This window comes from Aureimonas endophytica (genome assembly GCF_014642635.1).
Lineage (GTDB): Bacteria > Pseudomonadota > Alphaproteobacteria > Rhizobiales > Rhizobiaceae > Plantimonas > Plantimonas endophytica.
In genome coordinates this window covers 56,068-166,388 of sequence record NZ_BMIQ01000004.1, presented here as the reverse complement: position 1 = coordinate 166,388, position 110,321 = coordinate 56,068, and the positions used below count along the sequence as shown (strand labels likewise).

The window sequence follows — 110,321 nt, the reverse complement described above, 5'->3', positions numbered from 1 at the left end:
TGGCCTCGCCCCGCACCGTGCGGCGGGCGCGAAAGCCCTTGGCGTTGCGGATCTGGCCCGGCCCCGGCCCGAGCGGATCGGCGCCGAGACAGAGGATCGTCGCGGCGCGATCGAGATGCGGCAGGGTGTCCAGCACCCGGCCGAAGGCGAAGCGCGCGCCGGCCCGCGCCGCGTCGTCGCCGACCGGCTCGTGGCGATAATGGCGCAGCTTCGGATAGGGGCCGGCCCGCAGCGCCGCGATCTGGCGCAGGAGCGTCGGCGAGGTGACGCGGCCGGTGAGCAGCGCCAAGCCCTCGCCGCCGCGCTCGGCCAGCCGCGCCCGGCGCGGGCGCAGCTCGCCGACCAGCGCTTCCCAATCGCGGATCGCCCCGTCCTTCAGCAAGGTCTGCGAGCGGTCGGGATCGTAGAGGCCGAGAATATCGGCTTCGGCGAAGACATCCGTGCCGCCGAGGCTGGCGGGATGCGCGCCATTGCCGGCGATCTTGATCGGCCGGCCGTCGAGCGAGGTGGCGAGAACGCCCCGCCCGTAGCCGGCGAGCGGCAGCGAGGTCGCGAAGAACAGCGGGCTGCCGGCGGCCCGGCCGGCGGGATTGGCGACGAGCGGCACGATGTCCTCGGCCGGCTTGCAGCCGGCAACGCCCGCCGTCAGCCCGAGCGCCAGCAGCCGCAGGGCGTCGCGTCGGCGCAGCGGCGCCCCGGCGAGACCGGCGAGCGCGGCGGCGAGCGGGTCGGACGGCGCGCTCATCGGTGGCAGACCGTGCAGTCGAGGAGATGCGCCTTATCGATGCCATGGGCGGCGACGAGCGCCGCGCCGCGCGCCGCCTGGTCCGGCGGCGGCTGCCATTTGAAATCGTAGATCGCCGCCTGCGGCCGGAGCTGCCGTTCCGGCGCCTTATGGCAGTCGAGGCACCAGCCCATGGTCAGCGGCGCCGCCTGGCGGATCAGCGGCATCGCGGTGACGTCGCCATGGCAGGAGGAGCAGCCGACGCCGTTCTGCACATGGACCGCGTGATTGAAATAGACATAGTCCGGCAGGTTGTTGACGCGGTGCCATTGCAGCGGCCGGTTCTCGGCGAGGCTTTCGCGCACCGGGGCGAGCATCGCCGCATTGGTCCAGATCTGCGAATGGCAGCTCATGCAGACATTCGTCGTCGGCATGCCGGCGAAGGCCGTTTCCTCCACCTGGGAATGGCACATGGCGCAGCCGATGCCGAGCTGGCGCACGTGATGGGCGTGGCTGAAGGGCGGCAGCTGGTCGAGCGTCACATCCTGGCCGGTCACGTAGGGCGATCCCATGAGGAGATAGGCGAGAAGGACGAGCGCGAGGGGGCCGAGCGCCAAAGCGGCAAGCAGCATTCGCGCATAGGTCGTCGCTCCCGGCTGGAAGATCTGCGGCACGGGAAGACGATCAGCGGCCGGGCGCGGCCCGCCGCGACAGGATATTCAAGCTGCGACGAAGGACGCCCATCCCCGCTCCCGACGGCTTCACGAGTTCGTGCGGTTAGAACTGGTCCAGACAAGGCCGGGCGCAAGCCATGCCGGCGGCTTTGCCGCGCAAGAGCGTCGGAAAGATCGTTTAGCCGCGCGTTGCCATGGGCGGACTGCCGCCACGGCAGGGCGGAGGATTCCGGCGCCGTCGCGCGGGCGAAAAGCGGCGGGATTGACGCGAATTTCGCACGCCTCCCGGCCAATATCCGCTAAGCCATTGGTCTTGTTTGTCATTTTTCCTTCGTGGAAATGTCGTGCGCCTGAAATCCGCACGCCATCGTCCACGCTCTAAGAAAGGCGCGTCGGACCTTCGCCAGATGCCACGCGGCCTCGAGGTCCAAACCCTTTGAAAGGTCAGATGATGAACAGCCTCCTTTCCGGCGCCCGGCCGCGTTCGCGCGGGCGTGCGGCTCTCGGCGCTATTCTCGCCGCCACCGTCGCCACAGCCGCCCTCGGCGCGACGCCCGCCTTCGCCGAGAAGGTGAAGTTCGAGTTCTGGAACGGCAATTCCGGCGACATCGCCGAGCGCATCCAGGATGCCTGCAAGAAGTTCAACGAGTCGCAGAAGGATTACGAGGTCGTCTGCACCAGCCAGGGCGGCTACGACACCAACCTTCAGAACACGATCGCGGCCTATCGCGCCAAGAAGCACCCGGTCATCACCCAGATCTACGATGCCGGCACGCTCGACCTGATGCTGTCGAACGCCTTCGTTCCCGCCAAGAAGCTGATGGCCGAGAACGGCTACAAGATCGACTGGGACAATTATTTCGGCGGCATCGCCAATTACTACGCGACGGCGAAGGGCGAGCTGCAGTCCTTCCCCTTCAACTCCTCCACCGCCGTCTTCTATTATAACGGCGCGGCCTTCAAGAAGGCCGGCATCGTGGAAGGCCCGAAGACCTGGGACGATGTCGCGGCGGATGCGAAGAAGCTGAAGGAGGCCGGCTTCGACTGCCCGCTGGCCTTCAACTTCGATCCTTGGGCGCTGATGGAGCAGTTCTCCGCCATTCACAACCAGCCGCTCGCCACCAAGGCCAACGGCTATCAGGGCCTCGACGCCGAAGTCCTGTTCAACAAGACGAAATTCGTCGACGAGGTGAAGTTCTTCAAGAAGATGACGGACGACAAGCTCTTCGTCGTCAAGACCAAGCAGCTCGGCATGGACATCGTGCCCGCCTTCACCTCGCAGACCTGCCAGATGATGATGTCCTCGGTCGCCGACCACGCGACCGTCGGCAAGACCCTGCCGGCCGATGTCGAATGGCACGTCACGCTCCTGCCGGTCATGGCCGGCACCGAGCGCCGCAACTCGCTCGTCGGCGGCGCCTCGCTCTGGGTCATGAAGGATCGGCCGGAAGCCGAATACAAGGGCGCGGCCGCCTTCCTGAACTTCATCGCCCAGCCCGACATGGTCGAATGGTGGTCGACGGTCACCGGCTATATCCCGGTGACGAAGACCGGCTTCGAGGCGATGAAGGCCAACGGCTTCTACGACAAGCCGCAGTTCAAGGGCCGCGAGCTCGCCATCCAGAGCCTGACCTACACGCCGACCTCCGAGAACACGCGCGGCATCCGCCTCGGCAACTACACGCAGATCCGCAAGGAGGTCTCGACCGCGCTGGAGGCGATCTTCATGCAGAATGCCGACGTGCAGAAGAGCCTCGACGAGGCCGCCGACCGCTCGAACGCGCTGCTGCGCCGCTTCGAGAAGACCTATGCCGGCCAGAAGCTCGACTGAGCCCCGCTGACGTGACCCGCGCCGCCGGATCCTCGCCACGAGGTCCGGCGGCGCTTTTCCTTCAGGATCCTCCGCCATGAAGCGCGTCGTCTTCAAGAGCCGCTGGGTGCCTCTTCTGGCCGCCCTGCCGCAGCTCCTCCTGATCTTCCTGTTCTTCTACTGGCCCGCCGTCTCGGTGATGAACTGGGCCTTCACGCTGGAGCCCGCCTTCGGCGGCGCCGGCGAGCGCCTCTTCGTCGGCTGGGAGAACTTCACCTCCGTCTTCGCCGACGACCAGTACTGGAACTCCGTTCGCGTCAGCCTGACCTTCGCCTTTTCCGCCAGCTTCCTCACGCTCGGCATCGCCCTCGTCCTGGCGCTCGCGGTCGACCGGCAGCTCAAGGGCTCGAAGCTCTTCCGCTTCTTCTACATCTGGCCCTATGCCCTGGCGGGACCGGCCGTCGGCACGGCCTTTCTCTTCATCCTCTCGCCGGAGCGCGGGCTGATGGCGGTCGTCAACGCCGCCCATCCCGATTTCTGGAACCCGGCGAAATATGGCGGCCACGCGATGATCCTGATCGTCGCCTGCTTCGTCTGGAAATGGGTCGGCTACTGCTTCATCTTCATGCTGGCCGGCCTGCAGTCGATCCCGCGCTCGCTGACGGAAGCCGCCGCGATGGACGGCTCCGGCCCGCTGCGCCGGGCGATCGACATCCAGATCCCGCTGCTCTCGCCGACGCTGTTCCTGCTCCTCGTCCTCATCATGACGGAAAGCTTCGTCGGCAAGGACACCTACGGCATCGTCGACCGCACCACCGAGGGGGGCCCGAACAACGCCACCAATGTGATGGTGTTCAACATCGTCTCCAAGGCCTTCTACGGGCTCGACTATTCCGGCGCCGCCGCCCAGAGCCTCATCGTCATCGGCCTCATCATGATCTTCACCTTCGTCCAGTTCCGCTTCGTCGAGCGGCGCGTGCACTATCGCTGAGGGCCCGGCCATGATCGAGAAAACGCCGCTGGCCAATATCGTCACCTACGGCATCCTCCTCGCCGCGCTCGCGACGGTGCTGCTGCCCTTCTGGATCGTCTTCTGCGCCGCGACGCAGTCGGTGCAGCAGGTGAACGCCGTGCCCTTCAGCTTCCTGCCGGGCGGCGACATGCTGCAGAACTTCGCCGCCGCCTGGCAGCGCGCCGGGCTCGGCACGGCGCTCCTCAACAGCTTCGCGATGGCGGGGCTCGTGACGGGCGGCAAGATCGCCGTCTCGGCGCTCAGCGCCTTCGCCATCGTCTATTTCCGCTCGCGCTGGGGCCTCGTCTTCTTCTGGCTGGTCTTCCTGACGCTGATGCTGCCGCTCGAAGTGCGCGTCGTGCCGACCTACAACATCGCCGCCGACGCCTTCCAGCCCTTCCGCCTCCTGATCCAGTTCCTGACCGGCATCGAGATCAGCTTCGACTGGAACCTCCTCAACACCTATTCCGGCCTGACGCTGCCGCTCGTCGCCACCGCCACCGGCACCTTCCTGTTCCGCCAGTTCTTCATGACCGTGCCGGACGAGCTGGCGGAGGCGGCCCGCATGGACGGCTCCGGCCCCTGGCGCTTCTTCGTCGACATCCTCCTGCCGCTGTCGCGCACCAACATGCTGGCGCTCGCCACCATCCTCTTCGCCGATACCTGGAACCAGTATCTCTGGCCGCGCCTGATGGTGACGGACCCCGCCTATATGACGGCGATGACGGCGCTGCGCATCCTGCGCCCGTCCGAGAACGGCCTGCCGGACTGGAACGTCACCAATGCCGGCGCCCTGATCATCGTCCTGCCCCCACTCATCGTCGTCGCCGTGCTGCAACGCTGGTTCGTGCGCGGCCTCATCGCAACCGAGAAATAAGGAGGATTGTGATGGCGCGCATCGACATCCGAAACCTTCAGAAATCCTATGGCGCCGCCACGCGGACGCTGCACGGCATCGACCTCGCCTTCGAATCCGGCGAGTTCGTCGTCATCCTCGGCCCGTCGGGCTGCGGCAAGTCCACGCTCCTGCGCATGATCGCGGGGCTGGAAGACATTACCGGCGGCGAGATCGCCATCGACGGACAGGTGGTGAACCGGCTGGAGCCGCGCGAGCGCGGCTGCGCCATGGTGTTCCAGAACTACGCGCTCTATCCGCATATGACGGTGGCGGCGAATATCGGCTACGCGCTGAAGGTGGCGGGCGTGCCGAAGGCGGAGCGCGAGCGGCGGGTGCGCGAGACGGCGGCGATCGTCGGCCTCGCCGACTTCCTCGACCGCAAGCCGGCGGCGCTCTCCGGCGGCCAGCGCCAGCGCGTCGCCATGGGCCGCGCCATCGTGCGCGAGCCGCGCGTCTTCCTGTTCGACGAGCCGCTCTCCAATCTCGACGCCAAGCTGCGCGTGTCGATGCGCGCCGAGATCCGCAAGCTGCACAAGCGCCTGTCGGCGACCTCGATCTTCGTCACCCACGACCAGGTGGAGGCGATGACCCTCGCCGACCGGCTGGTGGTGATGAACAGGGGCCATGTCGAGCAGGTCGGCCGGCCGCTCGACATCTATCACCGCCCGCGCACCACCTTCGTCGCCGGCTTCATCGGCGCGCCGGCGATGAATCTCGTCACGGCGACGGTACAGCTCGGCGGCGCCGAGCTGATGCTCGGCCGCATCGCCCTGCAGCTCGCCGCGCCTCTGACGGCGATCCGCGCCGGGACGGGCGTGACGCTCGGCATCCGGCCGGAAAATGTCGAGATCGTGCCGCCCGGCACGCCGGGCGCTCTGCCGGTGACCGTCGATTTCGTCGAGGAGCTCGGCGCCTCGCGCGCGATCCACACCCAGGGCGACGGCTTCCAGCTCGCCGTCACGACGAGCGGCCTGGAGGAGCCGGCGAGCGGCGACCGCCTGCATCTGCGCCTGCCGGCGAAGGACCTGCATCTCTTCTCGCCCGACACCGGCATCCGCCTGGACGAGGCGGCACCGGCGGCGACGGAAACGCAGCGCGAAAGCGTGCCCGCCTGAACGGCGAAGCTTCGCCTTCTCCCGAGCCGGGAGAAGGTCCCGGCAGGGGGATGAGGGAAGCGTAGGGCGCTTCGCGATCCGTATTTCAGTTGTGGAGGAGCACCGCTGCCGGGTGCCCTACGGCTCCCTCACCCGCCTGCCGGCACCCTCTCCCGACTCGGGAGAGGGACGCGGTTTCGTCGTCCGCGCTTCATGGAGGCACATGCCTTCCAGGTGAAGGCCCTCTTCCTCAACCTCCCCAAGCCCCGCCGGACCGGGCGCCCTTTCCTCTCCCCTGCGGGGAGAGGGTGGCCGCGAAGCGGCCGGGTGAGGGGCACGCGGCGGTGGAGACTGGCGGACCACCGCTCGGCTGCGTCGCCCCCTCATCGCCTGCCGGCACTTCTCCCCGCAGGGGAGAAGAAATCCTTCCGGCCCTCGTCGCGGCCCCTATCCGAGTTCCGCCTCGAACGCGAAGGCCCTCCCCGCCAGCGGGAAGGGCCCTCAAGATCCAAGGATCGGTCGGGATCAGGCCAGCGTCAGGCCGACATTCACATTGCCGCGCGTGGCGTTGGAATAGGGGCAGACCTCGTGGGCGGCGGCGATCAGCTTCTCGCCTTCCGCCCGGTCGACGCCCGGCAGGTCGATCGTCAGATCGGCCGTGATGCCGTAGCCGCCTTCCGAGCGTGGGCCGAAGCCGATCTCGGCCGTCACCGTGGCCTCGGCCGGCACCTTCACGCCGACTTTGGAAGAGACGGCGCGCATCGCGCCGAGGAAGCAGGCCGAATAGCCGGCGGCGAAGAGCTTCTCGGGATTGGCGCCGGGGCCGCCCGGGCCGCCCATCTCCTTCGGCACGACCAGCTTGACGTCGACCGAACCGTCGTCGGACCGGGCGGCGCCGTCGCGCCCGCCGCCATTGGCGGTGGCCTTGGTCTTGTAGATGACGTCGACGGGCATGGGACTTCTCCTTGAAGAACGGGACTGGGAGGGGATGGCGCCGCCGCGAGGGCGGCGCAAGGGGTGTTACCGCGCGGCCTTCGCCGCGTCCTCGATCACCTTGGCGACGGCGGCACCGGACGCGGAGAAAAGGGCAGCGAGGCCGCGAAGCGAATGGCGGATCATCGTCACGGCCGGGTTTCCTATATCGCCATCACTGTTATCGCGATAACTGTTTTCTAGGCCGATTCGTTTCCCTTGTCCAGCGCATATTTATCGCGATATGAATTTGCGACACCGGATATCCGACGAGCCGCCCGCATGAGTGCCCGCCCCGCCCTGCTTCCTCTCGACGAGCATCTCTGCTTCTCGCTCTATGGCGCGTCCATGGCGGTCGGGCGCATCTACAAGCCGCTGCTCGACACGCTCGGCCTTACCTATCCGCAATATCTGGTTCTGACGGCGCTCCGGGAGGGCGGCGCGATGAGCGTCGGGGCGGTGGCGGAGCGGCTGCTGCTCGAATCGAGCACCGTGACGCCGCTTCTGAAGCGGCTTCAGGCGGCGGGCCTTGTCGAGCGCGAGCGCAATCCCGAGAACGAGCGGCAGGTGATCGTGCGGCTGACGCCGGCCGGCGGAGCGCTGCGCGAGCGCTGCGCCTGTCTCGGCGAACGGCTCGTCGCCGCCTCCGGCATGACGATCGCCGAGCTCGGCCGCTTGAACGGCGAGGCGCGGCGGTTGAGGGACAATCTGGCGAAGGCGCAGGACGAGGACAGGACATGACGGACCAGCCGGCCGATGCGGCAATGGCGGAATTTGCCGGGCGCCTGTTCCAGGCGGCGCGGGACGGCGACGCGGCTTGGCTCGGCGCCTGTCTCGACAACGGCCTGCCGCCCGATCTCGCCAACGAGAAGGGCGACAGCCTCCTGATGCTGGCGGCCTATCACGGCCGGACGGAAGCCGTGGCGCTGCTGCTGCGGCATGGCGCCGATCCCGACCGGCCGAACGATCGCGGTCAGACACCGCTCGCCGGCGCCGCCTTCAAGGGCGAACACGGCGTCGCCGAGGCGCTGCTGCGCGGCGGCGAGGCGGTCGATCACGCGGGGCCGGACGGGCGCACCGCCCTGATGGTCGCCGCGATGTTCGACCGGGTCGAGCTGATCGACCTCCTCATCGCCCATGGCGCCGATGCAGAGCGCCGGACGCCGGACGGCGTGACGGCCCTCGGTGCCGCGAAGGCGATGGGCGCGGCCCGAGCGGCCAGGCGGCTGGAGGAAGGGGCGGGCGAGGCGAGAGCCGAGACCATGGACCGCGGCTGAAACTCTCGTTCGGGCTTCCTCTCCGAGCCCGGCCAGTGCCCTTCCCCGAGACCGTCCGTCACGGTTTCGGAAGCGATGCTCTTTCCAATCGCCCGACGGCCTTGGGGTCGGAAGCCTGTTCGTGCAGCGCGTCCCAATCATCGGGCGGGTGGCCGTCGTCGAGCATTCCCTTGAAGACCCTATAGGCGTCCGTCCTGGCGCCATAGGTGCGCAACGTGTTCTCGTCGTTCACCCAGGCGAAGATGATGACTTTGCTGGCGCTGCTGTACCGGAAGAAAAGCCGGAAACGGCCATTGCCGAACTTGGCGCGAAACCAGTGCTTGCGATCTTCGCCAAGGGTCGAACCCTGGCGATAGAGGGCCGCCGTCGGGTCCGATGGGATCGTGACGGCGACGAGCTGGACCAGGGCCGCGAGCAGCTTGGCATCGGCGGATTTCCGATAGTCCTCCGGGTTCTTCACCTGCAGCGCATCGACACTCTCGATCAGCCTTTCCCACTGATCGAGAAAGAGAGGATGGGCAAGGACGGCCCAGCCATTGATCGTCAGCATGTCAGATCGATACGTCCCCCTCGATCTCGGCGTCGAGATCGACCGCCATCCCCGCCGTCAGGGCAACAGCGCGGTCGAGCAGGGACTGCGGGAAGGGAACGATGGACGTCTCGGGATGCTGGGTCATGTCCCGTGCAAGGAATTCGAGAAAGCGGTCGATCACGGGATCGGCGGCCTCCTCGGCCTCGGCCTTCTGGAGATAGACGCGACGTTGCTCGTCGACGAAGAAGGCGATGCGCCCGCCATAGTCGACCCCCAGCGCCTGTCGAACGGACTTTGGCACGGTGGTCTGCCCCTTGGCGGTGATGGTGCTCTCTTCCTTCAGCATGGCTGCCATGAAGGACCTCCTGGATCGCTCCGACGAAATGTAAGGAATATTCCTTACATGATCAAGAATGGTCCTCTGGCTTTGGTGCGCTGAGTCGTCGGCTGGCATTCACGAAAAAGGGCGGCGGATCGCTCCGCCGCCCCTGTCATCCCGCGAGGGAATATTTCAGCGCACGATGGACAGCGCCGGCTTGGCGCTGACATGGCTCGGCATCTCGATATCGACCTCGAGCGTCGAGACGACGTCGCCGCGATCCATCTTGACGCGCACCTTGTCGCGCTCGATCGAGACATGCTTGGCGATCACCGCGATGATCTCCTCGCGCAGCACGCCGACGAGATCGGCCTGGCCGATCTCGGCCCGCTCGTGCTGGAGCAGGATCTGCAGACGCTCGCGCGCGGCGGGCGCGGTGGAGTGCTGCCGCTTCTGGAACAGTCCGAACAGGCTCATGCGGCCCTCCGGCTGAAGATCCGGCCGAACAGGCTGCGGCGGTCGCCCGGCACGGTCATCGCCACCTGCTCGCCGAGAAGGCGCCGCGCGGCGTCGCGATAGGCGCGGGCCGGCGCGCTCGTATTGTCGGCCATGGTGACGGGCGTGCCGAGATTGGAGGCGCGCAGCACGTCCATGCTTTCCGGCACGATGCCGAGCAGCGGGATCGACAGGATCTCCAGGACGTCGTCCACCTTCAGCATGTCGCCGCGCTCGGCCCGCACCGCGTCGTAGCGGGTAAGGAGGAGGTGCTTCTCGATCCGCTCGCCCCGCTCGGCCCGCGCCGTCTTAGCGTCGAGAAGGCCGATGATGCGGTCGGAATCGCGCACCGAGGAGACTTCCGGATTGGTGACGACCACCGCGATATCGGCATGGCGCATGGCGAGCGTCGCGCCGCGCTCGATGCCGGCGGGCGAGTCGCAGACCACCCAGTCGAAGCGCTCGTGCAGCTCGTCCATCAGGCGGCCGACGCCTTCCTGCGTCAGGTTGTCCTTGTCGCGGGTCTGCGAGGCCGGCAGGAGATGCAGCGTCTCGACGCGCTTGTCGCGGATCAGCGCCTGGGCGAGCTTGGCGTCGCCCTGGACGACGTTGATCAGATCGTAGACGACGCGACGTTCGGCGCCCATCACCAGATCGAGATTGCGCAGGCCGACGTCGAAGTCGACGACGCAGACATTCTGTCCCATTTCGGCGATCGCGGCGCCGAGGGCCGCCGTCGTCGTCGTCTTGCCGACGCCTCCCTTGCCGGAGGTCACCACCACCACTTTCGCCATTATCGTCGCTTCCTTCTTTTCGCTTCTTGTCGCCGTTCTGGAAAGGGATCGCGGCCTAGACGAGGGCCACGGTCTTCAGCATCTCGCCGTCGAGCCAGGCCTGCATCGGCCGCCCGCGCAGGGCCGGCTCGATGTCCTCGGCGGTCTTGTAGAGGCCGTCGATGGCGATCAGCTCGGCCTCGAGTTTCTGGCAGAAGATCCGCGCCTTCGGATCGCCCGCGGCGCCCGCCAGCGCCCGGCCGCGAAGCGCGCCGTAGATATGGACCGAGCCGCCGGCGATGACCTCGGCGCCGGAGGAGACCGAGCCGAGCACGGTCACGTCGCCCTCGGTGAAGACGATCTGCTGGCCGGAGCGCACCGTCGTCTCGATGATCAGCGAGGACGGGGCGGGCGGCATGGCATAGGTGATGGCCGGGGCGGCGGGCGCGGGTTCGGCCGGCTCGGCGGCGGGCGTCGCCGCCGCCTCGGCTTCCGCCGCGACCGGCGCCGGCTCGGATTTCGGCGCGTCGGGCGCCGGCTGCGGGAAATCCTCCACCGACCGGCCGCCCTGCATCAGGGGCGGCATGCCCGGGCCGACCTGGCTCGGCAGCACGCCTTCGAGGCCCATGATGCGCACGTTGCGCTCCGACAGCGCGGCGATCAGGCCCGCCACGTCCTCGCGCGTTACGGTGACGGCCGAGAGGTCGAGCACGATCGGCCGGCCGAGAAAGAAGCCGGTCGAGCGCTTGGCGAGATCGTCGAGGCTGGCGAGCCAGTCGACGAAGGGCAGTTCCGGCGACAGGACCAGCGCCAGGAAGGAACGGCCACGAAGGCGGACGGGCTTGGGCGCTGAGGGTTGGTCGGTCATCATCGGCATCCGGGCCGGCGGGGTTCGCGCCGGTTAACGAAGCCTTAAGCTAGACGGCGGAACTGACTGGAGCCTTGCGTCTTCAACGAAAGCTTAACGATTGGAAAGCCTCGCCTCGCTCCCCATCTGAGGCGCTTTCCCATCCGAACCGGAGCCTTTCGATGCTGAGATCATCCCTCGCCGCCCTTTGCCTCCTGTCGCTCGGCGCCGGCAGCGCGCTGGCGGAGGAACCCATTCTCGGCCAATGGCGCTCGCCCGGCGGCCGGATCGTCGAGGTCAAGGATTGCGGCGGGCAATTCTGCGCGACGGTGCTGACCGGCCAGCACAAGGGCAAGAGCGTCGGCACGCTGAGCGGCAAGGGCGGCGAATATCGCGGCACCGTCACCGATCCGCGCGACGACCGCGACTATGCCGGCACCGCCAAAGTGGAAGGCTCGCGCCTCGTGCTCGAAGGCTGCGCCCTGAAGGTGTTCTGCCGGAAGCAGAGCTGGACGCGCGCCTGAGGGCGCGCGCTTCCCGCCCAAGGGCTGCGCCCGTCAGGCCGGCAGGCGCGCCCCGACGAAGCGCCAGTTGACCAGCCGGTCCAGCACCGCCTTCACATGCTCGGCCTTGCGGTTCTCGTAGTCGAGATAATAGGCGTGTTCCCAGACGTCGATGCCGCAGAGCGGCGTCAGCCCCTCCGTCAGGGGATTGCCGGCATCCTGCATGGAGAGGACGCGCAGGGCCCGCCCGTCGCTCGCCAGCCAGACCCAGCCGGTGCCGAAGACCTTGTCGGCGCTCTCGGTCATGGCCTGTTTCAGCCCGTCCACGCCGCCGAAGGTGCTTTGCGCCAGATCGAGGAACCGGCCTTCCGGCGCCGCCGGCCCGCCCTCGAACTGGTTCCAGTAGAGGACATGGTTCCAGGCCTGCCCGGCCTGGTTGAAGATCGCCTGATCGCCCGCCGCGTGGGAGCGGGTGACGACCTCTTCCAGGGGCAGGCCCGCATAGGGCGTCTCGGCGGCGAGCTGGTTCAGCTTGTCGAAATAGGCCTTGTGATGCTTGCCGTAATGCAGCGCCACGGTGCGCGGCGAGATGACCGGGGCGAGCGCGTCCTCGGCATAGGGCAGCTTCGGCTGCGCGAAGGGCGTCGGCGCCGCCCGGCCGGTGCCGGGGGCGAGAAGGCCCGCCGCCGCGCCGCCGGCGGCGGCCAGAAGGGTTCTGCGATTCATCGGCATCGGCCTTTCTCCCTTGCGTCGCGAGGACAGTTAGGCAGCCGGCCGCCGGAAACAGGCGCGCGCCGCCTCGCGCCCGCCTGAATTCCTCGTGAGGATCAGGCGCGCAGGACCTTCAGCGCCTCGGCCCATTTCTTCAATTCGTTCAGCATCTGCGTCGCGGAGGAGCGATGCGGCTCCTTCGCCTCGAAGCCGCTCGGGCCGAGATGCTCGAAGAAGGCCGGCACCGCCACCTGTTCCGGGATGGGCATCGCCTTCACGGTGGTCAGGATCGGCTTGGCCGCCTGCACGGCGCGCGTGCCGCCCGAAAGGCCGGCATAGGAGACGAAGCCGACCGGCTTGTAGCCCCATTCGCGATGCAGGTAGTTCACCGCGTTGAAGAAGCTCGGCGGCGGCATGTAGTTGTATTCCGGCATGACGAAGACGATGGCGTCGGCGGGCGCGATGGCGGCGCTCCAGCGCTTGGTGTGCTCGTGTTGATAGAGCCCCTTCATCGGATGTTCCGGCTCGTCGAAGATTGGCAGGGCGATCTCGGCGAGATCGATCTCCTTCACCTCGAAGGCGCCATGGTCGCGCGCATGCGCCGCGAACCAGGCGGCGAAAAGCGGCCCCTTGCGGCCGGGGCGCGTCGAGACGGTGACGACGGCGAGAGTGAGGCTCATGAGCGGGGCATCCTTGGCATGGAGATCCTCCGACCGATCTAGCGACGGCGCCGCGCCGCGTCAGCGCCATTCGCGGTGACGAAGCGTTCACCGAAACGGGGCGACGGCGCAGAAGGCCCGCTTTCGAGGCAATCCGTGGAATGCGCGAAAAGCGTGCATATTTAGCTGGACAACGAAGAGATCGCATGGTCAGGCATGTCCCAGCCTGCACATCCACCGATTGTCCCGGCTTCGGAAGGATCGATCATGTCCCACGCCCTCTCTCAGCGCGGCGCGGCCCTCGCCGCTCTGCTTCTCGCCTCCACCGCCCTCGCTTCGGCCGAGACCGTGCTCCATCGCGGCAATGCCGGCGAACCGCAGACCCTCGATCAGGCCCATGTCTCGATCGACATCGAAGGCTATGTGATCTCCGATCTCTACGAGGGACTGGTCGTCTACGGACCGGACGGCAAGGTAATCCCAGGCGCCGCCGAAAGCTGGACGATCTCCGACGATAAGACGACCTACCGGTTCAAGCTGCGCGACAATGCCAAATGGTCGGACGGCTCGCCGGTGACGGCGGAGGACTTCGTCTTCTCCTATCGCCGCTTCGAGGACCCGAAGGAGGCGGCGGGTTACGCCAATCTCTTCTACCCGGTCAAGAATGCCGAGGCGATCAACACCGGCGCCATGGCCGTCGACCAGCTCGGCGTGAAGGCGGTGGACGCCAAGACGCTGGAAATCACGCTGGAGCGGCCGACGCCCTATCTCCTCGAACTCCTCGCGCACTATGCCGTCGCGCCGGTCAACAAGGCGAGCGTCGAGAAGAACGGCAAGGATTTCGTGAAACCGGGTCTGATGGTCTCGAACGGCGCCTTCATGCTGACGGAGAACATCGCCAACGACCACATCACGGTGGTGAAGAACCCGAACTACTGGGACGCCGCCAACGTCAAGCTCGATAAGGTGATTTTCTATCCGACCGAGGATCAGGCGGCCGCCGCGCGGCGCTTCGAGGCAGGCGAGCTCGACGTGAATTACGGCTTTCCGAGCGAGCAGACGGACTACCTGAAGCAGAAGCTCGGCGCCGACCAGATCCGCATCGCGCCGCAATTGTCGACCTATTACTACGCCTTCGACACGCGCCACGAGCCGTTCAATGACGTGCGCGTCCGCAAGGCATTGGCCATGGCGATCGATCGCGAGTTCCTGGCACGGGAGATCTACAAGGGCGCCCAGATCCCCTTCTACGGCACCGTGCCGCCCGGCATCCCGAACTATGGCGAGCCGGAAAAGTCGGACTACGCGGATCTCGACCAGCTCGACCGCGAGGACAAGGCGAAGGAGCTCTTGAAGGAAGCCGGCTATGGCGAGGGCGGCAAGCCGCTGAAGATCGACATCCGCTACAACACCAATTCCAATCACGAGAAGGTCGCGACGGCCATGGCCGGCAACTGGAAGGCGCTCGGCGCCGCCGTGACGCTGACCAATCTCGATGTGAAGTCGCATTACGCCTATCTGAACGACGGCGGCAGCTTCGACGTGGCGCGCGCGAGCTGGGGCGCGGACTATGCCGATGCGGAGAACTTCCTGGCGCTCGACATCTCGACCAACAAGACCTTCAACTACGGTCACTGGAAGAACGAGAAATACGATGCGCTGATGGCCCAATCCTATACGGAAATGGACCCGGCCAAGCGCTCCGCCCTCCTGCACGAGGCGGAAAGGATTGTTCTGTCCGAGGAGCCGATCACGACGCTAATGGTGTCGGCATCCTCCTGGCTCGTTTCCAACAAGGTCAAGGGCTGGCAGGAGAACGGCGTCAACAAGCACCTGTCGAAATTTCTGAGCAAGGAATAGGGTCGGAACCCGCCGGCCCGCGCCCTGCCCCACGGCCGGGCGCCCGGCCGCCGAAGGCTCTCGGCGCGGCGTGAGCCTTCGGGCTTCCCGATCGGATCGGAGATCCGCGCCCCGCGATCCCCATCGCTCAAGCGGTTCGGATTTCTATTTCGCTGGACAAGGGCGCCTCGGCATGATGAGGCGACCCGATACGAAGACATCCCCCGATTGTCCCAGTCTCGGAAGGATCGACCATGAATCGTCTTTCGCTCGCCCGCGGCACCACGCTCGCCGCCCTGCTTCTCGCCTCCACCGCTCTCGCTTCGGCCGAGACCGTGCTCCATCGCGGCAATGGCGGCGAACCGCAGACCCTCGACCAGGCCCATACCTCGATCGATGTCGAGGGGAACGTCATCTCCGATCTCTACGAGGGGTTGGTCGTCTATGGCCCGGACGGTAAGCCCGTCCCCGGCGCCGCCGAAAGCTGGACGATCTCCGACGATAAGATGGTCTATACGTTCAAGCTGCGCGACAATGCGAAGTGGTCGGACGGCTCGCCGGTGACGGCGGAGGACTTCGTCTTCTCCTATCGCCGCTTCGAGGACCCAAAGGAGGCGGCGGGCTATGCCAATCTCCTCTACCCCATCAAGAATGCCGAGGCGATCAGCACCAAGGGCATGGCTGTCGACCAGCTCGGCGTGAAGGCGGTGGACGCCAAGACGCTGGAGATCACGCTGGAACGGCCGACGCCCTATCTCCTCGAACTCCTCGCGCATTACGCCGTCGCGCCGGTCAACAAGGCGAGCGTCGAGAAGAACGGCAAGGATTTCGTGAAACCGGGTCTGATGGTCTCGAACGGCGCCTTCATGCTGTCCGAGAACGTCGCCAACGACCATATCACGGTGGTGAAGAACCCGAACTACTGGGACGCCGCGAACGTCAAGCTCGACAAGGTGATCTTCTATCCGCTGGAAGATCAGCCGGCGGCGGTCCGCCGCTTCCAGGCCGGCGAGCTGGACGTCAACTATTATTTCCCGACCGATCAGACCGACTATCTGCGCAAGCAGCTCGGTGCCGATCAGGTTCACATGTCGGCATCTCTCGCGAGCTACTATTACGCTTTCGACACGCGCCACGAGCCGTTCAATGACGTGCGCGTTCGCAAGGCTCTCGCCATGGCGATCGATCGCGAATTCCTGTCGCACGAGATTTTCCAGGACGGCCAGCAGCCGCTCTACAGCGCCGTGCCGCCCGGCATTGCGACTTATGGCGAGCCCGAAAAAGTCGACTATGCCGGCCTGGATCAGCTCGACCGCGAGGACAAGGCGAAGGAGCTCTTGAAGGAAGCCGGCTATGGCGAGGGCGGCAAGCCGCTGAAGATCGACATCCGCTACAACACCAACGCCAATCACGAGAAGGTGGCGACCGCCGTCGCCGACAACTGGAAGGCGCTGGGCGCCACCGTGACGCTGACCAATCTCGATGTGAAATCGCATTACGCTTATCTGCAGGAAGGCGGCGCCTTCGATGTGGCGCGTGCCGGCTGGACGGCCGACTATGCCGATGCCGAGAGTTTCCTGGCGCTCAACATCTCGACCAACAAGACCTTCAACTACGGCCATTGGTCGAATCCGAAGTATGATGCGGCGATGGCGGCATCCTACAAGGAGACCGATCCGGCCAAGCGCGCTGCGTTCCTACACGAGGCGGAAAAGATCCTTTTGGCCGAGGAGCCGGTGACGACACTCATGGTCTTCGGCTCGCCCTGGCTGGTCTCCAACAAGATCAAAGGCTGGCAGGACAATCCGGTGAACTATCACCTCTCGAAATTCCTGAGCAAGGACTAAGGGCGGGACTTTCGCAACGTGCTCCGCTTCATCCTGCGTCGGCTGGCGAGCGCCCTGCCGACGCTCTTCATCGTCGTCACCCTGTCCTTCTTCCTGATCCGCTTCGCGCCGGGCGGGCCGTTCAATCTCGAACGGCCGCTGCCGCCGCAGATCATGGAGAACATGATCCGCGCCTACGGGCTCGACCTGCCGCTCTGGCGGCAATATCTCGACTATCTCGGCAATGTCGTCCAAGGCGATTTCGGGCCGAGCTATGTCTATCGCGACTTCTCGGTCGGCCAGCTCATCCTGCAGAGCCTGCCCTTCTCGATGCAGCTCGGCGCCTATGCGCTGGTCCTCGCCCTTGTCGGCGGCGTCGCGGCCGGCGTCTTCGCCGCGCTCCGGCGCAACGGGCTCGTCGACTATCTGATCATGTCGGTGGCGACGATCGGCGTCACCGTGCCGAACTTCGTCGTCGCGCCCGTCCTGTCGCTGGTCTTCGCCGTCCTGCTCGGCCTTCTGCCGGCCGGCGGCTGGGGCGACGGCTCGGCGCGCTTCCTGTTCCTGCCGACCCTCGCGCTCGCCCTGCCGCAGGTCGCCGTCTTCGCCCGGCTGACGCGCGGCGCGATGATCGAGGCTCTGGCCGCCGACCATATCCGCACCGCCCGCGCCTATGGTCTCCCGGCCCGGGCCGTGGTGGTGACCCATGCGATGCGCGGCGCCATGCTGCCCGTCGTCTCCTATCTCGCCCCCGCCGCCACCGCCCTTCTCACCGGCTCCGTGGTGATCGAGCAGGTCTTCGGCATTCCGGGCGTCGGGCGCTATTTCGTGCTCGGCGCGCTCAATCGCGACTACACGCTGGTGATGGGCACGGTGGTGCTCGTCGCCGTCTTCATCACCGTCCTCAATCTCCTGGTCGACATCCTCTACGCGCTGCTCGACCCGCGGATCCGCCATGACTGACTTCACCACTCTCGCGCCGGCGCCCGATCCGGGCCCGAGGCCGGGCGCGCCGGAGGCTCCCGCCGCCGGCGAGGCGCGCGGCCGCAGCCTGTCGCAGCTGGCGCTGCGCCGCCTCCTGCGCAACCGCCCCGCCATCGCCGGTCTCGTCGTCCTCGTCCTGGTGACGCTCTTCTCCTTCGTCGGCCCGCTCTTCGTCGCGCATGGCTACGACCAGATCTTCACCTCCTATGTCGCGGTGCCGCCGAGCCTGACGCCGCGCCCGACCGAGGCGCGCCTCGCCGAGGCGATGACGGATGCCGCCCGGCGCGCGCGGGCCGGCGTCGAGGGCTTCGCCGTCGCGGGCCATCGCTTCACCGCCACGCTGACGAGCGACCGCCCGCTCGACCCGCGCGTCACGCGCTATGTCGACCGCGCCGAGGAATTCGACGACACCGAAGTGACCGGCACGGCGGAGGACGGCAGGCGCCTCGCCATCGCCGGCACGGTGCAGCGCGAGCGCTTCGTCTTCGGCACCGATGCCTCGGGCCGCGATCTCCTGCCGCGCGTCATGGTGGGCGGGCGCATCTCGCTCACCGTCGGCCTCCTCGCCAGCCTCGTCAGCCTCGTCATCGGCGTCGCCTACGGGGCGATCGCCGGCTATGCGGGCGGGCGGGTCGACAATGTGATGATGCGCTTCATCGAGATCCTCTATTCGCTGCCCTTCGTCTTCATGGTGATCATGCTGGTCGTGTTCTTCGGCCGGTCCTTCATCCTGATCTTCCTGGTGATCGGCCTCACCGAATGGCTCGACATGGCGCGCATCGTGCGCGGCCAGACGCTGTCGCTGAAGCGGCGGGAATTCGTCGCGGCGGCCGGCGCCATGGGCCTCACCGACTGGCAGATCATCCGCCGCCACGTCATCCCCAACACGATCGGCCCGGTGATCGTCTTCATCACCGTCGTCGTGCCGAAGGTGATCCTTCTCGAAAGCTTCCTGTCCTTTCTCGGCCTCGGCGTCCAGGCGCCGCTGACGAGCTGGGGGGCGCTCATCGCCGACGGCACCAGCACCATGCAGGCGGCGCCCTGGATGCTGATCATTCCCGCCGTCTTCTTCGTCGCGACGCTGTTCTCCCTGAACTTCCTCGGCGACGGGTTGCGCGACGCGCTCGATCCGAAGGTGCGCTGAGATGGACAGGCAGACGAACGAGACGGGCGCCGCCGCCCCGGTCCTGGCGCTGCGCGGCCTGAAGGTGAGCTTCGCCACGGAGGACGGCACGCTCGAGGCGGTGAAGGGGCTCGATCTCGACATCGCGCGCGGCGAGACCTTCGCCGTCGTCGGCGAGTCCGGCTCCGGCAAGAGCCAGACCATGATGGCGGTGATGGGCCTTCTCGCCGGCAACGGAAGGGCGAGCGGTTCGGCCGCCTATCGCGGCGCCGAGCTGATCGGCCTGTCCCCCGCCGCGCTCAACCGCTTCCGGGGCGCGAAGATCGCGATGATCTTCCAGGAGCCGATGACCTCGCTCGACCCGCTCTACACAATCGGCCGGCAGATCGACGAGGTGATCGCCGCCCATCGCCGGCTCGGCCGCAAGGCGCGGCGGGCGCGCATCCTCGAACTCCTGACCCTTGTCGGCATTCCCGATCCCGCCCGCCGCATCGACGCCTATCCGCACGAATTGTCGGGCGGCCAGCGCCAGCGGGCGATGATCGCGATGGCGCTCGCCAACGAGCCGGACCTCCTCATCGCCGACGAGCCGACGACGGCGCTCGACGTCACCGTCCAGGCGCAGATCCTCGCCCTCATCGCGGATCTGCGGCAAAGGCTCGGCATGGCGGTGATCCTCATCACCCACGACCTGTCGCTGGTCAGCCGCTATGCGGACCGCGTCGCCGTGATGCGGCGCGGCGAGGTGGTGGAGACGGGCGAAGCGGCGCGGGTCTTCGCGGCGCCCCGGCACGACTATACGAGAATGCTCCTCGCCGCCGAGCCGAAGGGCGAGAAGGCCCCGCCCCCGCCGGACGCGCCGATGGTGCTGGAGGCGGAGGGCATCACCGTCGACTACCCGCTGCGCAAGGGCTTTCTCGGCCGGGGCGGCGGCACGTTCCGCGCCGTCGACGGCGTGTCGCTGCGGCTGCGGCGTGGCCAGACGATCGGCATCGTCGGCGAATCCGGCTCCGGCAAGTCGACGCTCGGCCGCGCCATCCTGAAGCTGCAGCCGGCGGCGGGGGCGATCCGCTTCGAGGGCCAGGAGATTTCCGGTCTCGACAGGGCGGCGCTCCGCCCGCTGCGGCGGGAAATGCAGCTCGTCTTCCAGGACCCCTACGGCTCGCTCTCGCCGCGCCTGACGGTGGCCGAGATCGTCACGGAAGGGCTGCGCATCCACGCGCCCGAACTTTCCGCCGCCGAGCGCTTCCGCCGCGCCGGCGAGGCGCTCGCCGAGGTCGGGCTCGACCCGTCGACCCGCAATCGCTATCCGCACGAATTCTCCGGCGGCCAGCGCCAGCGCATCGCCATCGCCCGGGCGATGATCCTGAAGCCGAAGCTCGTGGTGCTCGACGAACCGACCTCGGCGCTCGACCGCTCGGTCCAGGCGCAGATCGTCGAGCTCTTGCGCCGGCTCCAGCGCGAGCACGATCTCGCCTATGTCTTCATCAGCCACGATCTCGGCGTGGTGCGCGCCCTCTCCGACCACATCATGGTGATGAAGGACGGCAAGCTGGTCGAGGAAGGCGCGACGCCGCAGATCTTCGGCGACGCGCGCGCCGACTACACCCGCAACCTCGTCGCCGCCGCCCTCGGCGAGGCGCCGAAGGACTGAGCGCGTCCTGGCGCGGACGGCTCCACCGCGTCCCCTCTCCCGAGTCGGGAGAGGGTGCCGGCAGGCGGGTGAGGGAGCCGTGGGGCACGGACGCCAGCACCCGCCACTCCCTCATCCCCCTGCCGGGACCTTCTCCCGACTCGGGAGAAGGCGGCGGCTCAGAGGGCAGCGCCTTCGCCATGCGGGCGCAGGAGGTTGGCCGCCCAGTCCGGCGCGATATGCGGCAGGTCGAGCGCTGCCTCGCGATCGAGGAGGAGGGCGAGGACGCGCGGCGGCGTCAGGGGCAGTTCCTGGACGCGCTTGCCCGTCGCCGCCGCCACGGCGCAGGCGATCGTCGCGCCGACATTGAGGATCGGCACCTCGCCCGCGCCCTTGATGCCGAGCGGCCCGCAGGAGGGCGCGCCCTCGTGGAGCTCGATCGCCACCGGCACGACGTCGCCGGCGAGCGGCAGGCGATAGGTCTCGAAGCCCGCCTGCCGGATGCGCCCGTCCGGGCCGACATCCGCCTCCTCGTGCAGCGCATAGCCGAGGCCCTGGACGACGCCGCCCTGGATCTGGCCGAAGATGGCGCGCTCGTTCAGCGCCCGGCCGACATCCTGCACGACCCGGTAGCTCAGCACCTCGACATGGCCCGTCTCGGGATCGACGGCGAGCTCGCAGTCGTGGACGGCGAAGACCGGGATGTCGAGCGCGTCGATGAAATGCCCGGCCGCGCAGCCGGGCATGGCGGGCGTGCCGAGCCGGGCGAAGGCGCCGGTGCCGCTGACCGGGCCGAGCAGGGCCTGCGCATGCGCCGCGACCTCCGCCACGGTTCGGCCCGACCCGCGGGCGCCGGCGATGTCGATCCGCCCCTCGGCCATTTCGAGATCCTCCGGCGCGACTTCCAGCATGTCGCCCGCGACCTTCAGAAGCTTGACGCGCACCTCGCGCGCGGCGGCAAGGCTCGCCGCGCCGAGCGACACCGTGGTCCGGCCGCCGCCGACGCCGACATCGTAGCCGGCGGCATCGGTATCGGCGGCGCGCACCACGACGTCCTGAGGTTTCAGGCCGAGCGTCGCGGCGACGATCTGCGGCAGGCCCTGCATCATCGAGCCGGAGCCGATCTCGACGCCGGAGGTGACGAGCGTCGCGCTGCCGTCGGCATTCATGTTGACGGTGGCGGCCGATGGACCGGTGAAGACGAACCAAGTGCCGACCGTTGTCGCGCGCCCGTAGAGCCGGCCGTCGCCGGGATCGCCCTTCGCCGTCGCGCTCGCGAGCCTCTCCATCGTCTCCAGCATCGGGCGCAGCACCTCGCCCTCGAAGCGCTGGCCGGTCGCGCCGAGATCGCCGTCGCCGAGCACGTTGCGGCGGCGGAATTCCAACGGGTCCATGCCGAGGGCGGCGGCGATCTCGTCGGTATGCCGTTCGAGGGCGAAGGTGTTGTAGACGCCGTTGCAGGCGCGGAAGGCGCCGTTCGGCGCGGTATGGGTATAGACGGCGCGCGAGACGAGCCGCGTCGCGCCCAGCCGGTAATTGCCGCCCAGCGTATGGGCGGTCATGGTGGTGAGGAAGATCTGCTCGCCGCCATAGGCGCCGCAATCCATCAGCACCACGGCCTCGCGCCCGGCGATCGAGCCCTCGCGCGTCACCGCCGAGCGGATGCGGATCTCGGCATTCTCGCGGAAGAGGCAGGTCAGCATCTCCTCCTCGCGCGTGTTGACGAGGCGCACCGGCCGGCCGCTCTTGCGGGCGAGAAGCGCGGCGAAGGGCTCGATGGCGCAGTCGAACTTCAGGCCGAAGGCGCCGCCGACCGGCGGCACGGTGACGCGCACGGCCGAGGACGGCACGCCGATCAGCCGCGCCACCGTGTTGCGCACCGTCCAGGGCACCTGGGTCGAGGTCTCGATATGGAAGCGGCCGTCCTCGAAGGTCGCGAGCGCGGCGCGCGGCTCGAAGGCGACATGGTTCTGGCGCCCGACGCGGAACTGGCTCTCGACGATCGTGACGTCGTCGCGCGCGAAGGCGGCCTCGACATCGCCGCGCGCCACCGTCGCCTCCCAGGCGACATTGCCGCCATGGGCGCCGCCCTCCAGCAGCACCTCGTAATCCGCCCAGCCGGGATGGACGAGCGGGGCGCCCTCGGCCAGCGCCTCGCCCATGGAGAGCACCGCCGGCCAGGGCTCGATCTCGACCTCGATGGCGGCGAGCGCCGCGCGCGCCGCGTCCAGGGTCTCGGCCGCGACGGCGGCGAGCGGCTCGCCGGCATAGCGCACGACGCCGTCGGCGAAGAGCGGATGGTCGGCGATGCCGATGCCGGCCCGGCCCGGCGCATCGGCGGCGGTGACGATGGCGCGCACGCCCGGCAGGGCGCTCGCCTTCGCCGTGTCCAGCCGGAGGATGCGGCCGGCGGGTTGCTCGGCGCGCAGCACGGCCGCATGAAGCATCGCCGGGCCGGCGCGGTCGATCGTGTAGCGGGTGCGGCCGGTCAGCTTGTCGCGCGCGTCGCGCCGGCGGAAATCCATGACCGCGTTGACGGCGTCGTCCATCGGCCCCTCCTCAGGCGGCGGCGTTGGCGGAGGCCAGCGCGACGGCCGCCTCGACGATGCGCTCGTAGCCGGTGCAGCGGCAGATATTGCCGGCGAGCGCGGCGCGGATCGTCTCGCGCGCGGGCCGGGGCTCCTCGGCGAAGAGATGGGTCAGCGTCAGCACCATACCGGGAAAGCACATGCCGCATTGCACGGCCTCGTGCGTCTCCAGCGCCGCCTGGACCGGCGTCAGGGCGCCCGGCGCCGCCAGACCCTCGATCGTCTGGATCTCGCCCGTCGCCAGCGCGGCCGGCGTCAGGCAGGACAGGGTCGGCACGCCGTCGACGAGCACGGTGCAGGCGCCGCAGAAGCCCTCGCGGCAGACGGGCTTGGCGCCCGTCAGGTGGAACTCGTCGCGCAGGAGGTCGATCAGCGGCGTCAGCGGCGGGGCGTCGCTGGTCCGGGCCTCGCCATTCACCGTCAGATGCAGCACCATCCCCTCCTCCCTCAGCGGGGCCCGAGCGCCGCGACGGCGCGGCGGACGAGCGCCGGCAGGACGCTGACCCGATACCAGCCGGGCGCCTCGATGCCGTCGCGGCCGGAAAACTCGTCCGCATGGGCGCGGGCCCGCTCGGCCGCCGCCGCCGGATCGAGCGGGCTGCCGCGAAGCGCCGCCTCGAGGCCGTCCCAGCGCCGCGCCACCGGCTCGACCGAGCCGACGGCGATCCGGGCCGCGCCGATCCGGCCGGCGCCGTCCGGCTCGATCGCCAGCGCGACCACGGCGACCGGATAGTCGCCGGCCTTGCGCAAGGGCAGGCGCGCATGGGCCGAGCGGATATGGCGCCGGGGCACCCGCACCCGCGTCAGAAGGCGCCCGGGCGCAAGGCTCGCCCGCCGCGCCAGGAACTCGGCGATCGGCAGACGCTCGGCACCCTGCCGGTCGGCGATCTCGACCTCGGCCGAAAGCGCCAGCAGCGCCGGCACGAGATCGGCGGCGGGAAAGGCGGCGGTGGCGAGATTGCCGCCGAGCGTGGCGGCGGCGCGCACCGCCGGATTGGCGGATGTGCCGGCGGCAAGACGCAAACCCGCGAATTCCGGCAGTCCGGCCAGCGCTTCGGCGAGCGCCGCGTGGGTGACGGCGGCGCCGATCGTCAGCTCCGTCTCGCCGACCGCGATCTCCCTCAGTTCGGCGATGCGCCCGAGCGCGACATAGGCCGGGCGCGGCGCCTCGTGGCGCAGCGGCGCGCGCATGATCCAGGTGCCGCCGGCGAAGGGCGCGCCCTCCGGCCCGCGCTCGGCCAGGGCGTCCAGCGCCTCGCGCAGCGTCGCCGCCACATGGAGGGACGGGGGAGCGGCAAGGGGGGCCGCCATCGCGTCGCGCCCCGCCCTCATCGCGCCGCGAGCCGCGCCCGGTCGAGCACGACGCCGAGGATCACGATCGCGCCGAGCACGACCATCTGCACATAGCCGTCGATCCGCACGAGATTCATGCCGTTGGACAGGATGGTGACGAAGAGCGCGCCGAGAACGGCGGTGCCGACCCCGCCGCGCCCGCCGGCGAGCGAGGTGCCGCCGACGACGGCCGCCGCGATCGCCTGGAGCGACAGCGAGCCGCCGAGATTGGGCTCGCCGGAGCCGGTGCGCGCCGTCAGCATGAGCGCGCCGAGCGCGGCGAGCGCCGAGCAGAGGATATAGGCGAAGGCGAGGATGCGCTTCACCGGCAGGCCCGCGACGGCGGCCGCGCGCGGATTGGTGCCGATGACATAGAGCGAGCGGCCGAAGACGGTGCGCGTCAGCGTGAGCTGCAGGACGAGGCCGACGACGAGGGCGATGGCGATGGCCGCCGGCACGCCGAGCACCGTGCCGCGATAGAGAAGGTCGGAGAAGAGATCCGGCACGCCCTGGACCGGGCGCCCGGCCGAGAGCGTGGTCGCGACGCCGATGGCGATATTGTAGCTGCCGAGCGTCGTGACGAAGGGGCTGACGCCGAGCACCGCGACGACGAAGCCGTTGAAGAGCCCGGCCGCCGCGCCGGCGGCGAGACCGGCCGCGAGACCGAGGAGAAGCACGGCGACGGGGTTCTGCCCGGCGCCGGCGGCCCCCGCCATGGCGAGGGCCGAGGCGACGGAGACCATGGAGACGGTGGGGCCAAGGGCGAGGTCGAAGCCGCGCGTCAGGATCACCACCGTCTGCGCCATGGCGAAGAGCGCGAGATAGCTCGTCTGCTGCGCGATGTTGAGGAGATTGGCGGGGGTCAGGACGCGGGCGTCGGCGAGGGCGAAGCCGACGAGAAGGAGGACCAGCGCGATCGGCAGGGCCGCCCGGCCGAGGCGCGCCGCGAGCGTCGGCCTATCGGCGCCCGCCAGCGGCGCGGCGGCGGGGGTGAGCTCGATGTCAGACACGGACCTTCCTCCGCCGGCTGAGTTCCTCGATCGCCACCGCCGCCACCATGATGAAACCGAGGAAGACCGGCTGGAGGCGGGAATCGATATGGAGGAGATTGAGGGCATTGCCGAGGATCGTGAGGAACAGGGCGCTCACCGCCACGATCTCGACCCGCCCGATGCCGCCACGCAGCGAAACGCCGCCGATCACCGCCGCCGCGATCGACTGAAGCATCATGCGGTCGCCGCCGAAGCTCGCCTGGCCGGAGCCGACGAGGGCGGTATAGAGGATGCCGGCGCCCGCCGCGAAGAGGCCGGACAGGACATAGGTGCCGACGACATGGCGCTCGATCGAAACGCCGGAGACGATCGCCGCGTCGGCATTGCCGCCGATGGCATAGACATAGCGGCCGAAGAGGGTGCGGCGCTGCACGAAGACCATGACGAGAACCAGCGCCAGCGCGATATAGACCGCCACCGGCAAGCCGAGGATCTGGGCGCGGCCGAAGCCCTTCACGAAGCTGTCGGGCATGCCGTAGACCGGGATGCCGCTGGTGATCATCAGGCCGATGCCGGTCGTCGCCGACATGGTGCCGAGCGTCACGACGAAGCCGGAGACCTTCAGCCGCGAGACGCAGAGGCCGTTGACGAGGCCGACGGCGAGGCCCGAGCCGAGCCCGGCCAGCGTGCCGCAGGCGATGACGAGCGCGTCGTTGCCCGGAAAGGCGAGCGCCGCCGCCGCCATGACCTTGGCCGCGACGACGCTGGCGAGCGCGACCACCGCGCCGACCGAGAGGTCGAAGCCGCCCGCGACGATCACCATCGCCTGGCCGAGCGCGACGATGGTGAGGAAGGAGGCGTTGCGCAGGATGTTGAGCACGTTCTGCGCGCCGTAGAATTGCGGCGAGGCGAGCGACATGCCGACGATCAGCGCCACGAGCAGCACCGGCAGGAAGCCGAGCTTCAGCCCGGCGGCGGCGGGGCCGCGGGCGGCGTTCTGGCGAAGGGCGATGCTGGTCATGCCGCCTTCCCCGTCATGTGTTCCTTGAAGAAGCTCGCAAGCACGTTCTGCTCGGTCTTCTCCGCGCCGGCGAGTTCGGCGGCGACGCGTCCATGATGCATGACGTAGAGCCGGTTCGACAAGGCGAGCACCTCCGGCAGTTCGGAGGAGACGACGATCACCGCCGCGCCCGCCTCCACCAGCCGCTTCATGAATTCGTAGACCTCGACCTTGGCGCCGACATCGATGCCGACGCTCGGCTCGTCGAAGAGAAAGACGGTGAGCTCGCGGGTGAGCGCCCGGCCGAGCATCACCTTCTGCCGGTTGCCGCCCGAGAGATTGCCGACGGCGCGCTCGATATTGGGCGGGCGCAGCTTCAGCTGCTCCATGATCGGCCCGATCGCCCGGCGCTCGGCGCGCTTGCGCAGGAAGCCGAATCTCGCGAAGCGCCGCAGGTCGAGCGCCGTCAGGGAGGCGTTCTCGCGGATCGGCCGGGAGAGCGCCAGGCCCTCGGTCACGCGGTTGGCGGGGAAATAGGCGATGCCGCCCTGAAGGCTCCGGCGCGGTTCCGGCGCCTCGTAGGGCGTGCCATGGATGCGCAGCCGGCCGCCGGCGATCGGCTCGAGCCCGTAGATGGCGCGCACCAGTTCCGACTTGCCGCAGCCGACGAGGCCGGCGATGCCGGTGATCTCGCCGGCGCGGGCGTAGAAATTGACGCCCGCGACGGTGCCGTCCGCCGTCGAGAGATTCTCGACATCGACCACGACGGCGGCGGGCGCGTGCCGGATGGTCGGAAACAGGACGTCGATGCGACGGCCGGTCATCAGTTCGACGAGCTCGCCATCGGTGACGCTCGCGGCGTCCAGGGTCCGGATGTGGCGGCCGTCGCGCAGCACGGTCACGCGGTCGGCCAGCGCCCGGATCTCGCGCATGCGGTGCGAGACGTAGATGATGCCGACCCCTTGCGCCTTCAGGCGCGCGATCAGCTCGAACAGACGGCCGGTCTCGCGCTCGGTCAGGGAGGCGGTCGGCTCGTCGAGGATGAGAAGGCGCACCTTGCCGAGCAGCGCCTTGGCGATCTCGGCCATCTGCTGATGGGCGCGCGACAGGTCGTCGACGCGCGCGCCCGGATCGAGGTCGAAGCCGAGCTCGTCGATCAGCGCCTTGGCCTTCCGGCGCATCTCGCCGGCCTTCAGCACGCCGCCCGCCGAGACCTCGCGGCCGAGAAAGAGATTCTCCTCCACCGTGAGGCTCGGCACCAGGGAGAATTCCTGGAAGACCGGGCTGATGCCGATGGCGCGCGCCCGCTGCGGCGTGAGGCCGTGAAGGTGCTCACCGCCGAAGCGGAAGCTGCCGCCATCCGGCGGGAAGGTGCCGGAAATGACGTTGATCAGCGTCGACTTGCCGGCGCCGTTCTCGCCGAAGAGGACATGGAGTTCGCCCGCACGCACGTCGAGGTCGACCGAGTCGAGGGCGAGAACGCCCGTGAACCGCTTCGTGATGCCGGCAAGGCGGAGCAGCGGCTCCGTCTCCTCGCGGGGCGCCAGGCCCTGGCTCTGCTCCATGCCCGTTTCCTTTCCGGCGTCCTTACTTGGCCTTGACCGTGTAGACCGGCGTCCAGTCGGCGGGCGCGAGCACGAGTTCCATCTTCAGCTTCGGCACGGTGGTCTTGTCGATCACCGCCGCTTCTGGCTGGACGAGGCTCATCACCGGCTTCTTCTCGATGAGCCGCACCGCCTGATCGATGGCGATGGCGCCCTCGCCCACCGGATATTGCGTGGCGAAGGCCAGGATATCACCGCGATTGAGCGCGTCGAGCATCGCCTGGTTCTCGTAGGACGAGATGATCTTCATGTCGGTGCGCCCGGCCTCGGCGACGGCGCCGGTCGCGGCCTCGGCCGTCGGCGCGGTGCCCCAGATCACGTTCATGTCGGGATAGGACTGGAGCGCGTCCTGGATGAGCTGGAGCTGCACCGCGACGCCGGAATCGCCGAACTTCTCGGCGAGGATCTTGGCGTTCGGATTCTTGGCGACGGCTTTCTTGAAGCCCTCGTTGAAGGATTCCGCCCAGCCCGAGCCCGCCGGTCCGGGGAAGGTGACGATGTTCAGCGCCTCGTCGGGCTTGGCTTGGGCGAGAAGGCCGTTGCCCGTCACCTCGCCCATGGCGACGAAGTCGACGGCATTGGCGGCGGGGGTCGCGTTCGGCGGCAGCGGGTTGGTGACGCCGACGACCGGCACGTTCTTGGCCTTGGCCTCGGCGAATTTCTGGGCGAGGCCGGCGCCCGAGATCGCGCCGACGATGATCGCATCGGCGCCGCTCGCCAGGCAGTCGTCGAACTGCGACAGCTGCTTGGGCAGGTTCTCGTAGCCGCCCGCCTCGTAGAGCGTCATGTTGACGTTGGCGGCCTCGGCCTGCTTGACGATGCCGTAGGCGACCGCCACCCAGAAGCTGTCCTTCATGTGCGGGAAGAGGACGCAGAGATTGTAGGCCTTCTCCGCCTTGCCGACCGGCGTGTATTCGGCCGGGGTCGGCGTGCCGGAGGAGGCGTCGAGAACCTTCATCGGGAACCAGTCGGCGGCCGAGGCCGGCAGGGCGGCGCTAAGGCCGAGGGCGAGACAGGTGGCGCCGGCAAGGGCGCGGGACAGGCGGCGGCGGAGAGGCATGGCGTCGTTCCTTCTAGGACGGGGAAAGTCGGGGCTTTGCAGGCGCATGCGGCAAGCGGCGGACGGCGACCGTTGCCGGCGCCGCCCGGAGGGCTCAGGGGCAGGGCGGCGTCAGGCCGGTGCCCATTTGGCGACGGAGCGCCGTTCGAAGACCTCGCGGAACTGGCGGGTCGATTCCGGCAGGACCTCGCCCGTGCCCCAGTCGAGGATCACGGCATGGCGGCGGATCGCGTCGAGCGCGTCGATCTCGCCGTCGCGATAGCGCCGGGCGACGCTTTCGGGATCGACCCGCGCCCAGCCGGCGCGTCCGGCACGGATCTCGGCGCGCAGCCGCTCGGTCGCCGCCGCGTCGATCGCGTAGTCGCAGAGCTCGGCGTCGATCACCCGGATCGCGACGCCGTAATCCTTGGCGGCGCGCTCCACCGAGACGTAGTCGTCCTTCACGTCCTCCAGCACCAGCGCCGGGTCGCGCTCCAGCGGATCGCCGAAGCCGCCGCCGCCGGCGGTCGGGCGGGAGAAGACGTCGTCCGTGCCGATCGCGACATCGGAGAAGATCGTGCCGAGCCGCTCCTCCTTCGTGGAGCCGGCGCGCGTCAGGGTCAGCCCGTGCGGGCTGGAGGGCAGGCCGCCCTCGATGCCCCAGACCACGGCCCGCTCGCGGTCGCAGATATAGGAGATGACGGTCTCCTCGGCCGCCAGCATGCGCGAGGTCTTCACCACGCCGACGCCGCCGCGCCATCGGCCGGGACCGCCGGAATCCTTCAGGATCTCGCATTCGGTGGTGAGGATCGGGTTCGCCCGCTCCTGGCCCTCCACCGGCTGCGCCATCATGCCGGTGCCGAAGCAGGCGGTGGTGACATTGGCGCCGTCCTTGCCGTTGCGCCCGCCCCAGCCGCCCGGCAGCCAGTCGTAGAACATGAAGATCGGCTTGTCGGACATGCGCGCGTCGCGCCCGCCGGTGAGGAGATATTCGAGGTTGAAGGCGCAGGCGAGCGCCCGTTCCGGCATGAGCTGCGACCACATCTCGTAGATCGAGTTCATGATCTTCTCGAAGGGCATCAGGAAGCCCGTCACCGCCACCGGCCATTTGGCGTCGACGATCGAGCCTTCCGGCGCGACGATCTCGAAGGCGCGGTAGAAGCCGGAATTCAGCGGCAGGTCGGGGAAGAAGGTCTTCATGCCGGCCGCCACCGCCGAGAAGGTGGCGCCGAAGGCGGAATTGTAGATCGAGCCGATCACCGGATGGCTGCCGGTGAAGTCGTAGATCGCCTTGTCGCCCTTGATCGTCATCTTGATGCGGATCGGGATCATGCCCTCGCCGCCGGCCGGGTCGCGGTCGATGAAGTCCACCGTCTCCCAGGTGCCGTCGGGCAGCGCGGCGATGCGCTGGCGCACGGCGCGCTCGACATAGTCCTGCACCTCGGCGAGTCCGGTCTCGACCGTCTGGCGGCCATATTTCGCGACGAGGCGCAGGATCTCGCGGCCGCAGACGGCCGTCGCCTCGGCCTGGGCCTGGATGTCGCCGATGATCGAGGCGGGATCGCGCGTGTTGGCCGCGATCATGTTGGCGACGTCGCGGCGCAGGACGCCCTTGTCGAAGAGGCGCACCGGCGTGATGCGCAGGCCCTCGCGGAACATGTCGCGGGCCGAGACGTCGAAGGAGCCGGGCACCGAGCCGCCCATGTCCGACCAGTGGCCGTTCGACTGGGCATAGGCGATGATCTCGCCATCGGCGAAGATCGGCCGGACGAGGCGGACGTCGGAGAAATGCGTGCCGCCGGCATAGGGGTCGTTGATGGCGAAGACGTCGCCCTCGTGCATGTCGCCTTCGAAGGCCCGCATCACCGCCTTGCAGGTGAAATGCAGCGTGCCGACATGGACGGCGATGTCCTGGTTGCCCTGCGCGGCGCATTCGCCCCGGGCGTCGTGCAGCCCGCTGGAGAAGTCGTGATTGTAGATCACGAAGGAATAGCAGGTCCTGAGGATCTGCTCGCCCATCTGGTCGACGCTGGTGATGAAGGAGTTCTTGAGGACCTCGAAGGTCACGGGATCGAGCGTCTGGTCGCCGGCCATGGTCGTCAGCCCTTCACGCGGATGATGATGTTCAGATATTTGTCGACCTCGGCCACGGCGCCGGGCGGGACGACGGTGGTGGAATCCACCTGTTCGACGATCGCCGGGCCGGCGAAGTGGAAGCCGCAGGGCAGGTCGTCGCGCCGGAAGACCGGCGTCGCATGCGCCTCGTTCTCGAACCAGACCTCGCGCCGCCCGACCGGCTCCGGCACGATGCCGGTCGGCTCGTGCACGGCGAGCTCGGCCTTCGGCACGGTGCCGATCGCCTTCAGGTTGACGCGGAAGAAGCTGACCGGCGCGTCGTCGCGGCGGAAGTTGTATTCGCGCTGATGCTCGCGGTGGAACTCGTCGACGAGGCTGGCGATCGAGGCGATCGGGCGCGGCGCGGAGACGGCGAGCGAGCGCCACTGGCCGCGATACATCATGTCGATCGAGCGCTGGAGCACAATGTCGCCGGGCGCGACGCCCTCATGGGTCAGGCGGTCCAGCGCCTCCTTCTCGATGCGGGCGAACTGCGCCTCGATCGCCGCCGGATCGGCGTCCGCCGCATCGACCATGCAGTTTTCCGAGAAGTCGTGCTGCATGTCGACGAGAAGGCAGCCGAGCGCCGAGGTGACGCCCGGATTGGGCGGCACGATCACCGCCGGGATCGCGAGTTCGCGCGCCACGTCGACGCCGTGCAGCGCCCCCGCCCCGCCGAAGGCGACGAGCGCAAAGTCGCGCGGATCGTAGCCGCGGCTGATCGAGATGAGGCGCACCGCGTCCGACATATTGGCGTTCGCGACCTTCAGGATCGCGTCGGCCGCCGCTTCCGGCGTGAGGCCGAAGGGCTCGGCGACGCCTGTCGCCACCGCCTGGCGGGCGAGCGCCGGGTCGAGCGTGACCTTGCCGCCGGCGAGGCTGGTGCCGAGCCGGCCGAGCGTGACATTGGCGTCGGTATTGGTCGGCTGGGTATTGCCGTTGCCGTAGCAGGCGGGACCGGGATTGGCGCCGGCCGATTGCGGCCCGTTGCGTAAAGAACCGGCCTCGTCGGTCCAGGCGAGCGAGCCGCCGCCGGCGCCGATCGTCAGCACCTCGATCGAGGCGAAGCGGATCGGATAGCCGAACTCGATATACCAGTCCTTGGTGACGCGCGACTGGCCGTCATAGGCGAGCGAGACGTCGGTCGAGGTGCCGCCCATGTCGAGGCCGATGGAATTCGGGAAGCCGCAGAGCGAGGCGATGTGCCGGCTGGCGATGGCGCCGGCGGCGATGCCGGAGCCGGCGAGGCGCGCGGCGAAATCCTTGACGCTGGCCGGGGTCATCACCCCGCCGCCGGTATGGAGGAGGAGGAGATCGCGGCTGTAGCCCTCTTCCGCCAGGCGCTCGCCGAGGCGGCTCGTATAGGAGACGACGACCGGGCTGACGGCGGCGTTCGCGACCGTGGTCGAGAAGCGCTCGTGCTCGAAGATCTCCGGCAGCACCTCCGAGGAGACCGAGACCGGCACGTCCGGCATCGCCTCCTTCAGGATGTCGCGCATGCGCCGCTCGTTCGCGCCGTTGAGATAGGCGTTCATGAAGCAGACGGCGATCGCCTCGACGCCGCGCTTCTTCAGGATGCGCGCCACCTCGCGCGCCGCCGCCTCGTCCAGCGCCTCGACCACGGCGCCCGCCGCGTCGACGCGCTCGGGCACGGTGAGCCGGTCGCGGCGCGGCACATAGGGCTTCACGACGTCCTTGTAGACGTCCCAGAGGTCCTCCTTGTTGGCGCGGCGGATCTCGATCACGTCGCGGAAGCCCTTGGTCGAGACCATGGCGGTGCGCGGCAGGCGGCGGGTGATCAGGGCGTTCGTCGCGACGGTCGTGCCATGCGAGAAGAGCGCAACCTTGGCGAGATCGATGCCGGCCTTGCCGACGCCGCCCATGATGCCGTCGATCGGATCGGGGGTCGAGGAGGTCTTCTCGATCCGAATGCGGCCGGTCTCCTCGTTCATGATGCAGATGTCGGTGAAGGTGCCGCCGACATCGACGGCGACGCGAAGGTTCTGCAAGGCGGCGTTTCCCTTGTCCGTTCGACCGACAGGCGGGGCGGCCCGCGCGGACGCGCAGCGCCGGGGCGGCGCGAGGCCACCCGCGGCCTTGCCGGCCGGTCGGTCGATTTCTTGAGGTTCCGAAAGGGATTAAACGAGCTTTTCCGCCGCTTCTCTTGACGATCTGCGCAGGAAAGCTTGCGCATCCGCGCATAGGACGCCCAATCGCTAGGCTCCCCGACGAGCTGCATCTTTCGCGGTCATCAACGGGAGAAGAGAGCTTTTGACTCAGCTGCCCCGCTATCGACCTTCGTTCGCGCCATGCTCGAAATCAGGCGCGGCATCCGCTATGTTTCGAGGAACGGAGGCCGAGACGCGGCGATGATGCTTTTGGATAAATGGCAGGAGAACGAGACGCGTATCCGCGAGGCGGGTCGTATCGCCCTTGGCCTCGCCAAGGATGCCGGCGTGCCTGCCTATTATCGCGATCCGGTCCTTGGCGCCGGTCTCGTCAAGGAGTTGCCCGATGGTCGACGGCTCCTCGTGGAGATCCGTGACGGCCAGGAGCATGTGACGGGCCACTTCCAGCCCCGTGGGTGAAGAGCCTTCGCCGACAGCCTTCTGCACGATCGTTGCCGGCCCCAACGGCTCCGGCAAGTCGACGCTCTACCCCTTACTTTCGCCGGTCGGCACCTTCATCAACGCCGATATCGTCGCCCGCAATCTTGCCCCGCAGCGCCCCGAGACAGCATCGCTGGCAGCAGGACGTCTGGTTCTCGCGGCGATCGCCGAAGCCATGAGCCGAAGGCGCAGCTTCGTCTACGAGACGACATTGAGCAGCCATCAGTCCTTGGCGGTCATGAGACAGTGCCGTGCGCTCGGCTACGAAGTCGCCCTCGTCTTCGTCGCTCTCGATAGTCCGGAACTCAACATCCGCCGTGTAGCGGAACGGGTTGCGCGGGGCGGGCACCATATCGCCGAAGAGGTCATCCGCCGCCGCTACGAAACAGCTTTCCGTCGATTGCCTTCGGCTTTCGCCTTGGCCGACACGAGTTTGGTGTTCGACAATAGCGGCCTACAGCCTGAGACAGTTCTCGTCATCGACAGACATAGGGTTGTCGTCAATCGTCTCGAAAAGACCGTGCCGCTTCATCAACGACTCGCCGGAGCTGTGGCGGACGCCTTCAGCGAAGATCTCAACGCGCTGATCTAAGCGCGCCATCGAGGTTATCGTTTCTAAGACGCCGCCGCTGCGGCCTGCCGGCCCGTGGCGCGCGCTTCGCTGGGGGTCACGCCGAAGCGGGCGCGGTAGTTGCGGCTGAACTGGGCCTGGTCGCCGAAGCCCCATTCGTAGGCGATCTCGGAGATAGCCTTGCGGTTATGGGCGTCGCGCAGGGCCGCGTCGCACATGAGAAGGCGCTGGGCGCGGATATAGGCCGCGACGCTCGTGCCTTCCGCCTCGAAGAGCTGGTCGAGATAGCGGCGCGAGATGCCGCAGCCTTCCGCCACCATGACCGGCGACAGGCGGATGTCGCGCAGATGCTGGCGCACGAACTGCTCGGCGCGGTGGAGATGGGCGCCGCGCACCGAGGAGGACTGGCTGCCGAGAATGCGATCGTCCGCCTCGATCGCCATGGCGAGGAGGTCGACCAGCTGGCTGCCCATCAGGGCGCGGACCGGCTCGTCCATCTCGTCGAGCCGGGGCGCCGTCAGCCGCAGCATGTCGACGAAGAGCGCGCCGACGCCATGCGTGGCATTGAACTGCAGCGTGGCGAGCCGTTCCGGCCGGGCGATGCGGGCGCGCAGCACGGGGCTCGGGATCTTCATCACCCAGAGCGAGGCCCGGTCGCGATGGCTGAACTCGTAGGGCAGATGGCTGCGTTCGATCAGGAACTGGCCCGGGCGGCAGGACACGTCCCGGCCGTCCTGCGCGAAGCGGATCTCCGCCTGATCCGGCACGGTGATGAGAAAGCTCTCCTCCCGTTCGGCGAGGAGATGCCGCTCGTGGCGGCGATAGAGCAGCCCGTCGGATTCGTTGCGCGAGATCGCGACGGCGCCGAGCGTCCAGGCGTCCAAGCGCCCCTCGAACTCGGCCCCGGACGGAAAGCGCAGGTCGAGCGAGAAATAGACCTGCGAGACGATGCTCTGCCAATGCGCCTTCTTGGCGGCGGGAGCGCTGGCCATGGTCGAATAGGTGGCTTGCATGTCACGCCCCTCCCCCTTGCCAGACCCGCGGCCGCCGCGTCCGGGCGGCCGTCCCTCCACCCTCGTCGGCGGAAGACCGATCCTCATCCGCCCCCGCCGCAGCGTCAAGCATCCTCACCGTGCACTCGCCGCGATTTGATATATGATATGCGGAATGCGCGACGGAGAGCGGCGTGGACAAGATCGAGTACCGGACCCTCAACGACCGCGCCTATGACCGGATCAAGGACGGGCTGATGGCGGCGACCTTCCGCCCCGGCCAGGTGCTCGTCATCCGCAATCTCGCCGAGACCTACGGCGTCTCGACCACGCCGGTGCGCGAGGCCTTGCAGCGGCTCGTCGCCGAGCGGCTGCTGGTGCTCCTGCCGAACCGCTCCATCGCCGTGCCGGAACTCGAAGCGGCGAAATATGCCGAGATCCTGCGCATCCGCTGCGAGCTGGAAGGGCTCGCCGCCGAGCTCGCCGCGCCGCGCATCGGCGCGGCGGAGCGCCATGCGCTGGACGGGATCGCCGCCGAGATCGACGCGGCGCTTCTCGCCCATGACCATGCCGCCTATCGCCGGCTGAACCAGGCCTTCCATTTCGCGCTCTATCAGGAGGCCGGCTCGCCGCGCCTTCTCCAGCTCATCCAGGATCTCTGGGGCCAGACCGGCCCCTATATGAACGAGCTCTTCGGCGAGCCCGCCTACGAGCCGCGCGCCAACGAGGGCCATCGGGCGATCCTCGCCGCGCTGGCGAAGGGCGATCCCGCCGGCGCCCGGGCCGGCGTTGTCGCCGATCTCACCGTCGCCGCCGGCTATCTCGTGCCGCATCTGGAAGCGCTGGAAGCCCTGGAGCCGGCCTGACCCCCACTCAGGCCGTGGCGACCAGCGCGTCGTCCAGCACCGAGACGAAGAGATCGGCATTCTCGCGGCTGAAGACCAAGGGCGGGCGGATCTTCAGGACATTGTGGTTGCGGCCGCTGATGCTGATCAGGACGCCCCGGTCGCGCATCGCATTGACGACGCGCGCCGTGCGCGCCCGGTCCGGGGCGCGGGTGCCGCGATCGGTGACGAATTCGGCGCCGATGAAGAGGCCGGCGCCGCGCACGTCGCCGATCACCTCATGCCGCTCGGCGAGGCCCGCGATGCCGTCGAGGAGATGGCGCCCGGTCTCCAGGGCATTGCGCTGAAGACCCTCGGTCTCGATCGCCTCCAGCACGGCCATGGCGGCGGCGCAGGACACGGCATTGCCGCCGAAGGTGTTGAAATAGCGCGAGGTGCGGCCGAAGCTTTCGACCACCTCCGGCCGCATGACGACACCGGCGATCGGCTGGCCGTTGCCCATCGGCTTGCCGAGCGTCACGAGGTCCGGCACGACGCCGTGCCGCTGGAAGCCCCACATCGCCTCTCCCGAACGCCCGAAGCCCGGCTGCACCTCGTCGGCGACGAAGAGGCCGCCGGCGGCGCGGATCGCCGCGACGGCGCCTGCGAGAAAGCCCGCCGGCCCCGGCAGCACGCCGTCGCTGGTGAAGAGCGTATCGACGATCAGAAGCGCCGGCTTGAGGCCGTGGCGGCGGAGATCGGCGATCGCCGCCTCGACATCGCGGCGGAAGGCCTCGCCCACATCCGTTTTGCCGGCATGATAGGATTCGGGCGCCGGCACGGTGCGCACCGCGATGCCGAGATCGACGCCGGTGCCGAGCGAGGGCGAGAAGGCCGCCACCGCCTCGGTGACGCCGTGATAGGCGTTCTCGGTGACGATGATGCCGGTGCCGCCGGTCCGCGCCTTGGCGATGCGCAGCGCCAGATCGTTCGCCTCGCTGCCGGTGCAGGTGAACATCACCTGCGACAGCTCGGCCGGGAAGGTCGCGACGAGCCGTTCGGCATAGTCGAGGATCAGCGTGTGGAGATAGCGCGTATGGGTGGCGAGAATGCCGGCCTGCCGGGCGATCGCCTCGACGACGCGCGGATGGCAATGGCCGAGCGAGGTGACATTGTTATAGGCGTCGAGATAGGCGCGGCCGGTCTCGTCATAGAGCCAGGCCCCCTCGCCCCGGACGAGATGCAGAGGCTCCTCGTACATCAGCCGATAGGCCGGCCCGAGCACCGCCGCGCGCCGTTCGATCAGCGCCGCGTTTTCTGGCGCGAGCGTCGTGCGGCCCGCGACGAAGGCGTTCGGCATGGAGACATCGGCGACGGCGCTCATGATCCTGATCCTTCGGCAGCGGGCGCGACGGAACGAAAGGCGGAAAGATCATCCGCCCTTCGGTCTTTGGTACACGATATATCATCCATCATGCGAGGGGAAGGCGGGATGACACGCGACGGATGCCGACATTCGGCCATCCGACTTTACGATCGTCTCATATATGGTATATCAAATACCCTTAGCCGGCTTGCCGGCGCCCGTTGTCATGGGCGCCCGGCTCCAGCGGGCAAGCTTCTTCTTTCCAGCGCGGTCCGCGAGCCGCAGAAAGATCCCGATGGCCGCCGAGTCCGCGACCCGCAGCGCCTTCACGACCAGCGCGCCGGGCTTCAGCCCCGCCGAACTCGAAGCCCTCCTGTCCGAGCGCTACGGGCTCGCCGGGCGGGTCACGATGCTGACCAGCGAGCGCGATCTGACGGCGCGCGTCAATGCCGAAACGGGCGAGCGCTTCGTCCTGAAGCTGGCCAATGCGGCCGAGGACCCGGCGGTCGGCGAATTCCAGAACCGGGCGCTCCAGCATGTGGCCCGCACGGCGCCGGACGTGCCGGCCTCCCGGCTCGTGCCGACGCTGGACGGCGCGGCGGAGTTCTTCGCCGAGCGCGACGGCGAGCGGCATTTCACCCGGCTTCTCACCTATCTGCCCGGCCGCCCGCTCTTCGGCGCGCCGCCGACGCCGGAGCGGATGCGGGCGATCGGCACGGCGCTCGGCCGGCTGGCGCGCGGGCTCGCCGATTTCCGCCATCCGGCCTCCGAGCACGAGATCGTCTGGGATCTCCGCCATTCGCCGAAGCTCGCCGCCTTCACGCCGCATATCGAGGACGCCGTCCTGCGCGGCCGGGTCGAGGCGATCTTCGAGCGCTTCCGCGAGACGATCGCGCCCCTCCAGGACGGCTTCCGGCGGCAGGTCGTGCATAACGACTTCAACCCCTTCAACCTCCTGATCGATTCGGAAGACGGCGCATCGATCACCGGCATCCTCGATTTCGGCGACATGGTGGAAACGCCGACGGTCTACGATCTCGCCGTCGCCGCCGCCTATCAGGTGGCCGAGGACGGACCGCCGCTCCGCTTCGTCCGGGACCTCGTCGCGGCCTATCATGCCGTCGCGCCGATCGAGCCGGAGGAGGCCGACCGCCTTCTCGACCTCATCGCCACGCGCCATGCGATGACGATCACCATCGCCGAATGGCGCGCCGCCCGATATCCGGAAAACGCCGCCTATATCCGGCGCAACCAGGCACGGGCGAAGCTGGCGGTGGAGCGCTTCGCCGCGCTCGACCGCGAAGCAGCGCGCGCCGAGTTGCGCGAGGCTTGCGGCTTCGCCTGACGCTCCGTCGTTCCGCCCGCCGGGCGACTCCGCGAAGCGCGGCGGCGCCCTATCTCCGAGAGTCTAGAACCCTCGAGGAGACGACGGCATGAGCGTCCTGATCAGCATTCTCATCACATTCCTGGTCATCGTCCTGGTGCTTTGGCTCGTCCAGCGCCTGCCTCTCGACGGCCGGATGCGGCAGATCGTTCAGGCCATCGTCATCATCATCGGCATCATCTCGCTCCTGCGCTATCTCGCGGTCTTCTGACCGCCGAAACGACGAAGGCCGCCGGTTCGCGCCGGCGGCCTTCGTTCATGCCATCAAGGAGCGGCGGCTCAGGCCGCCATCATCGAGGTCTCCGGCGCCTTCGCGCCGGTCATCAGCGCGACCGCGTCGGACATGGTCGCGCTCTTCGGATCGATGACGCAGAGCCGCCGGCCGAGCCGGTGGATATGGATGCGGTCGGCGATCTCGAAGACATGCGGCATGTTGTGCGAGATCAGGACGATCGGCAGGCCGCGCGAGCGCACTTCCAGGATCAGATCCAGGACCTTCCGCGATTCCTTGACGCCGAGCGCCGCCGTCGGCTCGTCGAGGATCAGCACCTTGGAGCCGAAGGCGGCGGCACGCGCCACCGCGACGCCCTGGCGCTGGCCGCCGGAGAGGGTTTCCACCGGCTGGTCGATGTTCTGGATGGTCATCAGCCCGAGCTCGGACAGCTTCTCGCGCGCCACCTTGCGCATGGTCGGCTTGTCGAGCATGCGCAGGTACTGGCCGAGCGGGCCGGTGCGCCGGATCTCGCGGCCGAGGAACATGTTATCGGCGATCGAGAGCGCCGGCGAGAGCGCGAGCTGCTGATAGACGGTCTCGATGCCGGAATCGCGCGCCGCCTGCGGATTGGCGAAGGTCACCGGCTGGCCGTCGAGCTTGATCTCGCCGGAATCCGGGCGCACCGCGCCCGACACCGCCTTGATCAGGGTCGACTTGCCGGCGCCGTTGTCGCCGATGACGGCGAGGATCTCGCCGGCGCGCAGATCGAAATCCGCATTGTCGATGGCCACGACCTTGCCATAGCGCTTGACGAGGCCGCGAGCCGCGAGAACGGTCTCCCGGGTCATGCCGAAACCTTTCTGATCCACTGGTCCGCCGCGACGGCGAGGATGATGAGGGCGCCGACGGTGAGCTGGGTATATTGCGGATCGGTGCCCCAGATGCGCAGGCCCATGGCGAAGACGCCGACGATGAGGGCGCCGATCAGCGTGCCGACCACCGAGCCGCGCCCGCCGAAGAGCGAGGTGCCGCCGATCACCACGGCGGTGATGGACTGGATATTGGCCTCCGCGCCGGAGGTCGGGCTGACCGAGCCGAGGCGGCCGATCAGCGCCCAGCCGGCCAGCGCGCAGACGAAGCCGGAGATCATGTAGACCGAGATCAGCGTGCGGTCGACGCGGATACCGGACAGGCGCGCCGCGTCCGGGTCGTCGCCGACCGCATAGACGTGCCGGCCCCAGGCCGTGTTGTTGAGGATGTAGAAGAAGACCGCGACGAGCAGCACCATGAACACGGCGCCATAGGTCAGCACCGCGCCGCCGACGCGGAAGGAATTGCCGAAGAAGCCGAGCAGCGGCGCGTTCGCCGCCACTTCCTGCGCCTGGATCGTCTCGTTCGCCGAATAGATGAAGTTGATGGCGAGGAAGACCGACCAGGTGCCGAGCGTGACGATGAAGGGCGGCAGCTTCACCCGCGCGACGAGGATGCCGTTGAGATAGCCGAAGAGCATGCCGACCAGGATGCCGGCGAGGATCGCGAGCGGGCTCGGAATGCCGTGATGGATGGCGAGCTGGCCCATGATCACGGACGAGAAGACCATGATCGCGCCGACCGAGAGATCGATGCCGGCGGTGAGGATGATCAGCGTCTGGGCGATGCCGACGATGCCGACGATCGTCACCTGCTGCAGGATCAGCGTCATCGTGAAGGGCGAGAAGAAGCGGCTGCCGAGGATCAGGCCGAAGACGACGACGCTGACGACGAGCACCAGCACCGGCACCATGGTCGGGTTGCCGTGCAGGAAGTGCTGGAGATGGCCGAGCGCCGTGCGCTTGGAGTGGTCGAACTCGGCGACCTTGGTTTCCTTGGCGATCGCCGCCTCGAAGCCCGTCGGCGTCGAGCGCGCGGGATTCGGCTTTTCGGGTGTGGCTGTGGTTTCGCTCATCGCCTTTCCTCCTGGCGACACGGGAACACGCGCGAAATCTCGGCGGACGCGTCGTCGCCTTGCGTTGTCGTCTCCGGACCGGCGGCCGATGAAAAATGCGGGGCGCCCGGCGGCGGTCGTCACGGCGGCGGACCCGCCCGTTTCCTGATCGTTGCGGGAGCCGCGTTCCTTAAAATCGAACGCGCCCCGTCCTGCCGCGTTGGAGCGGCTTGTCGTTCCCGTCCGGCGGCCCGCCAGGGGCCGCCGGACGGGAACGCATGGGGCCGGTGGGCTCGGTGCCCGCCGGCCCGGTCCGTCAGATCAGCCCCAGCAGGCCTTCGCGCCCTCGTCCGAGGTCATGGACTTCAGGCCGGCGGCCGGCTTGTCGGTGATGAGGTCGACACCGGTATTGGTGAAGTCGAGGCCGGCGGTCTTTTCCGGCTTCTGGCCGGTCTCGGCGAACTTCTTCACCGCCTCGACGCCGAGCGCCGCCATCTTCAGCGGATATTGCATGGAGGTCGCGCCGATGATGCCGGCCTTGACGTTCTTGACGCCCGGGCAGCCGCCGTCGATCGAGACGATGGTGACCTGCTTCTCCATGCCGACGGCCTTCAGCGCCTCGTAGGCGCCGGCGGCGGCCGGCTCGTTGATCGTGTAGACGACGTTGATCGAGGGATCCTTCTGGAGCAGGTTCTCCATGGCGGTGCGCCCGCCTTCCTCGTTGCCGTTGGTGATGTCGTGGCCGGCGATGCGCGGATCGCTCTCGTCGCCGATGACGCCCTTGTTCTTCACGTCGATGCCGAAGCCGGTCATGAAGCCCTGGTCGCGCATGACGTCGACGGAGGGCTGGGCCGGGATGAGGTCGAGGAAGGCGATCTTGGCGTCCTTGGCCTTGTCGCCGAGCGTCGTCTTCGCCCATTCGCCGATCAGCTTGCCGGCCTCGAAATTGTCGGTGGCGAAGGTGGCGTCGGCCGAGTCGATCGGCTCCAGCGCTGTGTCGAGCGCGATCACCAGGATGCCGGCGTCGCGCGCCTGCTTCACCTTCGGCACGATCGCCTTCGTGTCCGAGGCGGTGATCAGGATGCCCTTGGCGCCGCCGGCGATGCAGCTCTCGATCGCCTGGACCTGGCTGTCGACATCGCCGTCGATCTTGCCGGCATAGGTCTGGAGATTGACGCCGACTTCCTTGGCCTTGGCGAGCGCGCCTTCCTTCATCTTGACGAAGAAGGGATTGGTGTCGGTCTTGGTGATGAGGCAGACGAGCGGCGCGGCCTGCGCGTTGGCGGCGCCGAGACCGAGGCCCAGGCTGCCGATGGCGGCGAGCGCAGTGGTGACGACAAGCGACTTCAAGGTCACAGATATTCCTCCCGAAACAAGCCGGGCCAGCGGGCCGGCTGCCGCGACCTCCTCGTCGCGCGCATTCCTTCACAAACACCGGGTCGAAACTGGAGTCAAGATAAATAAATCAGATGGATTTAATTATCGAGCGGGTCCATTCTCGTCGTCGTTCGGCTGTCGGACATCGCCGCCCGTCCTCCCCAGGCTGGCCGCGGCGGCATCCGTTTTCTGCCGTTCGGGCAGGATGAGCCGAGCCGTCCTCCCTCGCAAGGGGCGGATGGAACGGGCGATCGGTGGGCGACTAAGGGTCGCGGGGTCGGCGTGGCAACGGCGCGCCGGACCCTGGTCCCGCCGCCGATCGCGGATGAGCCGTGGCATGGAGGGCCGCGGCGGGAGGATGAGGCGATGAGCGAGACCACGGCGCCCTCGATGAGCGCCGACGACCGGCTGCGCGGCACGAACCAGTCGGGCCTGCGCGCCTATAACGAACGGGCGGTGCTGACGCTGATCCGCGCCGAGGGCGTGATCGCGAAAGCCGAGATCGCGCGGCGCACCGGCCTTTCGCCCCAGACCGCCTCGGTGATCGTGCGGGCGCTGGAGCAGGAGGAACTGGTGCTGCGCGAGGCGCCGCAGCGCGGGCGCGTCGGCCAGCCCTCGGTGCCGATGCGGCTCAATCCGGACGGCGCCTTCGCCGTCGGGCTGAAGATCGGCCGCCGCTCGGCCGACATGGTGCTGATGGATCTCGTCGGCACGGTGCGCGGCCGGGTGCGTCAGACCTATCCCTTTCCGACGCTGGCCGGCATCGCCGGCTTCGTCGGCACCGCCTTCGCCGAGCTCGCCGGCCGCCTCGATCCGGCGCGCCGCGCCCGCATCGCCGGCATCGGCGTCGCCATTCCCTTCGAGATCTGGGACTGGGCCGAGGAGATCGGCACGCCGCCCGGCACGATGGACGAATGGCGAGAGGCCGACATGACGGCGCTGATCGGCGATCTCACCGGCCTTGCGGTGCATGTCGCCAATGACGGCACGGCGGCCTGCGCCGCCGAGCAGGTCTTCGGCACGCTCGGCTCGATGGATTTCGTCTATTTCTTCATCGGCACCTTTGTCGGCGGCGGCATCGTCGTGAACGGCCATCTCCTGCCCGGCCGGCGCAACAATGCGGGCGCGCTCGGCTCGATGCCGGTGCCGCTGCCGGGCGGCGGCCTCGGCCAGCTCATCAACGCCGCCTCCATCCACCTTCTCGAAAAGGCGATGGCCGAGGCGGGCCGCGACCCGCGCGATCTCTGGCGCCAGGAGAACGACTGGCCCGAGCTCGGTGATCTGGCGGAGCGCTGGATCGAGGGCGTCGCGGCGGGCCTCGCCCACGCGACCGTCGCGGCGAGCGCCGTCTACGATTTCGAATGCGCGGTGATCGACGGCAGCCTGCCGCCGGCGATCCGCGACCGCCTCGTCGCGGCGACGCGCGACCTCATGCCCCGCGCCCATCTGCCGGGCCTCCTGCCGGTGGAGATCCGCGCCGGCACGATCGGCACGGCCGCCCGCGAACTCGGCGCCGCCAGCCTCCCCTTCTTCGACCGCTTCCTGCTCGACCAGCGAACGATCGGATGAGATGGTAAGCCGGCTTATTCGCTGCGTTCTTCTTCCCTGCGGGGAGAAGTGCCGGCAGGCGATGAGGGGTCGGCGCAGCCGAGCGGCTTTGGATGATCTCCACCGCCGCAGGCCCCTCACCCGGCCGCTTCGCGGCCACCCTCTCCCCGCAGGGGAGAGGAAGGGAGCCTTTCCTTCTCCCCGCCACACTGCTTCTCCGGTGCCGAAAAGGCAAAGGCCGCAAAGCCTCCCCTTCTCCCGAGTCGGGAGAAGGTCGCGGCAGCGGGATGAGGGAGCCGTAGAGCGCCAGCGTCAGCACCTAATGGCGAATGCCGACGTCAGCACCCCACGGCTCCCTCACCCGCCTGCCGGCACCCTCTCCCGGCTCGGGAGAGGGACGCAATGGAGCCGTCCGTGCCTGTTCTGCCAGCTTGCGAGAAGGTGCGGCCGCACCACCGCCTTCTTCTCCCCTGCGGGGAGAAGTGCCGGCAGGCGATGAGGGGTCGGCGGAGCCGAGGGGCCTTTGGATGATCTCCACCGCCGCAGGCCCCTCACCCGGCCGCTTCGCGGCCACCCTCTCCCCGCAGGGGAGAGGAAAGGCGCCCTCCCGCACCCCCCGTCGTCGCCTCAGTCCACCGTCTTGATCCGACCATCGACATGCGGCTGGTAGGCGCCGTTCTGTTTGGCGAGATAGTCGATCACCACGGTTTCCAGCGTCGGGCCGTAGTCGTAGGCGTCCACCGCCTTCTCCGCGAAGACTTTATAGCCGTCGCCGCCGGTCCGCATGTAGTTGTTGGACACGACGCCATAGGTCGCGGCGGGGTCGATCGGCACCCAGGCATCGCCGGACTTCACCCGGACGGCGCGGATGCGGTTCTCGCCGGCGACGCCCTGCGGCGACCAGTCGATCTGGAGGCCGGCGACCTGCGGGAAGCGGCCGGCGCGATCCTGCACCTGCGACACGCCGTTCTCCAGCGCCGCGACGATCTCCGCGCCCTTCAGGCGGAAGGTGGCGAGCGTGTTCTGGAAGGGCAGCACCGTCAGCACCTCGCCCATGGTGACGTCGCCTTCGTCGATCGAGGCGCGCAGGCCCCCGCCATTCATGATGGCGATCGACACGCCCTGGTCCTTCACCCGGTCGAGCATCGCGTCGGTGACGAGGACGCCCATCGAACATTCGCCGAGCCGGCAGGTGTCGCGATTGCCGTCGACCGGGCCGGCCACCTTGGCCACGACCTTCGCCCGCATCTCCTCCAGAGGCTTGGCGAGTTCGGCGACGCGCGCCTTGAACTCGGCATCCTCGGCGATCGAGGCGTCGAGCAGGATCGGGTCGCCCTTGGCCGAGGTGACGTTGCCGGCATCGTCGAAGACGAGATGCACCTCGCCGAGATACTTGCCGTAGGAGGCGGCCTGGACGATCGGCACCTCGCGGCCGCTCGGGTTCTTCACCAGCGTCGGATAGGGACCGGCCGCCGCCTTGTCGCTGTTGGAAAGAAGCGTGTGCGAATGGCCGCCGACGATCACGTCGATGCCGTCCACCGCCGCCGCGATGCGCTTGTCCGTCTCGTAGCCGGAATGGCTGAGGAGGACGATCTTGTCGATACCCTGCTCTTCCAGCGCCGCCACCGCGCGGCGGGCGGCGGGGATCGGGTCCTCGAAGACGAGAGCCTTGCCGGGGCTCGACAGTTCCGGCGTTTCCCGCGGCGAAAGGCCGACGATGCCGAGCTTCTCGCCGCCCTTCTCGACCACGGTGAAGGGCAGGATGCCGGCCTTCAGGTCCGGCTCGCCCGAAAGGTCGATATTGGCGGTGAGCAGCGGGAAATGGATGCGGTTGGCGAAATCGGCGAGCGTCGGCGGCCCGTCGTCGAATTCGTGATTGCCGACGGCCATCGCCTCGAAGCCGATATGGTTCATGAACTCGGCGGCGTCGCGGCCCTTATAGGTCGTGTAGAACAGCGAGCCCTGGAACTGGTCGCCCGCGTCGAGCAGCAGGATATTGGCATCGTCCTTGCGATGGGCGTCGATCGCCGTCTTCAGCCGGGCGATGCCGCCGAAACAGGCCTTCGCCTCCTCGTCCTTCGGCGTGCAGGTCGAATCGGTCTTGTTGATCGGCTCGATGCGGCTGTGGAAGTCGTTGATATGGAGGATGGTCAGCGCATAGTCGGCTTTGGCCGGCAGGGTGGCGAGCATCGTACCGGCGAGAAGGAGGAAGGTCGGGGAGAGACGCGGCATCGGGGGCTCCGCTTGAGGCTTCGATCGGGAACGCGCCCGGACGGGACGCCCGGACCACCCGCGACGCGGGCGGTCCGGCCTGGCTCCATACAGCGCCTATATGACAATCCGCGCCTTCCGGCGGTCAATCGCGCGTGTTCCGCGCCTTGCGCGGAGCGCAATCCGACATGGATACGTCGCGGCGAGGCGATAGGGGGCGGACGGCTTTTGGCATCCAGAGGCCTTGGCGCGGAGCGGAGACCCTTTCATGCACGTCCTCGACGAGGCCGACTATGTAATCGTCGGCTCCGGCTCGGCCGGCTGCGCCCTCGCCTATCGCCTGTCGGAAAGCGGCGCGGCGGACGTTCTCGTGATCGAGGCGGGCGGCACGGATGCCGGCCCGTTCATCCAGATGCCCGGCGCGCTGTCGATGCCGATGAACATGCGCCGCTACGACTGGGGCTACCGGGCGGAGCCCGAGGCGGCGCTGGGCGGCCGCCGTCTCCAGACGCCGCGCGGCCGGGTGATCGGCGGCTCCTCCTCGATCAACGGCATGGTCTATGTGCGCGGCCATGCGAAGGATTTCGACCATTGGGCGCAAACGGGGGCCGAGGGCTGGGCCTATGCCGACGTGCTTCCCTATTTCAAGCGCATGGAGGCGATGGAGGGCGGCGATCCCCTCTGGCGCGGGCTGCTCGGGCCGCTCAACGTCAAGCGCGGCGAGATGCGGAACCCGCTCTATGCCGCCTTCATCGAGGCGGGCCGGCAGGCCGGCTATCCGGTGACGGAGGACTACAACGCCGCCGCGCAGGAGGGCTTCGGCCCGATGCAGCACACGATCTGGCGCGGCCGGCGCTGGTCGGCGGCCAATGCCTATCTGCGGCCGGCCCTGCGCCGGGCGAACTGCCGGCTGCGCACGGCCGAGGCGACGCATGTCGTCCTGGAAAACGGCCGGGCGCGCGGCGTCGCGGTGAAGCGCGGCCATCGCCGGCTCGGCGAGATCCGCGCCCGCAAGGAGGTGATCCTCGCCGCCGGCGCGATCAACTCGCCGCTTCTCCTCCTGCGCTCCGGCATCGGCCCGGCGGCGGAGCTCGCGGCCGCCGGCGTCGAGCCGCGCGTGCCGCGCGCCGGTGTCGGCAAGAATCTCCAAGACCATCTGGAGGTCTATGTCCAGCAGGCCTGCACCCAGCCGATCACCCTCAACGGCTATCTGAACCTCTTCGCCAAGGGGCAGATCGGCATGGAATGGATGCTGCTCCATACCGGCCATGGCGCCACCAACCATTTCGAATCCTGCGCCTTCATCCGCTCGGCCGCCGGCGTCGACTATCCCGACATCCAGTATCATTTCCTGCCCGCCGCGATCCGCTACGACGGACAGGCGGCGGCGGAGGGCCATGGCTTCCAGGTCCATGTCGGGCCGATGCGCTCGAAGTCGCGCGGCGAGATCCGGCTCACCGGCGCGGGGGCGGAGGCGCCGCCCTCCATCCGCTTCAACTACATGAGCCACGCGGAGGACTGGCGCGACTTCCGCCAGGCGCTGCGGCTGACGCGCGAGATCTTCGCCCAGGGCGCCTTCGATCCCTATCGCGGCCCGGAGATCCAGCCGGGCGCGGCGGTGGCGAGCGACGACGAGCTCGACCGCTTCGTGCGCGACCATGCCGAAAGCGCCTATCACCCCTGCGGCGCGAACCGGATGGGCGCCGCCGACGATCCGCTGGCGGTGGTCGACCCGCAATGCCGGGTGATCGGGGTCGAGGCGCTGCGCGTCGCCGATTCCTCGATCTTTCCGCGCGTCACCAACGGCAATCTCAACGCGCCCTCGATCATGACGGGGGAGAAGGCGGCCGACCATATTCTCGGCCGCGCCCTTCTGGCGCCGGAGCGATTGCAGCCGGTTCTGGAGCCGGATTGGGAAAGCCGGCAGCGTTAGCAGGCAGGCTCAGGCGACCGCCGTCCGCCCCGGCACGGGGCAGGCGGCGCCGTCGAAGAGGATGCAGCGCCCCTTGCCCTGCGCCTTGCTCACGTAGAGCGCCTCGTCGGCCCGCGCCATCATGGCGGCGAGCGCCTCGCCCTCGGCCTCGGCGAGGCCGACGCCGATGCTGACGCCGATCCGGGCGAGGATCGACTCGCCGAGACGGTAGGGAATGCCGAGTTCCGCCACCAGCCGGGCGCCGAGCAGGCGGATGGCGGCCCTGTCGGCGAGATCGGTCACGAGCACGAATTCGTCGCCGCCGAGCCGGCAGATAGTGGCCGTCGGCCCGGTGATCTCCCGCAGCCGCTCGGCCACCTGTCCGAGAAGCTGATCGCCGACCGCATGGCCATGCCGGTCGTTGACCTGCTTGAAGCCGTCGAGATCGAGATAGAACAGCACCGGCGCGGCGGCCGCGTCGGCGCGGTCCGCGAAGGCCTCCGCGAGGCCGCGCCGATTGAGGAGGCCGGTCAGGGGATCGGTCAGCGATTGCGAGCGGTGTTCGTTCTCGCCGTGGATCGCGCGGATCATCGTCTGCCGCTGCTGCCGGAGCAGCGCCACCTCCAGGCAGACGAAGATCACCGACTGCAACAGCACTAGCGGAATGAATTCCTTGTATTGCCAGATGACGCTGATCTTGAAGCTGAGATCGATCATCAGGCTCTGCGCCAGCGCGTAGCGCGGCGCCGCGAAGTTGCGGCCGATGATGCCGGCGATGGCGCAGAAGGCGGAGCCGACCTGGATGACGATCATCGGCAGGTCGCCCGAGGCCATGACGATCGGGATGGTGGCGGCGAGCAGGGCGGCCCAGAGCAGACCGGTGAAGAACAAGAGGTCCGATGGGCCGTCGGTGCGGCGGATCAGGACGATGCGGAAGGCGAGCAGCGCCGTGTCGGCCACGGCGATCCAGAACAGCGACGAGAGGCCGTCCCGCAGACAGGCGGTCAGCGCGACGGCGATCGTGTTGAGAGCGCCGATGATCAAAGGGATCGGCGACAGGAAGAAGCTGGCGCGCAGCCGGTCGCGCACATCCTCGGGCAGGTCATGCCCGACTTCGGCGATCCAGCGCAGGACGCGACTGCGCGGCTCGGGGTAACGCATTCGATATAGCATACCCATCCCATTCGCGCCTTGGCCTCGTCGGGCGGCCGAAAACCGATGCGGCCCGCTTCGCGGCATCCCATGCCGGAGCGGTGCCGCATGGTCGCGACCGGCGCCGAGTCAGCTCATTCTTTCCCCTGTCGCCACCCTAGAGCGATATCCTTTCCGAAATGCAGCCAGCTAACGAAAGCGAAGCGGAATTTTTGCTCCGCCGATACGCGAGGGTCGCGCGCGTCCATTCCGGGTTCGGCAAGGGGCCGGCTCGCTTTCCGGTTCAAACCGCCGGCATTCTCGGCTAGACCGCTTCGCCGAGACCGCCGGGGCTTGCCGGCGGCGCCGCACCGGAAGGAACCCGCTCCCATGGCCGATCTCGACAGCGTTCTCGGCTGCCTGGACCTCAATCTCGACCGCTCGGTGGAGCGGCTGAAGGATCTCCTGCGCATCCCCTCGATCTCCACCGATCCCGCCTATGCGGCCGAGTGCCGGCGCTGCGCCGAATGGCTGAAGGAGGATCTCGCCGCGATCGGCTTCTCGGCCCGCGTCGCCGAGAGCGCCGGCCATCCGATGGTCGTCGCCCATCACGGCGGCGCCGGCGAGAACGCGCCGCATGTCCTCTTCTACGGCCATTACGACGTGCAGCCGGTCGATCCGCTGGAGCTCTGGGAGACGGCGCCCTTCGAGCCGCAGATCGCGACGCGTCCCGACGGCACGCGGCGCATCCTCGGTCGCGGCTCGGCCGACGACAAGGGCCAGCTGATGACCTTCGTCGAGGCCTGCCGCGCCTATATCGCCGAGACCGGCTCGCTGCCCTGCCGCGTCACGATCTTCCTCGAAGGCGAGGAGGAGTCCGGCTCGCCCTCGCTCCTGCCCTTCATGGACGCCCATAAGGACGAGCTCTCCGCCGACATCGCCCTCGTCTGCGACACCAATATGTGGGACGCCGAGACGCCGGCAATCGCGACGAGCCTGCGCGGCCTCGTCGGCGAGGAGGTGGTGATCCGCTGCGCCGACAAGGATCTCCATTCCGGCTATTTCGGCGGCGCGGCGGCCAACCCGATCCATATCCTCGCCGCCATCCTCGCCGGCCTCCACGACGCGGACGGACGGGTGACGCTGCCCGGCTTCTACGACGGCGTCGAGGAGCTCCCCGACGAGGTGCGCGCCATCTGGAAGGGCCTCGACTTCAGCGAGGCGGAGTTCCTCGGGCAGGTCGGCCTCGCCGCGCCGGCCGGCGAGAAGGGCCGCAGCGTCCTCGAACAGACCTGGTCGCGCCCGACGGCGGAGGTGAACGGCATCCAGGGCGGCTATACCGGCAAGGGCTTCAAGACGGTGATCGCGGCGGAGGCCTCGGCCAAGGTCTCCTTCCGCCTCGTCGGCCGGCAGGACCCGGCGAAGATCCGCGCCGCCTTCCGCCGGTTCGTGACGGAACGCCTGCCGGCCGATGCGCGGGTGGAGTTCCATGAGCATGGCGGCTCGCCTTCCATCGAGCTGCCCTTCGAGTCGCCGGAACTCCAGGCGGCGCGCGCGGCGCTCTCGGCCGAATGGCCGAAGCCGGCGGTGATGATCGGCATGGGCGGCTCGATCCCGGTCGTCGGCGAGTTCCAGCGCCGGCTCGGCATGGGCTCGCTCCTCATCGGCTTCGGCCTCGGCGACGACCGCATCCACTCGCCGAACGAGAAATACGAGATGACCTCCTTCGCCAAGGGCCAGCGCTCCTGGGCCCGCGTGCTGGAAGCCCTCGGCCGCCAGCGCGCCTGACGCCGACGCCGCGTTCTTTTCGCGACGAGAAGGCGAAGGCTGTGAAGCTTCCTCCTTCTCCCGAGCCGGGAGAAGGTCCCGGCAGGGGGATGAGGGAGTGACGGGGGCGGGCGTTTGCGCCCCACGGCTCCCTCACCCGCCTGCCGGCACCCTCTCCCGACTCGGGAGAGGGACGCGGTGGCGCCCTCCGCGCTCGTTCTGTCGGCTCACAAGAGGGCTCGGCCGTGCCCCCGCTTTCTTCTCCCCTGCGGGGAGAAGTGCCGGCAGGCGATGAGGGGTCGGCGCAGCCGAGCGGGTTTTGGAGAGTCTCCACCGCCGCCTACCCCTCACCCGGCCGCTTCGCGGCCACCCTCTCCCCGCAGGGGAGAGGAAGGGCGCCCTTGCGTCTATCGACTTGGTTGCACCTGCCGTTTTCCGGTGTGGAGGAAGGCGGAGGCCGCAACCCTTCCTCCTTCTCCCGAGTCGGGAGAAGGTCGCGGCAGCGGGATGAGGGAATGACGCGCGCAGGCGTCCGCGCCCCACGTCTCCCTCACCCGCCTGCCGGCACCCTCTCCCGGCTCGGGAGAGGGACGCGGTGGCGCCGTCCGCGCCTGTTCCACGCGCTTGCAAAAAAGCTCGGCCGCACCACCGCCTTCTTCTCCCCTGCGGGGAGAAGTGCCGGCAGGCGATGAGGGGTCGGCGCAGCCGAGCGGCCTCTGAAAAATCTCCACCGCCGCGTGCCCCTCACCCGGCCGCTTCGCGGCCACCCTCTCCCCGCCGGGGAGAGGAAAGGCGCCCTTCCGCCCCCGGTATACCCGCATCGGCCGCTTCTTCGAGGCGGAGGGACGCGGCGTCCTCCTCGCCGTCTACCGCAGCGCTGCCTTCAGCTCGTCCAGCTTGTCGTTGACCAGCCAGCCGTAATAGTTCTCCTCCGGCAGCTTGGGCTTCTCGCCGGCACTGGCGCGGCGCTTGTTTTCGGTGGCGAGGGCGAGGGCGCGCTGGCGGGGATTGCCGACATTGTAGAGCGTTGCCGTCAGGCCCGGATTGGCGGAAATGTCGAAGCCGGCCACCGTCCGGTAGCTGTCGATCGAGGAGCGCAGCACCGCCGCCATGTAGGCGAGCGTCTTGTCCGGGTCCATGATCGCCGCATAGACCTTGTTGGCGTCCCGCGCGTCGAGCTCGTCATAGCCCGAGACGCGGTGGACGACATCCGAAACCGACAGCGCCGTCATGGGATTGAGCTGGCCAAGGCCGAAGGTCTGGCCGGCATAGAAGGGCTGGAAGAACACGGCGCCGAAGCGCTTGTCGGGAAAGCTCTCGCCCCCGACGGTCTTGCCCCGGAAGGCCGCATTCCAGACACCTTCGCGGCAGGTCCAGAGCTGCTCGTCGCTGCCGCGCTCGCCGTCGCAATCGCCAAATTGCGGCCGGCGGACGAAATCCGCCACGTCCTCGCCCTTATAGGCGAAGTCGATCGTGGACGTCAGATAGCTCAGCGACTTGACGTAATAGGTCTGGAGCCGGTCCATCGCGTCAACATTATAGGTATGCTCGCCGACAAGCGCGCCGACGATATGGATCGGGTCGATGCCATAGGCCTCGGCGGCTTTCTTGATCTTGCCCTTCAGCTCGGAATTGCCGGCGATGAGATCGCGGATCTTGCGGTATTTCGCCTCGAACGTGCCGCGCGTGTCGCCGGTGCGCTTCACCGCGCCATAGGGAATGGCCGGCTGTTCGGCATTGCGGTTGCCGGGGGGCACAAGCGTCGCCCCCGCCGCCGGCAGTCCCGCCACGGACACGAGAAGGAAGGCCGAGACCGCGAGCCGCGCGAGAAAAGCATGCATGAAGGGGAATCACCGGGCCAAGATGCGTCCCGATAGCTCTCCTCGCGCTTCATGTGCAAATCAGGGCGACGTGACGTCGTCTCTTTGTTTCACGTGAAACCGCGCGCCCGGCCGCCCTCAATCCTTCGCCGGATCGTGCCCCCAGTTCTTCAGCGAATAGGCCCAATTCGTCTCGGCGATGTCGCCCTTCGGCCGCTGCTTCAGATGGCGATGCACATAGCCGACGACCTTGGCCATATGCGACCAGTCGTCTTCGTCGAGATCGGCCTTCTTCTTGTTCTTGATCTCGAGAATGCGATGGCCGCTCTTGTGGCCGGTGGACTCGCCGCCCCCGGTCTTGCCGCTGGACGCGGCGCCCGACTGCGTGTCGCCGACGCTCTTCGATTCCTCGCTGTCCAGCCATTTGCCGAGCGCCGCCGGCGTCATGTTGACGGCCTCCTGCCACTCGCTCCAGATCTCGTCGTGGCTCTTCGCCATGCCCATCTCCCGCGCCGGTTCCGCGCGGCGAACGGCTGGACCCGGCCCCGGTTCCGGCGCGAGATGCCGCAGGTCCGTCAGGCGAAGCGCGTCGGCAGCGCCGTGCCGGCCTTCAGCGTCTCCATCGAGATATAGGCCGACATCTCGAAGAGCTCGACGCGCGACACGAGCCGTTTGTAGACCGTGTCGTAATATTCGACATTCGGCAGGACGACCTTCAGGATGTAGTCGACATTGCCGGTGAGGCGATGCACCTCGACGATCTCCGGCACGGTGGCGAGGGCGCTGCGGAATTCCTCCATCCAGCCAGGCGAATGGCGCGAGGTCTTGACCAGGACAAAGATCGTCGTCGGCAGGTTCATCCGCGCCCGATCGAGCAGCACGACGCGCCGCGCGATATGCCCCTCGGCTTCCAGCCGCTGGATGCGGCGCGAACAGGCCGAGGGTGACAGCGCCACCCGAGCGGCGAGGTCCGCGATCGGCCGGTCGGCATCCTCCTGCAACAAGGTGAGCAGCGTGTGGTCGCGATCGTCCAGCATGGCAGGATGATGCGCCGCATCTTTCACGCATGCAACGGTGATGCACAGATCGCGGCCTCGGCGCCGATCTGATGCACGCTTTTAGACGATCGCCGCCAAGAAGGCGCGCCGATTGCGCGCGCTCCATGCGACAGTTTCATGACCTTCGCGGGAGACGAGACGATGAAGACGATCGGCCTGATCGGCGGCATGAGCTGGGAATCGAGCGCGGTCTATTACCGCCTTCTCAACGAGGCGGCGCGGACGCGGCGGGGCGGTCTCGCCTCGGCCGACATCCTCCTGCATTCGCTGGATTTCTCGGCCGTGGTCGCGCTGCAGAAGGCGGGCCGCTGGGACCTCGCCGGCGCGATGCTCGCCGCCAGCGCCGCCAAGCTGGAAGCCGCCGGGGCCGAATGCATTCTGATCGGCACCAACACCATGCATCTCGTCGCGGATGCCGTCGCGGCGGCGGTGAAGGTGCCGCTGATCGACATCGTCGCCGTCACCGGCGCGGCGCTCCGCGCCGGCGGCCGGCAGCGCCCGCTTCTCCTCGCGACGCGCTATACGATGGAGCACGGCTTCTACCATCGCCGCATGGAGGCCGCCTGCGGCCTCGTCCCCCTCGTGCCGGACGCGGCCGGGCGCGATCTGGTCCACCGCGTCATCTTCGAGGAGCTCTGCCAGGGCACCGTGTCGGAGGCCTCGCGCGCCGCGATGCTGGAGGTGATCGAGGCGGGACGGGCCGCCGGCGCCGATTCCGTCATTCTCGGCTGCACGGAGATCTGCCTCCTCCTCGATCCCGATCGCCTGCCGCTGCCCGGCTTCGACTCGACGCGGCTCCATGCGGCGGCGGCGAGCGAATTCGCGCTCGGAACCTCCGGCGATCAGCTTCGCGCCAAGCTCGCCGCCTAGCCTGTCCGAATGCGCGGGCGCGAGGGAGGCGGCCCCTGCCCTCCCGGACGCCAGGAAACGCCATGTGCCGCTTTCTCGCCTATGCCGGTCCGCCGGTCTTCCTGGAACAGCTGCTAGTGCGGCCGCAGGCCTCGCTGATCGCCCAGGCCTCCTCGGCGCGCGAGGCGAAGACGCGGGTCAATGCCGATGGCTGCGGCGTCGGCTGGTATGGCGAGCGGGAGGAGCCGGGGCTCTATCGCGGCATCCTGCCCGCCTGGTCGGATGCCAATCTCGTCTCGCTCTGCCGTCAGATCCGGGCCCGGCTGTTCCTCGCCCATGTGCGGGCCGCGACCTCCGGCGAGGTGGCGACGGCCAATTGCCATCCCTTCGCCCATGGCCGGCATCTCTTCATGCATAACGGCCAGATCGGCGGCTACGACCGGCTGCGGCGCCGCGTCGACGCGCTGATCCCGGACGAACTCTATCCCGCCCGCAAGGGCACCAGCGATTCCGAGGCGATCTTTCTCGCCGCGCTCGGCGCCGGGCTCGACACCGATCCGGTGGACGCGATGACGCGGACGCTCGCCCGGATCGTTGCGGCGGTGCGCCCGGAGGAGACCGGCGAGCCGCTGCGCTTCGCCGCCGTCCATTCGGACGGCGCGGTGCTGCATGCCTTCCGCTGGGCAAGCGACGGGCTGCCGCCCTCGCTCTATTGCCGGGCGGAAGGCGATGGGCTCGTCATCGCCTCGGAACCCTGCGACGAGAATGGCGGCGGCTGGGCGCCGATCCCGTCCGGCGGCCTGCTGACGGTCCGGCCGGACGGCGCGGCGAAGATCCGCATGCTGGAGATTCCCGCCGAGACGGCGACGCGGCCGAGCCGAGCCGCCTGAGCCGCCTCAGGCGAGGGCGACCCGCCGCGTCTCGACATCCACGGCGAAGACCAGAACGGCCGCGAGGACGAGAAGCGCGGCGAAGGCGGCGAGCGCCGCGCCGAAGCCGATCGCCATCACCGGTGCCAGCGCCGAGGGCGCGAGCAGCGCGCCGAGCCGCGCCATGGCGCCGGCGCCGCCCATGCCGGTCGAGCGCAGGCCCGTCGGGAAGAGTTCCGGCGTATAGGCGTAGAGCGCGCCCCAGGTGCCGAGAAGGGCGAAGCTCATCATCAGCGTCGCCGCCGCGACGAAGCCGGCCGAACTGCCGAGACCGTAGAGCAGGCAGCCGGCGGCGCTGAGAAGGAGGAAGCCGATCAGCGTCGGCCGTCGGCCCCAGGTCTCGATCCCATAGGCGGCGAGCGCATAGCCCGGAATCTGCGCCAGCGCGACCGCGACGAGAAAGAGATGGCTGCGCAGGAAGCCGAGCCCGGTGCCGGCGAGCTTCACCGGCAGCCAGACGAAGACGCCGTAATAGGAAGCCGAGACGAGGAACCAGACGAGGAGGAGGAGCAGCGAGCGGCGGCGCAGCTCGCCCTTGAACAGGGCGGAGAAGGGCGGGCGGCCCTGATCCGCGGCCTCGGACGGGGCGAGGCTCGGCGGCGCCAGACGGCCGTTGATCCGGGCGACGCGGTCGAGCACCGCCTGCGCCTCGTCCCGCCGCCCGCGACGCAGAAGGTAGAGCGGCGATTCCGGCAGGCCGAAGCGCAGGCCGAGGCCGACGAGGCCCGGCAGGGCGGCGGCGAGGAAGATGACGCGCCAGGCTTCGACGCCTTCGACATGGGCGGCGGCGAGCGCGACGAGCGCCACCAGCACCGTGCCGATCGACCAGGAGCCTTCCAGCATCACCAGCCAGCGGCCGCGCCGCTCCGCCGGCAGGAATTCCGCCATCATCGCGTAATCCACCGGCAGCGTGCCGCCGACGCCGATGCCGGTGAGGAAGCGGAGCGCGAGTAGCCAGCCGAAATCCGGCGCGAAGGCGGAGGCGATGCCGAAGACGGCGTCGATCAGGACGCCGGCGATCAGGATCGGCCGGCGGCCGAAGCGATCGGCGAGACGGCCGAGCACGGAGGCGCCGACCAGCATGCCGAGAAACAGCGCCGTGCCGCTCTGCAGGGCTTGCGGCACCGACAGGCCGAAGCTGGCGGCGATCGAGGCGGCGGCGAAGCCGACCGAGAGGACCTGCATCGCATCCGCCGCCCAGACGAGGCCGAAAACGCCAAGAAGCCGGCGCTGAAAGGCGCCGACCCCGGCGACGCGAAGGGCGGTGTCGAAGGAAAGCCCGGTCATGCCTCATCCCTTGGCCGCGAAAGGAGCGTGGCGGCCGTGCGAGACTATCGCAGGCCAAACGGAATGGAAGTCGGCTAAGGACAATTTTCATAACGAGGTCCTGGACCTCGCGACAAGCCGAACAGGGTCTTAACCGCCGCTCGGGCATTTTCGGCGGGACTGCCCGACGCCTCGCCTTCAGAGACCCGCAATGACCTCTTCCATGGACCCGTCCTCCCTCGGCGAGCGTCTGGCCTTCATCGGCCTCGACGCCTCGGCGCTCGCCTCGCTGCGCGAGATCGGACCGGTGATCGGCGGCGCGATCGGGCCGGCGCTCGACACCTTCTATGCCAGGGCCAAGGCGACGCCGCAGACCCGCGCCTTCTTCGCCGACGACGCCCATATGGGCCAGGCGAAGGCGCGCCAGGCGCAGCATTGGGCCAAGATCGCGGCCGGCGCCTATGACGAGACCTATGTCCGCAATGTCGGGGCCGTCGGGCAGGTCCATGCCCGGCTCGGGCTGGAGCCGCGCTGGTATATCGGCGGCTATGCGCTGATCGTCGAGACGCTGATCGAGGAGGTGATGCGCCGGCGCTGGCCGTCGCGCTTCGGCCGGAACGGCGCGGACAAGCTGGGCCGCGAGATCGCCGTGATGGTGAAGGCGGCGCTGCTCGACATGGATTACGGCGTCTCGGTCTATCTGGAGGCGATCGACGCCCAGCGCCGCGCCGCCGACGAGGCGAGGGACCGCGCGGCGAAGGAGCAGGAAAAGGCCTTGCAGGCCTTCGCCGTGGCGCTCGCCGAACTGAAGCGCGGCAATCTCGCCGCCCGCACCGACGTCGCGCTGCCCGGCGCCTTCGCCGAGATGGCCAAGGACTACAACGAGGCCGTCGCGGCGCTGGAAGAGGCGATCGGCGCGGTGGTCGGGGCGGTCGGCACGATCCGCACCGGGCTCGGCGAGATCACGGTGGCGGCCGGCGACCTGTCGCAGCGCACCGAACAGCAGGCGGCGAGCCTCGAACAGACGGTCGCGGCGCTCGGCGACGTGACGCAGGGCATCGACGCCACGGCGGCGGGCGCCGGTCAGGCGCGCGAGGCGGCGAGCCTCGCCCAGACGCGCGCGGAAAAGGGCGGCGCCATCGTCGGCCGCGCCATCCAGGCGATGGGCGAGATTGAGCAGTCCTCGGTCGAGATCGGCAAGATCATCGGGGTCATCGACGAGATCGCCTTCCAGACGAACCTTTTGGCTTTGAACGCGGGCGTCGAGGCGGCACGCGCCGGCGAGGCGGGCAAGGGCTTCGCGGTCGTCGCCCAGGAAGTGCGCGGCCTCGCGCAGCGCTCGGCGGAAGCTGCCAAGGAGATCAAGGGCCTGATCTCGGCATCCTCGGCCCAGGTGGCGAGCGGCGTGGAGCTGGTGACGGCCTCCGGCGAGAGCCTGGAGGAGATCGTCGCGACGGTCGGCGACATGGCGCGGATCGTCGGCGAGATCGCCCATTCGGCCAAGAACCAGGCTTTGTCGCTGCGCGACGTCTCCACCGCCGCCGATCAGATGGACAAGGTCACGCAGCAGAACGCCGCGATGGTGGAGGAGACGACGGCGGCGGCCCAGACGCTCGCCTCCGAGACCGAGGAGCTGGCGCGGCTGACGCAGCGCTTCCAGACCCGGACGGGCAGCGGCCCGGCGCGCCAGCCGGCCGGGCGCCGGCCGGCGCCCCTGCCCGCGTCCGCCCGGCCCGTCGCGCAGATGAAGGCGACCGGCCGGGGCGGAGCGGCGCTCAAGGCAAGCCCGCGGGCCGACGACTGGGAGGAGTTCTGACCGCCGCGCCCCGGCACGCGGCCGGGTTCGCGCCGGTCCCGTCCCGCTTCAGAGAATGAAGCGCGACAGGTCGACATTGCCCGCGATGCCGTCCAGCGCCTTGCGGACATAGGCGGCATCGACGGTGAAGGTCTGGCCGCCCCGGTCGGGCGCCTCGAAGGAGATCTCGTCGAGGACGCGCTCCATCACCGTCTGGAGACGCCGGGCGCCGATATTCTCGACCGAGCCGTTGAGGCTGACGGCGAGATCGGCGATCGCGTCGATCGCGTCCTCCGTCACTTCCAGCGTCACGTTCTCCGTCTTCATCAGCGCCACATATTGCTTGATGAGGCTGGCCTCGGTTTCCGTCAGGATGCGGCGGAAGTCGTCCTTGGTCAGCGCCCTGAGCTCGACCCGGATCGGCAGGCGGCCCTGGAGCTCCGGCAGGAGATCGGAGGGCTTGGCGACATGGAAGGCGCCGGAGGCGATGAAGAGGATATGGTCCGTCTTCACCGGCCCGTGCTTGGTCGCGACCGTCGTGCCCTCGACCAGCGGCAGGAGATCGCGCTGCACGCCCTCGCGCGAGACGCCGGCGCCGCCATGGCCGTCCTTGTTCGCCACCTTGTCGATCTCGTCGAGAAAGACGATGCCGTTGTTCTCCACCGCCCGAATCGCCTCGGCCACGACCTGCTCGCCGTCGAGCAGCTTGTCCGATTCCTCGTTGATCAGAAGGGCATAGGAATCGCGCACGCTGGTGCGGCGCGGCTTGGTGCGCCCGCCCATCGCCTTGCCGAACATCTCGGAAAGGTTCAGCACGCCGATATTGGCGCCCGGCATGCCGGGGATCTCCATGCCGCCGAGCGGCGAGGCCGTGTCGGCCACCTCGATGTCGATCTCCTTGTCGTCCAGCTCGCCGGCGCGCAGGCGCTTGCGGAAGCTGTCGCGCGTCGCGGGCGAGGCGGTCTTGCCGACCAGCGCGTCGAGAACGCGCTCCTCGGCGCCCTGATGCGCCTTGGCCTTCACCTCCTCGCGCTTCTTCTCGCGCACCAGCGAGATGCCGATCTCCACCAGATCGCGCACGATCTGCTCGACATCGCGCCCGACATAGCCGACCTCGGTGAACTTCGTCGCCTCCACCTTGATGAAGGGCGCGCCGGCGAGGCGCGCGAGGCGGCGCGAGATCTCGGTCTTGCCGACGCCCGTCGGGCCGATCATCAGGATGTTCTTCGGCATCACCTCCTCGCGCAGCGAATCGTCGAGCTGCTGGCGGCGCCAGCGGTTGCGCAGGGCGACGGCGACGGCGCGCTTGGCGTCCTTCTGGCCGATGATGTGGCGGTCGAGTTCGGAAACGATCTCGCGAGGGGAGAAATCGGTCATGTGCGGTCCATGATGATGCCCGGCGAGGGACGGCCGGGCCGAACGCGGCATGCGACGAAACGCATGGCTGCGCGTAGATGGGAAGCGTTCTACGCTTTTGCCAATTTCCTTAGCAAGCTATGCTCACAGCACAGGGCAGGTGTTCCGCGCGACAAGCGGAACGGTTTTCGCCCCCACAAGGACGCATTTGCGTTATGATGCGATTCGCTGCCTGGAAGTGTTCACTGTGTCGAAGGCGCTAAGTAACTCATTGATTCTCGCGGCAGAATTCGTTCTGTGAGCGAAACTTGGCGGAGCCTGGCTTCCGCCGGGGCGACGATTATGGCGGAAGAGCGGATGTCGGCGGCAACGATCCTGGAAGCCATTCCGATGCCGTGGGACGAGGGGTTGCTGCACGAGGCGCTGGCCGCGATCGCCGAGGCCTACGGCTATTCGCGCTATGCGATCTTCACCATTCCCTCGCCCGACGACGTCCGCGCCGAGCTAAAGCTGATCCTCGGCAATTGGGAGCCGGAATTCCAGAAGGCCTACGAGAAGCTCGGGCTTCTGCGCTACACCCCGGTCATCCGCGCGGTGAAGGCGGGGCCGACGCCCTTCGTCTGGGACATCGAATCGCTGCATCCGAGCGACGCGCCGGACGAGCCCAATCCCGCCGCCCGCCTGCTCGAGGCCCATGGCATTCGCGGCGGCGTCTTCGTCCCGGTCCATGGCATGGCGAGCTTCACCGGCGCGCTGGCTCTGTCCGGCACCCGGACGGAACTGTCGCCGAACGAGACGACGGAGCTGCAATTCGCCAGCTTCGGCGCCTTCGGCATCCTCGCCGCCTGCCGCCTGGAGGAGAACCGGCGCTCCAACCCCCTCACCCCGCGCGAGCGCGACTGCCTGAAGCTCGCGATGCTCGGCAAGACCTCGTCCGAGATCGGCATCATCCTGTCGCTGTCGGAATATACGGTCTCGCAATATCTGGCGGCGGCGACGAAGAAGATGAACGCCTCGAACCGCACCCATGCCGTCGCGATCGCCGCGCAGATGGGCTATCTCAGCTGAACCGTCACACGCCGCTCCTCTCCTGCGGGTGAACGCGGCGGCGCATGGCGGGTATCAGCGCATCGCCGTCTCGATCGCCTGGATCATCAGATCCGGCGTGAAGGGCTTGGCGATGAAGCGCGCCTGGCGCGGCAGATCGCCGGGCTGGAGACTATAGCGCCCCGAGCAGACGACGATCGAGACGCCCGGCCAGCGCTGCGCCACCTCGCGCGCGAGACCGATGCCGTCGATCGGCCCCGGCATTTCGATATCGGTGAAAAGCAGTTCGATCGAGCCATGCGCCTCGAGATGGCGCAGTGCCGCGTCGGAGGTCGCGGCCTCCAAAACGGTGAAGCCCGCCTCTTCCAGCGTGTCCGCCGCTTCCATGCGCAGAAGCGGTTCGTCCTCGGCGACCAGCGCCACGGCGTGTCTGTCGATCGTGCCCATGCCGCCCGAATTCCTCAGGCGGCGAAAAGTTGCATGAGGCGACAACCGGTGGGCGCTTCGCCGCTTCGGACCCCTTGCCTTAGCCGTCCCGTTGCAGGCCGGCCAGCGGCACCGACATGCGGCAGACCAGTCCTTCCGGGCGATAGTCGAGCTCGACCTCGCCGCCCGTCGCCCCGGCCAGCCCGCGCTCGATGAGACGCGAGCCGAAGCCGCGCCGCTCGGGCGGGCGCACCGGCGGGCCGCCGCGCTCGGTCCAGAGGAGGACGAGCCGCTCTGCCCCTTCCTCGTCGCGCGGCGCGATGGTCCATTCCAGGGCGACCTGCCCCTCCGGCACGGAAAGGGCGCCGTATTTGGCGGCATTGGTCGCCAGTTCGTGCAGCATGAGGGCGAGCGACAGCGCGGCGGCCGAGCCGATCTCCGTCGGCGCGCCGGATATCCGCAGGCGCCCCTGTCCGTCGTCGTGGATCGCGAGCGTCGCATGGGCGATCGCGGCGATGTCCGTGCCGTCGATGCTGCCCGACAGGAGAAGCTCGTGGGCCCGGCCGAGCGTCGCCAGACGCTGCGACAGTGACTGGCGCGCGGCGGCGAGATCGGGCGCGTTGCGCAGCGTCTGCGCGACGATCGCCTGCACCATGGCGAGATTGTTCTTCAGGCGATGGCCGAGCTCGCGGTTGAGCAGGCGCTGCTGCTCCTCGGCCCGCAATTGCGCGATCGCCGCCTGCGTCCGGTCGCCAACGGCGCGCACGAAGTTCAGTTCGCCCTCGATCCAGTCATGCGGCCGGTCGTGATGCACGAAGGCGACGGCGACGAGCTGCCCATGTTCGATGATCGGCAGGTTGACGAGGACCCGGACGCCGATGGCGAGCAGCGCCTCGACATTGCCCTGCGTGCGCGGATCGGTGGCGACATCGCCGATCACCACCGCCTCGCCGCGCTTCAGATCGTCGATGAAGCTGCCATAGTCGCGGAAATGGTGCAGTCCGGCGACGCTGGCGACGCCGGGCGCCCGCCAGTCCGGCTGCATCACCACGGTCTCGTTCAGATGGTCGATCGTGCCGATGCCGGCCCGGGTCGCGCCGAGGGCGCGCGCCATCACCTCGGCCGCCGTATAGGCGATATGTTCGAGGCTGTTGCTCTCGCGCAGCCGGTCGCCGAGCTCGACCAGCGCGGACTTGCGCATGTCGCTGAGCTTGCGTTGCGTCACGTCCACCGCGACGCCGGGAAAGCGGATCGCCCGGCCGGCCGCGTCGAGATAGCCGCGCCCGCGCGCGAAGATCCAACTCACCTCGCCGTCGCGGTGGAGGAGACGATATTCCTCGGCGAATTCGCCGCCGGCCGCGATGACCTCGGCGATGCGCGCCCCGACCCATTCGCGATCGTCGGGATGGATGCCGTCGATGAAGCGGGACAGGGCCACGCCCTTGGCCGCCGCCTCCGGCTCGACGCCGAACATGCGGGCGAACTGGGCGCTCGTATAGAGTTGGTCCGCCGCGATGTCCCAGTCCCACCAGCCGATGGAGCCGGAGGCCTCGAAGGCGAAGGCGAGACGTTCCTCGTTGACGAGGAGCCTGGCGCGCAGCGCCGCGGCGGCGACGGGATCGAGCGGCGCCTCGGCCGGGGACGGTCCGGCGAAGCCGGCGCGCGCGTCGGATTCCGGGCCGCGCGCGTCGAGCCGCGCGCGCAGCCGCGCGTTCTCCGCTTCCAGTTCCTGGAGGCGTGAGGGCAGAACACGCAGCGGTCCCGACGAAATCGGCGATCCAGAGGCCATTCGTCTACCGCGCGATTTCGAGGAGGCGATCGAGGAGGCGATGCACGTCGCCGGCCCGGTAAGGCTTCGGCAGGAACAGCGCGGCGGGGGGAAGGTCCTCCTCCCGCACCACGGCCCGGCCGGAGGAGACGAGGAGCTTGATCGGCGGCCAGCGGTCGCGGACCATGCGGGCGAGCTTCAGCCCGTCGACGCCGCCGGCGAGCTGCACGTCGGTGAAGACGAGGACGATGTCGTCGGCGCGTTCCAGGATCGCGATCGCCTGCGCGGCGCTGGTCGCCTCATAGGCCTTGAACCCGGCGTCGAGAACGATGTCGACCGCGTCCATCAGGAGCAGCGGCTCGTCCTCGACGATCAGGATCGCCGGCCTGTGCGGCGGGGTGGGATCTGGCATGGTCGTCGCCGTCTCGCGTCATTCCGGTCGCCCGCGCGAAGCTGGGCTGGCGACGACGGCTTTTCAAGCCGATGTCGGGAACGGGCTCAAGCGAAATGATGCCGCCTCCGCCCCGATACGCGTTTCGGCGCGGCGCCGGGCGAAATCGTCGCGGAGGGCGCGGCAAAGAAAGGACTATCTTCCCTCCCTTTGCGAATCTCACTAAGCTTTCGGTGATTGCCGCCAGGCGGGGGCGCAGCATCACGAGAATGGACGAGGAAGCCGACGTCGACGCGAAAACGCCGCGCTGGAGCGCCGTGCATATGCGCGCGCTCGAACGCAGCGGTCTTCTCGCCAAGGGCGACCAGGACCAGTTCGACCGGCTGGTCGGACTGGCGCGCGACGTCCTCGGCGCATCCGCCGTCTTCGTCTCGCTCTGCCATGGCGACGAGCAGGTCTTCGCCGCGCAAAGGGGCCTCGCGCCCGAACTCTTCGCGAACGGTCCCGGCCTGCCGCTCGCCCATCTCATCTGCCGCCATGTGATCGCCGGGCGCCGTCCCTTCGTGGTCGAGGATCTGGCGACGGACGTGCGGCTCGTCGGCGACCCGGCGGCGGGGGCGAGCGAATTCTCGGCCTATCTCGGCGTGCCGCTCTTCGTCGGCGGGGAGCTCGTCGGGGTCCTCGCCGCCGTCGATGCCGCGCCGCGCGTCTGGGAGGAGGCGGATCTCTCGCGCCTTGCGGCGATCGGGCGCATCGCCGGCGACGAGATCGAGATGCGCCTTGGCGAAACCAAATGGCGCACGCTCTTCGAGGACATGCAGGAGAGCTTCTACATCGCCGAGCCGATCCGCGACGCGGCCGGGCAGATGGTGGATTTCCGCTATCTCGACGTCAATCCGGCCTTCGAGCGCCTGCCCGGGCGGGCGGGCGCCGTCGGCCGGCGCGTGCGCGAGCTTTTGCCCGGCTCGGCCGAGACGCTGATCGCCACCTATCGCGGCGTCGCCGACCGGGGAGAGACCATCCGCCTCGAAAGCTGGACGGACGGCGAATGGTACGAGGTGCGCGCCCGCCGGCTCGATCCCGACCGCTTCGCCGTCACCTTCCACAATATCAGCGAGCGGCGGCGGCACGAGACGCTGGCGGCCGAGGCCGACCGGCGCTACCGCACGTTGTTCGATTCGATCGACGAGGGCTTCTGCGTCGTCGAGATGATCTTCGAGGACGGCCGGGCCGTCGACTACCGCTATGTCGAACTGAACAAGGCCTTCGCCCGCCAGACCGGTCTTGCCGACGCGCTCGGCCGGACGATGCGCGATCTCGTGCCCGATCACGAGGAGTTCTGGTTCGAGACCTATGGCAAGGTCGCCCGGACCGGCGAGGCGGTGCGCTTCCGGCAGCGCGCGGCCGGCCTGGAGGGCCGCTGGTACGAGAGCTACGCCTTCCGCCTCGACGGCGCGGCGCCGAACCGGGTCGGCATTCTCTTCAACGACATCTCCGAGCGCGTCGCGGCGGAGGACCGGCGGGGCCTCCTCAATTTCGAGTTGGCGCACCGGCTGAAGAACACGCTGGCGATCGTCTCCTCCATCGTGACGCAGACGCTGCGCTCGGCGCAGGACGTGCCGAGCGCCCGGCGGGCGCTGATCGACCGCATCCAGGCGCTCTCGAAGGCGCATGACATCCTCCTGTCCGGCCAGCGCGACGCCGCCTCCGTCGCCGCGATCGTCGCGGCGGCGGTGGCGATCCACGATCAGAGCGGCCGTGTCGCGGTGCTGGGGTCGCCGGTGCAGATCGGCCCGAAGGCCTCGCTCACTCTGTCGCTGATCATCCACGAACTCGCGACCAATGCGGTGAAATACGGCGCGCTCTCGATGCCGGAGGGACGGGTCGAGGTGGACTGGCATTTTCGCGAGGCGCGGGACGGCCTTCCGGCCCTTCTCGTCATCGACTGGCGGGAAAAGGGCGGGCCGGCGGTCGAGAGGCCGGCGCGCAAGGGCTTCGGCACGCGGCTCGTGGAAATGGGTCTCGGCGGCGGCGACGGCGCCAAGGTCGAGATGGATTATGCGCCGGACGGGCTGCGCTGCCGGATCGTCGCGCCCTTCGCGGAGATCGCGACGGCGGACGAGGCGGAAGCCGGCTGACTTTTTCCGCCCCGGACACCGGAAGGCGAGGTACGGCGGCATCGCCGCCGCGCCGTCCGATCGTTCGGTTCAGCCGCTGGCGCCGGGCGCGAGCGGCAGGAACTGATAGGACCAGGTCTCGGTCAGCGCCCGGTCCTTGTCCTTCAGGAAGAGCCGCAGTTCGACCGGCGCCTGGCCCTCGACCTTGAGATCGAAGACGACGCGCCAGGCGGTGTCCACCTTCACCGAATAGGCGTCGATCTTCTCGATCGTGCCGCGCGAGGTGGAAACGACCGGCTCGACGCCCTTCGCGTCGCGATCGAGCTTGGCCACCAGTCCGCCGTCGAAATCGACCACGATCTTGACGACGCCCGCCGGGCGCGGCTGGCCGGGAATGCCGCCCCGGCCGATCCGGGTGGCGACGACCTCGCCGAGATCCGGCCGGTTCGGCTGGTCCTTGCCCCAGGTCAGGCGATAGTCGTAGGCGAGCGCATCGCCCTTCTCGACCGGCTTTTCCGAGAGATAGTAGCAGACGATATTGTCGTGGATCTCGTCGTCGGTCGGGATCTCGACGAGCTGCACCGCGCCCTTCGGCCATTCCCCCTTCGGCTCGATCCAGACGCTGGCGCGCTTCTCGTAGAAGACGCCGTCATCCTCGTAATTGACGAAGTTCCGGTCGCGCTGCAGAAGGCCGAAGCCCTTCGGCGAACCGGTGCCGAAGGTCGAGGTCATCACCTGGGCCGGATTGTTCAGCGGGCGCCAGATCCGCTCGCCGCCCTCGGTGACGAGCGCGAGGCCGTCCGAATCGTGGACTTCCGGGCGCCAGTCGACGCGGCGCGGCCGATCGGTCTCGGAATACCAGAACATCGAGGTGAGCGGGGCGATGCCGACGCGGGCGATGGCCTCGCGCGCGAAATAGCGGGAGCGGATCTCCATGACGATCGGCCCGTCCTTCTTCACGTCCATTTCCAGGACGCCGGTGATGCGCGGGCTGTTCATGCGGCAGGCGATCTTCACTCGTCCGCCGATGTCGGAGGGTCCAAGATAGAAGTCGGTAAAGCGCGGGAACTCTTCCGGCGTCGGCATCGCCACGTCGATCGCCAGGGCGCGGGCCGAAAGGCCGAACTGGTCGAGCTCGCCCGAGGTGCGGAAATAGGCGGCGCCGAGAAAGGCGATCCAGTCGCGCTCGGAATGCGGCTCGAGGATTCGGAAGCCGGCAAAGCCGATATCGTCGGGCAGTTCCTTAGCCGGCGAGTCCGCCGGGATCTCGAAGAGCTTCGGATCGAAGATCAGCTGGCGCGAGGTGCCGCCGTCGACCACGTTGATGCCGACCGGCATCTTGAAATAGCGGCCGAGATAGAAGAAGCGGATCGGCGCCTGGCCGTTGTTCAGCTCCAGCGTCTCGTCCTTGCGATAGCGCAGGCGCTGGTGCTGATCGTAGTCGATGCGCTCGATGACGTCGGCGAAGCGCGGCACTTCCGGCACATAGGGCCTGGCGGCGAGCTGGCGCGTTTCCTCGACGAGGCGCTCGAAGGAATAGGGCACCGGATCGCCGAAGCGGATCTGCGTGCCGGCCGCGGCATCCGCCGCGACATTCTCGGCGGCGAAGGCGGTCTGGCCGAGCGGCAGGGCGACTCCGAGCGAGGCGAGAAGGCTCAGAAGGTCGCGGCGGCTGAAATCTGTCATGAAGGCTCCGTCGGGATCGGACGGGACTGATCCTGGCAAGGCGGCCGCCCGTCCCTTGGCGGCCGCGCTTCGATAGGCGGCGAATGTGACATTGCCGCGCCATTGCGCAAGGGGGCATGGCGGCCGGGCCGCGCGGCGCTGTGGATCAGGCCTCAGCCGGCAGCACCGCGCTCTCCCGACCGATGCCGGCGAGGATCCGTCGGCGGATCAGTCCGCTCGCCGGACGGATCAGCAGCCAATACGGAACGAAGCGGCGCCAGGCGGCGGCGTCCGTGCAGATCACCCGCGTTTCCGTGCCGAGCCGCGTCTTCCCCTCCCCGTCCGGCGCCACGGTGAAATCGAGGCAGAGCTTGGCGATGCCGGGCGTGTCGAGACGCCGGAAGGCTTCGGCGTCCACGACGGGCACCAGCCCGAAATCGGTTCGCCAGAACCGGCCGGCGAGCCCGTAGAGCACCTCGCTCTCGTTCCGTTCGAGCAGGATGAAGGCGTCGATGTCGAAGGCGGGCGGCGGGCGGACATCCGGCTCGAACCTTTGGCGCAGCCGCATCGGATATTCGCGTAAGGTCATCAGGCGCCGGAACAGCGGATCGCTCTCGGCGCGATAGGCGAGCGCCGCGCCGAGCACCGCCGCTGGCGGCGCGGCGACGCGGAGCCGATGCGTCTCGTGAAACTGCGGCATGGCGATATAGCGGTCGATCAGAGCCATCAAACGGAACCCGCGCCTTGCGAATCGCCGCGGGGCCAGGACCGGAGCGGCCGCGACAGCATGGGAGCCGTCCTGGACGATGCAAGGTCGATGATGCGTGTTTCGCGACGGGATCGGGACGCGGCAGGCGGTTTCCGCCCGGCGCCGGTCTCCTAGATCCGTGTCCTCGTGCGCTCGGGAGACCACGCCATGCTGCAGGTCGAAGCCGGTGATCTCGCCATCGCCTATCTGGAGCTGGGTCCGACGGGCGGCACGGCCCCGCCGGTGATCCTGCTCCACGGCTTTCCCTATGACGTCCATGCCTATGGCGGGGTGGCGGCGCGCCTCGCGGCGGCGGGACGGCGTTGCCTCGTGCCCTATCTGCGGGGCTATGGCGCGACGCGCTTCCTTTCGCTCGACACGCCGCGCTCCGGGCAGCAGGCGGCGCTCGGCATCGATCTTCTCGCCTTCATGGACGCGCTGGCGATCCCGCGAGCCGTGCTCGGCGGCTACGACTGGGGCGGACGCGCCGCCTGCATCGTCGCCGCGCTGCATCCCGAACGCGTCACCGGTCTCGTCAGCGGCGGCACCGGCTACAACATCCAGAACATCCCGCAAGGCTCGGAGCCGGAGGCGCCGGAGGCCGAGCACCGCTTCTGGTACCAATATTACTTCCATTCCGAACGGGGACGGCGGGGCCTTTCGGAAAACCGTCGCGAGCTCTGCCGCTATATCTGGCGCCTGTGGTCGCCGAGCTGGACCTTCGACGCCGCCACCTTCGACGCGACGGCCCGCGCCTTCGACAATCCGGACTTCGTCGAGATCGTGATCCATTCCTACCGCCACCGCTTCGGCGGCGTCGCGGGCGATCCCCGTCTCGACGCGATCGAGGCGCGGCTCGCCGCGCAGCCGCCGATCGCGGTGCCGACCATCGCGCTCCATGGCGCCGATGATGGCGTCGATCCGCCGTCGCCGGAGGATACAGACGCGACGCATTTCACCGGCCCCTATCAGCAGCGCATCGTGCCGGGCGCCGGCCACAACCTGCCGCAGGAAGCGCCGGACGCCTTCGCGGACGCCCTGCTGGCGGTCGGGTGAAAGCGGCGTGAGGCTCTCGTCCCCCCGATCAGACCGTGACGGGTTCGGGCGCCGGCACGAAGCCGAGGATGGTCGGCAGCAGACCGGGAAAGCGCGCCTCGAGATCGTCGTAGCGCAGGACATTGATGTTCTCGACGCCGCGCTTCGTCGTCGTGACGATCCCGCTCTCGCGCAGCACGCGGAAATGGCCGCTCAGGGTGGATTTCGGCACCCGGCAGAACGGCGCGGCGGCATTCATGCAGTTCAGGCCGTTCCCGGCGCGATGGAGTTCGCGCACGATCTGAAGCCGCGTCGGGTCCGCGAGCGCGGAGAGGACGTGGTGAAGCTCCAGAGCTTCGGCGGGGGGATGCATAAAACTCGGCACGGCGAGGATGTAGCACGAACCGATTGCGATTTCCATTGTTCGGAATTATCGTACTATCGTAGTTCCGAACCAACGGAGAATTGCGATGACTGACATCAAGGCGGCTCTGGTCACGGGCGGCACGGCCGGCATCGGCCGAGCGACGGCGGAAGTTCTGGCGGCGACGGGCCGCCGCGTCTATGTGACGGGCCGCGACCGGGCCAAGCTCGACGCCGCCGAGCGGGACATTCCGGGCGTGGTCGGACTTCAGGCCGATATGGCCGATCTCGGCGACATCGCGCTCGTTGCCGAACGGCTGGCAGCGGACGGCGTGATCCTCGACACGTTGGTCGCCAATGCCGGCACGGCCGAGACGACGGTCTTCGGCCAGACGAGCCAGGCCGATTTCGACCGCACCTTCGATCTCAATGTCCGGGGCCTGTTCTTCACGGTGCAGGGGCTGCTCGGCCGGCTGTCGGACGGCGCTTCGGTGATCCTCATCGGCTCGATTGTCTCGATCAAGGGCATGCCGAATCTCAGCGTCTACAACGCCTCGAAGGCGGCGGTGCGCTCCTTCGCCCGTTCCTGGGCGAACGACCTGCGCACCCGGCGCATCCGCGTCAACACGGTCAGCCCCGGCCCGGTGCGCACGCCGCTGGTGGAGCAGCTGCAAGGCCAGGACGCCGGCAAGCTGGAAGCCTTCGAGGCCTGGGCGGCGGACGCCGCGCCCGCCGGCCGGATCGGCCAGCCGGACGACATCGCCCATGTCGTGCGCTTCCTCGCCTCGCCCGACTCGGCCTATGTCAACGGCATTGAGCTTTTCGTCGACGGCGGTCTAGCGCAGATTTGATGGGAAGCGATCGGCGCGGCCCTGCCCGCTTGCCGGGTCCCCGACGTTCCGATCCGGGCACCGGTCGGCCGGTGCCCGTGTCAGGCGGGGAGCAGCCGGAAGCCCTGCCCCTCGGCCCGCACCCAGCGGAAATCGGGCAGATGGCCGCCGCAGACGATCCAGCCCTGGCGCGCCGCGCGTTCGAGAATGCTCCGGCGCGTCAGGGCAGCGACTTCGGGGTCGATGTCGAAGGCGAGGCCGACATTGGGATCGCGCGCCTGATGCTCTTCCAGATGCAGCGCATCGGCCCAGAGCAGCAGCCCGCCGGCGGCATCACGCAGGAGATAGCCCGTATGGCCCGGCGTATGGCCGGGCAGCGCCACGGCTTCGATACCGGGAAGTATGATGCCCTCCATGATCGGCACGAGCCGCGCGCCATAGAGGCGTTTCAGCCGCTCCGCGATATCGAAGGCGCCCTGGCGCGCCTTCGGCAGGCGCTCGCGCTGGCGGGGGTCGAGAAAGAAGGCGAGATCGGCCATCGGCACCAGGATCTCGGCCTCCGGGAAATAGCGCTCCTCGCCGTCGAAGAGGCCGAGCGCATGGTCGCCGTGAATATGTGTCAGGATCACGCGCCGGACATCGCCGCGCGCGATGCCGAGAGCCGCCAGCTCCTGCCGCAGATGGCCGAAATTCGGCCCCCACTCCGGGCCGGTGCCGGCATCGACCAGCGTCACGCCGGACGCATCGCGCAGAAGGAAGGCATTGACGTCGATCCGGATACGCGCCTCGCCCCATTCGGCACGAAGCCGCTCGCGCGCCGCTTCGCCCGAGGCATGGATGAGCACCTCCGGCCCGGCCTCGAACACGCCGTCCTTAAGACGCAGCACCTCATAGGTCCCGAACCGGCGCGGCGATTGTTTCACGTGGAACGCTCCAGCCTTCATGATCGTCGTCTTCTAGCGGCCGTCCGCCGCCTTGTCGCGCCCCGTCGGCGTGAACGCGGCCTCAATCGTCCGCCGGAATCGGGTGCTCTTCCGTCGCCGCGCACCGCCGGGCGCGCCATTCGTCGCGGGTGATCTCCCAGAGTTCCCCCGGCATCGGACCCCCGACATAGGCGCGCTCCGCCGTCGCCACCAAACGCATGCCGGTTCGCTCCGACAGACGGCGCGAGGCCCGGTTCGCCGCGGCCTTCGGCGCCCGCAACACCTCGCGCCCCAAACTCTCGAACCAGAAATCGGTGACGGCCTCGACCGCTTCCGTCATCAGCCCCCGACCCTGCCAGACGGGATCGAGCCAGAAGCCACGGTTCTCGTCCGGCCGGTCCATCAGGCTGATCAGGCCGATCAGCGTCAGCGGCGCGTCGCGCGGCCGAAGCGTCCAGTGCCATTCGGTGCCGCGCGCCATGGCCGGCAGCGCGACGTCCCGCAGATAGGTTTCCGCGCCATCGGCCGGATAGGGCCAGGGAACGGTCTTCGACAGGAACCGCACGATCTCCCATTGCGGAAAGACCGCCTGGATCGCGGCCGCATCAGTGAGTTCCAGCGGCCGGAGCAGCAGGCGGCCCGTGGTGAGGATGGGGATCATGCGCGAACTAGAGTTTGCGCAGCGCCACCTGATCGACGCGGTGGTTCTCGCCTTTGTGCAGGATCAGGTCGGCGCGCGGCCGGGTCGGCAGGATGTTCTCGTGGAGATTGCGGGCGTTGATGTCGCGCCAGAGGCCTTCGGCGATGTCGAGCGCTTCCGTCTCGCCGATCGCGGCATAGCGGTGGAAGAAGCTCTGCGGATCGCGGAAGGCGGTGTCGCGCAGCCGCATGAAGCGGTCGAGATACCAGCGTCGGATATCGGCCTCCTCGGCATCGATATAGATCGCATAGTCGAAGAAGTCGGAGACGAAGGGCACCGCCTTGCCGTCCGGCGGCATCGGCCGCACCTGGAGGACGTTCAGCCCTTCGAAGATCAGGATATCCGGCTGATCGACGGCGACGCTCGCGCCCTTCACCACGTCATAGACGAGATGCGAATAGACCGGCGCCTCGACATGGCGGACGCCCGCCTTGAGATCGGACAGGAAGCGCAGGATGCGCGGGACGTCGTAGCTCTCCGGAAAGCCCTTGCGGCGCATCAGGCCTTCCGCGTCCAGCACCGCGTTGGGGTAGAGAAAACCGTCGGTGGTGACGAGGTCGACCTTCGGCGAGGAGGGCCATCGGGCCAGCAATTCCTTCAGGATGCGGGCCGTGGTGGACTTGCCGACGGCGACCGAGCCGGCGATGCCGATGATGAAGGGCGTCTTGACCGAATCCTGTCCTTCGAGAAAGCGGCGGCGTTGGCGGAACAAGAGCTGGCTCGCCTCGACATGGGCGGAAAGCAGCCGCGAGATCGGCAGGAAGATGCGGCCGACCTCATCGAGATCCACCGGATCGCCGAGCGAGCGCAGGCGCCGCACCTCCTCTTCCGTCAGCGTCAGCGGCTGGCCGGCGCGGAACCGCCCCCATTCCTCGGCCGCGAAGAAACGATAGGGCGAGAATTGCGAAGGGACGAGCTGGTCCATCCGGCTCAGCGCTCCTCGGCCGGACGCCGCGCCTTTTCCTCAAGACCCGTTTCGGCCGTGCGCCGTTCGAGTTCGGCCATCACCGCGTCGAGCGGCACCCGGCGCAGATGGAGCACCACGAGAAGATGGTAGAGAAGATCGGCGCTTTCGCCGACGAGACCCGCCTCGTCCTCGGTCAGCGCCGCGATCACCGCCTCAACCGCCTCCTCGCCGAGCTTCTTCGCCGTCTTCGGCAGACCCTTGCGCACGAGCTTGGCGGTATAGGAGGACGGATCGTCGGAGGTCGCGCGGCCGGCGACGATCCGTTCCAGATCGGCGAGGGTGAAGGCGCTCACGAGGCCACCGCCAGGCCGGCGCTGCCGGGGTCCTGGCGGACGGGCAGACCCGCCGCCGCCATATGGGCCTTCGCCTCGGCGATCGTATGCGTGCCGAAATGGAAGATCGAGGCCGCGAGAACCGCGTTCGCCCCGCCCTCGCGCACGCCCGCCACCAGATGATCGAGCGTGCCGACCCCGCCGGAGGCGATCACCGGCACGGGCACCGCGTCGCTCACCGCCCGCGTCAGTTCGAGATCGAAGCCGGCCTTGGTGCCGTCGCGATCCATCGAGGTGAGAAGGATCTCGCCGGCGCCGAGCGCCGTGACGCGGCGGGCGAATTCGATCGCGTCGAGGCCGGTCGCCTGCCGGCCGCCATGGGTGAAGATCTCCCAGCGCGGCGCCTCGCCGACGGCGGAGACGCGCTTGGCGTCGATCGCGACGACGACGCATTGGTCGCCGAACTTGTCGGCCGCCTCGGCGACGAGCTCCGGCCGCTTCACCGCCGCCGTGTTGACCGAGACCTTATCGGCGCCGGCCAGAAGCAGACGGCGGAAATCCATGACCTCCCGCACGCCGCCGCCCACCGTCACCGGCATGAAGCAGCGCTCGGCGGTGCGAGCGACGACGTCGAGGATCGTGTCGCGGTTCTCGGACGAGGCTGTGATGTCGAGAAAGCAGAGTTCGTCCGCCCCCGCCGCGTCATAGGCCGTCGCCGCCTCGACCGGATCGCCGGCATCGACGAGGCCCTCGAAATTGACGCCCTTGACCACGCGGCCGTCCTTGACGTCGAGACAGGGGATGATGCGGCATTTCAGGGTCATCGGACACCCCGGAAGAGATTGCGCGCCTTATGCGATGCCGCGATAGAGTTCCGCAAGAGGCAGTGAGAGACTGAGGCCCGCAAGCTCGAGTTGCGCCTCCGGCCCTTCGAGAAGCGCCGGCTCGGCGAAACCGCCGGCCTCGTCCCGGCTCCAGAACCAGAGGCGCGGCTCGTCCGGCGACAGGACGAGATAATGGAGGAGCGTCGGCAGGCTCGTATATTCGACCGCCTTCGGCTTGAAGTCGCGGGCGAAGGACGAGGGCGAGAGGATCTCGGCGAGAAGCACCGGAGCGGGTGCCCCGAGATCCCGGCCCTCGCCCCCGGCGAAACGATCGACGAAGACATCCGGCAACCGCACGCCGCGCGGCGAGATTTTTACGCCGAAATCCGCCGTGCCAACATCGTAGATTTCAGGATCCAGCCGAGTGCCGAGCGCCAGGATCAGCCGCGTCGCGAGGCGGACGTGATCGCGCGTGACATCGATCATCACGTCGGCGATCCGCCCGTCCACGAGTTCGAACCTGCCCTCGTGCCTTTCGGCCGAGCGCAGGAACTCATCGGCGGTCCAGGTTTTCGCGGCGGGGAACTGGACGGTCATGGGCGGGACTATAGGCGAGCCCGATCCGAGAGTCAGCTTGCCTCGGCGTCCTTCAGCCAGACCTCGACCGGGCCCTTCAGCTTCAGGGTCATCGGCCGGCCGCGACGGTCCTTGGAATTGCCGGCGGCGACGCGGATCCAACCCTCGCTGACGCAATATTCCTCGACATTGGTCTTCTCGGCGCCCTTGAAGCGCACGCCGACGCCGCGCTCCAGGAGATCGGCGTCGAAGAAGGGGCTTTCGGGATCGGCCGAGAGGCGGTCCGGCAGCACGTCGCTCATGAAATCCTCCAATTCTGGTGGGGCGGGGATAACCCGCTCGCGCGCCGGCGCCAAGCCGGGCCTTGACGCGGCGCGGGCTTCACGCGAATTTCCGCCTTGCTCCGGTCTTGCCGGGATAGACGGTACGGGATAGACGGCTAGCCGATTTCGTCTATCCCGGATGGCCCGTGCCGTTTCACGTGAAACATGCCGAGACCGATGCCCTAGCGCGCGAGCTGGCGCGGCTGCGCCGCTCGGGTCTCACGGAAGCCGTGCATTTCGCGCTCGCCAAGGCGGTGGCGGAGGAAAAGGCCAAGGAGCCGCTCGCCGCGATCGCCCTCGCCTTCTGCCGGGAACTGGCTGCCCTCGACGCCGGCGGGCGCTGATGCTGGTCGATGCCTCGGCGCTCGTCGCCCTGCTCACCGACGAGGACAAGGCCGTCCGTCTCGCGGCGCGCCTGCAAGCCTCTCCCCAGCGCATGGTGCTGCCGCAGGCGGTGGTCGAGGCGGTGGCTCGGATCGCGGCGGAGCGGCGGCTCGATGCCGAAGCCGTCGGCGCGCTCGTCCAGCGCTTTCTCGACCGCATGGCGATCCGCACCGTCGCGCTGCCGGCACAGCTCACCGGCGCGGCGGCCACGGCGATGGCGCGGCATGGCCTGTCCCCCGCCGACGCCCTCGCCTATGCCGGCGCGCGCTACTATCGCCTCGTCCTCCTCCACGATTCCCCGGCGCTCGCCGCGAGCGATCTCGAAGCCGGTTGACGCTTCGCGCCGATCGGTGTCTGAGGACGCCTTCCACCCTTTCGATGAATTGCGAGTTTCCGTTCCATGACCATCCGAGTCCATAAGGGCGATCTGCCGGACCTGTCGCGCTATACCGGTGCGGTGGCGGTGGATACCGAAACGCTCGGCCTCGACACGCGGCGCGACCGGCTCTGCGTCGTGCAGCTTTCGCCGGGCGACGGCACGGCGGATATCGTGCAGATCGCCAAGGGCCAGCGCGAGGCGCCGAACCTCGCGGCCCTCCTCGCCGATCCGACCAAGACCAAGATCTTCCACTACGCGCGCTTCGACATCGCCGCGCTGTTCCACGCCTTCGGCGTGATGACGACGCCGGTCTTCTGCACCAAGATCGGCTCGCGGCTGACGCGCACCTATACCGACCGGCACGGCCTCAAGGATCTGGCGCGCGAGCTGATCGGCGTCGATCTTTCCAAGCAGCAGCAGTCCTCCGATTGGGCGGCGGAAACCCTGACGCCGGCGCAGATCGAATATGCCGCCTCCGATGTCCTGCATCTTCACGACATCATGGCGGTGCTGCTGAAGCGGCTGGAGCGCGAGGACCGGCTGGATCTCGCCAAGGCGTCCTTCGCCTATCTGCCGACCCGCGCCCGGCTCGACCTCCTCGGCTGGGGCGAGGAGGACATCTTCTCGCACTCGGCCTGACCGCCTATCGCGCGAAGCGCGTCGCGGCGGCGTCGATCAGCGCATTGGCCACGGTCATGCGCTGGTTGGCGCGGTCGCGCTCGCCCGGTGGCACCCGGTCCGGGTGGTTCGAGCGGGCGAAGAGTCGGCGCACCAGCTTCAGGTCGTCCAGCGAGCTGACGGCGTCGAGGCCGAGCTCGAAGGCGATGTCCGACGGGTCGATGCTCGGGGGCACGCCGTCGCGGATCGGCGCGGGCTCGAAAGCCGCCGCCCGCGACGCGCTGTCATTCGCCCGATAGGCGGCGCGCGTCGCCGTCTGGTCCAGGCCCGAGGTCTGGGCGAAGCCGTCCAGCACGCGCCAGAAATCGCCGCCGGCGCGCGGCGCCGACGCGGTTTCCTCCGGCGCGCCTCGCCGGTTCATACCCTTCAGGACTTCCGCGAACTCCATGCCGTCCACCCGAACTCTCGACATGTCTCCCAGACACGCGGGAGAGACGTTTGGCAGCCTGCCTTGTTCCTGCTGAATCCGGGGTAAACGCGGCGGAACCCATCGGACCGCGCCGGACTTCCCCTGACGAGCAGGGACGCGCGAAATGTCGCAGGATCGTGACGAGACACCGCAAAAGGCTGGGCCGGAGGCGACCGGAAACGGGCGGCTCGAAGGCGGACGGGCCTTGAAGGAGAACCCGGCCGCGCCCGAACACCATCCGACGCCGAAGGCCGAAAAGCGCGGCGAGGCGATCCGCGAGGGAACGGCGCCGAAGGGCGCGGACGAGCCCTGAGCCGAGGCGGCGCGAAATGTGATGATTCCCTCGCGGAACGCGGGCCGCCTCGTCGCGGTTGATTCCCGCCGTTCAGGCACCGGGAGGACCATCATGGACAAGGGAAAGCCGCTGAAGCCGAAAGGCCCCGCCAAGGACAAGGCGACGGCCAATGCCAAGACCGCCGCCAACGAGGCCGAGCGCCATAAGATCGGCGAGACGCCGGCCAAAGCCGCCAAGAAGAAGTGACGCGAGCGGGCCGGGAGGCATGGCAATGCTCCCGGCCCTCACCCCATCGAAGAAGGTTCGGACCCGTGCTCAGGCCGGGCGGGCGAAGGTTGCTGCGACAGGCTCAGCTCCGCTTCGCCGCGCGTCGCGGCGCGACCCGGGCGGCGGCGCCTTCCAGCGCTTCGAGCAATTGCTGCACGTCGTCCGGCTTCAGCGTCCCGATGGTTTCGGCGAGGCGATTGGCGAGCCGCGTCGCGCGCGGATCGAGCCCGGACGTGTCGATGGTGATCCGGGGATGGGAGAGTTCGGCGAGGCGCTCTAGTTCCTCGGCATCGTCCCAGATGACGTTCAGATAGCCGATGATCCGTTGCAGCATGTCCCAGGTCGGGCGGCCGCGCCGGCCATGTTCGAGGGCCGAGAGATAGGCGTTGGAGACGCCGAGCGCCGCCGCCATTTCCCGCTGCGTCACGCCGCGCTGCTTGCGCAGGTCGCGGATGCGCTCGCCGAAGGGCGTCACCCGCGGCGCAGGCGCAGATAGAACGCGCCCTCCCCGCCATGCGCGCGCGCCGCGCTCTCGTAGCCAGCGACGATCAGCCGGAAGTCCGGCGTTTCCAGCCAATAGGGCAGCGCCCGCTTCAGCGCGCCGCGCGAGCCGGGCGAGGCGCCGCGCCCGGTGATGACGAGGACATGCCGCAGCCCTTCGGCCCGCGAGCGGCGCAGGAAGCCGAGCAGCGCGTAATGGGCGACCTCTTCGGTCATGTCGTGAAGGTCGAGCCGGGCGTCGATCGGCAGGCGCCCGCGCGCCAGCTTACGCTTCACCGGCCGCTCGATCGGATGGAGCGGCGGGGCCTTGGGGGGTCCGAGCGGGCGGCGCGGCTTCGCCGGATCGACCGCCGCCGCCTTTGCCGGCTTCGCCTGCGGAGGTGCGACCGGCTCCGGCGGCGCTATGGGCGGTAGGTCCGGCAGGGCGCGGCCGGGCAGCGGCAGGATGGAGCGCGCGACGCCCGCCCAGAGCCGCGCCTCCTCCTCGCCGAGAACCCGCCGGCCGCGTCTCACGGCAGCCTGTCCGCGAGGTCCCGCGGCAGGAGCACGAAGAAGTCGCCGGGATGGCGCACCCGGCCGGCCGCGCTGCCGGCATCCGCGCCGGAACCGATGAAGATGTCCGCTCGCGCCCGGCCGAGGATCGCCGAGCCGGTATCCTGCGCGATCATCAGGCGGCGAAACGGCGCGCCGCCGAGTTCCAGCGTCGGCGCATCGATGAAGAAGGGCGTGCCGAACGTGTGCAATTCGCGATCGACGGCGATCGAGGCCATCGGCGTCAGCGGCACCTTGGCGGCGGCGACGGGCCCCAGGCTCTCGTCCTCGACCTCCGCCTCGCGGAAGAAGATGAAGGAGCGGTTGCGGTCGAAAAGCGCGCGCAGCCGCTCGGGATGGGCCGCGAGCCAGGCACGGATGCCGTCCATGTCGGCCTCGGCCAGCGTCAGTTCCCCCTCCTCCACCAGAACGCGGCCGACCGCCGTGAAGCGGTGGCCGGTCTTGGCGGCATAGGTGACGCGCAGCCGGCGTCCGTCCGGCAGGGCGAGCCGCGCCGAGCCCTGGACATGGATGAAGAAGGCCTCGACCGGATCGGCGAGCCAGGCGATCTCCAGGCCCTGGCCGTCAAGGAACCCGGCCTCGATCGCGCCGCGATCGGGATATTCGTCGAGCAGGCCATCGGGACGGCGCCGGGCGAAGCGGAAATAGGGATCGAGCCCGGCCGGGCGGGACACGTCGTCGACCTTCACCAGATCGGGCGGCACGCGGTAGAGCGGGTAACGGAAGATCGCGTCCGGCCGAAGCCGCGCCTCGACCTCCGGTTCGTAATAGGCGGTGCAGAAGCCGCGCGCCGCCGGATCCTCGGGCTTCGGAACGACGAAGGCCGGGGTGAACCAGGTTTCGAAGAAGCTCCGCGCCGTTCCGCCCGCATCGCCGAGCGCGGCGCGCGCCGCGTCGCGATAGGCCTCGGCGGCGATGCCGAGCGTGCCGGTCTTCGCCTCGCCGTCGAGGAAGCGGGCGGCGGACCGGCGGAAGGCGGCGAACGCCAGGGCGTGATCGGCCGCCTCCCAGCCGGGAAGCTCGGCGAAGCGGCGCTTGGAAAAGGCGGTCAGCAAGGGGATGATCCGGCACTTGGAGAGTGCCGCGTTGTCGCGCGTCTCCGAGACCGGATCAAGACCGCGCCGGGACGCAGGCGATCAGGCGTCGGCGCTCTCAGTCTCCACGACCTTCCAGTTGGGATCGCGCGAACGCGGATCGCGGGCGAAGGTCCAGAGGTCGCGCACCTCGACCACCGCCTCGGGATTGCCGTCGATGACCCGGCCGGCGGAATCCGACAAGGAGGTGATGAGCTGCGACACGAGACGGACGGTGATCAGCGCCTCGCGGTCCTTCAGCGCCCCGGAGACGATCTTCGCCTCGTTGATGCCGATGAAGGCCGACTTCATCGTCTCGCCGCGCTTCTCGCGCTCGGTGATCGCCTGGTCGAAGCCGGCGAAGGCCTCCTGCGACAGGAGATTGCGCAGGGTCTTGCGGTCGCCTTCGGCGAAGGCCGTCAGCACCATCTCGTAGGCGATGGCCGCGCCCTGCAGGAATTCGGCCGGGTCGAAATTGCGGTCGGCGTCGCGGATGCGCCGGAGATCGCGATTGGCCGGATCGTCCGGCGGCACGACCTTGTCGATCACCGCGTAGCGATCCTCGGCCGAGCCCTCGATAACGACCGGCTCGCGCCGCCCGGGCAGGGTCACGACATTGCCCTCGCGGGTCGGCTGGGAATTCTCGGGCTTCGGCTCGGGCCGGCTATAGGGGTCGAACGGCGGCCGCTCGTTGCCGGTTCTCCGGCCAAGCACACTGCGGAGCTGGAACAGGACGATCACGGCGACAACGATGATGACTATCGTCCCGAAGCTCATTCGTCGGCGATCCTCTCCACGATCCGCGGCTGCGAAGCTCAATCGCATATAAGTGGCTCGCGCGCTCATTCAAAGCAGCCCCTTGCACTTCCGACCCGGCTTTTCGAAATGTTGAAGATGCCCGCGCGGGATCTCGCGCGTTGTGAGAGCGGAGAAACCCCTTTCCGTTCGCTGCCGGAAGATGCCGATGCCGCTCGCCCTCATCCCGATCTGCCTCCTCCTCGTGCCGATCCTCGAGATCACGACCTTCATTCTCGTCGGCGGCTGGATCGGCCTCTGGCCGACGCTCGGCCTCGTCGTCGGCAGCGCCGTTCTCGGCGCGCTCCTGCTGCGCCGCCAGGGCCTGTCCACCCTTCAGCGCATCCAGACGGAAATCAAAGCGGGCCGGGTGCCGGGACGCGAGCTCGTGCACGGCGTCATCATCGTCGCGGCCGGCGTCCTTCTCCTGACCCCCGGCCTCGTCACCGACGTCTTCGGCTATCTCCTCTTCGTCCCGAAGGTGCGCGATCTCGTCTGGCGCGCCCTGTCGCGCCGCGTCGTGGTGACGGCCAGCGGCCAGCGGCGCGGCGGCGAGACCGGCGGCGGGCCTTCCGCGACCCGTCGCCCCTTCGGCGGACCGGAGGTGGTCGATCTCGGCACCGAGGATTACGAGCGCCGGCCCGATCCCAATTCGCCCTGGAACGGCTCGCACGAGGGCAACCGCACCCTGCATTGAGCAGCGGTGCCGCGCCTTGTCAGCGACGGGGTGAGATGCTAGCCCTCGCGCCCATTCGGGCTTGCCGGCCCGATCCCGCCCGCCGCCGGCCGTCAGGCATGGCGCCGGGTCCTGCCGTTTCCACCGGGCCCCCGTTTCACCGGGCCGTTGCCGCCACGACGAGGTTTTCGATGTCCGACGCCAACAATCAGACGAATGGCGCCTCGGCCGAGGTGTCGCCGACGCTGAACATCCTGGCCCAGTATATCAAGGATTTTTCCTTCGAAAGCCCGAACGCCCCGAACGCCCTGCGCAATGCCGGCCGCAACCCGACCATCAATATCGGCGTCAATGTCAGCGCCAACCCGGTCGACAACGAGGCGGGCGAGTTCGATGTGCGCCTGTCGCTCGACGCCAAGGCCGGTGAAGGCGCGGACATGATGTTCCATGCCGAGCTCGAATATGGCGGCGTCTTCCGCCTCCAGCATTTCCCGCAGGAGCATCTCCTGCCGGTGCTGTTCATCGAGTGCCCGCGCCTGCTCTTCCCCTTCGCCCGCCAGATCGTCGCGGACGTGACGCGCAATGCCGGCTTCCCGCCGCTGATGATCGACCCGATCGACTTCGCCCAGCTCTTCCAGCAGCGCATGGCCGAGGAGCGCGCCCGCCAGCAGGTCGGCAACGCCTGAGACCGCCTGCCCGATCGAATCCTGAAACGAAGCCGTCCGCAGCACCCGCCGCGGACGGCTTCTTCGTTTGGGACCGGGTTTTCGCGCCGCTCAGCGCTTGCGGACGAATTCCGTGCGCAGCACCAGACCCTTGATGCTGTCGTGTCGGCAGTCGATCTCCTCGGGATCGGCGGTCAGGCGGATCGAGCGGATGACCGTCCCCTGCTTCAGGGTCTGGTTGGCGCCCTTCACCTTCAGATCCTTGATCAAGGTGACGGAATCGCCGTCGGCCAGAAGATTGCCGGCGGCGTCGCGCACCTCGCGCGCGGCGGGTGCTGCGGTGGCGATCTCGCCGGCCGGGCGCCATTCGCCCGTCGTCTCGTCATAGATATAGTCGTCGCCGCTCATGCGCCCTCGATCCGTCATGCCTGCGAGGCCATGCCGATCGGCGCCCGCGCCCGTGCGGCGGGCAAAGCGGCCTCGGGCCGGATCTACACCCTGCGACAGGCCTGCGACAATAAGTCTCGCGGCGGTGCGCGCTGCGAAACGAAAACGGGGAGCCGGCTCGCCGCCGCTCCCCGTTCCGGCCGCGATGCGGCGCGCTAGACGATGTCGTTCCCGACGACGGGATCACTTGTCCTTTTCGGCATCCTCCTCGTCCTCGTCGTCGCCGATATCCTGGCCGATCAGGCTCGGGTCCTTGATGCCCTGGAAATCATTGTCCGTGCGGCGAACGAGATTGCCCAGAAGATCGCCCGGCGCGATGCCGCCTTCCTCGACCTCTTCGGTCTTGCGCTTCTCGCTATGCATCGTGTGCCACATGGCCACGCTCCTTTCGAAACCGATATGCGAGAACGCCGAAGCTTAGCCGCCGTTCCATCGGGTTTCGCGGTGCGGGCGGCTCACTCGGCCGGCGCCTCGGCGGCGGGCTCCAGATAGCTCAGCCAGAGCGCGTCCGGGCCGAGACCGCCGACGAAGGCGCGATGCCGGGCCTCCTCCTCCTCCGACAGGCGCGGGGCGAGCGGCGCCGGGCGCGGCCGGACGCGATAGCCCCCGCCGCCCTCCTCCGAGCCCCGGCCGCCCTCGTCGGCCGAGACGAGGCCGAGCGCCGCCTGCCGGCCGCCGATCAGCTCGATATAGACCTGGGCGAGGAGTTCGGAATCGACCAGCGCGCCGTGCTTGTCGCGCTTCGTCGTGTCGATCTGGAAGCGCGAGCAGAGCGCGTCGAGCGTCGCCGGGGCCATCGGGAACTTGCGCCGCGCCATCTGCAGCGTGTCGACGACATTGTCCATGACGATGGGCGGCCGGCCGAGCCGCGCCAGCTCGGCATTCAGGAAGCGGATGTCGAAGCTCGCATTATGGGCGATCAGCCGCGCGTCGCCGAAGAATTCGAGGATCTCGTCCACCAGGTCGGCGAAGAGCGGCTTGTCGACCAGCATCTCGTCGGAAATGCCGTGAACGGCCAGCGCTTCCGGGTGGACCTTGCGATCGGCCGGGCGGATGAAGCGATGGAAGCTGCGGCCGGTCGGGATGTGGTTCCAGAGCTCGATGCCGCCGATCTCGATCAGCCGGTCGGCCTCGAATTCGAGGCCCGTGGTTTCCGTATCGAAGACGATCTCGCGCATGGGGAAGATGTCGCGCATGGCGCGACCGGCCGCAAGGGGCGCCCTGCCCCGTCCCCGTCTATCGCAGCCGCGCGATCAGTTCCGCCACCGTCCGTCGCGCCGCCTCCAGGCCCTCCGACGTGTCGAGAACGAAATCGGCGCGCCGGCGCTTCTCGGCATCCGGCACCTGCCGGGCGAGGATCGCCGCGAATTTCGCCTCGCTCATGCCGGGCCGGGCGAGGACCCGGGCACGCTGCACCGGTGCCGGCGCGGTGACGACGAGGACCTTGTCGCAGCGCCCTTCCCCGCCGGTCTCGAAGAGAAGCGGAATGTCGAGGACGGCGAGCGGCGCACCCTCCGCCCGCGCCTTCGCCAGGAAGGCTTCCTCCTCGCGCCGCACCGCCGGATGGACGATCGCCTCCAGGGCCGCGATCGCCGGCGCGTCGCCGAGAACCCGCTGCCCCAGACGCTCGCGATCGACGCGGCCGTCCCGGACGGTGCCGGGAAAGGCCGCCTCGATCGCCGGGGCGAGCGGCCCGTCATAGAGGCGATGCACCGCCGCGTCGGCGGAATGGACCGGCACCCCCGCCGCCTCGAACAGGGCGGCGGTGGTGGACTTGCCCATGCCGATCGAGCCGGTGAGGCCGAGGACGATCATCGCGCGGCGATATCCGCCAGCACCGCGTCGCGCAGCGCTTCGTCCACCACCGGCCGGCGGCCGAACCAGCGCTCGAAGCCGGGCACGGCCTGATGGAGCAGCATGCCGAGCCCATCGGCGGTCCGAAGGCCCCGCGCCCGCGCCGCCGCGAGGATCGGCGTCTCCAGCGGCACATAGACGATATCGGTGACGAGAGCATGGTCCGGCAGGAAGGCCAGATCCGGCACGCCGCCCTCCGCGCCGGCCGGCACCGTGTTCACCAGGAGATCGGCGGCGGCGAGGAGATCCGGCGTCGCGCCGCCCGCCGCACGGACCGGAGAGCCGAAGGCCGCGGCGAGTGCCTCCGCCCGCGCCAGGGTGCGGTTGACGACGGTGACACGGGCGACGCCCCGGTCGAGCAGCGCGTGGACGACGCCCCGCGCCGCGCCGCCGGCGCCGAGCACCAGGGCATGCTCCGCCGCCGTCCAGCCGTCCAGGCGCTCGTCGAGATTGGCGGCGAAGCCATACGCGTCGGTATTGCCGCCGACGAGTTCGCCCGCCTCGAACCAGAGCGTGTTCACCGCGCCGATCGCGCTCGCCGCCGCGTCGTGCCGGGCGGCGGCCCGAAAGGCGGCTTCCTTGTGCGGGATCGTGACATTGCCGCCGACGAAGCCGGCTTGGCGGAGCGTAGCGAGGAAGTCGTCCACCCCGTTCGGCGGCACCGCGACGCGTTCATAGGAGCCGGCGAGCCCGAACCGCCGCAGCCAGGTGCCGTGGATCAGCGGCGAACGCGAATGGGCGATCGGCCAACCGCAGACGAAGGCGCGCGGCGCGGCGGGACGGGAGGTGAGGTCGCTCATGGGCCTTCTCTAGCCCAGGCGAGGCGGAGGCGGCCAGACCGCCTACGACACCGAAGCGCGACCTCGCCGCTTCGCCTTCTCCCGAGTCGGGAGAAGGTGCCGGCAGGCGGATGAAGGAAAGACGAGCGCTGGCGTCTGCGTCCGGTGGTGGGTGCCAGCGTCAGAGCCCTACGGCTCCCTCACCCGCCTGCCGGCACCCTCTCCCGGTTCGAGAGAGGGACGCGGTGGAACTCTCTCACCCCTCCCCGTCGCACCGTGGCGGCGAACGGGCTACGATCGTCCGCCGGGCAAGAAGGAGGGGCAGTCATGGATCTCGACATCCACGAGGCCGAGGGCGGGTGCCATTGCGGAACGGTGCGGTTTCGGGCCGTGCTGCCGGAGGGTCTCCGCCGTCCGCGACGCTGCAACTGCTCGCTCTGCCGCATGCGCGGCGCCGTGGTCGTCACCGGAAGGCTCGATGGCTTCACGCTTCTCGAAGGCGCCGAGGCGCTGGCGCTCTACCAGTTCAACACGCGGGTGGCGAAGCATTATTTCTGCTCGCGCTGCGGCATCTACACCCATCACCAGCGCCGCTCGAACCCGGCGCAGCTCGGCATCAACGTCGCCTGTCTCGACGGCGTCAGCCCCTTCGACTTCGCCGAGGTGCCGGTGAACGAAGGGGTCCGACACCCGAGCGATGCCGTGCCGGGCGAAGCGCGACGCGACCTCGCCGGTCTCCTGCGCTTCGAGCCGTTCGATTGAAGCTCAGCCTTCGATCGCGCCGAGCCGGCGGAGCTCGTCGAGCAGCGGCAGGAGCGGCAGGCCGACGATGGTGAAGACGTCGCCGTCGATCCGCTCCATCAGCTGGATGCCGGGACCCTCGATCTGATAGGCGCCGACGCTGGTCAGCGCCGCCTCCCCGACCTTCGCGAGGTAATGGCCGATGAAGGGAGGCGAAAGCTCCCGCATCGTCAACTCGGCGACGCCGGTATGGCGCCAGACCGGCAGGCCGTTCCGCGCGACGACGACGGCGCTGTAGAGCCGGTGCAGCCGGCCGGAGAGTTTCAGGAGCGTGCGGCGCGCCGCGTCCATATCGGCCGGCTTGTGGAAGAGCTCGTCGCCGAGGCCGAGCGTCTGGTCGGCGCCGATCACCAGCGCATCCGGCACCCGCTCCGACACGTCCACCGCCTTCGCTTCGGCCAGCACCTCCGCCACGTCCTGCGGCCCGGCGCCGGAATCGCGTAAAGGCGCTTCCAGGGCCCGCTCGTCCAGCGTCGAGGGCACGATGTCGAAGGCGAGCCCGGCATCGGCGAGGAGCTTGCGGCGATGGACGCTGCCGGAGGCGAGAACGAGGCGGGTCATCGGGATCTCTCGATTAAAGTTTTATTCAAACCTTGGGGGTCAAATGGGCTCGTCGGAAGCCCCGGCGAGACCGATGCGGACTCGATTCGGGGTCGCGAGGCAAGGGCGAAGGCCCCTATTGCCCGGGATTCTCGGTGCCCTGTTGATGGCGCTGGGACGACTCGGGGTAGAGTCGGCCCGACGCGTTCCGGGTTGGGATAACCACCGCTTTCTCCACAGCGCGGCGCATGTTCGAGCCTGTGGACGCCGCCTTGTGGATCGCGGGGGAATCGCGCGCCGATCCCTGGCGGAAGGGCGCTTTCGCCGCGCCCTCCCGACCCCGCCGCCCTTGCGCCGCTGTTAATTCCGGCTATCCACCGATTCAAAGAAAGAGAATCCCTTCAAGAAGAGATTCTTGAATGGGGATAGGAGAGGATCGGCATGGCGAAGAGGCGGCTCATCCGGGTCCTCGAAGGCGAGAGGCTCACGCCCCCGCCGCTCTGGCTGATGCGCCAGGCGGGACGCTATCTTCCCGAATATCGGGCGACCCGGGAGAAGGCGGGCAACTTCCTCGCCCTCTGCTACAATCCCGAACTCGCGGCGGAGGTGACGCTCCAGCCGATCCGCCGCTTCGGCTTCGACGCGGCAATCCTGTTCTCCGACATTCTGGTGATCCCCGACGCGCTCGGGCGGTCGCTGCGCTTCGTGGAAGGCGAGGGGCCGCGTCTGGAGCCCCTGGCGGTGGACGAGGTCGAGCGGCTCGATCCGAGCCGGGCCGAGGCGCATCTCGAACCCGTCATCGAGGCGGTGCGGCGCATCCGGTCGGAACTGCCGAAGGAAACGGCGCTGATCGGCTTCTGCGGCGCGCCCTGGACGGTCGCCACCTATATGATCGCCGGGCGCGGCACGCCGGACCAGGCGCCGACGCGGCTCTTCGCCTATCGCGAGCCGGAGCGCATGGACGCGCTGCTGGCGCTTCTCGCCGACATGTCGGCGGACTATCTCCTGCGCCAGCTCCGCGCCGGCGCCGACTGCGTGCAGATCTTCGAATCCTGGGGCGGGGTGCTCGGCGAGGCCGCGTTCCGCCGCTTCGCCATCCAGCCGACGCGCCGGATCGTCCAGCGCCTGCGCGCGGCGGCGCCGGACGCCAGGATCATCGGCTTCGCCAAGGGGGCGGGCGCGATGCTCGAAACCTATCGGGCGGAAACGGGCGTCGACGCGGTCGGGCTCGACTGGACGGTGCCGGGCGAGATCGGCCGGCGTCTCCAGGCCCAGGGCGCGGTGCAGGGCAATCTCGACCCCTTGCGCCTCGTCGCCGGCGGCCGGGCGCTGGAGGAGGGGGTCGATCAGGTCCTCGCCGATTTCGGCGGCGGGCCGCTGATCTTCAATCTCGGCCACGGCATCACGCCGGACGCGCCCATCGCCCATGTCGAGGCGCTGGTCCGGCGCGTCCGCGATTTCAAGGGATAGGCATGGATATCGATCTCTGGGTGAAGGCGCTTCACCTCATCTCGCTGATCGCCTGGATGGCGGGCATGCTCTATCTGCCGCGCCTCTTCGTCTACCATGCGGAGGCCGGCCCGGGCACGCCGCAATCGGAGACCTTCAAGGTGATGGAGCGGCGGCTCCTGAAGGCGATCATCAATCCGGCGATGATCGCCACCTGGGCGGCCGGCCTCTGGCTCGCCTGGAGCATGTACGGCTTCCAGGGCGGCTGGCTGCATGCCAAGATCGCGCTCGTCGTCGCGATGTCGGGCCTGCACGGCTATTTCGCCGGCGCAGTGAAGAAATTCGCCGCCGACCGCAACACCAAGAGCCCGCGCTTCTGGCGGATGATGAACGAGGTACCGACCGCGCTTCTTATCCTGATCGTCATCCTCGTCGTGGTGAAGCCGTTCTGAAGAATCGCCGCCGGTCCGAACAAACGAAAAGGGCGGAGACCTCGTGGTCGCCGCCCCTTCGCATTTCACGTGAAACGTCGCCTCGCCCTCATGGGCGCGACAGGCGGTAGGCGATCACCGCGTCGCCGGGCTTGGTGCCGAAGGAGCCGTGGCCGCCCGCCACCGCCAGCACGAATTGCGTGCCGTCCTCGCCGGCATAGGTCATCGGCGTCGCCTGGCCGCCGGCCGGCAGCCGGCCCTTCCACAATTCCTCGCCCGTCGCGGCGTCATAGGCGCGCAGATAGTAGTCGAGCGTGCCGGACAGGAAGGCGACGCCGCCGGCGGTGAGGAGGGGGCCGCCGAGATTGGGCACGCCCATGCGGAAGGGGATCGGCAGAACCGGCATCTCGTCGCGCGTCGTGCCGTTGCGATGCTTCCAGACGATCTGGCCGGTGGTGAGATCGGCGCCCGCGACATAGCCCCAGGGCGGCGCCTGGCAGGGCAGGCCGAGCGGCGACAGGAAGGGCTTCAGCGCGATGGCGAAGGGCGCGCCGAAATTCTCGTTGAGGGCGGGCAGGGCGCCGCGCGGCGCCGGCCGGTTGACATAGAGCTGGTCCGGGTTCTCGCGGGGGATCAGCTTCGAGACGAAGGCGAGGGTGGTCGGCGTGGCGAAGACCGTGCCGTTGCGCGGATCGACCGCGACGGAGCCCCAGTTGAAGACGCCGAGATTGCCGGGATAGATGATCGAGCCTTCGAGCGAGGGCGGCGTGAAGCGGCCGTCATAGCGGTGGCGCTTCAGCATGATGCGGCAGGCGAGCTGGTCGAACATCGTCGCGCCCCACATGTCGCGCCCCGAAAGCGGCGGCGGATCGAAGGACAGGGCGGATTTCGGCTGGCTCGGCGCCGTGTGATCGCCTGCGGCGGCTCCTTGCGGCGCCGGCATCTCCGTCACCGGCAGGACCGGCTGGCCGGTGCGCCGGTCGAGCACGAAGAGCTCGCCCTGCTTCGTCGGCTGCACCAGGGCGGGCACCGTCGCGCCGTTCACGTCAAGATCGATCAGGCTCGGCTGCGCCGGCACGTCATAGTCCCAGAGATCGTGATGCACGGTCTGGAACGCCCAGCGCAGCCGGCCGGTGGCGAGATCGAGCGCGACGACGGACGAGGAGATGCGTTCGACCTCCGGCGAGCGCCTGCCGCCCCATTGGTCCGGCGGCTGGTTGCCCATCGGCGCGTAGACGAGGCCGAGCGTCTCGTCGACCGAAAGGGTCGACCAGGCATTCGGCGAGTTCGGCGTATAGGTCTCGCCCTCCGGCAGGGGCTCGGTCCGGTCCGGGCGGGCGCTGTCGAAGGCCCAGCGCAGCGCGCCGGTCTCGACATCGTAGCCCCGGATCACGCCGGAGGCTTCCGCCGTCGAGACATTGTCGAGCACGGTGCCGGCGACGACGATCATGTCGCGCGTCACGACGGCGGGCGAGGTGGAATAATAGGCGCCGGGGCTCACGTTCGGCATCCGGGTCCAGAGATCGATCTGGCCGGTGCCGTTGCCGAAGGCGCGGCAGACCTTGCCGGTCGCCGGGTCGAGCGCGATCAGACGTCCGTCGGCGGTCGGCATGAAGAGCTTGGCGGGGCATTCGTCCGCCAGGGCGCCGGAAGCGGCGGCGACCGGCAGGATCGCGCGCTCGCCGGAGGCGGCCGGCTGGTTCTGCGCCGCGCCCGCACTGGCATTGCCGAAGGTGACGCTCGGGGCGGGGGCGGGAGCGCCGGTGGCGGCGATGATGCCGGCGGGCGGCGCGGGCGGTGCGGCAGCGGCGGCGGCGGGCGCTCCGGCCGCCGGGGCGTGATAGGACAGGCCGCGGCAGGTGAGATGCTGGAGCGCCAGCTCGCCGCGCACCACCGGTTCGAAGCGCCAGAGCTCGCGTCCGGTCTCGGCGTCGAGCGCCACGACATTCTGGTGCGGCGTGCAGAGGAACAGGCTCCTGCCGATTTTCAGGGGCGTCACCTCGAAGGTCGTTTCCTCGGGATCGCCCGGCCCCTTGCTGTCGCCCGTGTGATAGGTCCAGGCGACGGCGAGGCGGTCGACATTTTCGGGCGTGATCTGATCGAGCGGCGAGAAGCGCTGGCCGAAGCCGGTGCGGCCATAGGCATGCCATTCGCCGGCCGGGATCGAGGCGGCATCCGCCGGGATCGGACCCGAAGCCGCCGCGAGTCGGCCCTCGATCCGCGTCTGATCGTTGAACCAGGAGACGACGGCGACGACGAGGGCGACGGCGAGGGCGCCCGTCAGCGCCAGTCCGCCGCCATGCAGGATGCCGGGCCAGGTGCGGCGATGGTCCAGCGCCGCCGCGACATCCGGCCGGTCGAGCGAGCGCGTCACCCAGGGCAAGAGCAAGAGCGCGCCGAGCACGAAGACGACACCGCCGCGCGCCGCGAGCGGCCACCAGTCGAAGCCGACCTCCCAGAGCGACCAGAGCAGCGTGCCGAGAAGGAAGACGGCATAGGTGACAAGCGCCGCGCCCCGCCGCCGAAGAAGCAGCACGGCGGTGGCGAGGAAGAAGAGGCCGGCGATCGGGTAGTACCAGGAGCCGCCGAGGCTCGCGAGCCAGACCCCGCCGGCGAGGCTGACGAGCCCGCAGAGGACGAGCAGGGCGGCGACCGCCCGTGGAATGGCATTGCGGCCGAGCGACATGGCGTTCCTCGCGGATCCGAGCGGCAAGAACAGGCCGCAAGATCGAAGAATGTGGCATGGCGCCACGCCGGCAAGCCTCGGCCGGCGCGGGGAGTCGTCAGCCGGATTCGCTTCCCCGCCCCTTTACGCCGGCCCGTCGCCGGAACATCTAACGAGGCCGAACGGGAAGGGGCGCGACATGGCGGCGGACGGGGCGAGGCGGCCGATGGCCATCGTGGTGATGGGAACCTCCGGCGTCGGCAAGACGACGGCGGCGAAGGGCATCGCGGCGGCGCTGGACTGGCCCTTCGCCGAGGCCGACGAATTCCATCCGAAGGCCAATATCGCCAAGATGAGTTCCGGCATTCCCTTGACCGACGAGGACCGCTGGCCCTGGCTGCGCGCGATCCGCGACTGGATCGACGCGCGGGCGGAGGAGGGGAAGGATGTCGTCGTCACCTGCTCGGCCCTGAAGCGGCGCTATCGCGATCTCCTGCGCGAGGCGCGGGCGGATCTGCGCTTCGTCTTCCTGACCGCCGATCCGGCGCTGGTCGCCCAGCGGATCGGCACCCGCAGCGGCCATTTCATGCCGCCCGAACTTCTACGCTCGCAACTGGCCGATCTGGAGCCGCTGGAGCCGGGCGAGCCGGGCGTCGCGGTCGGCGTCGACGCGCCGCCGGAGGCCGTGGTGCGGCGGGCGATCGAAGCTCTCGGCCTGACCGGGAAGGGGTAGAACCGAAAAACTTGCATAAAATCTTAAGCCGCTGCGCCGGGCCGGCATAGGAGCTATGCAGTTTGCTGCATTGCAGCAAAACGAGGCAGGTCCTATCTTCCCAATCAGGAAAGGAGACCAAGCCATGGAATTCACTCGCAACATTCGTCAGGCGTTCAAGGCCATGCGCTCGGACCCGGCCGAGCGTTATCTCAACGAGGCGACCTCCCTGCTCGACCTCGAGCAGCGCGAGCGCGAAATCGCCCGAGGCCGTTTCGTGAGCCGCAATCTGTTCCGCTGATCCGGACAGCGGGGACGCCACGTCCCCTCATTCTTCCATCGAGACGGCCGGCTGCCTCCCGCATCCGGCCGTTTTCGTTGCCGCGATGGGCGATCGGACCGCGCGGCGGCTGGGCCCGCCTTGCGCGAAGCCGATCTCTCGGCTATATGCCGTTCTGTGCCAGCCGGAAATCTCCCGCCGGCGCGCGCATCCCGCCTCGATCGCCGACCGCTTCTTCAACGGATTTCCGGCTTTCCATCCCCGCTCGTGATCCCGCGTCTCGATGCCGGCCATTGCCGCCGAACGCTTGGGGACCATCCTTCCGAGATCGCTGCCCATGCCCGAAATGAAGCTTCAGGACCTGAAGAACAAGAAAGCCCCGGAGCTGATCGCCTTCGCCGAGGAGAACGGCGTCGAGAACGCGTCGGTGCTCCGCAAGCAGGAGCTGATGTTCGCCATCCTGAAGAATCTCGCCGCCCAGGGCATTGAGATCATCGGCGAAGGCGTCGTCGAGGTGCTGCAGGACGGCTTCGGCTTCCTGCGCTCGCCGGACGCCAATTATCTGCCGGGCCCCGACGACATCTACATCTCGCCCTCGCAGCTCCGCCGCTTCCAGCTGAAGACCGGCGACACGGTGGAAGGCCAGATCCGCTCGCCCAAGGACGGCGAGCGCTATTTCGCCCTCCTCAAGGTCAACACGATCAATTTCGACGATCCCGAGCGGATCAAGCACAAGAGCCATTTCGACAATCTAACGCCGCTCTATCCGAACGAGCGCATCCGGCTCGAGATCGACAATCCGACGACGAAGGACATGAGCCCTCGCGTCCTCGATCTCGTCGCCCCGCTCGGCAAGGGCCAGCGCGCGCTGATCGTCGCGCCGCCGCGCACCGGCAAGACGGTGCTGCTCCAGAACATCGCCCATTCGATCACCGCCAACCATCCCGAATGCTATCTCATCGTGCTGCTCATCGACGAGCGGCCGGAGGAAGTGACGGACATGCAGCGCTCGGTGAAGGGCGAGGTCGTCTCCTCCACCTTCGACGAGCCGGCGGTGCGCCACGTGCAGGTGGCCGAGATGGTGATCGAAAAGGCCAAGCGCCTCGTCGAGCACGGCCGCGACGTGGTGATCCTCCTCGACTCCATCACCCGCCTCGGCCGCGCCTACAACACGGTGGTTCCGTCCTCCGGCAAGGTGCTGACGGGCGGCGTCGACGCCAACGCCCTCCAGCGGCCGAAGCGCTTCTTCGGCGCGGCGCGCAATATTGAGGAAGGCGGCTCCCTGACCATCATCGCCACCGCGCTGATCGACACCGGCAGCCGCATGGACGAGGTCATCTTCGAAGAGTTCAAGGGCACCGGCAATTCGGAAATCGTGCTCGACCGCAAGGTGGCCGACAAGCGCATCTATCCGGCGATGGACATCCTGAAGTCCGGCACGCGCAAGGAGGACCTCCTGGTCCAACGCTCGGATCTCCAGAAGATCTTCGTCCTGCGCCGCATCCTCTCGCCGATGGGCACGACCGACGCGATCGAGTTCCTCATCGACAAGCTGAAGCAGACCAAGACCAATGGCGACTTCTTCGACTCGATGAACACCTGAAGCCAGGCGGCCCAGGCCGCCTCTTCGCTTGAATTTCTCTTCGCGCCACTATAGCGTGTGATGCGAAGAGAGGTGACTTTGACGTCGGATCAACCGGAGCAGGAAAAGGCCGAGCAGCCCGAAAACGACTTCAGGCATCGGGGAACGTTTGTTCTGCGCCTTCGGAACGGCGTATCCGTCTACGCGGCGGGATCGGTGATCGTTCCTCCGCTCTTCTTGCTCATGCCGCTGGTCTTCGCAGCGAAGGCGCCGCATCCGCTTCTCGCCTTGCTGGTCATGCCCGTCCCTTTTCTCTCGGTGTTTCTTCACGAAGTTGCCCGGATGGAGGCGGCGCGCCGACAGGGGATGACGGTGCGAGCGGTTCTGATTACCGCGACCGGCAGCTTCATGCTCCTCGACCTCGCGGGGCGTCGCCATCTTCCATGGAAGATCGGTCTTGCTGGCCTGTTGGCGAACCTTCTCGCCGGTAGCCTGCTGCTCCTACTTCGGTTGCTCTTGAACGTTGCATGGCCCCTGCCGGCACCCGCTGGCCTCCTTCAGCCGTTCGCGCAGCCTGTCGGTTTGGCGGCCTTGTCTTATGCCAGCTTGTTCAATCTCGCTTACGGGGTGATCAATCTGTTCCCCGCCTTTCCAACGGATGCCGGGTTGGCCCTCCACAACTGGATCACTTCTCGGCTCGGAAGCCGATGGGCTTCGCGTATCGTCGGCACGCTCGGCCTCGTCGGTGCGATAATCAGCATTTCGGTTCTGATCACGTCCGCGATTTCCGCCTTTCCGCTTCTGCTGCCACCGCGTTTCCGATTGAACTGGATGCTCTTCCGGGACAGTTTTCGCACGCCTGGATCCGCAAGCGTGGCGACGGCCGAGTGAGTTGTGGCGAGAGCTCCCCTGATCGAAACTGGAGAGCCTCTATCGAAGGCCCTCATTCCGTGGCCGAAAGGAGAGACGATAAGTCGTCCGCCGTATGAACCGGCGGGCGGCAAGCGAAGTCCTGGCAGAGATAGGCGGCGGGAAGGCGGTCCGGCCGCATCGCCGAGGCCGGATGGGAGGCGGGGAGGGCCGCCGGATCGCTCGTCACCAGATCAAGGCGATTGAGGTCGAGCCGGCGCAGCGCCGCCGTCACCATCGCCTCGAAGGGGGCATCGCCGATCTCGCCGACGAGCACCAGTTGCCCGGCGCGGTCCAGCGTGTCGGCCGCCGCGAAGATGCCGGGCGCGATCGCGCCCTGGCCGGCGACCCGCCCGAGCGCCAGGCCGAGCGCCGTTTCCGCCCGCGCCCGGATGTCCGGTTCGCCGCTCGCCTCGGCGAGATCGGCGAGCCCGCCGAGCACCAGGGCGGTACCGCCGGGTATGGCGTCGTCCGTGTCGCCGCGCGGCCGCAGGATCACGTCGCCCGCATCCAGAGCCGTCAGATAATGGCCGCCCTCGCCGTCGCCGTGCCAACGGTCGAGCGCGTCGGCGAGCTGCCGGCCCTCGCCGAGATAGGAGGCGTCGAGCGTCGCGGCGAAGAGCGCGGCGGCGGCCGAGATCAGCGCGCCATAGTCGGAGGCGAGCGCGAAGCCCTGCGCCGGACGGCCGTCGCGCGCGGCATGGCGCAGCCGCCCGTCCGCGCCGAGAACGGCCAGCGTGTCGCGAAAGGCCTCCTGCGCCAGGACCAGGGCCTCCGCATCACCCGTCGCGCGGGCGACCTCGGCCAGCGCCCGGATCGCCAGACCGTTCCAGTCGCCGAGCACCTTCTCGTCGCGCGTCGGGCGCGGGCGCCGGTCGCGCAGCGCGAGAAGCGTCTCGCGCTCGGTGGCGAAGCCGTCCGCCAGCGGATCGGCCATGTCCAGCCGGTGGAGGATCGAGCGGCCCTCGAAATTGCCGCCCGGAGACACGCCATAGGCCGCCTTGAAGGCCGGCGACCGGTCGCCGAGCGCCGCGTCGATCTCCGCTTCGCGCCAGACATAGAAGGCGCCCTCGTGCGGATGCCCGGTCTCGTCCGGGCTGTCGGCATCGAGCGAGGCGGCGAAGGCCCCGGCGCCGACGCGCATCTCGCGCTTCAGCCAGCCGACGGTTTCCCGCATCCGCACCCGGAACAGGTCCTCGCCCGTCGCCCGCCAGCCCCAGACGAGATGGCGCAGGAACTGCGCATTGTCGTAGAGCATCTTCTCGAAATGCGGCACCAGCCAGAATTCGTCCACCGAATAGCGGGCGAGACCGCCGCCGAGATGGTCGTAGATGCCGCCGGAGCAGAGCCCGCGCAACGTCGTCAGGAAATCCTGCGCGAGCGCCGCCGGCCCGTCCGGATAGGCGCCGCGCGCCACGATCTCGAGAAAGGGCGCGTTCGGGAATTTCGGCGCGCCCCGCATGCCGCCCCGCTCCTTGTCGAGCATGGCGGCGATGCGGATGGCGGCGTCGGGAATGTCCGGCCGCGTTTCGGCCGGCGCGGCGGAGGCGGACAGGAAGGCCGTGAGGCGGGCGGCCGTCTCGGCGCCGCTGCGGCGAAGCTCTTCGCGCCGGCCGGCCCAGGCGGCGCCGACCGCTTCCAGCACCTGCGTGAAGCTCGCGCGCCCGTGCATCGGCCGGGGCGGAAAATAGGTACCGCCGAAGAACGGCTGGCCGTCCGGCGTCAGGAACATCGTCATCGGCCAGCCGCCATGCTCGCCCATCGCCTGGAGGGCGGTCATGTAGATGCCGTCGAGATCCGGCCGTTCCTCGCGATCCACCTTGATCGACACGAAGAGGCGGTTCATCACCTCGGCGACGCCCGCATCCTCGAAACTCTCATGCGCCATGACATGGCACCAGTGGCAGGCGGCATAGCCGATGGAGAGGAGGATCGGCCGGTCGAGCCGGCGCGCCTCGTCGAGCGCGGCCGGCGACCATTCCCGCCAATGGACGGGATTGTCGGCATGCTGGCGCAGATAGGGGCTGACGGCGGCGCCGAGTTCGTTGGCAGCGGGCATCGCGCCCTCCTTCGGTTTGTCGCGGTGCCCCGCTTCAGTTAAGGCAGGGGCCGAAGAGATCGACCCTTTTTCTGGAGGCGGCTTGGCATCACCGGCACGGGATACGATCGCGGCTCTGTCGTCCGGCGCCCTGCCGGCGGGCATCGCGGTCGTCCGGCTGAGCGGGCCGGATGCGGGCGCGGCGCTCGTCGCCCTGGCCGGCACCCTGCCGGAGCCGCGCCGCGCCAGCCTGCGCACCCTTCGCGACGCGACGGGCGGCCCGATCGATCGCGGCCTCGTCCTGTTCTTTCCGGGGCCGCGCTCGGCGACGGGTGAGGATCTCGCCGAATTCCACCTGCATGGCGGCCGCGCCGTCGTGGCGGCCCTTCTGGACGCGCTGACGCGCCGGCCGGGCATCCGCCTCGCCGAGGCCGGGGAATTCACCCGTCGCGCCTTCGCCAACGGCCTGATCGACCTGACGGAGGCGGAGGGCCTCGCCGACCTTCTCGCCGCCGAGACCGAGGCGCAGCGCCGGCAGGCGCTCGTCCAGGCGAGCGGCCGGCTGCGGGCGCTCTACGAGGACTGGGCCGGCCGGCTGCTTCGCGCCAGGGCGCTTCTCGAGGCCTCCTTCGACTTTTCCGACGAGGGCGATGTCGGCGAGGACGTGGCGGCGCCGGTGGCCCGGCTGGTGGAAGGGCTCGTGGCCGAGATGGCGGCGCATCTCGGCGGCGCGGGCGGCGGCGAGATCGTCCGCCGAGGCCTGCGCGTCGCGCTGGCCGGTGCGCCGAATGCGGGCAAGTCGACGCTCCTCAACGCGCTCGCCGACCGCGAGGCGGCGATCGTCACCGACCGGCCGGGTACGACGCGCGACGTGATCGAGGTCGGGCTCGATCTCGGCGGTTTTCCCGTCCGGCTCTTCGACACGGCGGGCCTGCGCGAGACCGAGGACCCGGTGGAGCGGATCGGCATCGCGCGCGCGATGCAAACGATCGCCGAGGCCGATCTCGTGCTGGCGCTGTCCGCGCCGGACGCGCCGCTGCCGCCGGCGGCCCTACGCGGCGTCGAAGCGCCGATCCTCCAGCTCGCCACCATGGCCGATCGCGGACCGGGGGAGGGGGCGCCGCCCCCGGACGCGCTGTGCCTTTCGGCGCGCACCGGCGAGGGGATGGAGGACCTGGTGCGCCGCATCGCCGAGCGGGCGGCGGCGGCCATGCCCGATCCCGAACGGCTGGTGCCGGCGCGATCGCGCCAGCGCGCGACGGTCGCGGCGGCGCTCGAAACCCTCGACGCCTTCATGGTGAGCGCGGCGCCGCCGGAAGTCGGCAGCGAGCTTCTGCGGCTGGCCGGTAACGAGCTTAGCCGGCTTACCGGACGAACCGACGTCGAGGATCTCCTCGACCTCGTCTTCTCGGAATTCTGCATCGGCAAGTGAGCGCGGGGCGCCATGCCGTCGCTGCCTCGATTTCGCTGCAAGGCCGCCGCATGGAAAGCCCTCCCGAGTCGTCAGGGTTTCGTCATGCGTTCATCTCTCAGCCGTCGCGCCGTGCTCGCCGGCACGTTCTCGCTGGTCGTTCTTCCGGCCGCGGCCGCCCCGATGCGGCGCGACGACCTCGCCAAGAGCCTGGAGGCGTTGGAAAAGACCGCTGGCGGGCGTCTCGGCGTCGCGGTCCTGGGCTCGGGCGGCGGCGAAGCCGTCGGCTGGCGGCTGGACGAGCGCTTTCCGATGTGTTCGACCTTCAAGACGCTCGCCGCCGCCGCGTTCCTGCGCGGGGTGGATGCCGGCCGCTGGCGCCTCGACGAGCGCGCCGTCTATGGCAAGGACCAGCTGGTCGAATATTCGCCCGTCACCGAGAAGCATGTCGGCGCGCCGGGCCTCGCCTATGCCGAGATCGCCGAGGCCGCGATCATGCTCAGCGACAACACCGCCGGCAATCTTCTGATCGACCGCCTCGGCGGTCCGGCGGCGATCACCGATTTCGCCCGCTCGCTCGGCGACGGCGCGACGCGGCTCGACCGGCGCGAGCCGCAGCTGAACGAGGGCAAGCCCGGCGATCCGCGCGACACGACGACGCCAAAGGCCATGGTCGAGGGTCTGCGCCAGCTCCTGTTCGGCGATAGTTTGTCGGAAGGGTCGAAGCAGCAGCTCACCGCCTGGCTTATGGCGAGCCGGACGAGCGCGACGCGCCTGCGCGCCGGGTTGCCGCATCGTTGGACGAGCGGCAGCAAGACCGGCACCAGCGACACGGCGGGCATCGCCAACGATGCCGGGCTCTTCGCCCCGCCGAATGGCGAGCCGCTGATCGTCGCCGCCTATCTCGCGGAGGCCCATTATCCGGTGGAGCGGCGCAACGAGGTTCTGGCCGAGGTCGGCCACCTCATCGCCGCCGCCTGAGCCTCAATCGAAGGTGACGCCCTCGTAGACATCCTCCATGAGGAGCGTCACCGCGATCGCGTCGAGCTCGATCGCGCCGAGCGGGCCCTGGATGGCGACGCGTTTCCATTCGCCCTCCGCCGGCCGGTGCCAATGGGTCGCGACGGCATCGAGCGTATCGACGAAGACGAGATGCCGAAGCGAGGGGATGGCCTGATATTCCTCCAGCTTGCGCAGCTGGTCGTCGGAGCGGGTCGAGCGCGACAGGACCTCGAAGATCACGGCCGGCGCGCTGGCCAGATAGTCGTTCGGATCGGGCCTGCCGCAATCGACGCCGACCGTCGGACGCCGGATCCGGCCCGGGCCTGTCCGGACGGCATGATGGCCGGTGAAGGTGCGGCCGGTCTTGCCGTGCAGGCCCTGGCTCAATCGCGCGATGACGTTCACGGCGATCATGTCGTGGCGCTGGGAGGCGCCGGCCAGCATCAGCGGGACGCCGTCCACCAGTTCGAAGCGTTCTTCCTGGTCTTCCTGCCAGGCGAAGAACCGCTCCACCGTCCAAGGTTCGACGTCGAGGGCGTTCATGCGTCCAGTCTCCGTCCGCAGCGACCACGAAGGTCTGATCCTCTCCTGCGCTCCTATCGCGCCCGTTTCAATTGACAGTGACGCCGGTTCGCGGCTTATCGCAGCCATGGACTCCTTCGACGCAACTTTCGACGTCGTCGTCATCGGCGGCGGCCATGCCGGCTGTGAGGCGGCGGGCGCCGCGGCACGGGCCGGCGCCGCGACGGCGCTTCTCACCCATCGCTTCGCGACGATCGGCGAAATGAGCTGCAATCCCGCCATCGGCGGGATCGGCAAGGGCCATCTCGTGCGCGAGATCGACGCGCTGGGCGGGCTCATGGGCCGTGTAGCCGATGCGAGCGGCATCCAGTTCCGCCTGCTCAACCGGCGCAAGGGACCGGCGGTGCGGGGCCCGCGCAGCCAGGCCGACCGCAAGCTCTATCGCGCCGCCATGCAGGACGCGATCCGCGCGGTGGCGGGCCTCACCGTGGTGGAAGGCGACGCCTTCGATCTCCTGTTCGACGCCGATGGCGCGCTTTGCGGCGTCGCGCTCGGCGACGGGCGGCGTCTCGCCGCGCGCGCGGTGGTTGTCACCACCGGCACCTTTCTGTCCGGCCTCATCCATATCGGCACGGAGCGCATTCCAGCGGGGCGCATGGGCGAGGACCCCTCGCTCGGCCTGTCCGGCACCTTCCGCCGCCTCGGCCTTGCCCTCGGCCGCCTGAAGACCGGCACGCCCGCCCGGCTCGACGGCCGCACGATCGATTGGGCCTCGCTCGACCGCCAGCGGCCGGACGAGGACCCGGTGCCCTTCTCCTTCCTCACCGAGCGGATCACCCTGCCGCAGATCGATTGCGGCATCACCCGCACGACGCCGGACACGCACCGCCTGATCCGCGACAATCTCGGCCGTTCGGCGCTCTATTCCGGCGCGATCGAAGGCGTCGGGCCGCGCTACTGTCCCTCGATCGAGGACAAGATCGTCAAGTTCGGCGATCGCGACGGCCACCAGATTTTCCTGGAGCCGGAAGGGCTGGACGACGACACGGTCTACCCCAACGGCTTGTCGACCTCGCTGCCGGCCGATGTGCAGACCGAGTTCCTGCGCTCGATCCCCGGCCTCGAACGGGTGGCGGTGCTCAGGCCCGGCTATGCGATCGAATATGATCATGTCGATCCGCGTGAGCTTCACGCGACGCTGGAAACGCGGCGCCAGCCGGGCCTCTTCCTCGCCGGCCAGATCAACGGCACGACGGGCTACGAGGAGGCCGCGGCGCAGGGGCTCTGGGCCGGGCTCAACGCGGCGCGGCGGGCCGGCGGGCTCGACCCGGTGACGATCTCGCGCGGCGACGCCTATCTCGGCGTCATGCTGGACGATCTGACGCGCCGGGGCGTGTCCGAGCCCTATCGCATGTTCACGAGCCGCGCCGAGTTCCGCCTTAGCCTGCGCGCCGACAATGCCGATCGGCGCCTGACGCCGCTCGGCATCGAACTCGGCCTCGTCGAGGCCGGGCGCCGGGCCGCCTTCGCGGCCAGCGAGGCGGCGCTGGACGCCGCGCGCCGCCAGCTCGAAGCCCTTAGCGTCACGCCGTCGAAGGCGCTCGCCTACGGTCTCCAGCTCAATCAGGACGGCCGGCCGCGCTCGGCCTGGACGCTGCTGTCGCAGCCGGAGATCGACCTGCCGCGCCTTGCCGCCATCTGGCCGGAGCTTGCCGCCATCGCGCCGAAGACGCGCGAGCGGGTGGAGATCGAGGCCGCCTATGACGTCTATCTCGATCGGCAGCGGCTCGATCAGGCGCGGCTGAAGCGCGACGAGGGCGTGGCGATCCCGGAGGATCTCGATTTCTCGGCGCTGGCCGGCCTGTCGAACGAACTGAAGCAGAAGCTGGCGCAGCACCGGCCGCGCAGCCTCGGCGAGGCCGAGCGGATCGACGGCATGACGCCGGCGGCGCTCGCGCTCGTCCTCTTGGCGCTGCGCCGCGCCGGGCCACGCGAGGCGCGCGATGCGGCCTGAGCCGGCGGAGGGTCGCGACGCGGTTCTGCGCGCCTTCGATGTTTCACGTGAAACGGCGGCGCGGCTCGACGCCTATGTCGGGTTGCTGCGGCAATGGCAGGCGAAGACCAATCTTGTCGCCGATGCGACGCTCGCCAGCGTCTGGTCGCGCCATGTGGCGGATTCGCTGCAATTCCAGCCGCTGGCGGCGGAGGTGCGGCGCTGGGTCGATCTCGGCTCCGGCGGCGGCTTTCCGGCCCTCGTCACGGCGATCCTCCTCGTCGGCCGGGAGGGGGCCGAGGTCACCCTCGTCGAAAGCAATGCCAAGAAGGCGGCCTTCCTCAGAACCGTGATCCGCGAGCTTCGCCTGCCCGCCGCTGTCGAGGCCCGGCGGATCGAGGAGGCCGGTCCGGTTCTCGCCGGGGCGGAAGCGGTCAGCGCCCGGGCGCTCGCCTCGCTCGATTTACTCTGCGGCTTCGTCGCCGGGCGGATTTCGCCACAGGTCCCCTGCTTTTTCGCCAAGGGCCGCCAGCATGGTGAAGAAATCGTTGACGCCTCGGCGCGTTGGCGGTTCACAGTGACGGCCCATGCCTCGCGCGTCGAGGACGGGGCGGCGATCCTCGAACTTCGCGACATCGCCCCCCGGGGCAAGGACGCCTGAAGCGGGGATACGGAAAGGCGTTGCCGCCGGCCCTTCGAGAAGGGCGCCGGCGGAAGGCCGAGAGGACGTGAATGATGGGCGTGTTGGCGCCGAAGCCGAGAATGCGGGTGATCACCATCGCGAACCAGAAGGGCGGGGTCGGCAAGACGACCACGGCGATCAATCTCGCCACCGCGCTTTCGGCCGTCGGACGCCGCGTGCTGCTCATCGATCTCGACCCGCAGGGCAATGCCTCGACCGGCCTCGGCATCGACAAGCAGGAACGCGAGACCTCGTCCTACGATGTCCTGCGCGAAAGCGCCTCCATCGCCGAAGCGGCGATGCCGACCGCCGTGCCCAATCTCTCGATCATCCCCTCGACGCTGGATCTCCTCGGCCTCGAAATGGAGATCGCCGGGGCGACCGGCCGCGCCTATCGGCTGCGCGACGCGCTGCATTTCCACACCGAGGACGGGGCGCAGTTCGACTTCGTGCTGGTCGACTGCCCGCCCTCGCTCAATCTCCTGACCATCAACGCCATGGCGGCGGCGGACTCGATCCTGGTGCCGCTGCAATGCGAGTTCTTCGCGCTGGAGGGCCTCAGCCAGCTCCTGCAGACGGTGGAGCAGGTGCGCGACACGCTGAACCCGACGCTCGACCTGCACGGCATCGTCCTCACCATGTTCGACGGCCGCAACAATCTCGCCGCCCAGGTCGTCAACGACGTGCGGCAGGTGATGGGCGATCAGGTCTACGACACGGTGATCCCGCGCAATGTGCGGGTGTCGGAAGCCCCGTCCTTCGGCAAGCCGGCGATCCTCTACGACATGAAATGTTCCGGCAGCCAAGCCTATATCCGCCTCGCCTCGGAGGTCATCCAGCGCGAACGCCGGCTGGAGGTCGCATGAGACCCGCCGTCGCCTTCGCCCCCGCCCACGAGAAGCAGAACCGATGACCGAAGACAGATCGCGCCAGCGGCTCGGCCGCGGCCTCGCCTCGCTGATCGGCGGCGACCGGCCTTCGCCGCTCCGCCCCGGACTTTCGCCGCTCGGCCCGGCCGCCTCGGCCGCGCCGGCGCCGGCCTCGGCACCGCAGGCGGAGCGCCATGTGGCGATCGACGCGCTCGGCCCCAATCCGCGCAATCCCCGCCGCAACTTCGACACGGGCGATCTCGAGGAACTGACCGCATCGATCCGGGCGCATGGCATCGTCCAGCCGATCCTGGTGCGGCCGATGCCGGGCGCGGAAGGCCGGTTCGAGATCGTCGCCGGCGAGCGGCGCTGGCGCGCGGCGAAGGCCGCCGCGCTGAAGGACGTGCCGATCGTCCTGCGCAGCCTCAGCGACCGCGAGTCGCTGGAAATCGCCATCATCGAGAACGTCCAGCGCTCCGACCTCAACGCCATCGAGGAGGCGGAAGCCTATCGGATGCTGATCGACGATCACGGCTATACCCAGGCCGATCTCGCCGATGCGCTCGGCAAGAGCCGCAGCCATGTCGCCAATATGCTGCGCCTCCTGAAGCTTCCCGAAACCGTGCGCCGCATGGTGACGGACGGCGCGCTGTCGGCCGGCCATGCCCGCACCGCCGTCACGATGGAGGACCCGGAAGGCTTCGCACGCCGCGTCGCCGAGCGTGGCCTCACGGTGCGCGAGGCGGAGGAACTGGCGCGGCGCGAGCAGGGCATCGAGGAGCCGCGCGAGCGCAAGGCGCCGCAGACGCGGGAAAGCGCCCGAGCGCCGGAACGCACCGCCCCGCCCGCGCCGGCTCCCCTGCCGCCCGCCCCGGCACCGGCCACCCCGGCCGCGCTCGCCCCGCGCGATCCCGACACGGTGGCTCTGGAAACGATCCTGACGGCCCGGCTCGGCATGCCGGTCTCGATCGACCTGCCGGCCGAGGGCGGCCGCCTGTCGATCGGCTACGGCACGCTGGAGCGCCTGGACGAACTTTGCCGGCTTCTCCAGACCGCCGCCTCCCAGCTCAACGGCCCCCGCATCCGCTCGCTCTGAGATTTTTTTGGGCGCGGCCGGCGAGCCCCCTCCTTCTCCCGAGTCGGGAGAAGGTCCCGGCAGGGGGATGAGGGAAGGGCGGGCGCTGGCGTCTGCGTCCGGTAGTGGATGCGAGCGTCAGCGCCCCACGGCTCCCTCACCCGCCTGCCGGCACCCTCTCCCGTCTCGGGAGAGGGACGCGGTGGTGCCGCCTGCGCCCCTTCGCATCCGCCGTTCCTCATCTGCCAAGTGAAGGCGAGGCCGTCCCGCCGCCTTCTTCTCCCCTGCGGGGAGAAGTGCCGGCAGGCGATGAGGGGCCGGCGCAGCCGAGCGAGTTTTGGAGAGTCTCCACCGCCGCGTACCCCTCACCCGGCCCTTTGGGCCACCCTCTCCCCGCAGGGGAGAGGAAGGGCGCCCTTTCTTCTCCTAAGGTGCTTGCATCAACCGCTTCTCCGGCTCCGAATGAGGCGGAGGTCGCAAAGCTTCCTCCTTCTCCCGAGTCGGGAGAAGGTCGCGGCAGCGGGATGAGGGAATGACGGGTGCCAACGCCGTACGTCTCCCTCACCCGCCTGCCGGCACCCTCTCCCGTCTCGGGAGAGGGACGCGGTGGCGCTGTCCGCGCCCTCGCATCACTGCTTCCCTGCTGCCAAGCAGAGGCGCGGCCGTGCCACCGCCTTCTTCTCCCCAGCGGGGAGAAGTGCCGGCAGGCGATGAGGGGTCGGCGCAGCCGAGCGGCGGTTCGCTATTCTCCACCGCCGCGTGCCCCTCACCCGGCCGCTTCGCGTCCACCCTCTCCCCGCTGGGGAGAGGAAAGGCGCCCCTCCGCTGACGGGGAGCGGTGTCGCGGGCCGTCCCGATGGACTCGTATCGGCCGCCGTTCCGGTGCCAAGCAAAGTCGAGGCCGCAACGCTTCCTCCTTCTCCCGAGTCGGGAGAAGGTCCCGGCAGGGGGATGAGGGAAGGGCGGGCGCCGACGCCCTACGTCTCTCTCACCCGCCTGCCGGCACCCTCTCCCGGCTCGGGAGAGGGACGCGGTGGCATCCTTGCGGATCGCCGCGTCGGCCTCTCAGCCGCGTCCCGCGCCGCGCGAGCGCAGGCGGGCGGCTTCGACGGCGAGGCCGATGAGGAGGTCGGCGACGATGGCGGAGGCGAGGGGCGCTTCCTTGCGGGTGGCGAGGATCGCCGCCTCGATCCGGGCCAGCGCACGCGCCAATGCCTCCAGGGTCCAGGTGCCGAGCGCCGCCTCGAAGGCGGGCTTGCGCCGGAAGTTCGGGCGCCGCGCCTCGACCACGCGCGGTATGGAATCGTTGTGGCGCTCGACGCGCTCGCGCATCAGCTGGAGCGCCTGGAAATGGCGCAGCACCGCCTGCTGCAGGGCGAAGGGCGCGGTGCCGGCCGAGGCGAGACGTTCGAGAAGTTCGGGCAGGCGCTTCACCTCGCCGCTCGCGGCGGCATCCACCGCCTCGTCGACGGTCTCGGACGAGACGTCGCCGACCACCGCCTCGACATCGGCGAGGCTCACCTCCGTCTGGCCGAGGCAGTAGAGCGCGAGCTTGCGCACCTCGCCGCGCGAGGCGAGGCGGTTGGCGCCGAGCCGCTCGCGCAGCGCTTCGCGCGCCTCGCGGCCGATCTTCAGGGACGCGGCCTGCATCTCGGCATCGATCATGCCGTCGAGCGCCCGGCCCTCGTCGGGATAGCAGGGCAGGGCCATCGCCGCCCGCGCCTTCTCGACGGCGGCGCGCAGCGGCGAGGACGGCTTGAGATCGCCGGCCTCGATCACCACCGTCACCTCCGGCGGCGGCTGGGCGCCGAGCTCGGCCAGCGCCCCGGCGAGTGCTCGATAGGTGCCGCCGCCGGCGCCTCGAATGCGCACCAGCCGCCGGCCGCCGAACATCGAGACGGTGCGGGCTTCGTCGAACAGCCGGCCGGCATCCTTCTCCACCTCGTCGGCGGAGAGCGTCACCGCCGAGAAGGGATCGCCGAGATCGGCGCCGGACAGCGCCGCCACGCGCGCCGCGCGCTCGGCGACGAGGCCGCTATCCGGCCCGTAGAGGAGAACGACCGGAAAGCTCGTATCGGGGCGGGACAGGAAGGCCTCGACCTCGCCCGCCTTGCGCTGCGCCATGGCGGATCAGGACTTGCCCTGCGGCACCGAGGCGGCGAGCGTCGGCAGGTCCTTGCGGATGGCGGAAAGCACGACGAGGCGCATCTGCTCGGCCACTTCCTTGCCGGCCCGCTCCTGCGCGTCGCGATAGGCGCGCGTCGCGGCGAAGAGCTGGCGGTTGCGGTCGAAGGGCGCGTCGGCGAAGCGCGTACCGGTGGCGATCACCTTCGTGTCCGTCGTGCGCGTCACCGTGTAGTTCACCGTCAGCTTATAGATGCTCGCCGCCGGAATGCCCGAGTCCTGCTGGATGGAGACGACATTCTCCTGGCCGAGCGCGGTGAAGGCGATCCGGTAGAGCGGCGCGATCGGCGTCTCGCCGCCGTTGAAGCCGAAGAGCAGCGCGTTGCGCACGATCTGCGAGGTGCGGTCGCCGACCGGGGCGACGTCGACCCGCCCCTTCAGCTCGGCGAGCCCGGGCGCGCCGGCCGGCATCGAGGCGGTGCCATAGAGCGGATGCACGGTGCAGGCGGAGAGACCGAGGCCGAGACCGGCGAGAAGGCCGAGCGCCAGGGCGCGTCGGCGGAACCGGCGGCGATCAGAGAACGACATTCACGATCCTTCCCGGCACCACCACGATCCGCTTCGGGCTTTGACCCTCGAGCGACGTCTTGACGAAGTCCAGCGCCATCACGGCCGCTTCGATCTCAGCTTTGCCGGCCTTGGCGGGGACCGTCAAGTCGCCGCGCTTCTTGCCGTTGATCTGCACCGGCAGGGTGAGTTCGTCGTCGACGAGCAGCGCCGGTTCGGCCACCGGCCAGGGCGCGGCGGCGGCGAGACCGGCCTCGCCGAGCGCTTCCCAGCAGGCTTCCGCCAGATGCGGCATCATCGGCGCGACGAGCCGCACCAGCATCGACAGCGCCTCGCGCGCCGCGGCCGCCACCGGCGCGGAGGCCGGGAAGCCGGCCTCGCCGAAGGCCTGGCCGAGCGCGTTGACGAGCTCGTAGAGCCGGGCCACCGCCTTGTTGAAGGCGAGGCGCTCGATATCGTCGGAGACGCCGGCGACCGTCTTGTGGGCGAGCCGGCGCAGGGCATTGGCCGCCGCGTCGTCGCTCTGCGCCGCGGCGCCCGCCTCGGCGAGCTTCGGCGCGGCTTCCGCCACGAGACGCCAGACGCGCTGGACGAAGCGATGCGCGCCCTCGGCGCCGGCCTCCGTCCAGATCACGTCGCGCTCCGGCGGCGAGTCGGACAGGACGAACCAGCGGGCGGTGTCGGCGCCGTAGGAGGCGATGATGTCGTCCGGGTCGACCACGTTCTTCTTCGACTTCGACATCTTCTCGATCGCGCCGATCTCGACCGGCGACTCGTCCGACAGGCGCACGGCATGGCGCCCGGCGCCCTCGCCGAGGATCTTCACCTCGGAGGGCTCGACCCACTGGCCGTTCTGCCGATAGGTCTCGTGCACGACCATGCCTTGCGTGAAGAGGCCCTTGAAGGGCTCGTCGATGGCGAGATGGCCGGTGTCGCGCATCGCCCGCATGAAGAAGCGCGAATAGAGAAGATGCAGGATCGCGTGCTCGATGCCGCCGATATACTGGTCGACCGGCAGCCAGGCATCGGCGACGGCCGGCACGGTCGGCTCTTCGGCGCGCGGGCTGGTGAAGCGCGCGAAATACCAGGACGAGTCGACGAAGGTGTCCATCGTGTCCGTCTCGCGCAGCGCCGGACCGCCGCAATGCGGGCAGGTCGCCTGCCGCCAGGTCGGATGCCGGTCGAGCGGATTGCCCGGCTTGTCGAACTCGATGTCGTCCGGCAGCTTCACCGGCAGGTTCTCGCGCGCTTCCGGCACGGTGCCGCAGCTCTCGCAATGCAGCACCGGGATCGGGCAGCCCCAATAGCGCTGGCGCGAGACGCCCCAGTCGCGCAGGCGGAAGTTCACCTTGCGCTCCGCCTGCGGCGCATTGCCGAGAGGCGTCGCCTCCAGCCGGGCGGCGACCTCCTCGAAGGCGGCCTTCGGCGTCAGCCCGTCGAGGAAGCGCGAATTGATCATCGAGCCGTCGCCGTCGAAGGCGACCGTGTCGATGGCGAGGTCGGCCGGGCTCATGCCTTCCGGCAGCACGACCGGCGTCACCGGCAGCTCGTATTTGCGGGCGAAGTCGAGATCGCGCTGGTCATGGGCCGGGCAGCCGAAGATCGCGCCGGTGCCGTAGTCCATCAGCACGAAATTGGCGACATAGACCGGCAGCGTCCAGGTCGGATCGAAGGGATGGACGGCATGGAGCCCGGTGAAGCAGCCGCGCTTCTCCGCCGTCTCGATCTCGGCCGCCGAGGTGCCGGAGCGCTTCGTCTCCTCGGCGAAGGCGGCGACGTCCGGATTGGTCGCGGCGACGGCCTTCGCCAGCGGATGGTCGGCGGCGATCGCCAGGAAGGAGGCGCCGAACAGCGTGTCCGGCCGCGTCGTGAACACGGTCAGTTCGGAAAAGCCCTCCGGCGCGCCGGCCGGATCGAGCGCCCAGCGCAGCGCCAGACCTTCGGAGCGGCCGATCCAGTTCTTCTGCATCAGCCGCACCTTGTCCGGCCACTCGTTCAGGCGATCGAGAGCGGCGAGCAGGTCCTCGGCATAGTCGGTGATGCGGAAGAACCATTGCGTCAGCTCGCGCTGCTCGACCAGCGCGCCCGAGCGCCAGCCGCGCCCGTCGATCACCTGCTCGTTGGCCAGCACGGTCTGGTCCACCGGGTCCCAGTTGACCTTGGCGCTGCGGCGATAGGCGAGGCCCTTGTCCAGCATGTCGAGGAAGAGCATCTGCTGGCGGTGGTAGTATTCGACGTCGCAGGTCGCGAATTCGCGGCTCCAGTCGAGCGACAGGCCCATGGATTTCAGCTGCCGCTTCATCGCCGCGATATTGGCATAGGTCCATTCGCGCGGATGGACCTTGTTCTGCATCGCCGCGTTCTCGGCCGGCATGCCGAAGGCGTCCCAGCCCATCGGGTGCAGGACGTCGAAGCCCTTGGCGCGCTTGTAGCGGGCGACGACATCGCCGAGCGTGTAGTTGCGCACATGGCCCATATGGATGCGCCCCGACGGATAGGGGAACATTTCCAGGACGTAATAGGTCTCGCCCGCGCCGTCCCCCTTAGTCTCGAAGAGCCGGGCCTCTTCCCAGGCCTTCTGCCAGCGGGGCTCGCTTTCGCGCGGATTGTAACGTTCGACGGACATGCGTTCGGCTTCGGACGGAGTGGAAGTGTAAGTCAATATTGATTGACTGCCGTTCAGCACGTCGCAGCCAGCGAGGCAAGGGCAAGGATCGGCAGGTAGGGACCATAGATCGGATTCGAGGGCGCAAGCAGAGCGCATCGGGCCAGCGATGCCGCCGGGGAGGATGGGCCGCCCCGGCCATGGCGAAGGCCTCGCCCTCGAAGAGGAGGTGATGCGATGTGGTTCCTACCGCTGACCGTCACGCTTGAGGTGAAGAAGACCCGGAACGGCTGGCAGGCCACGTTCCGGGTCTCGATCATGCTTTAAGCAAAAGGGCGGCGGCGCGAGCCGCCGTCCACTCCGCTCCCACAAGATAAGGCATTTCCGATGCGATTTGAAGGAGCAGGCCTGGCACAAGGCCGCCTCTTTCGCCGCTGGTCGCAAAATCCATGCCGCTCTGGAGGTCAATGTCGGCTGGCAAGGGTCGGCACGAACGGGTAGGGAGCGGCGGATCGGATTCGGGGGCGCAAGCAGAGCGCATCGGGCCAGCGATGCCGCCGGGGAGGATGGGCCACCCCGGCCTTGGCGAAGGCCTCGTCCTCGAAGGGAGTGATGACGATGTGGTTCTTGCCGCTCAGCATCACGCTTGAAGTCAAGAAGACCCGGAGCGGCTGGCAGGCCTCGCTCCGGGTCCACTTCTTCTAGCGCAAGGGATGTCGGCCAAAAGGTCGGCATCCACTCCCGCAAGATAAGCCGTTTCGGACCGGAATCAAAGGACCGCCCCATGAGCGCCGTCGACCGTCTCGCCTATGTCCGCCGCATGATCGCGAAAGCCGAGGCCGAGCATGGCCGGCCGGCCGGCTCCGTGACGCTCGTCGCCGTGTCGAAGACCTACGAGGCGGAGGCGATCCTGCCGGTGCTGGAGAGCGGCCAGCGCGTCTTCGGCGAGAACAAGGTGCAGGAGGCCAAGGCGAAATGGCCGGCGCTGCGCGAGCGCTTTCCCGAACTCGAACTGCATCTCATCGGCCCGCTCCAGTCCAACAAGACGGCCGAGGCG

110 protein-coding genes (2 of these 110 only partly in view) are annotated in these 110,321 nt (G+C 68.9%); 48 read left to right on the top strand and 62 right to left on the bottom strand.

The window, feature by feature from the left end; genetic code table 11:
- A protein-coding gene (locus tag IEY14_RS14200) for a 4Fe-4S dicluster domain-containing protein (protein WP_188909548.1) crosses the window boundary here: on the bottom strand, window positions 1-745 show its start. Its footprint begins 2,135 nt before the window's first position; only the first 745 of its 2,880 coding nucleotides appear in the window; the start codon lies at window positions 743-745; its stop codon lies off the left edge, out of view.
- Window positions 742-1,398: a cytochrome c3 family protein gene (locus IEY14_RS14195; protein WP_188909546.1), complete on the bottom strand. Its 657-nt coding sequence runs from the start codon at window positions 1,396-1,398 to the stop codon at window positions 742-744. The genes IEY14_RS14200 and IEY14_RS14195 overlap by 4 nt, the downstream gene beginning before the upstream one ends.
- A gap of 448 nt (window positions 1,399-1,846) precedes the next feature.
- Between IEY14_RS14195 and IEY14_RS14190 the strand changes: the two genes are divergently transcribed.
- The 4 genes from IEY14_RS14190 (at window position 1,847) to ugpC (ending at window position 6,233) form a co-directional block, all read left to right on the top strand.
- On the top strand, window positions 1,847-3,229 hold the full coding sequence (locus tag IEY14_RS14190; RefSeq protein WP_244639484.1) for an extracellular solute-binding protein: 1,383 nt from the start codon (window positions 1,847-1,849) through the stop codon (window positions 3,227-3,229).
- Between the two features lie 76 nt (window positions 3,230-3,305).
- Window positions 3,306-4,199, top strand: coding sequence for a carbohydrate ABC transporter permease (locus IEY14_RS14185; protein WP_188909544.1), 894 nt, complete (start codon window positions 3,306-3,308; stop codon window positions 4,197-4,199).
- Window positions 4,200-4,209: 10 nt separating this feature from the next.
- Window positions 4,210-5,097 (top strand): ABC transporter permease subunit, encoded by an 888-nt coding sequence (locus IEY14_RS14180; protein WP_188909543.1) that lies wholly within the window; start codon window positions 4,210-4,212, stop codon window positions 5,095-5,097.
- An 11-nt stretch (window positions 5,098-5,108) separates the two neighbouring features.
- The gene (ugpC, locus tag IEY14_RS14175; protein WP_188909541.1) at window positions 5,109-6,233 is read left to right on the top strand and encodes a sn-glycerol-3-phosphate ABC transporter ATP-binding protein UgpC; all 1,125 of its coding nucleotides are present in this window, start codon (window positions 5,109-5,111) and stop codon (window positions 6,231-6,233) included.
- 504 nt (window positions 6,234-6,737) lie between these two features.
- Here ugpC and IEY14_RS14170 read toward each other — a convergent pair.
- Window positions 6,738-7,166, bottom strand: a complete 429-nt coding sequence (locus IEY14_RS14170; protein WP_188909540.1) for an organic hydroperoxide resistance protein — start codon at window positions 7,164-7,166, stop codon at window positions 6,738-6,740.
- A 300-nt stretch (window positions 7,167-7,466) separates the two neighbouring features.
- On the opposite strand from IEY14_RS14170, the gene IEY14_RS14165 reads away from it, so the two are divergent.
- A complete protein-coding gene (locus tag IEY14_RS14165) occupies window positions 7,467-7,925 on the top strand; it encodes a MarR family winged helix-turn-helix transcriptional regulator (protein WP_188909538.1) in 459 nt (152 codons plus the stop codon).
- Window positions 7,922-8,461, top strand: coding sequence for an ankyrin repeat domain-containing protein (locus tag IEY14_RS14160; protein ID WP_188909536.1), 540 nt, complete (start codon window positions 7,922-7,924; stop codon window positions 8,459-8,461). Before IEY14_RS14165 ends, IEY14_RS14160 begins: the two co-directional genes overlap by 4 nt.
- A gap of 58 nt (window positions 8,462-8,519) precedes the next feature.
- Here IEY14_RS14160 and IEY14_RS14155 read toward each other — a convergent pair whose 3' ends face one another.
- The 5 genes from IEY14_RS14155 to minC all read right to left on the bottom strand — a co-directional run bounded on the left by IEY14_RS14155 (window position 8,520) and on the right by minC (window position 11,448).
- Entirely contained in the window at window positions 8,520-9,011 is a 492-nt protein-coding gene (locus IEY14_RS14155; RefSeq protein ID WP_188909534.1) for a type II toxin-antitoxin system YhaV family toxin, read from the bottom strand.
- Window position 9,012: 1 nt separating this feature from the next.
- A complete protein-coding gene (locus IEY14_RS14150) occupies window positions 9,013-9,348 on the bottom strand; it encodes a type II toxin-antitoxin system PrlF family antitoxin (protein WP_188909532.1) in 336 nt (111 codons plus the stop codon).
- 156 nt (window positions 9,349-9,504) lie between these two features.
- Window positions 9,505-9,789, bottom strand: a complete 285-nt coding sequence (gene minE, locus IEY14_RS14145; protein WP_188909530.1) for a cell division topological specificity factor MinE — start codon at window positions 9,787-9,789, stop codon at window positions 9,505-9,507.
- Window positions 9,786-10,601 carry a septum site-determining protein MinD gene (gene minD, locus IEY14_RS14140; RefSeq protein WP_188909528.1) on the bottom strand — a complete coding sequence of 272 codons (816 nt, stop codon included), beginning with the start codon at window positions 10,599-10,601 and terminating at the stop codon, window positions 9,786-9,788. The genes minE and minD overlap by 4 nt, the downstream gene beginning before the upstream one ends.
- A 55-nt stretch (window positions 10,602-10,656) precedes the next feature.
- The gene (gene minC / locus IEY14_RS14135; protein WP_188909526.1) at window positions 10,657-11,448 is read right to left on the bottom strand and encodes a septum site-determining protein MinC; all 792 of its coding nucleotides are present in this window, start codon (window positions 11,446-11,448) and stop codon (window positions 10,657-10,659) included.
- Window positions 11,449-11,609: 161 nt separating this feature from the next.
- Between minC and IEY14_RS14130 the strand changes: the two genes are divergently transcribed.
- Complete coding sequence (locus IEY14_RS14130) at window positions 11,610-11,951, top strand: DUF2147 domain-containing protein (protein ID WP_188909524.1); 342 nt, start codon at window positions 11,610-11,612, stop codon at window positions 11,949-11,951.
- A 33-nt stretch (window positions 11,952-11,984) separates the two neighbouring features.
- Here the strand turns inward: IEY14_RS14130 and IEY14_RS14125 are convergent, their stop codons facing one another.
- Both IEY14_RS14125 and IEY14_RS14120 read right to left on the bottom strand, forming a co-directional pair.
- Window positions 11,985-12,656 carry a superoxide dismutase gene (locus tag IEY14_RS14125; RefSeq protein WP_373288977.1) on the bottom strand — a complete coding sequence of 224 codons (672 nt, stop codon included), beginning with the start codon at window positions 12,654-12,656 and terminating at the stop codon, window positions 11,985-11,987.
- A 101-nt stretch (window positions 12,657-12,757) separates the two neighbouring features.
- Entirely contained in the window at window positions 12,758-13,321 is a 564-nt protein-coding gene (locus tag IEY14_RS14120) for an NADPH-dependent FMN reductase (RefSeq protein ID WP_188909520.1), read from the bottom strand.
- Between the two features lie 246 nt (window positions 13,322-13,567).
- Here IEY14_RS14120 and IEY14_RS14115 point away from each other — a divergent pair, with 246 nt between their 5' ends.
- The 5 genes from IEY14_RS14115 to IEY14_RS14095 all read left to right on the top strand — a co-directional run bounded on the left by IEY14_RS14115 (window position 13,568) and on the right by IEY14_RS14095 (window position 20,726).
- Window positions 13,568-15,160: a peptide ABC transporter substrate-binding protein gene (locus IEY14_RS14115; protein WP_188909518.1), complete on the top strand. Its 1,593-nt coding sequence runs from the start codon at window positions 13,568-13,570 to the stop codon at window positions 15,158-15,160.
- Window positions 15,161-15,393: 233 nt separating this feature from the next.
- Window positions 15,394-16,986 (top strand): peptide ABC transporter substrate-binding protein, encoded by a 1,593-nt coding sequence (locus IEY14_RS14110; RefSeq protein WP_188909517.1) that lies wholly within the window; start codon window positions 15,394-15,396, stop codon window positions 16,984-16,986.
- A gap of 18 nt (window positions 16,987-17,004) precedes the next feature.
- Window positions 17,005-17,928 carry an oligopeptide ABC transporter permease OppB gene (gene oppB / locus IEY14_RS14105; RefSeq protein WP_188909515.1) on the top strand — a complete coding sequence of 308 codons (924 nt, stop codon included), beginning with the start codon at window positions 17,005-17,007 and terminating at the stop codon, window positions 17,926-17,928.
- Window positions 17,921-19,093, top strand: a complete 1,173-nt coding sequence (locus tag IEY14_RS14100) for an ABC transporter permease (protein ID WP_188909513.1) — start codon at window positions 17,921-17,923, stop codon at window positions 19,091-19,093. Before oppB ends, IEY14_RS14100 begins: the two co-directional genes overlap by 8 nt.
- Window position 19,094: 1 nt before the next feature.
- Window positions 19,095-20,726: an ABC transporter ATP-binding protein gene (locus IEY14_RS14095; RefSeq protein WP_188909511.1), complete on the top strand. Its 1,632-nt coding sequence runs from the start codon at window positions 19,095-19,097 to the stop codon at window positions 20,724-20,726.
- A gap of 158 nt (window positions 20,727-20,884) precedes the next feature.
- Here IEY14_RS14095 and IEY14_RS14090 read toward each other — a convergent pair whose 3' ends face one another.
- From IEY14_RS14090 to IEY14_RS14050, 9 genes are all read right to left on the bottom strand, one after another.
- Window positions 20,885-23,254 (bottom strand): xanthine dehydrogenase family protein molybdopterin-binding subunit, encoded by a 2,370-nt coding sequence (locus IEY14_RS14090; protein WP_188909509.1) that lies wholly within the window; start codon window positions 23,252-23,254, stop codon window positions 20,885-20,887.
- A gap of 10 nt (window positions 23,255-23,264) precedes the next feature.
- Entirely contained in the window at window positions 23,265-23,729 is a 465-nt protein-coding gene (locus tag IEY14_RS14085) for a (2Fe-2S)-binding protein (protein WP_188909507.1), read from the bottom strand.
- An 11-nt stretch (window positions 23,730-23,740) separates the two neighbouring features.
- The gene (locus tag IEY14_RS14080; protein ID WP_188909505.1) at window positions 23,741-24,604 is read right to left on the bottom strand and encodes an FAD binding domain-containing protein; all 864 of its coding nucleotides are present in this window, start codon (window positions 24,602-24,604) and stop codon (window positions 23,741-23,743) included.
- A gap of 17 nt (window positions 24,605-24,621) precedes the next feature.
- Window positions 24,622-25,635 (bottom strand): ABC transporter permease, encoded by a 1,014-nt coding sequence (locus IEY14_RS14075; RefSeq protein WP_188909503.1) that lies wholly within the window; start codon window positions 25,633-25,635, stop codon window positions 24,622-24,624.
- Window positions 25,628-26,638 carry an ABC transporter permease gene (locus IEY14_RS14070; RefSeq protein WP_188909501.1) on the bottom strand — a complete coding sequence of 337 codons (1,011 nt, stop codon included), beginning with the start codon at window positions 26,636-26,638 and terminating at the stop codon, window positions 25,628-25,630. Before IEY14_RS14070 ends, IEY14_RS14075 begins: the two co-directional genes overlap by 8 nt.
- Entirely contained in the window at window positions 26,635-28,182 is a 1,548-nt protein-coding gene (locus tag IEY14_RS14065; RefSeq protein WP_188909499.1) for a sugar ABC transporter ATP-binding protein, read from the bottom strand. The genes IEY14_RS14070 and IEY14_RS14065 overlap by 4 nt, the downstream gene beginning before the upstream one ends.
- 22 nt (window positions 28,183-28,204) lie before the next feature.
- A complete protein-coding gene (gene torT, locus IEY14_RS14060; protein ID WP_188909497.1) occupies window positions 28,205-29,281 on the bottom strand; it encodes a TMAO reductase system periplasmic protein TorT in 1,077 nt (358 codons plus the stop codon).
- Window positions 29,282-29,392: 111 nt separating this feature from the next.
- Complete coding sequence (locus IEY14_RS14055; protein WP_188909495.1) at window positions 29,393-31,354, bottom strand: hydantoinase B/oxoprolinase family protein; 1,962 nt, start codon at window positions 31,352-31,354, stop codon at window positions 29,393-29,395.
- A 5-nt stretch (window positions 31,355-31,359) separates the two neighbouring features.
- Window positions 31,360-33,384: a hydantoinase/oxoprolinase family protein gene (locus IEY14_RS14050; RefSeq protein WP_188909493.1), complete on the bottom strand. Its 2,025-nt coding sequence runs from the start codon at window positions 33,382-33,384 to the stop codon at window positions 31,360-31,362.
- A gap of 360 nt (window positions 33,385-33,744) precedes the next feature.
- On the opposite strand from IEY14_RS14050, the gene IEY14_RS14045 reads away from it, so the two are divergent.
- The gene (locus IEY14_RS14045) at window positions 33,745-33,963 is read left to right on the top strand and encodes a hypothetical protein (RefSeq protein ID WP_188909491.1); all 219 of its coding nucleotides are present in this window, start codon (window positions 33,745-33,747) and stop codon (window positions 33,961-33,963) included.
- A complete protein-coding gene (locus IEY14_RS14040) occupies window positions 33,956-34,576 on the top strand; it encodes an ATPase (RefSeq protein WP_188909489.1) in 621 nt (206 codons plus the stop codon). The genes IEY14_RS14045 and IEY14_RS14040 overlap by 8 nt, the downstream gene beginning before the upstream one ends.
- A gap of 23 nt (window positions 34,577-34,599) precedes the next feature.
- On the opposite strand, the gene IEY14_RS14035 is transcribed toward IEY14_RS14040, so the two are convergent.
- The gene (locus tag IEY14_RS14035; RefSeq protein WP_188909487.1) at window positions 34,600-35,568 is read right to left on the bottom strand and encodes an AraC-like ligand-binding domain-containing protein; all 969 of its coding nucleotides are present in this window, start codon (window positions 35,566-35,568) and stop codon (window positions 34,600-34,602) included.
- Window positions 35,569-35,741: 173 nt separating this feature from the next.
- Between IEY14_RS14035 and IEY14_RS14030 the strand changes: the two genes are divergently transcribed.
- Complete coding sequence (locus tag IEY14_RS14030) at window positions 35,742-36,413, top strand: GntR family transcriptional regulator (RefSeq protein ID WP_188909485.1); 672 nt, start codon at window positions 35,742-35,744, stop codon at window positions 36,411-36,413.
- Between the two features lie 7 nt (window positions 36,414-36,420).
- On the opposite strand, the gene IEY14_RS14025 is transcribed toward IEY14_RS14030, so the two are convergent.
- Complete coding sequence (locus IEY14_RS14025) at window positions 36,421-37,755, bottom strand: aspartate aminotransferase family protein (protein ID WP_188909483.1); 1,335 nt, start codon at window positions 37,753-37,755, stop codon at window positions 36,421-36,423.
- A gap of 277 nt (window positions 37,756-38,032) precedes the next feature.
- Here IEY14_RS14025 and IEY14_RS14020 point away from each other — a divergent pair, with 277 nt between their 5' ends.
- Both IEY14_RS14020 and IEY14_RS14015 read left to right on the top strand, forming a co-directional pair.
- A complete protein-coding gene (locus tag IEY14_RS14020; protein WP_188909481.1) occupies window positions 38,033-39,082 on the top strand; it encodes a phosphotransferase in 1,050 nt (349 codons plus the stop codon).
- An 88-nt stretch (window positions 39,083-39,170) separates the two neighbouring features.
- Window positions 39,171-39,332 (top strand): Thivi_2564 family membrane protein, encoded by a 162-nt coding sequence (locus tag IEY14_RS14015; RefSeq protein ID WP_188909480.1) that lies wholly within the window; start codon window positions 39,171-39,173, stop codon window positions 39,330-39,332.
- A 68-nt stretch (window positions 39,333-39,400) separates the two neighbouring features.
- Here the strand turns inward: IEY14_RS14015 and IEY14_RS14010 are convergent, their stop codons facing one another.
- The 3 genes from IEY14_RS14010 to IEY14_RS14000 form a co-directional block, all read right to left on the bottom strand.
- Window positions 39,401-40,183 (bottom strand): ATP-binding cassette domain-containing protein, encoded by a 783-nt coding sequence (locus tag IEY14_RS14010; RefSeq protein ID WP_188909479.1) that lies wholly within the window; start codon window positions 40,181-40,183, stop codon window positions 39,401-39,403.
- Window positions 40,180-41,280 (bottom strand): ABC transporter permease, encoded by a 1,101-nt coding sequence (locus IEY14_RS14005; protein WP_188909478.1) that lies wholly within the window; start codon window positions 41,278-41,280, stop codon window positions 40,180-40,182. The genes IEY14_RS14010 and IEY14_RS14005 overlap by 4 nt, the downstream gene beginning before the upstream one ends.
- A gap of 300 nt (window positions 41,281-41,580) precedes the next feature.
- On the bottom strand, window positions 41,581-42,615 hold the full coding sequence (locus tag IEY14_RS14000; RefSeq protein ID WP_188909477.1) for a sugar ABC transporter substrate-binding protein: 1,035 nt from the start codon (window positions 42,613-42,615) through the stop codon (window positions 41,581-41,583).
- A 387-nt stretch (window positions 42,616-43,002) separates the two neighbouring features.
- On the opposite strand from IEY14_RS14000, the gene IEY14_RS13995 reads away from it, so the two are divergent.
- Window positions 43,003-44,205 (top strand): ROK family transcriptional regulator, encoded by a 1,203-nt coding sequence (locus IEY14_RS13995; protein WP_188909476.1) that lies wholly within the window; start codon window positions 43,003-43,005, stop codon window positions 44,203-44,205.
- 606 nt (window positions 44,206-44,811) lie between these two features.
- On the opposite strand, the gene IEY14_RS13990 is transcribed toward IEY14_RS13995, so the two are convergent.
- On the bottom strand, window positions 44,812-46,416 hold the full coding sequence (locus IEY14_RS13990) for a bifunctional metallophosphatase/5'-nucleotidase (protein ID WP_188909475.1): 1,605 nt from the start codon (window positions 46,414-46,416) through the stop codon (window positions 44,812-44,814).
- A 247-nt stretch (window positions 46,417-46,663) separates the two neighbouring features.
- Between IEY14_RS13990 and betA the strand changes: the two genes are divergently transcribed.
- A complete protein-coding gene (gene betA, locus IEY14_RS13985) occupies window positions 46,664-48,328 on the top strand; it encodes a choline dehydrogenase (RefSeq protein WP_188909474.1) in 1,665 nt (554 codons plus the stop codon).
- 9 nt (window positions 48,329-48,337) lie between these two features.
- Here betA and IEY14_RS13980 read toward each other — a convergent pair whose 3' ends face one another.
- Window positions 48,338-49,468 carry a GGDEF domain-containing protein gene (locus IEY14_RS13980; protein ID WP_188909472.1) on the bottom strand — a complete coding sequence of 377 codons (1,131 nt, stop codon included), beginning with the start codon at window positions 49,466-49,468 and terminating at the stop codon, window positions 48,338-48,340.
- 360 nt (window positions 49,469-49,828) lie between these two features.
- Between IEY14_RS13980 and IEY14_RS13975 the strand changes: the two genes are divergently transcribed.
- A complete protein-coding gene (locus IEY14_RS13975; RefSeq protein ID WP_188909471.1) occupies window positions 49,829-51,226 on the top strand; it encodes a M20/M25/M40 family metallo-hydrolase in 1,398 nt (465 codons plus the stop codon).
- Window positions 51,227-52,071: 845 nt separating this feature from the next.
- On the opposite strand, the gene IEY14_RS13970 is transcribed toward IEY14_RS13975, so the two are convergent.
- The 3 genes from IEY14_RS13970 to IEY14_RS13960 form a co-directional block, all read right to left on the bottom strand.
- Window positions 52,072-53,046: a DUF1402 family protein gene (locus IEY14_RS13970; RefSeq protein WP_188909470.1), complete on the bottom strand. Its 975-nt coding sequence runs from the start codon at window positions 53,044-53,046 to the stop codon at window positions 52,072-52,074.
- A 117-nt stretch (window positions 53,047-53,163) separates the two neighbouring features.
- Window positions 53,164-53,529 carry a DUF3140 domain-containing protein gene (locus IEY14_RS13965; protein WP_373288976.1) on the bottom strand — a complete coding sequence of 122 codons (366 nt, stop codon included), beginning with the start codon at window positions 53,527-53,529 and terminating at the stop codon, window positions 53,164-53,166.
- Window positions 53,530-53,600: 71 nt separating this feature from the next.
- Window positions 53,601-54,062 carry an Lrp/AsnC family transcriptional regulator gene (locus IEY14_RS13960; RefSeq protein ID WP_188909468.1) on the bottom strand — a complete coding sequence of 154 codons (462 nt, stop codon included), beginning with the start codon at window positions 54,060-54,062 and terminating at the stop codon, window positions 53,601-53,603.
- Between the two features lie 162 nt (window positions 54,063-54,224).
- Here IEY14_RS13960 and IEY14_RS13955 point away from each other — a divergent pair, with 162 nt between their 5' ends.
- Entirely contained in the window at window positions 54,225-54,953 is a 729-nt protein-coding gene (locus IEY14_RS13955; RefSeq protein WP_188910107.1) for an aspartate/glutamate racemase family protein, read from the top strand.
- Between the two features lie 62 nt (window positions 54,954-55,015).
- Entirely contained in the window at window positions 55,016-55,822 is an 807-nt protein-coding gene (locus IEY14_RS13950; RefSeq protein ID WP_188909467.1) for a class II glutamine amidotransferase, read from the top strand.
- Window positions 55,823-55,828: 6 nt separating this feature from the next.
- Here IEY14_RS13950 and IEY14_RS13945 read toward each other — a convergent pair whose 3' ends face one another.
- A complete protein-coding gene (locus IEY14_RS13945; protein WP_188909466.1) occupies window positions 55,829-57,148 on the bottom strand; it encodes an MFS transporter in 1,320 nt (439 codons plus the stop codon).
- Window positions 57,149-57,338: 190 nt separating this feature from the next.
- Here IEY14_RS13945 and IEY14_RS13940 point away from each other — a divergent pair, with 190 nt between their 5' ends.
- Window positions 57,339-58,943: a methyl-accepting chemotaxis protein gene (locus IEY14_RS13940; protein ID WP_188909464.1), complete on the top strand. Its 1,605-nt coding sequence runs from the start codon at window positions 57,339-57,341 to the stop codon at window positions 58,941-58,943.
- Window positions 58,944-58,991: 48 nt separating this feature from the next.
- Here the strand turns inward: IEY14_RS13940 and hslU are convergent, their stop codons facing one another.
- The gene (gene hslU, locus IEY14_RS13935; RefSeq protein ID WP_188909462.1) at window positions 58,992-60,299 is read right to left on the bottom strand and encodes an ATP-dependent protease ATPase subunit HslU; all 1,308 of its coding nucleotides are present in this window, start codon (window positions 60,297-60,299) and stop codon (window positions 58,992-58,994) included.
- A 336-nt stretch (window positions 60,300-60,635) separates the two neighbouring features.
- On the opposite strand from hslU, the gene IEY14_RS13930 reads away from it, so the two are divergent.
- Window positions 60,636-61,346 (top strand): helix-turn-helix transcriptional regulator, encoded by a 711-nt coding sequence (locus IEY14_RS13930; RefSeq protein WP_244639483.1) that lies wholly within the window; start codon window positions 60,636-60,638, stop codon window positions 61,344-61,346.
- Between the two features lie 54 nt (window positions 61,347-61,400).
- Here the strand turns inward: IEY14_RS13930 and IEY14_RS13925 are convergent, their stop codons facing one another.
- The 3 genes from IEY14_RS13925 to IEY14_RS13915 form a co-directional block, all read right to left on the bottom strand.
- Window positions 61,401-61,772, bottom strand: a complete 372-nt coding sequence (locus tag IEY14_RS13925; protein WP_188909460.1) for a response regulator — start codon at window positions 61,770-61,772, stop codon at window positions 61,401-61,403.
- Window positions 61,773-61,851: 79 nt separating this feature from the next.
- Window positions 61,852-63,540 (bottom strand): sensor histidine kinase, encoded by a 1,689-nt coding sequence (locus tag IEY14_RS13920; protein WP_188909458.1) that lies wholly within the window; start codon window positions 63,538-63,540, stop codon window positions 61,852-61,854.
- 4 nt (window positions 63,541-63,544) lie between these two features.
- Window positions 63,545-63,931, bottom strand: a complete 387-nt coding sequence (locus tag IEY14_RS13915) for a response regulator (protein WP_188909456.1) — start codon at window positions 63,929-63,931, stop codon at window positions 63,545-63,547.
- Window positions 63,932-64,233: 302 nt separating this feature from the next.
- Here IEY14_RS13915 and IEY14_RS13910 point away from each other — a divergent pair, with 302 nt between their 5' ends.
- Complete coding sequence (locus IEY14_RS13910) at window positions 64,234-66,048, top strand: HWE histidine kinase domain-containing protein (RefSeq protein ID WP_210318419.1); 1,815 nt, start codon at window positions 64,234-64,236, stop codon at window positions 66,046-66,048.
- A 69-nt stretch (window positions 66,049-66,117) separates the two neighbouring features.
- Here IEY14_RS13910 and IEY14_RS13905 read toward each other — a convergent pair whose 3' ends face one another.
- On the bottom strand, window positions 66,118-67,713 hold the full coding sequence (locus IEY14_RS13905; protein ID WP_188909451.1) for an OpgD/OpgG family glucan biosynthesis protein: 1,596 nt from the start codon (window positions 67,711-67,713) through the stop codon (window positions 66,118-66,120).
- A gap of 145 nt (window positions 67,714-67,858) precedes the next feature.
- Window positions 67,859-68,419 (bottom strand): hypothetical protein, encoded by a 561-nt coding sequence (locus IEY14_RS13900; RefSeq protein WP_188909449.1) that lies wholly within the window; start codon window positions 68,417-68,419, stop codon window positions 67,859-67,861.
- Window positions 68,420-68,608: 189 nt separating this feature from the next.
- Here IEY14_RS13900 and IEY14_RS13895 point away from each other — a divergent pair, with 189 nt between their 5' ends.
- Window positions 68,609-69,496, top strand: coding sequence for an alpha/beta fold hydrolase (locus IEY14_RS13895; RefSeq protein ID WP_188909447.1), 888 nt, complete (start codon window positions 68,609-68,611; stop codon window positions 69,494-69,496).
- Window positions 69,497-69,524: 28 nt separating this feature from the next.
- On the opposite strand, the gene IEY14_RS13890 is transcribed toward IEY14_RS13895, so the two are convergent.
- Complete coding sequence (locus IEY14_RS13890) at window positions 69,525-69,860, bottom strand: ArsR/SmtB family transcription factor (protein WP_373288986.1); 336 nt, start codon at window positions 69,858-69,860, stop codon at window positions 69,525-69,527.
- Between the two features lie 85 nt (window positions 69,861-69,945).
- On the opposite strand from IEY14_RS13890, the gene IEY14_RS13885 reads away from it, so the two are divergent.
- Window positions 69,946-70,689, top strand: coding sequence for an SDR family NAD(P)-dependent oxidoreductase (locus IEY14_RS13885; RefSeq protein WP_188909446.1), 744 nt, complete (start codon window positions 69,946-69,948; stop codon window positions 70,687-70,689).
- A gap of 80 nt (window positions 70,690-70,769) precedes the next feature.
- Here IEY14_RS13885 and aidB read toward each other — a convergent pair whose 3' ends face one another.
- The 7 genes from aidB to IEY14_RS13850 all read right to left on the bottom strand — a co-directional run bounded on the left by aidB (window position 70,770) and on the right by IEY14_RS13850 (window position 75,232).
- A complete protein-coding gene (gene aidB / locus IEY14_RS13880) occupies window positions 70,770-71,591 on the bottom strand; it encodes an AidB family quorum-quenching N-acyl homoserine lactonase (protein ID WP_188909445.1) in 822 nt (273 codons plus the stop codon).
- 82 nt (window positions 71,592-71,673) lie between these two features.
- Window positions 71,674-72,252, bottom strand: a complete 579-nt coding sequence (locus IEY14_RS13875) for a GNAT family N-acetyltransferase (protein WP_188909444.1) — start codon at window positions 72,250-72,252, stop codon at window positions 71,674-71,676.
- A 7-nt stretch (window positions 72,253-72,259) separates the two neighbouring features.
- The gene (coaA, locus tag IEY14_RS13870) at window positions 72,260-73,216 is read right to left on the bottom strand and encodes a type I pantothenate kinase (RefSeq protein WP_188909443.1); all 957 of its coding nucleotides are present in this window, start codon (window positions 73,214-73,216) and stop codon (window positions 72,260-72,262) included.
- A gap of 5 nt (window positions 73,217-73,221) precedes the next feature.
- Window positions 73,222-73,551, bottom strand: a complete 330-nt coding sequence (locus IEY14_RS13865) for a phosphoribosyl-ATP diphosphatase (RefSeq protein WP_188909442.1) — start codon at window positions 73,549-73,551, stop codon at window positions 73,222-73,224.
- Window positions 73,548-74,354: an imidazole glycerol phosphate synthase subunit HisF gene (hisF, locus tag IEY14_RS13860; RefSeq protein WP_188909441.1), complete on the bottom strand. Its 807-nt coding sequence runs from the start codon at window positions 74,352-74,354 to the stop codon at window positions 73,548-73,550. Before hisF ends, IEY14_RS13865 begins: the two co-directional genes overlap by 4 nt.
- 27 nt (window positions 74,355-74,381) lie before the next feature.
- Window positions 74,382-74,951 carry a Uma2 family endonuclease gene (locus IEY14_RS13855; protein WP_188909440.1) on the bottom strand — a complete coding sequence of 190 codons (570 nt, stop codon included), beginning with the start codon at window positions 74,949-74,951 and terminating at the stop codon, window positions 74,382-74,384.
- Window positions 74,952-74,983: 32 nt separating this feature from the next.
- Window positions 74,984-75,232, bottom strand: a complete 249-nt coding sequence (locus IEY14_RS13850) for a DUF3297 family protein (protein WP_188909437.1) — start codon at window positions 75,230-75,232, stop codon at window positions 74,984-74,986.
- Between the two features lie 167 nt (window positions 75,233-75,399).
- Between IEY14_RS13850 and IEY14_RS13845 the strand changes: the two genes are divergently transcribed.
- The 3 genes from IEY14_RS13845 to IEY14_RS13835 all read left to right on the top strand — a co-directional run bounded on the left by IEY14_RS13845 (window position 75,400) and on the right by IEY14_RS13835 (window position 76,655).
- Window positions 75,400-75,597, top strand: coding sequence for a type II toxin-antitoxin system VapB family antitoxin (locus IEY14_RS13845; RefSeq protein ID WP_188909435.1), 198 nt, complete (start codon window positions 75,400-75,402; stop codon window positions 75,595-75,597).
- Entirely contained in the window at window positions 75,597-75,971 is a 375-nt protein-coding gene (locus tag IEY14_RS13840; RefSeq protein WP_188909434.1) for a type II toxin-antitoxin system VapC family toxin, read from the top strand. Before IEY14_RS13845 ends, IEY14_RS13840 begins: the two co-directional genes overlap by 1 nt.
- A 66-nt stretch (window positions 75,972-76,037) precedes the next feature.
- Window positions 76,038-76,655 carry a ribonuclease D gene (locus IEY14_RS13835; protein ID WP_188909432.1) on the top strand — a complete coding sequence of 206 codons (618 nt, stop codon included), beginning with the start codon at window positions 76,038-76,040 and terminating at the stop codon, window positions 76,653-76,655.
- Window positions 76,656-76,659: 4 nt separating this feature from the next.
- Here IEY14_RS13835 and IEY14_RS25935 read toward each other — a convergent pair whose 3' ends face one another.
- On the bottom strand, window positions 76,660-77,082 hold the full coding sequence (locus IEY14_RS25935) for a hypothetical protein (RefSeq protein WP_244639482.1): 423 nt from the start codon (window positions 77,080-77,082) through the stop codon (window positions 76,660-76,662).
- A 145-nt stretch (window positions 77,083-77,227) separates the two neighbouring features.
- On the opposite strand from IEY14_RS25935, the gene IEY14_RS13825 reads away from it, so the two are divergent.
- Both IEY14_RS13825 and IEY14_RS26160 read left to right on the top strand, forming a co-directional pair.
- Window positions 77,228-77,416, top strand: coding sequence for a hypothetical protein (locus IEY14_RS13825; protein ID WP_188909430.1), 189 nt, complete (start codon window positions 77,228-77,230; stop codon window positions 77,414-77,416).
- A gap of 93 nt (window positions 77,417-77,509) precedes the next feature.
- Window positions 77,510-77,644: a hypothetical protein gene (locus tag IEY14_RS26160; RefSeq protein ID WP_280515045.1), complete on the top strand. Its 135-nt coding sequence runs from the start codon at window positions 77,510-77,512 to the stop codon at window positions 77,642-77,644.
- A gap of 103 nt (window positions 77,645-77,747) precedes the next feature.
- On the opposite strand, the gene IEY14_RS13820 is transcribed toward IEY14_RS26160, so the two are convergent.
- The 4 genes from IEY14_RS13820 to IEY14_RS13805 form a co-directional block, all read right to left on the bottom strand.
- Window positions 77,748-78,140 (bottom strand): helix-turn-helix domain-containing protein, encoded by a 393-nt coding sequence (locus IEY14_RS13820; protein WP_188909428.1) that lies wholly within the window; start codon window positions 78,138-78,140, stop codon window positions 77,748-77,750.
- A complete protein-coding gene (locus IEY14_RS13815; protein WP_188909426.1) occupies window positions 78,137-78,679 on the bottom strand; it encodes a Smr/MutS family protein in 543 nt (180 codons plus the stop codon). The genes IEY14_RS13820 and IEY14_RS13815 overlap by 4 nt, the downstream gene beginning before the upstream one ends.
- Window positions 78,676-79,779 (bottom strand): murein transglycosylase A, encoded by a 1,104-nt coding sequence (mltA, locus tag IEY14_RS13810; RefSeq protein ID WP_373288985.1) that lies wholly within the window; start codon window positions 79,777-79,779, stop codon window positions 78,676-78,678. Before mltA ends, IEY14_RS13815 begins: the two co-directional genes overlap by 4 nt.
- 75 nt (window positions 79,780-79,854) lie before the next feature.
- On the bottom strand, window positions 79,855-80,568 hold the full coding sequence (locus tag IEY14_RS13805; protein WP_188909424.1) for a Tim44/TimA family putative adaptor protein: 714 nt from the start codon (window positions 80,566-80,568) through the stop codon (window positions 79,855-79,857).
- 187 nt (window positions 80,569-80,755) lie between these two features.
- On the opposite strand from IEY14_RS13805, the gene IEY14_RS13800 reads away from it, so the two are divergent.
- Entirely contained in the window at window positions 80,756-81,283 is a 528-nt protein-coding gene (locus IEY14_RS13800; protein ID WP_188909422.1) for an FxsA family protein, read from the top strand.
- A 170-nt stretch (window positions 81,284-81,453) separates the two neighbouring features.
- Window positions 81,454-81,948, top strand: a complete 495-nt coding sequence (gene secB / locus IEY14_RS13795; RefSeq protein WP_188909420.1) for a protein-export chaperone SecB — start codon at window positions 81,454-81,456, stop codon at window positions 81,946-81,948.
- 90 nt (window positions 81,949-82,038) lie between these two features.
- Here secB and IEY14_RS13790 read toward each other — a convergent pair whose 3' ends face one another.
- The 5 genes from IEY14_RS13790 to IEY14_RS13770 form a co-directional block, all read right to left on the bottom strand.
- The gene (locus tag IEY14_RS13790) at window positions 82,039-82,335 is read right to left on the bottom strand and encodes an alkylphosphonate utilization protein (RefSeq protein ID WP_188909418.1); all 297 of its coding nucleotides are present in this window, start codon (window positions 82,333-82,335) and stop codon (window positions 82,039-82,041) included.
- 222 nt (window positions 82,336-82,557) lie between these two features.
- A complete protein-coding gene (locus tag IEY14_RS13785; protein WP_188909416.1) occupies window positions 82,558-82,749 on the bottom strand; it encodes a hypothetical protein in 192 nt (63 codons plus the stop codon).
- An 80-nt stretch (window positions 82,750-82,829) separates the two neighbouring features.
- Entirely contained in the window at window positions 82,830-83,552 is a 723-nt protein-coding gene (gene dnaQ, locus IEY14_RS13780) for a DNA polymerase III subunit epsilon (RefSeq protein WP_188910097.1), read from the bottom strand.
- Window positions 83,553-83,610: 58 nt separating this feature from the next.
- Complete coding sequence (coaE, locus tag IEY14_RS13775; protein ID WP_188909414.1) at window positions 83,611-84,189, bottom strand: dephospho-CoA kinase; 579 nt, start codon at window positions 84,187-84,189, stop codon at window positions 83,611-83,613.
- Entirely contained in the window at window positions 84,186-85,028 is an 843-nt protein-coding gene (locus IEY14_RS13770; protein WP_188909412.1) for a shikimate dehydrogenase, read from the bottom strand. Before IEY14_RS13770 ends, coaE begins: the two co-directional genes overlap by 4 nt.
- Window positions 85,029-85,334: 306 nt before the next feature.
- Between IEY14_RS13770 and IEY14_RS13765 the strand changes: the two genes are divergently transcribed.
- Window positions 85,335-85,769, top strand: a complete 435-nt coding sequence (locus IEY14_RS13765) for a GFA family protein (RefSeq protein WP_188909410.1) — start codon at window positions 85,335-85,337, stop codon at window positions 85,767-85,769.
- A gap of 3 nt (window positions 85,770-85,772) precedes the next feature.
- Here IEY14_RS13765 and IEY14_RS13760 read toward each other — a convergent pair whose 3' ends face one another.
- Complete coding sequence (locus IEY14_RS13760; protein WP_188909408.1) at window positions 85,773-86,369, bottom strand: Maf-like protein; 597 nt, start codon at window positions 86,367-86,369, stop codon at window positions 85,773-85,775.
- Window positions 86,370-86,783: 414 nt separating this feature from the next.
- On the opposite strand from IEY14_RS13760, the gene hemE reads away from it, so the two are divergent.
- Together hemE and hemJ are read left to right on the top strand one after the other, a co-directional pair.
- The gene (gene hemE / locus IEY14_RS13755; protein ID WP_373288984.1) at window positions 86,784-87,818 is read left to right on the top strand and encodes a uroporphyrinogen decarboxylase; all 1,035 of its coding nucleotides are present in this window, start codon (window positions 86,784-86,786) and stop codon (window positions 87,816-87,818) included.
- 2 nt (window positions 87,819-87,820) lie between these two features.
- Window positions 87,821-88,249, top strand: coding sequence for a protoporphyrinogen oxidase HemJ (gene hemJ, locus IEY14_RS13750; protein WP_188909406.1), 429 nt, complete (start codon window positions 87,821-87,823; stop codon window positions 88,247-88,249).
- 88 nt (window positions 88,250-88,337) lie between these two features.
- On the opposite strand, the gene IEY14_RS13745 is transcribed toward hemJ, so the two are convergent.
- Window positions 88,338-90,914 carry a membrane-bound PQQ-dependent dehydrogenase, glucose/quinate/shikimate family gene (locus IEY14_RS13745; protein WP_188909405.1) on the bottom strand — a complete coding sequence of 859 codons (2,577 nt, stop codon included), beginning with the start codon at window positions 90,912-90,914 and terminating at the stop codon, window positions 88,338-88,340.
- Between the two features lie 178 nt (window positions 90,915-91,092).
- Here IEY14_RS13745 and IEY14_RS13740 point away from each other — a divergent pair, with 178 nt between their 5' ends.
- Both IEY14_RS13740 and IEY14_RS13735 read left to right on the top strand, forming a co-directional pair.
- Window positions 91,093-91,626, top strand: coding sequence for a gluconokinase (locus IEY14_RS13740; RefSeq protein WP_244639481.1), 534 nt, complete (start codon window positions 91,093-91,095; stop codon window positions 91,624-91,626).
- 124 nt (window positions 91,627-91,750) lie between these two features.
- Window positions 91,751-91,906: a hypothetical protein gene (locus IEY14_RS13735; RefSeq protein ID WP_188909404.1), complete on the top strand. Its 156-nt coding sequence runs from the start codon at window positions 91,751-91,753 to the stop codon at window positions 91,904-91,906.
- Window positions 91,907-91,933: 27 nt separating this feature from the next.
- Here IEY14_RS13735 and IEY14_RS13730 read toward each other — a convergent pair whose 3' ends face one another.
- Window positions 91,934-92,224, bottom strand: coding sequence for a hypothetical protein (locus IEY14_RS13730; protein WP_188909403.1), 291 nt, complete (start codon window positions 92,222-92,224; stop codon window positions 91,934-91,936).
- Here IEY14_RS13730 and rho point away from each other — a divergent pair.
- Both rho and IEY14_RS13720 read left to right on the top strand, forming a co-directional pair.
- Complete coding sequence (rho, locus tag IEY14_RS13725; protein WP_188909402.1) at window positions 92,223-93,488, top strand: transcription termination factor Rho; 1,266 nt, start codon at window positions 92,223-92,225, stop codon at window positions 93,486-93,488. The genes IEY14_RS13730 and rho overlap by 2 nt on opposite strands.
- A 78-nt stretch (window positions 93,489-93,566) precedes the next feature.
- Entirely contained in the window at window positions 93,567-94,358 is a 792-nt protein-coding gene (locus IEY14_RS13720; RefSeq protein ID WP_188909401.1) for a zinc metalloprotease, read from the top strand.
- 52 nt (window positions 94,359-94,410) lie between these two features.
- Here the strand turns inward: IEY14_RS13720 and IEY14_RS13715 are convergent, their stop codons facing one another.
- Complete coding sequence (locus IEY14_RS13715) at window positions 94,411-96,435, bottom strand: thioredoxin domain-containing protein (protein ID WP_188909399.1); 2,025 nt, start codon at window positions 96,433-96,435, stop codon at window positions 94,411-94,413.
- A gap of 82 nt (window positions 96,436-96,517) precedes the next feature.
- Here IEY14_RS13715 and mnmE point away from each other — a divergent pair, with 82 nt between their 5' ends.
- Window positions 96,518-97,846 (top strand): tRNA uridine-5-carboxymethylaminomethyl(34) synthesis GTPase MnmE, encoded by a 1,329-nt coding sequence (gene mnmE, locus IEY14_RS13710; RefSeq protein WP_188909397.1) that lies wholly within the window; start codon window positions 96,518-96,520, stop codon window positions 97,844-97,846.
- Between the two features lie 84 nt (window positions 97,847-97,930).
- The gene (gene bla / locus IEY14_RS13705) at window positions 97,931-98,806 is read left to right on the top strand and encodes a class A beta-lactamase (protein WP_188909395.1); all 876 of its coding nucleotides are present in this window, start codon (window positions 97,931-97,933) and stop codon (window positions 98,804-98,806) included.
- A 3-nt stretch (window positions 98,807-98,809) separates the two neighbouring features.
- Here the strand turns inward: bla and IEY14_RS13700 are convergent, their stop codons facing one another.
- Entirely contained in the window at window positions 98,810-99,370 is a 561-nt protein-coding gene (locus IEY14_RS13700; protein WP_188909393.1) for a Uma2 family endonuclease, read from the bottom strand.
- 106 nt (window positions 99,371-99,476) lie between these two features.
- Here IEY14_RS13700 and mnmG point away from each other — a divergent pair, with 106 nt between their 5' ends.
- The 4 genes from mnmG to IEY14_RS13680 all read left to right on the top strand — a co-directional run bounded on the left by mnmG (window position 99,477) and on the right by IEY14_RS13680 (window position 103,989).
- Window positions 99,477-101,363: a tRNA uridine-5-carboxymethylaminomethyl(34) synthesis enzyme MnmG gene (gene mnmG / locus IEY14_RS13695; protein WP_188909391.1), complete on the top strand. Its 1,887-nt coding sequence runs from the start codon at window positions 99,477-99,479 to the stop codon at window positions 101,361-101,363.
- Complete coding sequence (locus IEY14_RS13690) at window positions 101,353-102,003, top strand: 16S rRNA (guanine(527)-N(7))-methyltransferase RsmG (RefSeq protein ID WP_188909389.1); 651 nt, start codon at window positions 101,353-101,355, stop codon at window positions 102,001-102,003. The genes mnmG and IEY14_RS13690 overlap by 11 nt, the downstream gene beginning before the upstream one ends.
- A 101-nt stretch (window positions 102,004-102,104) precedes the next feature.
- Complete coding sequence (locus tag IEY14_RS13685; protein ID WP_188910094.1) at window positions 102,105-102,890, top strand: ParA family protein; 786 nt, start codon at window positions 102,105-102,107, stop codon at window positions 102,888-102,890.
- 43 nt (window positions 102,891-102,933) lie between these two features.
- Window positions 102,934-103,989, top strand: a complete 1,056-nt coding sequence (locus IEY14_RS13680; protein WP_188909387.1) for a ParB/RepB/Spo0J family partition protein — start codon at window positions 102,934-102,936, stop codon at window positions 103,987-103,989.
- Between the two features lie 1,044 nt (window positions 103,990-105,033).
- Here IEY14_RS13680 and holA read toward each other — a convergent pair.
- The 3 genes from holA to leuS are packed head-to-tail and all read right to left on the bottom strand — an operon-like array spanning window position 105,034 to window position 109,285.
- Complete coding sequence (gene holA / locus IEY14_RS13675; RefSeq protein ID WP_188909385.1) at window positions 105,034-106,092, bottom strand: DNA polymerase III subunit delta; 1,059 nt, start codon at window positions 106,090-106,092, stop codon at window positions 105,034-105,036.
- A gap of 6 nt (window positions 106,093-106,098) precedes the next feature.
- The gene (locus IEY14_RS13670; RefSeq protein ID WP_188909383.1) at window positions 106,099-106,680 is read right to left on the bottom strand and encodes an LPS assembly lipoprotein LptE; all 582 of its coding nucleotides are present in this window, start codon (window positions 106,678-106,680) and stop codon (window positions 106,099-106,101) included.
- On the bottom strand, window positions 106,667-109,285 hold the full coding sequence (gene leuS, locus IEY14_RS13665) for a leucine--tRNA ligase (protein ID WP_188909381.1): 2,619 nt from the start codon (window positions 109,283-109,285) through the stop codon (window positions 106,667-106,669). Before leuS ends, IEY14_RS13670 begins: the two co-directional genes overlap by 14 nt.
- A 763-nt stretch (window positions 109,286-110,048) precedes the next feature.
- Here leuS and IEY14_RS13660 point away from each other — a divergent pair.
- A protein-coding gene (locus tag IEY14_RS13660; RefSeq protein WP_188909379.1) for a YggS family pyridoxal phosphate-dependent enzyme crosses the window boundary here: on the top strand, window positions 110,049-110,321 show its 5' portion. 396 nt of this gene lie beyond the right edge of the window; the window shows 273 of its 669 coding nt (coding positions 1-273); it begins with the start codon at window positions 110,049-110,051; its stop codon lies off the right edge, out of view.

Bases quoted from the DNA above. Each gene is read 5' to 3' on its own strand.
- IEY14_RS14190 (WP_244639484.1), top strand. From the start codon at position 1,847: ATGATGAACAGCCTCCTTTCCGGCGCCCGGCCGCGTTCGCGCGGGCGT.
- IEY14_RS14185 (WP_188909544.1), top strand. From the start codon at position 3,306: ATGAAGCGCGTCGTCTTCAAGAGCCGCTGGGTGCCTCTTCTGGCCGCC.
- IEY14_RS14180 (WP_188909543.1), top strand. From the start codon at position 4,210: ATGATCGAGAAAACGCCGCTGGCCAATATCGTCACCTACGGCATCCTC.
- ugpC (WP_188909541.1), top strand. From the start codon at position 5,109: ATGGCGCGCATCGACATCCGAAACCTTCAGAAATCCTATGGCGCCGCC.
- IEY14_RS14170 (WP_188909540.1), bottom strand. From the start codon at position 7,166: ATGCCCGTCGACGTCATCTACAAGACCAAGGCCACCGCCAATGGCGGC.
- IEY14_RS14165 (WP_188909538.1), top strand. From the start codon at position 7,467: ATGAGTGCCCGCCCCGCCCTGCTTCCTCTCGACGAGCATCTCTGCTTC.
- IEY14_RS14160 (WP_188909536.1), top strand. From the start codon at position 7,922: ATGACGGACCAGCCGGCCGATGCGGCAATGGCGGAATTTGCCGGGCGC.
- IEY14_RS14155 (WP_188909534.1), bottom strand. From the start codon at position 9,011: ATGCTGACGATCAATGGCTGGGCCGTCCTTGCCCATCCTCTCTTTCTC.
- IEY14_RS14150 (WP_188909532.1), bottom strand. From the start codon at position 9,348: ATGGCAGCCATGCTGAAGGAAGAGAGCACCATCACCGCCAAGGGGCAG.
- minE (WP_188909530.1), bottom strand. From the start codon at position 9,789: ATGAGCCTGTTCGGACTGTTCCAGAAGCGGCAGCACTCCACCGCGCCC.
- minD (WP_188909528.1), bottom strand. From the start codon at position 10,601: ATGGCGAAAGTGGTGGTGGTGACCTCCGGCAAGGGAGGCGTCGGCAAG.
- minC (WP_188909526.1), bottom strand. From the start codon at position 11,448: ATGACCGACCAACCCTCAGCGCCCAAGCCCGTCCGCCTTCGTGGCCGT.
- IEY14_RS14130 (WP_188909524.1), top strand. From the start codon at position 11,610: ATGCTGAGATCATCCCTCGCCGCCCTTTGCCTCCTGTCGCTCGGCGCC.
- IEY14_RS14125 (WP_373288977.1), bottom strand. From the start codon at position 12,656: ATGAATCGCAGAACCCTTCTGGCCGCCGCCGGCGGCGCGGCGGCGGGC.
- IEY14_RS14120 (WP_188909520.1), bottom strand. From the start codon at position 13,321: ATGAGCCTCACTCTCGCCGTCGTCACCGTCTCGACGCGCCCCGGCCGC.
- IEY14_RS14115 (WP_188909518.1), top strand. From the start codon at position 13,568: ATGTCCCACGCCCTCTCTCAGCGCGGCGCGGCCCTCGCCGCTCTGCTT.
- IEY14_RS14110 (WP_188909517.1), top strand. From the start codon at position 15,394: ATGAATCGTCTTTCGCTCGCCCGCGGCACCACGCTCGCCGCCCTGCTT.
- IEY14_RS14100 (WP_188909513.1), top strand. From the start codon at position 17,921: ATGACTGACTTCACCACTCTCGCGCCGGCGCCCGATCCGGGCCCGAGG.
- IEY14_RS14095 (WP_188909511.1), top strand. From the start codon at position 19,095: ATGGACAGGCAGACGAACGAGACGGGCGCCGCCGCCCCGGTCCTGGCG.
- IEY14_RS14090 (WP_188909509.1), bottom strand. From the start codon at position 23,254: ATGGACGACGCCGTCAACGCGGTCATGGATTTCCGCCGGCGCGACGCG.
- IEY14_RS14085 (WP_188909507.1), bottom strand. From the start codon at position 23,729: ATGGTGCTGCATCTGACGGTGAATGGCGAGGCCCGGACCAGCGACGCC.
- IEY14_RS14080 (WP_188909505.1), bottom strand. From the start codon at position 24,604: ATGGCGGCCCCCCTTGCCGCTCCCCCGTCCCTCCATGTGGCGGCGACG.
- IEY14_RS14070 (WP_188909501.1), bottom strand. From the start codon at position 26,638: ATGACCAGCATCGCCCTTCGCCAGAACGCCGCCCGCGGCCCCGCCGCC.
- IEY14_RS14065 (WP_188909499.1), bottom strand. From the start codon at position 28,182: ATGGAGCAGAGCCAGGGCCTGGCGCCCCGCGAGGAGACGGAGCCGCTG.
- torT (WP_188909497.1), bottom strand. From the start codon at position 29,281: ATGCCTCTCCGCCGCCGCCTGTCCCGCGCCCTTGCCGGCGCCACCTGT.
- IEY14_RS14055 (WP_188909495.1), bottom strand. From the start codon at position 31,354: ATGGCCGGCGACCAGACGCTCGATCCCGTGACCTTCGAGGTCCTCAAG.
- IEY14_RS14045 (WP_188909491.1), top strand. From the start codon at position 33,745: ATGATGCTTTTGGATAAATGGCAGGAGAACGAGACGCGTATCCGCGAG.
- IEY14_RS14035 (WP_188909487.1), bottom strand. From the start codon at position 35,568: ATGCAAGCCACCTATTCGACCATGGCCAGCGCTCCCGCCGCCAAGAAG.
- IEY14_RS14025 (WP_188909483.1), bottom strand. From the start codon at position 37,755: ATGAGCGCCGTCGCCGATGTCTCCATGCCGAACGCCTTCGTCGCGGGC.
- IEY14_RS14020 (WP_188909481.1), top strand. From the start codon at position 38,033: ATGGCCGCCGAGTCCGCGACCCGCAGCGCCTTCACGACCAGCGCGCCG.
- IEY14_RS14015 (WP_188909480.1), top strand. From the start codon at position 39,171: ATGAGCGTCCTGATCAGCATTCTCATCACATTCCTGGTCATCGTCCTG.
- IEY14_RS14010 (WP_188909479.1), bottom strand. From the start codon at position 40,183: ATGACCCGGGAGACCGTTCTCGCGGCTCGCGGCCTCGTCAAGCGCTAT.
- IEY14_RS14005 (WP_188909478.1), bottom strand. From the start codon at position 41,280: ATGAGCGAAACCACAGCCACACCCGAAAAGCCGAATCCCGCGCGCTCG.
- IEY14_RS13995 (WP_188909476.1), top strand. From the start codon at position 43,003: ATGAGCGAGACCACGGCGCCCTCGATGAGCGCCGACGACCGGCTGCGC.
- IEY14_RS13990 (WP_188909475.1), bottom strand. From the start codon at position 46,416: ATGCCGCGTCTCTCCCCGACCTTCCTCCTTCTCGCCGGTACGATGCTC.
- betA (WP_188909474.1), top strand. From the start codon at position 46,664: ATGCACGTCCTCGACGAGGCCGACTATGTAATCGTCGGCTCCGGCTCG.
- IEY14_RS13980 (WP_188909472.1), bottom strand. From the start codon at position 49,468: ATGCGTTACCCCGAGCCGCGCAGTCGCGTCCTGCGCTGGATCGCCGAA.
- IEY14_RS13975 (WP_188909471.1), top strand. From the start codon at position 49,829: ATGGCCGATCTCGACAGCGTTCTCGGCTGCCTGGACCTCAATCTCGAC.
- IEY14_RS13970 (WP_188909470.1), bottom strand. From the start codon at position 53,046: ATGCATGCTTTTCTCGCGCGGCTCGCGGTCTCGGCCTTCCTTCTCGTG.
- IEY14_RS13965 (WP_373288976.1), bottom strand. From the start codon at position 53,529: ATGGGCATGGCGAAGAGCCACGACGAGATCTGGAGCGAGTGGCAGGAG.
- IEY14_RS13960 (WP_188909468.1), bottom strand. From the start codon at position 54,062: ATGCTGGACGATCGCGACCACACGCTGCTCACCTTGTTGCAGGAGGAT.
- IEY14_RS13955 (WP_188910107.1), top strand. From the start codon at position 54,225: ATGAAGACGATCGGCCTGATCGGCGGCATGAGCTGGGAATCGAGCGCG.
- IEY14_RS13950 (WP_188909467.1), top strand. From the start codon at position 55,016: ATGTGCCGCTTTCTCGCCTATGCCGGTCCGCCGGTCTTCCTGGAACAG.
- IEY14_RS13945 (WP_188909466.1), bottom strand. From the start codon at position 57,148: ATGACCGGGCTTTCCTTCGACACCGCCCTTCGCGTCGCCGGGGTCGGC.
- IEY14_RS13940 (WP_188909464.1), top strand. From the start codon at position 57,339: ATGACCTCTTCCATGGACCCGTCCTCCCTCGGCGAGCGTCTGGCCTTC.
- hslU (WP_188909462.1), bottom strand. From the start codon at position 60,299: ATGACCGATTTCTCCCCTCGCGAGATCGTTTCCGAACTCGACCGCCAC.
- IEY14_RS13930 (WP_244639483.1), top strand. From the start codon at position 60,636: ATGTCGGCGGCAACGATCCTGGAAGCCATTCCGATGCCGTGGGACGAG.
- IEY14_RS13925 (WP_188909460.1), bottom strand. From the start codon at position 61,772: ATGGGCACGATCGACAGACACGCCGTGGCGCTGGTCGCCGAGGACGAA.
- IEY14_RS13920 (WP_188909458.1), bottom strand. From the start codon at position 63,540: ATGGCCTCTGGATCGCCGATTTCGTCGGGACCGCTGCGTGTTCTGCCC.
- IEY14_RS13915 (WP_188909456.1), bottom strand. From the start codon at position 63,931: ATGCCAGATCCCACCCCGCCGCACAGGCCGGCGATCCTGATCGTCGAG.
- IEY14_RS13910 (WP_210318419.1), top strand. From the start codon at position 64,234: ATGCGCGCGCTCGAACGCAGCGGTCTTCTCGCCAAGGGCGACCAGGAC.
- IEY14_RS13905 (WP_188909451.1), bottom strand. From the start codon at position 67,713: ATGACAGATTTCAGCCGCCGCGACCTTCTGAGCCTTCTCGCCTCGCTC.
- IEY14_RS13900 (WP_188909449.1), bottom strand. From the start codon at position 68,419: ATGGCTCTGATCGACCGCTATATCGCCATGCCGCAGTTTCACGAGACG.
- IEY14_RS13895 (WP_188909447.1), top strand. From the start codon at position 68,609: ATGCTGCAGGTCGAAGCCGGTGATCTCGCCATCGCCTATCTGGAGCTG.
- IEY14_RS13885 (WP_188909446.1), top strand. From the start codon at position 69,946: ATGACTGACATCAAGGCGGCTCTGGTCACGGGCGGCACGGCCGGCATC.
- IEY14_RS13875 (WP_188909444.1), bottom strand. From the start codon at position 72,252: ATGATCCCCATCCTCACCACGGGCCGCCTGCTGCTCCGGCCGCTGGAA.
- coaA (WP_188909443.1), bottom strand. From the start codon at position 73,216: ATGGACCAGCTCGTCCCTTCGCAATTCTCGCCCTATCGTTTCTTCGCG.
- hisF (WP_188909441.1), bottom strand. From the start codon at position 74,354: ATGACCCTGAAATGCCGCATCATCCCCTGTCTCGACGTCAAGGACGGC.
- IEY14_RS13855 (WP_188909440.1), bottom strand. From the start codon at position 74,951: ATGACCGTCCAGTTCCCCGCCGCGAAAACCTGGACCGCCGATGAGTTC.
- IEY14_RS13850 (WP_188909437.1), bottom strand. From the start codon at position 75,232: ATGAGCGACGTGCTGCCGGACCGCCTCTCGGCCGATCCCGAAAGCCCC.
- IEY14_RS13840 (WP_188909434.1), top strand. From the start codon at position 75,597: ATGCTGGTCGATGCCTCGGCGCTCGTCGCCCTGCTCACCGACGAGGAC.
- IEY14_RS13835 (WP_188909432.1), top strand. From the start codon at position 76,038: ATGACCATCCGAGTCCATAAGGGCGATCTGCCGGACCTGTCGCGCTAT.
- IEY14_RS25935 (WP_244639482.1), bottom strand. From the start codon at position 77,082: ATGGAGTTCGCGGAAGTCCTGAAGGGTATGAACCGGCGAGGCGCGCCG.
- IEY14_RS13825 (WP_188909430.1), top strand. From the start codon at position 77,228: ATGTCGCAGGATCGTGACGAGACACCGCAAAAGGCTGGGCCGGAGGCG.
- IEY14_RS26160 (WP_280515045.1), top strand. From the start codon at position 77,510: ATGGACAAGGGAAAGCCGCTGAAGCCGAAAGGCCCCGCCAAGGACAAG.
- IEY14_RS13805 (WP_188909424.1), bottom strand. From the start codon at position 80,568: ATGAGCTTCGGGACGATAGTCATCATCGTTGTCGCCGTGATCGTCCTG.
- IEY14_RS13800 (WP_188909422.1), top strand. From the start codon at position 80,756: ATGCCGCTCGCCCTCATCCCGATCTGCCTCCTCCTCGTGCCGATCCTC.
- secB (WP_188909420.1), top strand. From the start codon at position 81,454: ATGTCCGACGCCAACAATCAGACGAATGGCGCCTCGGCCGAGGTGTCG.
- IEY14_RS13790 (WP_188909418.1), bottom strand. From the start codon at position 82,335: ATGAGCGGCGACGACTATATCTATGACGAGACGACGGGCGAATGGCGC.
- IEY14_RS13785 (WP_188909416.1), bottom strand. From the start codon at position 82,749: ATGTGGCACACGATGCATAGCGAGAAGCGCAAGACCGAAGAGGTCGAG.
- dnaQ (WP_188910097.1), bottom strand. From the start codon at position 83,552: ATGCGCGAGATCGTCTTCGATACGGAAACCACGGGCCTCGAATTCGAG.
- coaE (WP_188909414.1), bottom strand. From the start codon at position 84,189: ATGATCGTCCTCGGCCTCACCGGCTCGATCGGCATGGGCAAGTCCACC.
- IEY14_RS13770 (WP_188909412.1), bottom strand. From the start codon at position 85,028: ATGAGCGACCTCACCTCCCGTCCCGCCGCGCCGCGCGCCTTCGTCTGC.
- IEY14_RS13765 (WP_188909410.1), top strand. From the start codon at position 85,335: ATGGATCTCGACATCCACGAGGCCGAGGGCGGGTGCCATTGCGGAACG.
- IEY14_RS13760 (WP_188909408.1), bottom strand. From the start codon at position 86,369: ATGACCCGCCTCGTTCTCGCCTCCGGCAGCGTCCATCGCCGCAAGCTC.
- hemJ (WP_188909406.1), top strand. From the start codon at position 87,821: ATGGATATCGATCTCTGGGTGAAGGCGCTTCACCTCATCTCGCTGATC.
- IEY14_RS13745 (WP_188909405.1), bottom strand. From the start codon at position 90,914: ATGTCGCTCGGCCGCAATGCCATTCCACGGGCGGTCGCCGCCCTGCTC.
- IEY14_RS13740 (WP_244639481.1), top strand. From the start codon at position 91,093: ATGGCGGCGGACGGGGCGAGGCGGCCGATGGCCATCGTGGTGATGGGA.
- IEY14_RS13735 (WP_188909404.1), top strand. From the start codon at position 91,751: ATGGAATTCACTCGCAACATTCGTCAGGCGTTCAAGGCCATGCGCTCG.
- rho (WP_188909402.1), top strand. From the start codon at position 92,223: ATGCCCGAAATGAAGCTTCAGGACCTGAAGAACAAGAAAGCCCCGGAG.
- IEY14_RS13730 (WP_188909403.1), bottom strand. From the start codon at position 92,224: ATGGGCAGCGATCTCGGAAGGATGGTCCCCAAGCGTTCGGCGGCAATG.
- IEY14_RS13715 (WP_188909399.1), bottom strand. From the start codon at position 96,435: ATGCCCGCTGCCAACGAACTCGGCGCCGCCGTCAGCCCCTATCTGCGC.
- bla (WP_188909395.1), top strand. From the start codon at position 97,931: ATGCGTTCATCTCTCAGCCGTCGCGCCGTGCTCGCCGGCACGTTCTCG.
- IEY14_RS13700 (WP_188909393.1), bottom strand. From the start codon at position 99,370: ATGAACGCCCTCGACGTCGAACCTTGGACGGTGGAGCGGTTCTTCGCC.
- mnmG (WP_188909391.1), top strand. From the start codon at position 99,477: ATGGACTCCTTCGACGCAACTTTCGACGTCGTCGTCATCGGCGGCGGC.
- IEY14_RS13690 (WP_188909389.1), top strand. From the start codon at position 101,353: ATGCGGCCTGAGCCGGCGGAGGGTCGCGACGCGGTTCTGCGCGCCTTC.
- IEY14_RS13685 (WP_188910094.1), top strand. From the start codon at position 102,105: ATGCGGGTGATCACCATCGCGAACCAGAAGGGCGGGGTCGGCAAGACG.
- IEY14_RS13680 (WP_188909387.1), top strand. From the start codon at position 102,934: ATGACCGAAGACAGATCGCGCCAGCGGCTCGGCCGCGGCCTCGCCTCG.
- holA (WP_188909385.1), bottom strand. From the start codon at position 106,092: ATGGCGCAGCGCAAGGCGGGCGAGGTCGAGGCCTTCCTGTCCCGCCCC.
- IEY14_RS13670 (WP_188909383.1), bottom strand. From the start codon at position 106,680: ATGTCGTTCTCTGATCGCCGCCGGTTCCGCCGACGCGCCCTGGCGCTC.
- leuS (WP_188909381.1), bottom strand. From the start codon at position 109,285: ATGTCCGTCGAACGTTACAATCCGCGCGAAAGCGAGCCCCGCTGGCAG.